This is a genomic window from Novosphingobium sp. fls2-241-R2A-195 (assembly GCF_030209485.1).
Classification (GTDB): Bacteria; Pseudomonadota; Alphaproteobacteria; order Sphingomonadales; family Sphingomonadaceae; genus Novosphingobium; species Novosphingobium resinovorum.
In genome coordinates this window covers 1-110,842 of the sequence record NZ_JARVRY010000005.1, presented here as the reverse complement: position 1 = coordinate 110,842, position 110,842 = coordinate 1, and the positions used below count along the sequence as shown (strand labels likewise).

Here is a 110,842-nt window from a genome sequence, read left to right as displayed (position 1 = left end):
TCGGACGCAATCTACCCGTCGCCGAAACGAACATCGCATTGTTCACGGCCGACTATCAGGGCTGGCGGGAAGATGATCTCGCTCGCGAGGTTGGCGGCTATTGCGCCGAAAATCTAGGGCGCGCCAAATGCTGGCACGCAGGTGGGAGCGATCCCGGCGAAGCTGTTGTTCAGCGCTGGCGACAGTGATGGCGAAATTCGTAAAGCTGGTGGAAGATGTGAACTAGTAGGCAGCGATGCAGCGCACGCTCGTTCTACCCCGAGTTGCGGCTGAGGATCATCGCCATGTCCAGCCAATTCGAGCCCCAATCAACCCCGGTTTGCCTCCCGCCCAGCGTGGCTCTCCTACCTTGATTTTGAGCTAGGACCTGTGCCGGAGCAACTCATAAGGCGGCGTTATCGAACCATTCCGTACCCAATGCAGCCAAAAGCAAGGTGCTTTCTTGCGTCGCGTTGCAGTTAGAGTAACCTGAAATCGCCACAGCGCTTTGACTAATGATAAATTGTTCAGATAAAAGGACACTTAATGGATCGCACCTCGTCCGTGTGAGGAAGAACAAGCCGGTCCACGAGGAAAACGTGCCTCGCGATCAGTCGGGGGCGAACTATCATCGGTGAGCGTGGACAGCGTTTGCCCGGAGGGAGAGACAATGAAGAAGACCGCGCTGGTGCTCCTGGCATCCACCACGCTTGCGACGACCCCGCTACAGGCGGCTATCGCTCAGGATCAGGGCGGGGACGACAACACCGGGTCTCCTTCTGCGGGCGACATCATCGTCACCGCGCGCCGCGTTGAGGAACGCCTCCAAGACGTGCCCATCTCGATGACGGTGTTCAACCAGAAGGCGCTTGATCGCCAGAACGTGTTCTCCGCGAAGGATCTCGCGACCTACACGCCGTCGCTGACGGCAAACTCGCGGTACGGGGCCGACTTTGCCTCCTTTGCCATCCGCGGGTTCACCCAGGAGGCGCGCACCACGACCTCGGTTGGCGTCTATTTCGCGGATGCGGTCGTGCCGCGTTCCTCGCCTTTGAGCGCCTCGGGTGACGGTGCGGGCCCGGGCCATCTGTTCGACCTGCAAAGCGTCCAGGTTCTCAAGGGGCCGCAGGGGACCCTGTTCGGTCGCAATACGACCGGCGGCGCGGTTGTCCTCGTCCCCAATCGTCCGACCTACGACTTCGAGGGATATGTCGAGGCGTCCGCAGGCAACTACGATATGAAGCGCGTGCAGGCAGTGCTCAACCTGCCCGTGGGCGACAGCCTCCGACTGCGTTTCGGCGTCGATACGCAGGAGCGCGACGGCTATCTGCGCAACATCTCGGGTGTCGGTCCTCGCGATTTCGCGGACGTGGGCTATGTCGCCGCGCGGGTGAGCGCGGTCGCCGACCTCTCGGACAACGTGGAGAACTACACGGTCATCTCCTACACCCGCTCGAAGACCAACGGCGCGGCCTCGAGGACGACCGACTGTTATGCCAGCAGTGCCGCGGGCGTCGCCACCAACGGTCCCAACGGGTACAGCTGCCAGCAGATCCAGCGGGATCGCGATGCCGGCGACCTCACGGTAACGAACGCCCTGCCATGGGCGTACCAGAAGCTGGAGACCTGGCAGATCGTGAATTCGCTGAAGTGGCAGGTCAGCGACAATCTCACGATCAAGAACATCAACAGCTATGGGCAGATCATCCAGGACCAGGCGATCGACCTGTTCGGCGTATGGGTTCCGCTCGGCAACACGCTGCGCGTCCCTACTAGCACCGCGCCCTATTTCAGGACCGTCAACGTGCCCAGCCAGTATGTCGGGAAGGGCTGGGGCAGCGATACATCGATCAGCCCGCCGGGCCTTCACAGCGGACAGCAGGAGACGTTCACGCAGGAACTGCAGTTCCAGGGCACCAACTTCGGCAGCAACCTGACCTGGCAGGCCGGCCTCTACTATGAGCGTAGCCTGCCGCTCGGCTGGGCAGGCTCGCAGAGCATGAACGGGGTCTTGTGCGACAGTGAAGCGGAGTGGGCGGAATTTGCCTGCACCGATGCCTCGGCCGTCACCGGCGCGGCGACCGCCACGGGCAGCAGAAACTTCAATGTCGGCCGCGTGGCGTTCCGCAACATGGCCGCTTATGCGCAGGGCAGCTACAAGTTGACCTCGGCCCTGACTCTGGATGCGGGCATCCGCTATACCTGGGACAAGACGACGGGCAGTTCCACCAACATGGTGGCGTCCTATGCCGCAGCCACCGGCTGGAACACCCCGACGTTCACGTGCACCAATCCCGCCCTCACGTATGGCGGCTCACCCGCGACGTGCCTCGAGCGCTATAGCCAGAACTCGAAGGCGCCGACGTGGATGATCGGGCTGAACTACAAGATCATGCCGGACATCATGGTCTACGCGAAGTATGCAAGAGGCTACCGGCAGGGGTCGGTCAGCCCGCTGGCGGCAGTAGGTTTCAAGACTTACGAGCCCGAGCGCGTCGATGTCTATGAAGGCGGAATCAAGACGAGTTGGCACGGGGCGATGCCGGGCAGCTTCAATCTTTCGGGGTTCTATAACGACTTCCAGGACATGCAACTGCAGGTCTCGTTCGTCGATACCAACGGTATCGCGCCGAACCTGCCCTCTGGCCCGGCTGTGGTCAACGCCGGCAAGGCGCGGATCTGGGGCCTCGAAGCGGAAGCATCGATCTCTCCGTTCGAGGGCCTCACGCTTCAGGCCAGCTACGCCTATCTCAACACGAAGCTGCTCGAGTTCATTGCGCCGGATCTCTCGACGCAGCCGGTTGGCGGCTACAACCTCGTGGCAAGCACTCCGGTCGAGGGAAGCCGCCTGCAGTTCACGCCAAACCACAAGCTTTCGGTCACGGCCAATTACACGCTTCCGCTTCCCGACTCGGTTGGCCAGGTCAGCCTCGGTGCTACGTATGTCTACACTGGCTCGGTCTTCTACGGCGCCGATGCGTCCTTGCCGAACCGGGTCTACAGCGTATTCGCCCCCTCGGATCCCAATTACGACACGCAAGTCGCGCCAAGCTATGACCTCGTCAACTTCAACGTGAACTGGGAGAAGCCGTTCGACGCCCCCGTCGATCTCCAGGTCTTCGTGACGAACGCATTCGACAAGCGGTATTACGAGGCACGCAGCCTTTCCGGTTCGCGCGGCTTCACGTCGCGGTACTACGGTGATCCGCGCATGTATGGTGCGAGAGTGCGCTACACGTTCTGACCGGCAGACTGCACGGTGACGGGGCCGAAGCGGGCATTGCCGCTTTGGCCCTCAATTGAAGGCATGTGCTTTCGCCATGCCGGTGTTCCTTCCGGGATTACCGGGACGTGGGCATGCGCCCGAATCCCGCAGGCGGCAGCACGAATCTCGCGCGCAACTGCGATACGGATTCGCGAGCGCGTGCCACTTCGTCCTCGGCGTGGATGTCGAGGACCGCTGCAAGGACCCGGTCGTGCTCGGCCCTGAGTTCCCGGCCCGCCACATCGTGGTTGCCGGCCTGCAAGGCCGCCAGAAGCCGCCTAAGGGTTTCGTGGTCGGCAAGCGATCCCGCCAGCCACGCCCGCTGGACAAGACTGTGTGTTGTCGAGGTGCCGAGGCGGACCTGCCAAAGCTGCCCGATCATGAGGCTGAGGACTTCGTTTCCTCCCGCTTTCGCGAGGGTGACGTGGAATTCCGCCAGACCATGGTGCCAACTTTCGAAGTCGGCATCCGCGCGGATTGCCCCCTCCAGGCTTTCCGCAAGCGCGTCCAGCAGCGTTTTGTCGGTTAGGCCCGCAGCATGAATCAGGGCAGAGCATTCCAGAGTCGAGAGAGTGCCGAGAACTTCGAAGGCGGAAGCGTCCAGGACTTGGCTGCCGAGGGCGCGATGCGCGTTGACGACATATGTGCCCGATCCCACTCGCGTCTCGACCACGCCGAGCAGGTCGAGCGCGTGCAGAGCTTCGCGAATGATGGGGCGGCTGACACCCAGAGCCTGCGCGAGAACGCGTTCCGCCGGCAACCGTTCTCCGCGTTCGTACCGGCCATCGCGCAGATCCTGCATCAGACTGTGCAGCACCGATCGCGAGAGGCGCGCGGGTTCCTTGCCGCCGTGAGGCGGGAGGCCGCGTTGACGCACCATTGATCCTCACCCTGATTGACTAATTAAAGTACACTGTATGTCTATTTCGGGCTCTGAGCAAGGGTCTGCAATATGATTTCTCTTGGCTCACATGGAGTTGAAAGGCCGTGCCGATCGTTTGCGACGAAAGGCATGAGTGGACGAAGGCTGCCGCCGCTTGTCCGGGTTGATTCCTCAGGAAAGTAGATCGTCTCCGCGATCTTGCTGTGTCTCTCAGATCCGGCATGGAGCGGGTGGTGCATTTTTCCGCTCATTCCGAATGGTTGCTTGAATTTAGCGGCAAGGCCACGCCAGTTGATCGACTTGACATATATAAAGGATACTGTTTTTAATCCACGTGCCGAGACGGTCTTGTCGTTCGGCCGATGAAAAACAGATAGTGGAGTGGAGCGGCGATGGCTCGTCTACCGTGGGACTTGCAGGGGCGAGTCGTGGTTATTTCCGGTGGCAATGCCGGCATCGGCCTGGGTTTTGCCCGGGGCATTGCAAAGGCCGGCGGCGACCTTGTCATCTGGGGAAGGCGCCAGGACAAGAATGAAGTCGCGGCGGACGAGCTGCGCGGCCTGGGCGCCAAGGTGCTCACGCAGGAAGTCGATGTGTCCGACGAGAACCGGGTGATCGAGGCTTTCGCGCAGGCCGTATCGACGATGGGCCGCGTGGATGGCGCCATCGCCAATGCCGGCCTGATGATGAATCAGGGCTGCTTCACCAACATGACCGGCGAGGCGTGGCATTCGCTGCTGTCGGTCAACCAGCACGGCGCATTCTACCTCGCCCGTGAGGCCGCGCGCCATATGCGGGGACGTGCGGAGGCGGGCGACGCAGGCGGGTCGATCCTGTTCTGTGCGAGCCTGTCCGCCGTGACCGGCTCGATCGGCATGCAGCACTACAATGCCTCGAAGGGCGCGATGGCGTCGCTGGCCCGGGGAATCGCCGTCGATCTTGGCAAATATGGCATTCGCGCCAACACCGTCTGCCCTGGCTACACCGAGAGCGAGACGGTCAAGGATCAGGGCCCCGATTCCCCGCTCGGCTCGCAAGTGCGTGAGCGCTGCCCGATCCCGCGGTTCGGCACGCCCGAGGATTTCGAAGGGATAGGGGTCTACTTCATGAGCGATGCATCGCGTTACCACACCGGCGATCTGGTTAAGGTCGACGGCGGCTGGATGGCCAATGCCGGCAAGCTCAATACCTCGCTGGAGCGCCGCGCATGAGCACGTCCGATACCGTAACCGAGGTCAAGACCAAGGTTTTCCGCGTCGAGCAGTTCCGCGACCCGGTGCTTCCCGCCGAGCGGCGGGCCGAGTTGGAAGCCGCCGAGGCCGAGCCGCTGGACATGACCGTCGAAGCCGTCCTCGCAGACGCGCAGGCTCAGACGGGCTTGTCCGACTTCGGGGCGGGCGATTTCACCGAACGGCTGGGCCTGTTGCTGGAGGAGGTCGGGGGCAATCCCAACCTGTGGCGCTTCGCCAAGGCGAACTTCCGCGCCGCCTGCGTCAAGCAGGTCGCGAACCGCCTGAAGAACAAGGCCTACCTCGATGCGCATCCCGAGGTCGATCGCGAGGTCATCGACCGCCCGATCATCATCGTCGGCCTGCCGCGCTCGGGCACCACGCATCTCGAGAACCTGATCGCCGCCGATCGCCGGCTGCGCCACCTGCCGGTCTACCTCGGCTCCGAGGCAGTGCTCGCGCCCGGCGAAGCGCCGGGGCCGGACGGGGTCGATCCGCGCTGGCTGCGTTCCAGCGCGCACTGGGACCGGATGAAGCAGAACGCCATCATGGCCGCGATGCACGAGCATTCGCCGGACCACGCCTGCGGCGAGAACGAACTGCAGATGCCCGATTTCACCACCTATCAGTGGGAATGGATGGCAGAGGTGCCGCGCTGGCGCGATCATCTGCTCGGCCACGACCAGACGCCGCATTACGCCTATGGCAAGCGGATGCTCAAGGCCATCGCTCACCAGTTCCCGTCGGATCGGCGCTGGATCCTCAAGGGCAACCAGCATTCCGAGCAGATACCCGCGCTCGTCGCCAACTATCCGGACGCCTATGTCGTCCAGATCCACCGCGACCCGCTGGCATTGCTGCAGTCGGTGCTGACCATGCGGGGCCTTTCCGTCCTCGCGCACCAGAAGCAGCCGGACATCCAGGAGCATGTCGCCTACTGGGTCGATCGCATCGAGCGCATGCTGCGCGCGTATTTGCGCGACATGGACACGGTGCCTCAGGGCCAGCGGCTCGACATCCTGTTCGGAGACGTCATCGCCGACGATGTCGGGACCGCGCAGAAGGTGCTGGAGTTCGCCGGGCTCCCCTCGAGCGAGGACAGCATCGCCGACATGCGCGAATACATGGACAGCCATCCGCGCGGCAAGGACGGGCGGGTGGTCTACGACCTCGCCGGTGACTTCAACCTCGACATCCCGGCGCTTCGGGAGCGCTTCGCGTTCTACCTCGACCGCTTTCCGGTTCGGGTGGAAGTGAAGGTCTGAGCAGCCGATTTCGCTGCCGCAAAGAAAACAAGACTTCGGGAGAATGGACATGACCCAGACGACTCGGGACGCCAATGAACCCCTCAATGCCCAGATCATCAACGACGGCGCCGGGCGGCAGGATGCGGTCGATCTTGGCCATGGCATCTTCATGTCCAGGGACGTGTCCAATCTCTATCTGGTGACGACTGCGGACGGCAACGTCCTCGTCAACACGGGCATCATCTATAGCGCGGCGGAGAACAAGCGCCGCTTCGATGCCGTCTCCGACCAGCCGATCCGCAGGATCGTCCTGACCCAGAGCCACGAGGATCACATCGGCGGCTGGCCGACCTTCAGCGGCCCGGACGTGGAGACCATCGGCCAGGCGAACCTGCCGTTCGTGCGCAAGCAGTACCGCGATCTCGGCCCCGCCATGGGCGCGCGCTCTCGCCGGTTGTGGAGCCGCGACCAGAAGCGCGAGCTGACCGAGCGGCCCGAGCCGGTGCTGACCACCACGTTCCACGACAGCCACCGCTTCGAACAGGGCGGCCGCGCATTCGAGCTGCTGTCGGTGAAGGGCGGGGAAACGGTCGACTCGCTTGCCGTCTGGCTGCCGCAGGAGCGTATCGTCTTCACCGGCAACATGACCGGGCCGATCTTCGGCCACGTGCCCAATCTCTACACCGTGCGGGGCGAGCGCTATCGCTATGTGCAGTGGTACATCGACAGCGTGCAGCGCGTCATCGATCTCGAACCCGAAGTGCTCATCACGGGCCACGGGGAGCCGGTGCGCGGCGCGGCCGAGATCCGCTCCCGCCTGACCCGCATGCGCGATGCGGCGCAGTACCTGCGCGACCGGACCTTCGAGGGTATGAACGCCGGCAAGGGCCTGTGGGAACTGATGGATACCATTCGCCTGCCCGACGAACTCGCCATCCCGCAAGGGCACGGCAAAGTGCCCTGGATCGTACGTTCCATCTGGGAGGAGCATCTGGGCTGGTTCCGCTACGAATCCTCCACCGAACTCTATGCGGTTCCGCCCCAGGCCGTGTTTCCCGAACTCGTCGCGCTCGCGGGAGGCCATGCGCCGATCCTCGTGCGGGCTAGGGCGCTGCTGGAGGAAGGCAAGCCGCTCCACGCGCTCCATCTGGCCGAGGCCATTCCCGCCGGGGTGCCCGGGCATCGTGACGCGCTCGGCGTCCAGCTTGCGGCCCAGCGGGCGGTGCTCGAAGGCGCGGGGCGGGAGAACTTCAGCGAAGTGCGCTGGCTCGAAAGCGAAATTCTCCGGCTGGAGACTGCGCTGGGTGAAGCGCAGTGACCCATCCGCGTCTGTCTCTGGATGCCATGTGCACGTTCCGGTGGCCGTTCGAGCGCGAACTAGCACTGTGGAAGGACGTGGGCGTCAGGCACGCGGGCCTGCTGATGAACAAGATCGCTGACGATCCGGAGCGCCACCTTGGTGCGCTCGACGATGCCGGTATCCGCATCAGCACGCTCATCACCGCAGGTTTCCAGCTCGCCGCGCCCGAGACGTGGGATGCGACGCGCGAAACGCACAAGGCGATGATCGACCTGGTCGCGGCGCATGGCGGCCATTCGATCTATTTCACCAGCGGTCGGACGGTGCGCTGCGACTGGGACGAGGATGTGGCGCTGTTCGCGCAGGCCGTCGCGCCGACCGTCGAGCATGCCCGCGCAAACGGCGTGATCGCTGCCTTCGAACCCAGCTTGCGCACCAGTGTTTCGTTCTGCACGCGCCTTGCCGACGCGGTGGACATCGCCGAGCGAACCGGGCTCGGGATCGTTTCCGACTTCAGCAACAACTGGATGGAGCGGGGCCTTGCCCAGACCCTGAAGCGCGCCATGCCGCACATCGCGCTTGTCCAGATCGGCGACATCGCCATCTCCGGACCGGGCGGGCGCTTGCATGTCGGGCAGGGCGACCTGCCGCTCGGCCGCATGATGAACGACGTCCTGGAAGCCGGTTACGAGGGCGTGTTCGACCTTGAGGTCGTGCCTGCGGACTACACCGCAGATACCGCAGAGGCCGAGTTCCGGGCGGGTATCAATGCGGCTTCGGACCTGCTTTACGCGGCCGGGATCTGAGCGCCGGCCGCGAACAATAACGGGAGAGGAACGGGAAGATGTCTACATTCGAAGGCAAGACGGCGCTGATCATCGGCGCCGGGCAGAACATCGGTCGCCAGATCGCCCTCGAATGGGCCCGCCGCGGCGCCCGCGTCGCGGTTGCCGACATATCGAGGGACGGGGCCGAAGAGACCGCCGAACTCGTGCGCGCACTGGGCGCGGAGAGCACCGGGCTGCATTGCAACGTGCTCGACGAGGCGTCGGTGCTGGAAGCCATCGATGCCGCCGAAGCCGCGCTCGGCCCCCTCGACATCCACATGAACAATGCAGGGATACTCTCGGGCGGCAATCCCGAGGACATCCCGCTCGCCGAATGGCAGCGCATGTTCGACGTCAATCTCTTCGGCATGGTGCGCGCCAACGCCATTGTGGTTCCGCGCATGATGGGACGCGGCGAGGGGCACATCGTCAATACGGCCAGCTTCGCCGGCCTCTATCCGTTCGCCGCGAGCCGCATTCACTATGCGGCGTCCAAGGCGGCGGTGCTGTCCATGTCGCAGAACCTCGCGCTCTATCTCATGCAGTTCGGGATTCGCGTGAGCTGCCTGTGTCCCGGCCCGGTCATGACGACCTCGCCCGATGCGATGAAGCATTTCAGCGAAGGCTACACGATGCGCGCGCCCGGAAGCCATCTGTTCGTCAAGTCGCAGCCCGAGACGGCACGGATCCTGTCCGATGCGATGGAGGGCGGGGAGATCGTCGTGCCCACCCACGAGGAGGTCTGGACGACGCTGGCCGAGGTCGCCGCGAACCCCGATGCCTTCATCGAGAAGAAACATGCCGAATTCATGGCGGGCGACCCCGGCAAGCCGGGCATCACCCAGGCCGTCATCGATTCGATCCGGGGCTGAAGGGACGAGAATGACCTTGCTCGATCCCCACGAACGTTCGGCGCGCGGTGCGCAGGTCGCGCTGCGCGCCACCGCGCGCGAGCACGAGGTTCCGGCCACGCCGACCGAGGCGAGCTGGCGCGATTTCATCTTCGCGGAAATCTGGGCGCGGCCGGGCCTCGAGATGCGCGCCCGCTACCTGATCTCGATCGCCAGCGCGGCCAGCAGCAACGGTCCGGCCGATCTTGTCGAGGATTACATTCGCGGCGCTCTGGTTACCCGTGAACTGACTCAGCCGGAGCTGCGAGAGGCGGCGTTGCACCTCGCCGTCTATGCCGGGTGGTCGCGCGGCGTGGAACTGGATCGGGCGATCACCCGCGTGACGAGGGCGCTGGGGGACCAGGTCAGCGAATACGACGCGATCAGGGCCGAGCCCTGGGATCCGGATTTCCGCGTGCGGGACGGCATCGACGAATTCAACACGGTCATGGGCTTTCCGGGACCGCCGCCGATGACCCCGTATTTCGAGGCGGGCATCGACAATTTCGTGTTCGGGGAAATGTGGAAGCGCGGCGCACTTGACCAACGCTCGCGGCGATGGATCACGCTGGTCGGCGTGTCCGAAAGCTGCGCGGCGACGCCGATCAAGACGCACTTCTACGCGGCGCTTTCGAGCGGCAACTGCACCGCGGAGGAATTGCAGGAGTTCGTCCTGCAGTACGCCGTCCATGCAGGGTGGCCGAAGGCTTCCGTGATCCAGGGCGCGGTGCTGGCGATGATCAGGAACCACCGGGAAGGTCTGCCGTGGGACGCATGATGAACACGCAGCCCATCCGGACCGCCTTCGTCGGCCTGGGCAGCCAGGGCGCGCCCATGGCCGAGCGTATGCTCGCCGCAGGCTTCTCGCTGACGGTCTGGGCGCGGCGGCCGGAGGCGCTCGCCCCGTTCGTGGCGCAAGGCGCCCTGGCGGCGGCATCTTTGCCGGAACTTGCCGCCTGGGCCGATCACGTGGGTATCTGTGTGGTCGACGATGCCGGCGTTGCCGCTATTTGCGAGCAATTGCTGCCCGCGATGCGACCGGGCAGCCTGCTGGCGATCCACTCCACGATTCTGCCCGAAAGCTGCGAGCGCCTGGCGCGCCGCTGCGAAGCGGCCGGGATCGCATTTGTCGATGCCCCTGTCAGCGGCGGCGGCGGGGCGGCAGCGGCAGGCTCCCTGACGGTGATGTGCGGCGGCGCGGAGGAAGCCTTCGCAAAGGCGAAGCCGGTTTTCGAGGCATTCGCCGGGCTGCTGGTGCACCTCGGGGCTGCCGGAGCCGGGCAACGCGCGAAGATCGTGAACAATTCGCTGATGGCGGCCAACATGGGACTGGCTCATGCCGCCCTCGCGGCAGCCGAGGCGCTCGGCATAGACCGCAAGGCGGCGGCAGAGCTGATCAAGGGCAGCAGCGGCCGCAGCTTCGGCTTCGAGGTCTATGCGCGACTTTCGCGTCCCGAGGACTTCGAGCACGGCGCGGCGCTCCTGCGCAAGGATGTCGCCCTCCTGAGGGCAAGCCTTGGCGTGAATGGACCGGGTCTCGTCCTGGACGAGGCCGCCGCCGACTTTCTCGATGCGGCCGTGCATCGCGCATAAAGCGGCTATCCCTGCGGATATCCGAGCGCGGCGGAAAGCCCGCCGTCCACGAGCAGATCGGTCCCGCTGATGAACGATGCGCGATCGGAAGCCAGGAATTCGACAGCGTCGGCGATTTCCGACATGGCGCCTTCGCGCGACAACGGGGTTTGTGCGAACATTGCCCGCTTGCCCGCGCTCTTCTCATAGGCAAGCGCGCCCATGGGCGTCGCGATGAGGCCGGGCGACAGCGACACGATACGCGCGCCGACCCGGCCCCAGTCCGCCGCCTCGCGCCGCGCCATCTGGAGAAGGCCGACTTTCGAGAGCGCGTAGGCGGCCGCAGGCGTGGCATTTTCGGCGCCCAGTACCCCGGCGACGCGGTCGGCGAGGTCCGGTGCGGCGGGCATTGCGAGGACCTCGATCAAGGCTGGTGACGGGCGGGCGCTGTGAGCGGCCAGCGACGCGATGAGGATGGCGCTTGCACCCGGCCGGGCGAGCGGCCGCAACGCTGTAGCAACCAGCGCTGGTCCACGCAGGTTCACCGCCAGTATTCTCGCAAAATCGTCGGCCGCAATCGACAGGCCCGCAACGTGCACCAGACAGCGAAATCCGCCCAAACCTTCCGCCATGCGGGAGAGCGCCGCGACTGCGCCGGTGTCGGTGACATCGCATGCGAGCGGATGGACATCCGCGCCGTCACGGGCGAGTGAATCGGCCTGTGCACGGGCTGCCTCACCATCGATGTCGGCCAGCAGCACGCGGTGGGTCTGCGCCATGCGCCTTGCTACGGCCAAGCCCATCCCACCGGCGCCGATGACGACCGCCAGCGGAAGGTCGGGCCTCTGGATCCGGCCGGGAACACCGCTCATGCGGGGGCGCTTTCGTCATTGCCGGGCAGGGCAGGTGTCCAGTCCGGATAGGCGCCAAGGCTGAACACGATCAGGCCACTGACGATCGAAATGCTGACACCGGCGAGGAGAAGGGGGGAGTAACTGCCGAAGGCGTCGTGCGCCATGCCGGCGGAAAGCGGGCCGATGGCCGAGGCCAGCGCGATCATGCTCGTCATCACGCCGAAGATCGCGCCGTAATGCCGAAGGCCCGCGTAGCGCGCGGTCAGGTAGCTGCACAGCTGCATCTTCGTGCCGGCCGCATAGCCGCTGATCATCATGCCCACGACGACCAGTGACGGCGTGGCGACCCCGTCCATGAGCAGGGGCCAGGCGATAGCGGTCGATGCCAGCGTCAGGCCGCCGATCCAGCGGGCATGAAAGCGATCGACCAGGGTTCCGGTGATGAGTTTGCCCGCAACGCCGGCGATCCCGGATAAGCTCACGAGCCAGGCGGCACTTTCGCGCGAGACCCCGGCCTCGACCAGAATGGGGAACTGATGCACCACGACGGCGATGGTCGCGGTCAGGATAAGGAAGGTCGCGATGGCGACCTTCCAGAGCGCGACACTGCGCCACGCCTGCGCGATCGTCAGGCCGGGCACGTCCGAGGCCGGTGCCGGTTTCCGGGCTCGCCGGTCACCGGGCGTGGCGGCTGCGCTTTTCCCGCTGAGGAACAGCACGGACAGGACGAAGGCAACGCCGCCCCAGCCGAGGCCCAGAATTACGAATGCTTCCCGCCAGCCGAAATGCGTGATCAGCCAGTTGCTGAGGGGCGGCGCGATGACCTGCGCCAGCGCGGTGCCCGACATGGTTATGCCAAGGGCGAGCCCGCGGCCCTTGGTGAAAGTGGCCGCCACGGCAGTGGACCAGAGCGTCGACTGGACGAACAGGACGAACACCCCCCACACCAGCCACAAGACGATCCACTGCACGAACGAGCCCGACGCGAGCGCGAAGGCGCAGATGGACGCGGTCGTGAGCACCAAGCCCGGCAAGGCGATGCGGCGCACTCCGCTGCGGTCGATCAATGCCCCGATGAACGGCGAGAGCACGATGGAAATCAGGGCAGCTGCGGCGAGGCCGCTCGAAAGCTGCGTGCGGTCCCATCCGAAGTCGCGCGCCAGCGGGTCCATGAACACCCCGGCGGCGGGGGTCATGAACGACATGAACGAGAAGCCGATCGAAGAGGCGAGCACGACCGGCCAGTAGCGACGCCACTCGGCCGATGCGGAAACGAGCTCTCCAGTCATATGCAACCTCTCCCTTGTGCCCAGGCTTGTCGCGGTGCGCGATTCTTCTTTGGGAGATCAGTATGGGGCGAGGACAGAGGTCGTCCACTAAAAGTATCCTCTTTTAGCGGGTCAGTACAACGCTCAAGCGATATGCGCGGCTGGGCGGCGAGATTTCATCCACCATTCGCCGCTACACCCATTGGATGCATCATCGATCGGCTGCGGAATAAAGGGTTCTTAATTTGCATCCCGCCACCGCACGTTATCCGCGTTGCCCGGTAGACGCTGACGTATCAGCGGCTAGCGCGACGAAGCGGCGCTTCAGGCGCGAATGCCAGATCTTGCGGCTCAGCTGCGCGCCGAGCACCGCAAGTTCGCCGTCACCGAGGCCAATCGCGGTAAGTTCGAGCAGTTTCGCGTTCCGCCACTCGCGCACGAACACGCGATGCTCGGCGCTGTCGTTGTCCTCGATCGGCTCTGCGAACCGCCGGCGGGAGAAGGCGGAATTGATATCGAAGATGAGCTTGATGTATTCGCTCTGCGCCAGCGCGAAGATCGCATCCTGCGTCTCGCGTTCGAGCACCCTGACCGCATCGAAGGTGGCCTCATCCTTGAGCGCCGCGATCTTTTCCTTCAGGCGGCTGCATGTCGGCTCGATCACCTGAGGATCGCGGCTTGCGGCCTTGCGTACCGCTTCCACCCACAGCGCCGAGGCAAGCACGGTCACGTCGCTGGGTTCCATGTCGAGCGTCTCGAGATACGCGCTGACAGTGGCTTCGATCGTGTCGGCGTCCGGGCGTGCGCTGAAGTACCCGCCGTTCATGCCGCGCCGCACGCGCAGCAGGCCTTCACGTTCCAGCAGGCGGGCGACCTGACGCACCGTGGCGCGCGCACAACCCAGCTGGACGATGAGCGCCTCTTCGCTCCCGAGAAGCGTGCCCTCCGGACTGGCGAGCGAAATTTCGCGAAGGCGTTCCGCGGCGACTTCCAGGGGGGTACGGGTTTTGGCGGCGATGCTCATGGATGCATCTCAAGCACAGAACGCGCGCGGCGGTCCAGTGCGCGTGTTTCAGAACAGGGCACGGACCTGCCGCATCGCCCGTCCGGCGTAGTCTTCAAGGCTGGCGATATCCGGTGCCTCGATCCGGTTTGGCGCTTCGAGACAGACCGGGACATGCGGGGGAAGGGCAGCCGCGAGGGCCTTCAGGGGGAGTTGCCCTTCGCCGGGAAGGGATCGCTCGAAGCACGCCTCTTCCATGTACGGCTTGCCGGGGCCTACCATTGCCGCATCGGACATCTGCACGCGTCCCAGAAGCTGGGGATCAAGCTGCGCGACCTGTTCCGCGCTGTTGCCGCAGCGAAACAGGTGCATGGCGTCGATGATCAGCTTGGCGTGCGGCGATCCCAGCGCGTCCAGTGCGCCCAAAGCGTGCTGAAGGCCGGGAAAGGCGTGAGGAGGGGCAAATTCGAGATAGAGGCCGAGACCGCGATCATGGGTCATCGACGCCAGTATCGCCAATTCGTCCATGGCGCGCGCCGGGTCCGTTTCGATGGCCACCGTGCCGACTGCGACCACACCCATTTCACCCATGAAGTCGAGATCCTTGTCGAGCGCGGCAACAGAGGAGCCCGGGCGGATCGCAAACCCCTCGCCGAGCGACAGGCATATCCCTTTGTCATCGGCCCGCTGCACCACTTCGAGCCGCGCGGATCGTGCATCGCGCAGCGACCATGGTGCGAATTGCGGGAGGCGCCACGGGACCGGGGCAAGGCCAATGGAGATGTGCCCGCAGCCAAGTCGCGCCGCCAGATCGATGTGATCCCCGGGAGGCATTCCGAAAACCGTTTGTGAATCGATTCCAAGCCGGTTCATGCCCTTAATTCCTCGTTGCCTCGCCGATGGATTTGGGCTCATCGCATTGCAAAGGCCACAATACAGGATACTTTTCGGGAGTGTGGCTAGACGATATCGCCACGATGATGCGAACATTTCTTCTAAAGTATGCTCAATGGTCGCATGCTCCCGGGAATGCCGGTGCTATGGGCACCCATACCAGGAAGACGGTGAGAGATGCGGGCTGAGGATATCGTCGCGGCAGCGGGTAAGCTGACCGGGTTGAACGAGTTTGGAGATCCTGCGATTCTGGATGGCCTGACGGTGCTCCTGAACGCCTATGAGCAGGAAGCCAGGTTCACCGAAACGGGCATGAAGCGGTCCGTGGACGCGCTGGTGTCGGCCATGGCCAACAGGATGCGGGTCGAGGACTGGCTGGCTAGTCACCCCGAACTTCTGGATCGTCCGGTCGAAAAGCCTCTCTTCGTATTCGGGCTGCCGCGAACCGGTACGACTCTGGCGATCAACCTTCTCGAAGCGGATCCCGCCCGTCGGTCGTTCCTGCGGTGGGAGGCATTCGACTCGGTGCCTCCGCCGCGCCCCGACGAACTGCACGCCGGACCCCGTTTCGATGCCTGTCACGTGAAAACCCAGCAGGGCCTTCAATTCGCCCCGCAGATCGCCGCGATCCACTACGAGGATGCCGATAGTCCGACCGAATGCCAGTTCGCGATGGCCGCCTCGTTCTGCGCCCAGATATTCGATTCCCAGGCCGACATCCCCAGCTATCATCGCTGGTTCCTCCACCAGGCCGACTACGGCCCCGCGTTCCGCTACGAGAAGCGCCTGTTGCAGCTTCTTCAGGCGGAATCTCCGGGGCGCTGGACGCTCAAGAACCCGTGGCATCCCCTGTTCCTCGATGCGCTCACGGTGGAATTTCCTGACGCGCAGCTCGTCATGACCCATCGCGATCCTGTGGAGGTCGTTGGCTCGGCATGCAGCCTGCTCAAGGAAGTGCGGCGCATGTACAGCGACCAGGTCGACCTCAGGGCCATCGGCGAGAACCTGATGGACACATTCGACCTCATGATCGCACGGGTGAACGACTACCGAGAGCGGCACGGCGCTGACGCGGTCTTCGATGTGCAGTACCGCGAGCTTGTGCGCGATCCCCTCGCGTCGATCGAGTCCATCTACCGCCGCTTCGACGAGCCCCTGACACCGGCCGCGCGCACGGCCATGGAGGCCTACCTCGCCCGTAACCCCAAGGGCAAGCACGGTTCTCACAAGTATGATCTGGCCGAGTACGGCCTGAGCCAGGAAGGCGTTCGCCGCCATTTCCGGGATTACATCGAGCAGTATCAGATCGCCGTCCGCGCCTGAACGCCCCCCAAATAGAAATGCGAGGGCGGGGCCCCCGCTTATTCGCGTGGACGATGCAGTTCAGTTTTGCGCCCCGCCTTGGCGCCTACACTATCCGAGGATCGAAACAAAAACACGGCAGGGGAGAGAAAATGGGACGTTCAGCCAGAGTTCGTTCGCGATGCGGTCTGGGTACGGCGATGTGCATCGTCACCGGACTGCTTTTGACTGCCGGTGCCATTCCGGGCGAAGCTGCATCTCCGGCGCCAGAGGCGATTGCCTGGCCTGAAGCCGTTCCGCCGGGAGCGGCCGCCGATCCCCTTTTCACGAAACCCTATATCGACATCGACGAATGGCGCGATTCACCGGTGCGGCACCGTTACGTGCACGGCGGCTTTACCGGCACCGACATGCGCTTTTCCTTCTACTTCCCGCCCAAGGAAAAGTACGAAGGACGCTTCTTCGAATACGTCACTCCGGTGCCGGACAGCGAGAACCTCGCGCAGAAGGACACGCGCGATGGCGGAGGCAACATCGGTTTCGCGGTGAACCACGGAGGCTATTACATCGAGACCAACGGCGGCGGGGCCAGCGCCAACTCGGGGCCCGCTTATGCGACCGACCCGACCATCGGGGCCTACCGGGCCAATGCGGCTGCAGCCCAATTCTCCCGCGTCGTCGCCGCCAGGATGTACGGGGGCAAGCGCCCCTTCGGCTATATCTGGGGCGGCAGCGGCGGCGCCTATCGAACCGTAGGCAGCATCGAGAACACGGCCGGCATCTGGGACGGGGCGGTTCCCTTCGTCATGGGTTCGACGATGGCGACGCCGTACAATTTCACCGCGCCGCTCTACGCCTATCGGGTCCTGGGAGACAAACTGCCCGGCATCATCGACGCCTTCGACGTCGGTGGAACGGGGGACCCGTACAAGGGGCTGGACGCCGAGCAGCGTTCGGCGCTTCGGGAGATCCTGGACTTCGGTTATCCCTTGCCCGAGCTGCGTGCTCTCGCCCGCGGCTATGTCGGCGCTTTTCCGGTGCTTTATCCGGGCATGCTCGCGGCCGACCCGACCTACTTCACCGACTTCTGGACCAAGCCCGGCTATGAAGGGTTCGATCCGCCCAAGTCCTTGCGCGACGCCCGTATCCAGCAAAAGGCGAAAGTCGTGCGGCTCATCATGGCGGCCGATGCGAACCGGCTCGGGATCACGCTCAAGCCGCAGATGGGCCAAGCGCAGGGCACGGCGGAGCTTGCCTGGCAGGCGCTCCTTGGTCCGGGAGGCAGCGAACTGCCGGTCGCCATCGAACTTGACGCCGTTCCGCAACGTGACTTCGGCAGCGCGGCCGACCTGAAGGTCAACAGCGGCGCAGCGGCGGGAGCGCTGCTTCGGCTGCAGCGCGTCGATGGGAAGATCGTCGTCCTGCAGAGCAACGATCCGACTGTTCTTGCCAAGCTTGCCACCGGGGACGAAGTGCAGATCGACAACTCGAACTGGCTGGCCGCGCAGACTTATCACCGGCATCAGGTCCCGACCCCGGACTTCTACACCTGGATCCAGTATCGCGGCCCGGACGGCAAACCGTTAGGGCCTCAGCGGCCCAAGCTGCTCGGTCCCCAGTTCGCCATGGGGGCGGCAGGCTCCGTGCCCACCGGCAGGATCGGCGCGAAGGTCATTCTCGTCGAAAATCTCTCGGACACTGCGGCATGGCCGTGGGGTGCGGACTGGTATCGTACCAAGGTAGGCGAGCACCTCGGCGCGAAGGCCGGCGACGCCTTCCGGGTCTGGTTCACCGAGCATGCCGAACATGGCGGTCAGGGCAGCGCCGAGCTGGTAACTTTCACCGGCGTGCTGCAGCAGGCGCTGCTCGACGTTAGCGCGTGGGTGGAAAAGGGCATCGCACCGGCGTCGAGCACTGCCTATTCTATCAAGGACGGACAGGTCATCGTGCCGCCGACGGCGGCGGCGCGGCTGGGCATTCAGCCCGTGGTCGCGCTGCGGGCCAATGGCGGCCTGCGCGCCGAGGTCGCCGCCGGAAAGCCGGTCACCCTGACCGCCGATGCCCGCCTTCCAAAAGGTACTGGCCGCATCGTCGGCGGGGAGTGGGATTTCGAGGGGAAGGGCAGTTTCAGCGATCCAGCGGTTCTCGAGCTTCGCAAAGACGGGAGCGCCGCGGTGAGTGTCACTCACGCTTTCGTGGTGCCGGGGACCTATTTCGTGGGACTGCACGTGACGGCCCAGCGGGAAGTGGAAGCCGGAAGCCCGTATGGGCGGATCATGAACCTCGGCCGGGTTCGTGTCGTGGTGAAGTAGCCTCGACGCGCCACCTTTTCCGACCAAACAAGAACGGCTCCGGGGAAGACCCCGGAGCCGCATTTTTTCGTCCTGCCCGGTCGGGGCCGGACCAGTGGCCCGGCCTCGCCGCGCACGGTCAGAAGTTCTTGCGCACGCCGAACTGCACGATGCGGCCGATGGAGAAGGCGGAACCCTGGGTCGCGTCGTAACCCAGCCCCGTCGCGCTGCGGAACTCGGGGGGGGCGACGTCGAACAGGTTCTGGACGTTCAGCGTGAACGACAGGTTGCTCGTCAGGACCGAGTCGGACTTCACGTCGTACTTGAAGAACAGGTTGATGGCGTCGAACGCGGATATCTTGGTCTGGCCGAACTCGACCGTGCCGCGCTTGTAGCCGGAGGTGTGGTTCCAGGTGACCTGTGCGCGAAGGCCACCAATCGTCGTTCCCAGAGTGCCCTGCATACGGAACACGGGCGTATTGAACGCCAGGTCGTCCGCGATCGGGAGCGATGGCAGCGCACGGGACTTCTGCGACAGGCGATAGTTGCCCGATGCGCTCGCATCGAACGAGGCGAAGCTGGTGTCGAGCACGTAGTTGGCGCTGAAGTCGATGCCATCGAGCTTCGCGGTCCCGAGGTTACGCGACCGGGTATCGAGCGAAACCAGGACGGGCGTGGTGACCCCGCCCGCGGTGATCAGCGCCTGAGAGGTCGAGGTGGGGTTGGCGACCGTGAAGTTGAAGTTGGCCGGATTGAACTGCGTCAGATAGGCGGCCAGTTCCTGACCGGTGGGCCGCACCGAATAGAGCTGCGGGAAGTTGGCATAGTAGTCGGTGAGGTCGGCGCTGGTCACCGGCCGGCCGATCGTGCCGGACAGGTCGATGTTGTAGTAGCTGGCGTTGAGGGTGAGCCCCGGCACGAACGGCGGCTCGATTTCCAGTCCGGCGGACCAGTTGGTCGCCTTCTGGGGCTGCAGGCCGGGGGCCGTGCCGGACACGAAGAGACCGACCTCGCCGGGCGCTGCGGTCACGCCGGGCGGCGTGCGCAGGAACGCAGCAGGCACCGTCGCGACCGCCGATGCCAGAACGCCAAGCTGGTCGACAGGTGATGGTGCGGTGAAGGACTTGCCCCAGTTGCCGCGGATCGCGATCCATTCGACGGGGCGCAGCGTGGCGGCGAACTTGGGATTGAAGGTGTCGCCGAAGTCGCTGTACTTGTCGTAGCGGGCCGACGCGGATAGCGACAGCTCGTTGAGGAACGACATTTCGTTACTGCTGCCGACGATCGGCACTTGCAGTTCGCCGAAGACGGAATCGACCTTCTGCGTGTAGCTGGTGGGGTCCTGGAAGGCGTAAGTGGTGGCGTTGGTCGTGCGCCGCTGGAAATTGTCCTGCATGTGTTCGTAGCCCACGGCAGCCTTGACCGAGCCGCCCGGGAGGGCGAACAGCGGGCCGTTGGCGATCGCGCGATAATCGAACAATTCGTTGCGTCCCACGCCCTCGGCGTAACGCAGCAGGCTGGCGGCCGTGGCCGGGCTGGCGGCGCCCACGTCATAGGGGTTCAATGCCCCGGACGCGAGTGCGCTGGCCTGCGCGGTCGTGCTGATCTGCGCGTTGCGGAACGAGGTGGTGGCGATCCCGTAGCTGAACAGGCCGCTCAGTTCCCAGTCGGAGCCGAGTTCGATCGAGATCGACGGCGCGACGCGCCATGTTTCCAGATTGGTTTCCTGCGTGGCGGAGCGAGCGCCGAACAGGGGGCTATAGTCGTACCGAACGACTTGCGGCAGGCCGGTGTTGGCATCGCCGGTGGGGCGGTAATACGGCGATGCGGCGGTCAGCGTCGCTTGCCCTGTGGCTCCGGTGCTCAGAGCGCCGGTCCCCAGCGTGCCGCCTACGGCCTCGATGGCGCGGTTCGCATAGAGCGCGGTCACGTCGAAACGAACCGAGTCCGACAGACGCTGGTTCAAACGGGCGAAGACCGTGTGCAGCGTCGCGGTGGGATAGATGGCAACCGTGTCCGAGAAGTCGCAGACATTGGGGCCACCGGCCGCCAGTCCGGCGCCCGACGGCACGTAGGTTGCCGTGCCGACGCTGACGTTCGGAGCGGCGCAGTTGCGCCCGGTCGGCACCTTGGTGTCCCAGTTGATCTGCTTAACCCAGTCCCGGTCCGAACCATAGACGCTGTCATGGTGCGAATAGCCGTAGGCGACGTAGAAACCGCCCGAGCCCCAATCCTTGCCTGCCATCGCACTGGCATCGACCGACTTGTAATTTTCGCCCAGGCCGTAGCGGGCGTCGACCTGAAGGCCGTTGAAGCGGTCGCGGGTGACGAAGTTCAGCACGCCGCCGAGAGCGTCCGAGCCGTAGACGGCCGAGCCGCCATCGGTCATGGCCTCGACGCGCGCGATGACGCCGGGCGCGATGATGTCGGGATCGACCGCAACCTGCTGGATGCCTGCACCGACCACACGCTGGCCGTCGAACAGCACGAGCGTCTGGGCGCCGCCGCTGGTGTTGGCGCCGGGCAGGTTGCGCAGGTTCGGACGGTTGATCGGATTGGAGGCGTTCGCTCCGGCCTGGGGCGACACACCGGCGGGCAGGGCGTTGAAGAAGTTACCCACTTGCGGAACGCTGGCGAGAACCTGGCTCGTCGATGCGGCGCCGGTCGCGGTGACCTGTTCGCTGGTGACGCCGATGACGTTGTTGCCCGCCGGTGCGATGCCGCGGATGAGAGTTCCGGTCACCACGATCGGCTCCGACGTGATCTGGTCGGCCGAGGTGTCCTCGGCGGGCGGCGCTTTCTCCTGCGCCGCCGCCATGCCCGGAATCAGGGCGATCCCTGCCACGCCGATCGCAAAACGCCACGCGGCGCGCTTCTTATCGAATTTCATCATATTATCCTCCCCTTCTTGGTTGAAAACCATCGCCCGCCGGCTCTTTCCGACCGATCGGGCGCAACACGAATTGTCAGGTCTGCATGGCAAGCCTTTCTGCCGCGACCCGGCGCAGCTCGCTTGTCTTGATCTTGTTGCTGCCGGTGACGGCCAGATCCTCGGGCGCGAAAAACAGTACCCGGCGTGGAACCTTGTAGCTGGCCAGCCGGGTTCGGGCGTGGGACCGCAGGTCTTCCTCGCTGACCTGCGCGCGCTCGTGAAGGGCGACGCAGGACACCACGATCTCACCCAGCGTATCGTGCGGTACGCCGACCGTCTGGGCGGCCTTGACGCCTGCGCATTCGCGGATGACCTCGTCGATCTCCAGCGGGGAGACGTTGGCCCCCCCGGTCTTGATGATGTCGTTCAGCCGGCCTTCCCAGTGCAGCCGTCCGGCATCGTCGAGCCACCCGCCGTCTCCGGTGCGCAGGAAGCCGTCCGCGTCGAGCGTGTCGGCAAGGGGCACGCCGAGGTAGCCAAGCATGAGCGTCGGCCCCTTGACCGCCAGTTCTCCGCGTTCGCCCAGCGGCATGGTCCGGCCGTTCAGAGGATCGACGATCTTGAGGATATTGCCCGGCAAGGGCAGCCCATGGCTTTCCGCCGCTTCTTCCCGCGACGTCTGGGCAGGGTAGGCGGCGCTGAGCGTGAAGGTCTCGGTGTTGCCATAGCAATGCCGTGGCTCGATCCAGTCGACCTCGACCGTCGGATGCCGGGCGATCGGCGAGGTCTCGTCGACATAGACCAGCGAGGACAGATCGACTTCGGCCCAGTTCGGTGCGGCGATCAGTTGCTCCCACTGATGCGGCCAGGCGAAGAGGAACTGAACTTTGTGGGCCTCCATCAGCGCCAGCGCCTCGGCAGGCTGGAACGTGGACTGCAGAACGATGGTGCCGCCTTTCGCGAGCGTGCCGCCCACGATCATCGCGAAGTTGCCGGACCAGAAGAAGCCATTCGCGGTCCAGCTGCGGACGCCATCGCTCAGTCCTTGCTGCGGCCCCATGCGCCACATCTGCAAGGTCACCCCGCGATGCGAGGATACGATGCCCTTGGGAAGCGCGGTGGACCCTGAGGAAAAGAACAGCACGCCGGCATCGGCCGGAGAGACCGCAGCGGCACGCGCGGCAATACTCGCCTCCGCGATCGCGTTGCCCGCCGCGAGGAAAGCGGACCAGTCCTGCACCGCTCCGCAGGCTCCGTCGCCGACCATGACCAGCGTCTTGAGAAAGGGAAAGCGCAGCGAGGCGAAGCTATGCGGCGTGGCCTCGGTAACCCGGGTATCGAGTTCGGCCAGTGCCGCCAGGAAGTCCTTCTTGAGCACGGTGCGCTCGAACAGCAGTGTAGAGATCGCCGATTTCTCGATGAGGTAACCAAGCTCGGCGGCCGTCGAGAAAGTTCCGATCGGCGCGGCGACACCTCCGGCGAGCGCGATGCCGAAAGTGGCGGACAGGAATTCCGGCCGGTTCGTCATCAGAACGCCGACCCGCTCGCCGTGCGCAAGCCCACAGGCGACGAGCGCTTTGGCCACCGCATTGGCTTCCCGCCAGAGGTCCGCATAGGACCAGCGCTCGGTCGTGCCATCCGGCCGGGAATGGATCAGGGCCTCGCGGCTGCAATATTGCGCTGTAACTTCGCGCAGGAAGCCCCCGAGCGTCAGTGCGCCCAGACCGGTCTCGTCGCCGAGCGGCAGACCGCAGGAGACGGACAGGGCCTGATCGGCTATGAAGCGATGCTGAGTCACGGCGTCGATCCGGTCAGTAGGGAAGCTGGATTTCGTTGACCGAAGTGACGACCGTCTTGCCGTCCTGGTTGGTCATCCGCACCTCGATCCGCACTACCGGAAAGCCCCATTCCGAATCCGCGATCTTCTCGACCACTTCACCCTCGATCCAGGTGACGTCGCCTTCGAACGCAGGACCGCGGAACTCGGACTTGGCGTGGCGGACCATGCCATCGTGACCGGCCCAGAACGCCAGGTAGTCGGTGTTCCACGCGGCCATCGTAGCGCCGTAGCCGTAAGCACGGTGCATCCCGATCTCGCTCGCCCGGCTGTCGTCGATGTGGCCGCGCGATGGACCGAGGTAGAGCCCGTCACGCAGGCGCGGATCAATCATCGCGCCTTCCTCGTCGAAGCTGAACCCGTCGATCCAGCCCATGTCCTGATTGACCCAGCAGTCGGGCACGCCATCCACGCCCTGCCAGTAGAAGCTGCCCCAGATGTTGAATACGAAAGCGCGGTATTCGGTGGTGAAGCTCGCGATCGAGTGCGGGCCGATCACCCGGCGCGGCAGCTTGTCGCCTACCGCGACGTCCTCGAAATGCGGTGACTTGCCGTCGCGATTGGAAAGGAACCAGTCGCGCCGCACCTGGTCGATTTCCGCCAGTTCCGCCTGCGTCCATTTGTGCGGTGTGCCTGCGGTGGAGGCATACATGCCCCGCTTTTCGGCCTCCTTGGCGAGATAGCGGATCACGGTAGGGCAGGATTTGGCGATGAGGTCGCCGCGCTGGTTGCGATGGATCGTGTCGCCGCGCTGGAACAGGGTCGGACCGGCGAACTTGGTGTCGGTCAGCTTGTAGCCGGTGAAGATCCGCTCATGGCTGATCTGGTCGCCGGGCCGGACGTTCACGCCGTACCACCACCATTCCTCGCCGCCGAAGATCATGTGCTGGCCATCGATCCGGCCCACGCAGGCCTGATTGTTGCCGTGCCCGTAATCGAGTGCGACCAGCATGGATTGCGGTGCGATTATGTCCCCGAATTTGGACGCCGCCGCAAATCGCTGGTCCCAGTGGATCGGGTTGACGTAGTCCATCGCCATGACCCAGCGGCGGATGTCCGTCTTGTTGCATGGCTCCCACAGCTCGCCGCCGCCGACCTGGTGACCAAGTCGCCACTCGACGTCGCTGATATCCATTTCGATCCTGGGATCCGCTTCGGCCATGTCCCGCTCCTCCTCGCGAAACCATGCACGGCAGGGCAGGCCTGCAACGTCGCTGGTTCGTCGTTGACGGGCATAGTCGCGCAATCAGACGCGTATGGCTTGACCTATCAGGACAAAGTTCCCCTTGCCGTTGCAGACTTAGGCGCCGCGCGCAGTTGTGAAGGCTATTGCCCGGACCAGCGACGGCAGCTTCGCGAGAAGACGGCCTTTTCCGCGAAGGCCAGCTTTTCAGATATGCCCCTGAAATCCAGCCGGGTTTTCCGCAGATAATAAAGAGACAGATCGCGGTGCAGGTCGTCCTTCACGTCCTGAAACGTTGTCCCTTCATCCTTGAGGCGGCGGCGCAACGTACGATGATGAATATTGAGGGCATGCGCCCCATCGCCGCTTGCGCAGTCGCGGTGGGTGAGCCGGCAGATAGTTAAAGATACTGTCGCACTTGCTCTGGTATGCGCGAGTGGAGGAGGTTAATTAATTTCGATATGACAAAATGTGGGAAAGTATTGTGAGAACCATTAGCCATAATACTGTTGATTATTGACCAATTCGAGCGGATCGGGAAAGCAAGGAAACAGTATTTCGATATGAAGATGCCGTATGATCCTTGATAATCGAACGAAGATAAGATCGGCGATCCATGCTTGCTACCTTACTCACCTGGCGCACAGTTGACAGCTTTCACCTGCTCACAGAAAGATTTCCGCTTACAAGGTATCAACTCGGCGCCTCTCGGCAGCGAGGTCCCGCCTGTCGAGCGGCACATAGCCATCATCTTCTGACATATGGTGTGCGATGATAGCCTGCCCTTCCACAGAGAGCATGAACCGCAACAGGCCTTTGATTTCCGGATTGATCGACTTGCCCGGCGCCTTGTCGATGTAGATGTTGAGGAAATAGGATATCGGCCAGGCGCCCCGGTCCGCGCCCTCTTGAGGCAGGACGTAAGGGCCGCCGTCGCGTGCGGACAGCGGCAGGACTCGCACGCCTTCCGGTGCCTCGCCCGCGTCGATCCATGTCGCATAGCCGATGCCGTGAGGGTCTGCCGCGACGGCGGCGAGGATCGCCTTTCCGCTCGGCATCGCCTGGTAGCGGGCGCTGAACGGCAGCCCGTCGAGCTTCGAGGCGCGCATGGCCGAGCCGAACCCGCCATCGTCGCGCGCAGCGTAGACGTGGATCGCACCAGCCGCGGCGCCCAGATTCGACCAGTCGGCAATGTCGCCGCCCGGTGCTCCGGCCGCGAAGACGCGCTTCACTTGCGCCATCGATAGTCCGGCAAGCGGGTTGCTCGCGTTGACGTAGATCGCGGGCGGCGTCTTGCCGTTCGCGCGGGGACCGTGGCTGGCATAGGCGATGCGGATGCGCACCGGATCGTAGCCCTTCATCTGCCGGAAGCCGTCGAGGTCGTTCTCCCACAGCTCACGGCCCATCGGCGCGAAGATCGTGGTTCCGGCCGTCAGCGCAGGCATCGCGGTGGAGGAGCCGCGCAAGTCGGCGGTGAACCGCACCTTGGGCGCGTGGCGCGCGTAAGCGGCGAGGATGTCGGGCATGATCGTCGTCAGCGTATCGCTGCCGATGATCGACAGGCTGCCGTCCGGGGCGACGTAGCCCGCCGCGCGCCGCGGGATCGTGATCCCGTGCAGCCTTGCGATCCGTTCCCGGGCATCGGTCAGTGCGTCGTCGTCGAGGGGCTTGTACATCGCCAGCGCCGCCTTCAGCCGCGCCTGCCCATCGTCCGAGAACAGCCCCTGCAGCGCCGGCTTCACCCGCTCATCGACGGCGCCGTCCCTGTCGCAGCGGGCGTAGAGGTAGAGTCCCTGCATCACCGGCACCGCCAGCGGCAGGCCGCCGGAAAAGCGGCGCACGGCGGCACGCTCGATCACGGTCATCTCGCGCGGGATCACGGCGAGCGCGATGGTCCCTTGCGTCAGCAGCGGCATCGCTCCGGAAGGTCCGACGATGCGGGGGGACAGGCCGCTGGCTGCCGCTGCGATGGCACCGGCTTCCGGGCCGCCGCCGACAGCGAGGGCGCCGTCCGCCAATACGTAGCGCGCCAGCAGCGGCTGTGCCTCGGGAATGGGGCCGCTGTCCTGCGCCGATGCGGAGCCCGTGAGCAGGGCGGCTGCCAGCGCGAGGCCGAGCGCGCGCCTCACTTCTTCACCTTGCACACTTTCGCGCCCGCGCGCGCCCACCTGATCGCGGCGTCGAACAGCTTGCGACCGGTATCGGTCATGCGGGTGAAGCTGTTGTTCTCCATGCCGATGAACACGCGGCGCGCCGGGGCAAGGTGGTCGTGGTCCATCGTCGCGCCCGCCTCGTAGCCGAACAGGGTCGCCTTGTCCGGCTCTCCGGGCCAGGTCATGATGACGTCGGCGCCGAGCCCGGGCTTGCCCCAGCCTGCGGGCGTGCGCGCCTCGGTCCAGGTGCCAAGGCCCGCCGGAATGCCCGCCGCCATCGGATGCGGCGCGCGCACCAGCCAGAAGTAGTGGCCGGTCTCCAGTTCGCCGAAGTCGGTGTCGCGGCGCAGCCCGGTCATCCACAAGTCGTCGAGAAGGTCGTTCTCCCAGGTCACCAGCGGCACGCCCATGTCGCGCCATCGCGCGATCATGGGGCGGTTGGCGGTGAACTGGTTGGAGCGCACCGTCGAGGACATGACGACAAGGTCGAACCCGCAAGGGTCCGGCGCGCCGTCCAGCCCCTCGCTGGTGGTGACGGCATAGCCCATCGCCTCCAGTCGCGCCTTGACCGCCGGGTCGGCCGAACCGCCGGGGGGATCGGCGCGCATCAGGAACAGCACCTTGCCGGCATCCGCCGCCAAGGCCGGGGCGGGAGCCGTGCCAATGGCCAGCGCCAGCAGCGCGGCGGCGAATGCCTTGGTCATCCTCAGAACCCTCCGCTCAGGCCGACGAGGAAGCTGCGGCCCTCGCCCGGCGTGATCTGCGCGCGGGAGACGGTGCTGGCGATGTAGTACTCGTTGGTGATGTTCTTGACGTTCACCGTCAGGCGCACCTTGTCGGCCAGCTTGTACCACAGGCTGCTGTCGAAGCGGGTGTAGCCGCCAACCGAGAAGGTGTTCTCCAGATTGCCCATGCGGTTGCTCGCCGCAACCACGCCGCCGCCGAGGCCGAAGCGGCTCAGCGGGCCGTCCACCGGCTCCAGCGTCACCCACAGGCTGCCGCTCCACTTGGGCACGCCGATCAGCTTGTTGCCCTTTGCGTAGTCGGTGGAGGAGCGCACGGTGGCGTCGGTATAGGCGCCGTTGGCGATGACCTTGACGCTCGGCGTGATCGCGCCGGACATGTCGAACTCGACACCCTGCGAGCGCTGGACGCCCGCGTTGATGTTGTAGCCGACGTTGTTGGGGTCCTGCTGCGTCACGTTCTCACGCTTCAGCTGGTAGACCGACAGCGTGGAGGCAAGGCGGCCGCCGAACAGTTCAGCCTTGATGCCGGCCTCGTACTGCTTGCCCTTTTCCGGATCGATCGGCTTGCCGTCGATGGTCGGTTCGGGCTTGGACTGGAACGAGCGGGTGAAGTCGGCGAACAGCGAGACGTTCGGCACCGGCTTGAACACCACGCCCACGCGCGGCGACCATGCCTTGTCGTCCGAGGCGTACTGGGTGGTGCCATGGTCCGACTGCTGGGCGTGGTCGTAGCGCACGCCGGCCAGCAGGTTGACATGCTCGCCGATGTCGATTTGGTCCTGCAGGTAGCCCGACAGCGACTTCGATTTCACCTCGCGGTCGGCGGCGGATACCCACGTACCCGGCTGCGCCCCGTAGACCGGATCGTCGATGTCGATCGCGGCCAGCGTGGCGCGTTCGAATGTGCGGAAGCGGTAGGACTTCACGTATTCGCCGCCGAACACCACGGTGTGCTTGATGCCGCCGGTCGCGAAGCGCGCGACCATGTCGGCCTGTGCATCGTAGTTGTGGTTCTGCTCGTGCTGCTGGACGGCGGTGCGGGTGATGGTGCGCGCGCCGGTGGTGGCATTGACCGCGACGGTGTTGCCGTAGTTGATGCCGAACAGGTCGAGCTTGCCCTCGTCGTAATGGCCGATCTGGCGGACGGTCAGCCAGTCCGCCAGTTCATGCTCGATGCGGTAGTTGAACTCGTAGCGGCTGGATTCGGTGGTCGCCCACTCTTCGCCCAGGAACCGGTCGCGCGGGAGGTTGACGACGAGATCGCCGTCGGCGTCGGCAGTGGCGACGATGCCGCGATCGGTCTGGTTCTTCTGGTGTGCATACGTCAGGCTGGCGATGACGCGGGTGCGGTCGGTCGGCTGCCACAGCACCGAGCCGGACAGGAACTGGCGGCGGTAGGGCTGGAACACGTCGCGGAAGGTGTCGCCGGTCTGCGCGGCGGCGATGAAGCGCACGGCCAGCGTCCTGGCGGCATCGACCGGACCGGTCACGTCCACCTGCCCGCGCATGAAGTCGTTGCTGCCGCCCTGCACGGAGAAGTTCATCCCCCGCTCGAAGCGCGGCTGCTTGGTGACGATGTTGATCAGGCCGCCCGGATCGCCGCGGCCGTAGAGCACAGAGGCCGGACCCTTGAGCACTTCGATGCGCTCCACGTTGGCAAGGTCGCGGTAGCTGTCGTTGGTCTCGATCGCCGGGCTGAGCATGATCGAATCGATGGCGTAGTAGGAAGAGCGGAAACCGCGGATGGTGAAGCTCTCCGACCGATTACCCGCGTCGGTGCCAGCCTGAATGCCGCTGACGTTGCGCAGCGCGCTGGTGAGATCGAGGATCTGCTGATCGTCGATGACGTCGCGCGGCACGAACTGGATCGACTGCGGCACGTCCATGATGCTGGTGCCGGTGCGCGTGGCGGTGGTCAACTGGTCGACCTTGTAATCCTTGCTGCGCGCGCCGAGTACGGTGATTTCCGAGGAGCTGACGTCCTGCGGCGCGCCGTCGGCGGCGGCTTCTTCGGCGCATACGGGCGCGGCGTTAGCGATAGCCAGAACAAGCGCAAGTCCGCTCGCCCCGGCGCTAAGGCGGGAATGGGTATGATACATTATGTGGTGCTCCCCGAGGGTGATCTCGATTGTGCGGCGCACATATTGCTACTGCGAATTGATTGCAAGGTTTTAGAGGTGCCGTCGGGAGGCTGGGAGGCACGGCTGTGGAACCTGATTGACAGACTCGTCGATCTGTTCAAGCACCACCGAGTACGCCAACTACTTCAGCTCTAGCGGATATGCCCGGAATGAGTGGGGACCGCTCCAGTGGCTCGTACACCGAACTTCCCTCATAACAGTGGATATAAGCTGAGATTTTTATATCATTTTAGAACTAGCGACGGTCATCAATTGACGTTGAGTATATTTGCTTCCGCTTGCTGCTGTTATTCAAGCTGTAAGAATTTATCTTCGAAGGAGTTGGCGTCTATCGCCGAACACGAAGGAGGTTGCGCTATGGATGCAGGTGCGCAGACCGTTTGCTCAGGCTTCCCCCTGTTCTCGAGCGTATGGGAATGTCTCGTAGCACGCTCTACACAAAAATGGAGGCGACCACATTTCCCGCAGCGCTATCGGATATCGGCGCGCTGCAGTGCGTGGGGAGAAAGTGACGACGAAATTGGCAGCACTCACTGTTTCCTGCCCAGCGGCCATGGTTGGCCTTGCAAGCCACCGGAAGTTTAGGACAATTTGGAGCGGTATGAGCTGCGCTGAGACGTTATGAGTTGGTCGGGGAGACAGGATTCGAACCTGCGACATCTTGCTCCCAAAGCAAGCGCGCTACCGGACTGCGCCACTCCCCGACCTGGGGTTGTCGATGCTGCTGCCGGAAAGGCAGCAACCGGCGAATGGTGGGCCCGGCAGGATTCGAACCCGCGACCTAGCCGTTATGAGCGGCCAGCTCTAACCGCTGAGCTACAGGCCCCCGTGCCGGACCCGACCCCATCGACGATGGCCGGGTGCCAAGCCCGTTAGCTTGGCAATGCGTATGACGCAAGCGCGGTTCTATCCGCGTTGCACGCTGTTCATGATTTCATGCACACTTGTCGGCTTCACACCTCGTCGCGCGAGGTGCGTGAACAGTGTGCGCCACCAGTCGTAGAGCGCGTCGAGATCTGCTTCGCTTCGCACATAGGGCGTGTGGCCAGTAGCCAGCGACGGGCTGTGGAACGAGAACACAAGTACCGGTAGGCCCTCATCGATGGCGATATCGACGCCGCGCAGTGCTTCCTCCGCGGTGATGCCCTCAGGCGTTAGGGGGATGCGTTCCAGCAGGCCTGCGCGCGCGAGGACACCGCGCATTGTCGGGGCGCGCCACAAGTGCGGGTAGATGACATTGCCGACCTGCCGCAACGGCCCCCAATATACGGTGGTGAGCGGCAATTCGAGAAGTTCGCGCTCCTTGCCGACCCAGTAGGGGTGGAGCGGATGCTCGCGATAATTGGGGCCGCCGGTACCGCTATAGTCGAAGCGCGCCCGTACCGAGGTATCGATGGCTATGCCGCATTCGAGAAGGATTTCTGCCGTGCGCGTGCCGAGGCCGTAGCGGCCGGCGCGGTAGATGCGCGGGGGCGTGCCGAAGGCGCTTTCGATCCGGTCACGCAGGGTGTGCAGCTTTTCGCGTTCCAGTTCGAAGGGCAGATTACCCGCGTAGCTGTTGAGTTCGTTGACATCCTCGACGAACGGCGGGTTTACCCAAGGGTGAAGCTGGACGCCGACTTCGGCACGCCCAGATAAAACCGCATCGCCGATCGCTTCGGGGGCGCAGGCGGAATCCGCGACCGGCCAGTCGATGAGGTAGGACGGGACAACACCGAACCCTTCGCAGAATTGCTGGAATTTGCGCAGGGCGGGTACGGCGACGACGCTGTGCGCCTTGCGGTCGAGCGGAGCCGACCAGTCGAATTCCTCTTCGGTATCGACGGTGACGATGAAGCGCTGGCCAAAGTCGTGGCAGAATGCGGCGAAGGCCTGCCTGCCGGGCGGCTGCAGAAGGTTCGGAACTGGCAAAAAGTCTTTCCCTCTGCGTCGCATCACCAAGGGATTACTGCGAAAAAGTTGCCGAAGTGCTATTGTGTGTGGCCCGCTCGGTCAAGGTAGGCAGCGACAGGTGAAGGTTGTTTGTTACACGTTGCAGCGAGCCGCCGGCCGCCGCGGCTTCTGCTGCGGCAAGGCGCAGAGTGAAGCCAATACCGAACATGCCTGCAGCAAGCGATTGGCCGCGTTCGCCGGCGACAGGATCAAAAAGCGCTTCCGGCGCGCGCTCGGCCAGAACCGCGGGCAGCGCAACTGAAAGCTCGATCATCGCAGATTTTGGATCGGTACGTTGATTCCAGCGCAAGTCGAGCGTTTCACCCGGTAGAGTCGATCCGGCGAGGGCGGCGAACAGCCGCCAAACCAGTCGTTCCACTTCGGGCCGGGCTATGCGCACCGGCAATGTCGTTGCCGAGGGATCGGCGAGCATCGAAAACCCACTGCCGCGCGGCTCGGTCCAGGCACGCAGGCGCACGATGGTCTGGGCAAGTACCCGAGCAAGATCGCACTCGCCGTCCTCGAGCCGCATCGCACCCGATTCGAGCTTCACCAGCCGGTCGAGTTCCTCGAAGCCAGCCAGAATATGCGCGCAGTCGCCGGCGATGGCGGCCGCCAGCGCGCGGTACTCGTGCGGGGCCGGGCCGTAGAGTTGCTGCTGAATGATCTCGGCCGCTACCTGGATTGCATTGGCGGGCGTGCGTAACTCGTGAAGAACTTCGCGCATGCGATCGGCCTCTGCATGAGCGGCGACCGGCGCTGCGAGAGCTTCCGCAGGGGCAGCAAGGCGACGAAGGCGGCCGCAGTATCCGGCGAAGCGGCCATGTTCGAAGCGGGCGATGGCATCGATTTGCCAAGGGCCGCTAACTGCAGGCGCACCGGTGATGATGATTCGGGTCTCGCGCAGAGGCAGGCAGTGCTCCATGGCATGAGATATCTGCGCGGCTTGCGGATCATGCGTGCCGAGCGAAAGTCCGACCACGGACGGCGCATGTGGGCCATCCGCCCAGTCGATGCGTCCTTCAAGCCCGGTGGTGAAGTCGATGGCGGTAGCAAGTCGCTGGGTTGCGAGGATGGTCGTGTCGCCCAGCGGCAGGCGTGGCGAATCTGCATGGATTTCGGGCGGCCCCTTGGCCTCGCGAGCCTTTCGAAATTCCTCGATGCGCCGGACGATCGCCCCGATTCCAGCTTCGCGAGGGCTGGACGCGGGGGCGGTGGCGACCTTGTGCTGCAGGTCCTTGTGCTGCTGAGCTGCTCGCGCGCGGGCCCATTCGCTCAAGGAAGTCGGCGGTGGCGGCGCATCCGCCATATCGAGTAGTTCAAGTACATCATCCGACATGTCCTGATCGACGGCGATGTTGCCCGTGGGTCGCTGGAGGCGCGATTGGGGCTCTGGCAGAGAATCCTCCGGATGTGGGTCGGCCGGGCCCGCAGGCAGCCCGCGATCGTACACGCCGAGTTGTTCCAGCAGAGCATTGACCCGTGGCGACAAGTCGCGGCGGTGGCGCAGGATGCCGCGAGCGCGGACCGGAAGGCGCGGGATGAGTCCGAGCCACGCCGCATCATCGAGGTCCGCAGAGGCAATCCCGGCGCAGGCGACGTCGGGTTCGGCGTCGGCCAACCATTTCAGCAGCCGCGGGTTCGTCATCGGCTGCAACGGCCCACGAAGCAGTCTTACGCGCTCGGCCGCGGGAAGTTCTCTGCCGAGTTGATCGAGCCGAGCGTAGGCGGCTTCGACCGTCTCGCCCGTCTCCTGCGAATCGGTCGCACGTCCGAGAATGTCGATGAGCTGCCTGAACTGGATCCGCGCGAGACTGTCCCCCGAGGACGGGAGGCGCAGGACCGTGGCAAGGCGATCGTCGAAATGCATTCCATCTCCAGACGCGAAAGGCGCGCCTCGGGTTACGTGGCAGATTCGGTCCTATGCCCGCGTGATGTTTACCATAAGGAAAACACCGGGTCGCTTTTTCGTAGCAAAGTGCGTCGGGATCGAAAGAGCCGAGTTTCGGCCGTTGCAAAGCGGGACGATTACGCTATGGGCTAATAATATTACGGCGCGCTCGCATTTTCGATGTAGATGTTGCAACAAGGCGAAGCGAGAGGCGTGTGCCTGGGGAATTTGAATGATCAATCTCGATGAAATCGACCGTCGCCTGCTGGCGGAATTGCAGGCGGAAGGTCGCATCACCAATGTTGAACTCGCCCAGCGCGTGGGTCTGACCGCGCCGCCGTGCCTGCGCCGCGTGCGCAGCCTCGAGGAAGCGGGCGTGATCCAGGGCTATCACGCCGATCTCGACGCGTCGAAGCTGGGCTTCACGATCACCGTCTTCGCGCTGGTCAGCCTCAAGAGCCAGGCCGAGGAATCGCTGCGCGCCTTCGAGGACCACATGAAGGGCCTGCCCGAAGTGCGTGAGTGCCACATGCTCAACGGCGAAATCGACTTCATCCTGAAGATCGTCAGCCGCGATCTGCAGAGCTTCCAGGAATTCCTCACCAGCAAGCTGACGCCCGCGCCCAACGTGGACAGCGTCAAGACCTCGCTGACGATCCGCACCGCCAAGAGCATCCCGGGCGTTCCGCTGGGCTGAGGTTGGAGCGATGCGCGTGACGGGACGGTCGAAGCGTACGCCGCTGCTGGTAGCGGCGGTGGCGTTGCTGGTGGCGGCGAACGCCTGGTGGTTCTGGCCGCGCGGCGATGCGCAGAATACAGCGGCTTTCCAACTCGCCGACAGCAGCGACTACGGGCGAGGTTCAGTGGCGGCAGGCATTACGCGTGCGGACATTGACGCCGCGCCGTTCTATGACGCCGCTGCCGACCGCTGGTTGGTGCAGGGCAAGCCGATTGCCGATCTTCACGGGCATATGTTGCCAGCAGAACCGCGCGGCAAGCGTCCGGGTTTCGTCATCGCGGGATTGGCGCAGCAGGCGACCACCGAGGATGTGCGCAAGGCGCTCCTCAATCTTACCGGGCAGGGTATCTGCCTTGTTGCGCTGCCCGATGCGGTCGATCCGCTGGGCGTGTCGGTGCACCGGATTGTTGCGGTTCGCGATGGCCGGGGGGAATTGCGTCACTGCAAGGGGTGACGTACCGAAGTCGCCTTCATAGCGCCCGTCATCCCAGCGAAGGCTGGGACCGCTCTCGTCAGAGCTGCGCTATCTGCAAGACCCCCGCAAAATCCGCGCTGACCTGCCGATAGGGCGTAACATGGTCATAGCGGCCCCAGCCTTCGCTGGGATGACGATCGTGCTGCCGCTCAAAGCCCCGCAGCAGCCTCCAGCGCCAGCATGTAGCTTTGCGCGCCGAACCCGGCGATCGTGCCCTTGGCCGCCATGCCGACCCATGACGTGTGCCGGAAGTCCTCGCGCGTGTGCGGGTTGGACAGGTGGACCTCGATCACCGGCGCGGTGATAGAACGGATCGCGTCGAGCAGCGCCACCGATGTATGCGTATAGGCCCCGGCGTTCAGCAGCACCGCGTGGGCGCCCGCGTCCTCGGCCTCGTGCAGCCAGTCGACGAGGTCGCCTTCGTGGTTGGACTGGAAGAGCAGGACACTGATGCCCAGCGTCTTGCCGCGTTCTTCCAGCATCGCGCCGATGTCGTCGAGGGTCTGCGATCCGTAGATCGCCGGTTCGCGCTTGCCCAGCCGGTTGAGGTTGGGGCCGTTGAGCACGTAGACCAGCTTTTCCGTCATGGACTTGAATACCTTCCGCCAAAGCAGCGCGAGTTGTGGGACGCGAGGTTTAGCGGGCCGGGCGCAGGGTGCAAGCTGGACGGCGGCGCAGTGTCATTCGACCTTGGCGTGTCATTCAACTTTGCCGATGCCGGGATCGGGCGCAGCCGGCACGCTGCCGATGCTGGGCGCCGAGGGTGGCGGCGCTGCGGGGGGCGGCGGGGAATTGCCCGGTCCGTCGTCCTTTTTCGGGGCCTGTTCGCTTGCGGGGGCATCGCCGCCGTAGAACGCTGCGAGCTTCGCTTCGCGCTCGGCCTTGGCGCGGGCCTTGGCTTCTGCGCCCGCGTCCTCGGCGGTGCTCTCGGTCGGGGCAGGTGCGGGAGGCTGGCTGCAGCCCGCCAGCGAAAAAAGCCCGGCAAGGCCAATCAAGGCTTTGCCGAGTGGACGGTGAAGGATGGAGCGCACGATCATGCGCGCAGGATAGCGCGAAAGCGTTAGCGTTTCGCTTACCGGTCGGAGCCCTTGGTCTTGCCCCACTGGCGCATCGCCGAATAGCCGAGGTAGCCGGTGCCGAAGAGTGCGTAGAGCGGTTCCGGAATCCCCGCGAGATAGCCGTTCATCCCCGCGCCGATGGCCTTGGCGAGCCCCGGATTGAACGCCGCGACCACGCCCATCGGCAAGGCCCATAGGATCACGAGGTACATCACGTAGAGAAAGCTCGGCCGCGCGCGGCTGGTCCAGGGGTCGGCGCTGTTCGCCTCGGCGACGATGGCTGAAAGGCTGGCCTGCAGCATTTCGAGTTCCTGTGTGTTCTCGAGCTTCAGCAGTTCCAGCTTGGCCCGGTCGCGCGCCTCGGGGTCGGGGACGACCTTGTCGATGATGCGGGTAACGGGGCCGAGCAGCGAATCGAGGAGGGCCATGGCAGGATCCTTTGCGAAGTGACCCGCTTTCAAATGACCATATCGGTTCGTGTAGGAAAATGAATTCTCGCGCGCGGCCGCTGGGTTAGCGCCGCTGCGCAGGCTGGCACATCGAACCGGCTTGTTTCGCCAGCGCGAAATCTCCGGCCCTCAGCGCCGCCTTGCGCGCATCCGCGCACTTGCCGTCAGCGATCAGCGCGCCGACTTCTTCGCGAAGACCCTGCTCCTGACGGACCGCCTCCCGTTCCTCGTTCTTGTCGCGCAGGCGCTCGACTTCCTGAAAGCCCGAGTATCGCTGCTGGGCCGGATTGTCGCCCATGGTCCGGGTGGTCGTGCACGATGCGACATTGCCGAGGCGATAGCACGACGCGGTCTGCGCCATCGCAGGATAGGTCGCGAAGGTGCCCAGCCCGAAGGCAGCGACTGCAAGTGAGAGCTTCATGTTCACCCCGACATGTCAGACCATGGAAGGTGTCCGGGATGGCTGCGCAAGGCTATCTGGTCAAGTACGGGGAGCCGATGACGGCCAATGTCATGGCCCGATCATCGTCGCCGGAACGAAAAACGCCGTCTCCCGCATGAAGCAGGAGACGGCGTTTTTGATTGGTCGGGACGAGAGGATTCGAACCTCCGACCCCCACACCCCCAGTGTGATGCGCTACCAGGCTGCGCTACGTCCCGACCGGAGCGCGGCCTATAGGCAGGTCTTTCGGGATGCGCAAGCGCCTCCGGCATAGTTTTTCATCGCGTTGTCCACTCGCTTGAACGAAGGCGTGCGCGCCCTATCTGGCCCAGACACAGTGGGGGAGGCGCGGGAAGCCCGCGTTGCCAGCGCTTCGCTTTATTGCTAACCGCCCGCATCCGCCTGCGCGCAGGCTGCGGATCATACCGTCATGCGCGTCAGGCCCGGTCGGCACACGATTCGCCGTCCGACACGCGACACGAGAAGGCCCATCATTTCCATGCAGACCTCGATCCTCGCCCAGCTTGCCGCAGCCGCCCCCGCCGGTGCGCCGCCGGCCTGGATGACTTACCTGCCGTTCGTGGCGATGGCCGCGATCTTCTGGTTCCTCATCCTGCGCCCGCAGATGAAGCAGCAGAAGGAGCAGAAGAACAAGCTCGCGGCGCTCAAGAAGGGTGACGAGGTGCTGACCGGTGGCGGCCTGATCGGCAAGATCGTCAAGGTCGACGACAACTACGCCGAAATCGAACTGGCGCAGGGCGTGAAGGTCAAGGCGCTCAAGTCCACGATCGTCGATGTGATCCCACCCGCAGGCTCGAAGCCCGCGAACGACTGAACCGACCGGACGCTCCTTTGGGAAAGCGATTAGGCGATGCTTGAATTCTCGATCTTCAAGAAGGTCTGGTACTGGGGGATAGCGGCGGTGCTCTGCCTGCTGTCCGTACCCACGCTGCTGACCTTCACCAATATCCACCTGCCTGCGGGCGTGCCCGCGCCCAAGGTCAACCTCGGCCTCGATCTTGCGGGCGGCTCGCGCCTGCTGCTGGAAGCCGACCGCAACCAAGTCGTCCAGCAGCGCCTGCAGGGCATGGAGGAATCGGTCCGCACCAAGCTGGGCGCGGCCGAGCCCGCCATCGGCATCGGCGACGTATCGAGCCGGGGCGGCCGTCTGACCTTCACCGTACGCGACACGTCGCAGGTGGACGCCGCGCGCGAGGCGCTGCTGCCGCTGACCAATGGTGCGGGCCTGACCGGCCAGCGTGACTGGGACATCTCGGTCGTCAACGGCAACCAGTTCGTGCTGGCGCCGACTTCGGCGGGCATCGACCTCGAAGTCAGCAACGCGATGGAAACCGCCGTCGAGGTCGTCCGCAAGCGTATCGACGCGCTGGGCACCAAGGAGCCCGACATCCGCCGTCTCGGCGGCACCCGCATCGACGTGCAGGTGCCCGGTCTGCAGGATCCGGCGGCGCTCAAGGCGCTGCTCGGCCAGACCGCCAAGCTCGAATTCAAGATGGTGGACGAGACCGCATCGCCCGCCGATCTCGCACAGGGCATCGCGCCTCCGGGCGACGAGATCGCGCCTTATGCCGAGGGCATGGCTGAAGGGCCGAGCCCGGTCATCGCGGTCAAGCGCCTGGGCGGCATCACCGGCGACCAGCTGACGAACGCCAAGCAGGGCTTCGACCAGCAGAACAACCGCGCGGTGGTGAACATCACCTTCAACCAGCAAGGCGGCGAGAAGTTCGCGGCGCTGACCAGCGCCAACGTCGGCAAGCGCTTCGCCATCATTCTCGACGGCAAGGTGCTCTCGGCGCCTTCGATCAACGAGGCGATCCTGGGCGGCAGCGCGCAGATTTCGGGCAGCTTCACCACCAAGTCGGCCACCCAACTGGCGATCGCGCTGCGTTCGGGCGCGCTGCCTGTGGACCTCAAGGTCGTCGAGGAACGCACCGTCGGTCCCGACCTCGGCGCTGAGGCGATCCATAAGGGCGCCGTCGCGATGGGCGTCGGCACGCTGGCGCTCGTGCTCTTCATCATCCTGACTTACGGCCGCTTCGGCATCTATGCCTGCATCTGCGCCCTTGCGATCAACATCCTGATGATTCTGGGCGTGATGGCGGTGTTCGGCACCACGCTGACGCTGCCGGGCATCGCCGGCTTCGTGCTGACGCTGGGCGCGGCGGTGGACGCCAACGTGCTCATCAACGAACGCATCCGCGAGGAACGGTCCAAGGGCCGCCGCGTGGTGCAGTCGGTGGAACTGGGCTACAAGGAAGCGAGCCGCGCGATCTTCGACGCCAACATTACCAACTCGATCGCGGCGCTGCTGATGTTCGCGTTCGGTTCGGGTCCGGTGCGCGGCTTCGCGGTCGTGCTGATGATCGGTATCGTCACCTCGGTGTTCACCGCCGTGACCCTGACCCGCATGTGGGTTGCCGGATGGCTGCGCAAGGCGCGCCCTTCGGACCTCAACCTGTAAGCGCGGAGAGAGACAATGAAGCTCCTCAAGCTCATTCCCGACAACACCAACATCCACTTTCTCAAGTGGCAGTGGCCGTTCTTCATCAGCAACATCGTGCTGATGGTCGCCTCGGTGGTGCTGCTGTTCACCCACGGGTTGAACCTGGGCGTCGACTTCGTCGGCGGCCAGATGATCCGCGTGACCTTCGAGCGCAGCGCGGTCGCGCCGGTGGACGCGCTGACCAAGACCGTCGACAAGCTCGGCTACGGCGAGCCGGTCGTGCAGAACTTCGGCAAGCCCAACGAAGTCTCGCTGCGCATGCGCCTGCCCGAGGGCACCGAAGCGCAGCCGCAGCTGGCCGACGCGATGGCGCAGAAGATCACCACCACGGTCAAGCAGGCATTCCCGGATGCACGCATCGACGGCGTCGATTCGGTCTCGGGCAAGGTCTCGGGCGAACTGCTCAAGACCGGCGTGCTGGCGCTGAGCCTGGCGATGCTGTGCATCTCGATCTACATCTGGGTGCGCTTCGAGTGGCAGTTCGCCGCAGGGGCCCTGTTCGCGCTGATCCAAGACATTCTGCTGACCGTGGGCATGTTCTCGCTGACGCAGATGGAGTTCGACCTCAACATCGTCGCCGCCCTGCTGACGCTGCTGGGCTACTCGCTGAACGACAAGATCGTGGTCTACGACCGCATCCGCGAGAACCTCAAGAAGCACCGCCGCATGCCGATGGCCGAACTGCTCGACCTTTCGGTGAACGAGACGCTGTCGCGCACGGTCGTGACCTCGCTGTCGATCCTGATCATGCTGGTGGCGCTGCTGCTGCTGGGTCCGGACGTGATCTTCGGCTTCACCGCCGCGATCACGCTGGGCATCTTCATCGGTACGTACAGCTCGATCTTCATGTCCGCGCCGATCCTGATCTGGCTGGGCGTGAAGTCGGACAGCTTCGTGCAGACCGAATCGGCGATCGACCGTCAGGAGCGTCTGGCTCGCGAGCGTGGCCAGCCGCAGCCCTGATCTTCCTCGGCGGCTAGAGAAAAAGGCCCGTCCCGCGCGATGCGGGGCGGGCCTTTTCGTTGGCGCGCGCTATAGCGGCTCAGGTTTGGAGAATACGATGAGCAATCCGTCGAAGGCGTGGGACGCCCCGCAAGTGCGCAAATGGCTGGAGCGCCGTTTCGAAGCGGCGAAACTCGACCAGGCGGATGCCGACAGGCGCGGCTACGAGGCACAGGACGACTATGACAAGGCGGCGGCCGAGGAATGGGTCTGCCGGACGCTGAAGGCGGCGGACTGCGTTGACGACCAGACCGCCTTCGCCGCGCGGATCAAGGAACTGATCGCTGAGGACGAATACCGGGTGACGGGCATCTATGACGATGCGCGCTTCCAGCGGAACGTCCGCGGCCAGCTACGCAAGCTGGCCAAGATGACCAAGGCGAACGAAGGGTTCGAAAAGACGCTGCGATATCAGTGAGCGCGGCGCGGCGGGCGATCAGGCTTTCGTCAAAGCCTTGGCCACGCTCACGAACTCCGCGACCGACAGCGTTTCGGCCCGGCGCTGGGCGTCGATACCGAGGGCTTCCAGCGCATCCAGTGCGCCGGGCACGCCCTTGAGGCTCTGGCGCAGCATCTTGCGGCGCTGGCCGAAGGCGCCCTCGGTCACGCGCTCCAGCACGCGCATGGAAACGCCCTCGGGGGCTTCGCCGGGCACGACGTGGACGATCGCCGACATGACCTTGGGCGGCGGGGTGAAGGCGCTGCGATGCACCTTCATCGCCAGCTTCGCCTTCGAGCGCCACTGCGCCAGCACCGCAAGGCGGCCATAGGCGGAAGTATCCGGCTCGGCGACGATACGGCGGGCGACTTCCTCCTGGAACATCAGCGTCAGCGAGGCCCACTGCGGCGGCCATGCCTCTCCCGATAGCCAGCCGGTGAACAGCGCTGTGCCGACGTTGTAGGGCAGGTTGGAGAGGATGTGATACTCGCCCGCGAACAGCGTTTTCGGATCGATCTTGAGCGCATCGCCCTCGATCACCTTGAGCTTGCCGGGGAACGCTTCCGCCAGTTCGGCGAGGGCGGGGAGGCAGCGACGGTCCATCTCGATTGCGGTGACGTTGGCGCCTGCGCGCAGCAGCGCGCGGGTCAGTCCGCCGGGGCCGGGGCCGACTTCGAGCACGTCCTTGCCGTCGAGCGATCCGGGAATTGCAGCGATGCGGTCGAGCAGTTGCTCGTCGAACAGGAAGTTCTGGCCGAGCGCCTTGGAGGCCGAGAGGCCGTGGCGGGCGATAACTTCGCGTAGAGGGGGGAGGGTGGTCATTCGGAAACGCTTTTCCACCTCAAAACACCGCTCATGCTGAGCTTGTCGAAGCATGCAGTCGACGTAGCGCGCCGCTCGGGTGCTTCGACAAGCTCAGCATGAGCGGGGAGGCGAGGATGATGGAGGCTGATCATGCGGCCCTCCGCGCGGTGCATTCGCCCGCCATGCGGATCGCGGCGATCATCGCGCCGGCGCTCGCCATGCCCTTGCCGGCGATGGCGAAGGCGGTGCCGTGGTCGGGCGAGGTGCGCACGATCGGCAGGCCGAGCGTCACGTTCACGCCCTGATCGAAGTCGAGCGTCTTGATCGGGATCAGCGCCTGATCGTGGTACATGCATAGCGCCACGTCGTAGCCCTCGCGCGCGTGGGCGGCGAAGAGGGCGTCGGCGGGATGCGGGCCGGTGACGGCCAGCCCCTCGGCCTGCAGGGCGGCGATGGCGGGGATGATGACGTCGCGGTCCTCGGTGCCCATGCGGCCGTCTTCGCCCGCGTGGGGGTTGAGGCCGGTGATCGCGATGCGCGCCGACGGTAGGCCGAAATCGCGGGCGAGGGCGCGTGCGACGATGCGGGCCTTGCTCTCGATGAGGTCGCGGGTGACGAGGCCCGGCACTGCCGCCAGTGCTTCGTGGACGGTCAGCGGCACGGTGCGCAAGGACGGCCCGGCGAGCATCATAACGGCTGCCTCGTGGGGCAAGCCGCAGGCGTCGGCGAGGAATTCGGTTTGCCCGGGCTGGGTGAAGCCGACTGCGGCCAGTTTCGACTTGGCGATCGGGCCGGTGACCACGCCGCCCGCCTCGCCCGACAGCGCGAGCGCGGTGGCCTTGGTCAGCGAGTGCAGGGCGAGCGCCGCGCCTTCGATGGTCGGTTCGCCGAATGCCGGGGCACAGTCCTCGTCGCCCAGCACGGGCAGGGCCGAGCCGAATACGCTTGCCGCTTCACCAGGCGCCGAGATCGACGCGACAGGCAGGTCGATCCCGCGCGTCGCCGCTGCTGCACGTAGAACAGCCGCGCCGCCTACGACGAAGAACGGCGCGAGGGCCATTTCCCGGCGCCGCACCCAGCTTTCGGCAATCACTTCGGGGGCGATCCCGGCGGGATCGCCCAAAGACACGGCGAGTGGAGCCGTCATAGTCCGATCAGTTGTATTCGATGACGGCATCACGGCGCAGGTCGCGCAAGTAGGTCTGCGCGCGCTTGTTGACGCGGTCGTCCTCGAGCTGGGCCTGAAGCTGTTCGAAGCTCGGGCCGCTCTCGGTCTGCGGGTCGTCGCGGCCGCAGAGCATGAGGATACGCACGCCGTCTTCCAGCGAGCCGAACGGCGGCAGTGTTTCGCCGGGCGAAAGCTGCAGGATCGAGTTCTGGATCTGCGCCGGAAGGTCGCGCGCCTTGACCTGGTCGTTGGTGACGACCTGCGCGCCGAGACCCTTGGCCACGCCATCGACGTCGCCGCAGCCCTTGGCCGCCTTCATCGCGGTCTGGAACGCCTCGGCGCGCTTGCCGGCCTCGGCCTCGCTCACGCCCTTGGGGAACGGCAGCGAGATCTGCTTGAGCGCGAGAACCGCGTCGCGCGGATCGGCGGTGAGGACCTGGCGCTTGTCGATCAGGTAGAGGATGTCGAAGCCGCCGGGAACCTCGATCGGGCCGACCAGCTGGCCGGATTCCATGTCGCGGGCAACGGCCTGCAGTTCGGTGGGAAGCTGCGCAAGGCGCACCCAGCCGAGGTCGCCGCCCACCGAGGCGGTGCTCGCCTGCGAATACTGGCGGGCATAGGCGACGAAGCTGCCGCCGCCCTTGAGCTGCTGCACGATCTGCGTGGCGTTCTGGTAGACCTGATCGCGCGCCTCCGGCGAAGCGGCGAGGTAGATTTCACCGAGACGGTACTCGTCGGTGCCCTTGGCGGCCTTGAGGCGGGCCAGCACGTCGTTCACCTCGTCGTCGGAAACGTTGATGAAGGGCTGGACGTTGCGCTGGAGCAGGCGCTGCCACGAAAGCTCGCCGCGAATCTGGCGCTTGAGCGAGTCCGCCGAGGAACCGACGCGCTTGAGGTAGGCGTCCATGGCGGAGGTGTTCTGGCCGAAGTTCTGCTGCGCGACGCGGGCGTAGGACTGGTTGATCTCGGCATCGTCGACCGAGACGTCGGCGGCCTTGGCCTCCTGAATCTGCAGCGTCTCGTCGATGAGATTGCGCAGCACCTGCAGGCGCAGGCGCTTGAGTTCTTCCTCGTCGATCTTGCCCTGGTTGGCCGCGACGATGAGAGCGAGGCGCTGGTCGACGTCGGTGCCGGTGATGACATCGCCGTTCACGACCGCAGTGGCGCGGCGCATGTTCGGGTTGTCGTTGCCGAAAATCTTCACGTCGTCGGGGATCGAAATCTCGCCCTGCGGGGCGGATTGAGCCAAAGCCTGCTGAGAATACACGGTGAGCGCGGAAGACATCGCAGCGAGGCCGCCGACGCAGAGGAGGGCGCGCTTGAGGAACTTGCGGTTAACTGCTTGCACCGTTGTATCAATCCCGTTTTCGACCGACCCGTGGGGCCGGTGCATCAACGGCGGAAAGTCCCGAAGCCGGGAATTGCCGCCGCATTTATCCAAGTCACACCTGCCGGGAGGCGGCTTAACTGAAAATGAGCACACCCGATAGCGGCTTTGCCGGAATGTGCCAATCTTTGCTCGAATGCATCACGAGTTGCACCGGGGCACGAAAGTCTAGCCGCCCCCGCCGATGTTCTTCAGCGCGAAGCCCAACTGGAACGAGTCGCCGCGCTTCACGTCGCCGAGAGCCACGTAGTCGCGGCGCCAGGTCAGCGAAATCTGGACGCAGTCGTCTTCGTAAGCCGCGCCGAAGCGGGTCCGCAGCGGCTGGAAACCGTTGGACCCGTATTCCGGGTTGTCCTTGCGGCTGGTCATGTTGACGACGGCCGAGCCGAACATCGACCAGTACCGCGCGAAGGCGATGCGGCCTGCGGCGCGCAGTTCCTCGCGGTCCTGCAAGTCCTCGATATCGTTGACGATATTGCGGTTGAGGCGGGTGTAGCCCAGTTCCAGATAGCTCTGGGTGTTGCCGATCACCGCATCGAATTCATTCCGGCGAACGGCCATCGTGTCCTTGTCCACGCGGAAGCGGTGGATGAAGTTCAGGAAGTCCCGGTAGCGGATCTCGGTGCGGCCGACGATGTCGGAAGTCTTGTTGGAGAGGCCGGTGCCGTCGGGTAGCACGGTGTTCTGGTTGCTGAGGCGCACCGACTGGCCCACGGTGGTCTTGATCTTCCAGCGCGGCCGCTCGAACTGCCAGTCGAAGCCGTATGTGAAGCGCACCCCGTCCTCGACCCGGTCGTAGCCCGGGAAGCGGTTGAGGGCGAAGAGATTGCCGGTGTCGAGGTCGACCGCACGCGAATCCTCGTTGGGGATCGCCAGGTTCTTGACGTGCGGCGAAGCGACCAGCTGGACACGCGGGGTCAGCACCTGGGTGCCGCCGAAAGCCTGTCCCACCAGCGGCCACTTCACATCGACCGCAGCCGTGGCGATGCCGCGCTGCTGCCAGCCGGAAAGCCCGCGATAGAGGTCTTCGGTGGTCAGGGCATTATCGGACGAATGATAGACGTCGCCGCGTACGAGGCCGGTAAAGGTGATCTCCTGACCCATGTTCGTCAATTGGCGCAGCGACCACTGGGCGCTGGCGAAGGCGCGCTGGGTGTCCTGTCCATCGGTCCGGCTGATCGCCAGCGAGTTGGCCTGCAGCTCGAACTTGCCGCCAAGCAGGGGATCGTCGATGCGGCGGCGATAGTCGATCATCGGCAACGCCACGGGGATCAGGCCCTGAGTGCGGTTGGCCACCATCGTCTGCGTCGCATAGCCTGCGATCGTGAAGTAGCTGTCCTGGTCGATCCGCTCCACTTCGACCATCGAGCGCAGGCGGTCGTCGCGGTTGTTGTCGTAGCGGCGCAGGAACGTGCGGTCGGTCGCGCGCCGGATCGAGGCGGTTACGCTCCAGTTGTCGTCGAGCTGGAACTTGCCGTTGGCGAAGATGTAGCCGCGGAACGAACGTTCGCCGCTGGTGATTTCCTCGCCCGTGCCGCTGTAGATCGGGATCCTGCTGCTGGCGGTGGCCAGGCCGGTGATCTGGTAGGCGCCCTTGTCGGTCAGCGCGCGGTACTGCAGCGATGCCATCGGTGCGGCCTGGGTGAAGGCCGAGACCGTGCCGGTAAGGTCACGATTCTCTGCGAGCTTCCAGTAGTAGGACTGCGCGATTTCGATGCCGTTCGACGGGCTCGATTTGAGGTCGGGCATCAGGAAGCCGGAGACCGCGTGGCCGTCTGTACTGATGGTCAGGCCGAGCAGCGGCAACTGCACCACGCCGAACAACTCGATCCGCGCGTCCTTGAAGCGCACGCGCTTCTGCGTGTCGGAATAGATGACCTGCTTGGCGACGATGCGCCAGCTGGGCTTCTTGGGGCAACCGTCGTCGTCGGTGACGTCGCACCCGGTGTAGGCCGCCTTATTGAGGATGACGTCGCCGTTGGCGATTCGCTCGCCCTTGAGCGCTGCGAGGCGGCCACCTTCGCGCATGACGAGGAGCAGGTTCTCCATCATGCCGGTCTTGAGTTCGTCGGTCAGCTCGACTTGTTCGGTGTAGAGCTGGTTGCCGTCCTGGTCGACCATGCGGACATTGCCGTCGGCAAGGATCTTGCCGCTCTGGCGGTTCCAGGTGACCTTGTCGGCGCGGACGGACTGGACCTGGCCCTTGTCGTCGCGGCGGCGCAGGACAACGTTGCCGGTCGCGGTGACGACTTCGCTGTTCTGCTCGTACTGGACGTCGTCGGCCTCGAAGGCGACGGGCTCGGTCTCGCCGGTGGAGACGGGCGGAGCGGCGGGCGCCCCGGCGATCGGGCCGGTATCAACGGGGCGGGCCACGTCTTGCGCAAAAGCGGCGTGGGGCGCGCAAAGCGTCGCGATTCCGAGGGCGAGCGCGTGCAGCGAAAGCGGACGCAAGCGGCGGAACGGGGCTTGCAGCGAAGTCTGCACGGCTGGGAGCATGGGTTGCCTATCGCATCGCCTGTGCCTAACTGCAATCCAGTCATGCGGTGAAGCGCACAAGATCGGCGTTTCACCGGGGAAATCCAGGAGAATCCATGAAGATCCAGTTCCTTGGGGCGGCAGATGAGTCGAACTCCGGCGTCATCGCGCGTCTCGTCAATCAGGACGCGGTGCCTGCAGACCTCGAAGCGGTGCTGGCGGAAGGCGCGAAGCGCGCGCGTTTCACGGGCAAGGCGGGCCAGGTCTTCGAAGGTTTCGTCGAGCGCAGCGGTAAAGCCGTGCGCGTGGCGCTGGCCGGGATCGGCGAGGCTTCGGCAAAGGACCGCAAGGCTGCGGTGGAAAAGGCCGGCGCGGCGGTCGTCGCCAAATACCTCACCAGCGGCGAAACGGCGCTGACGCTCGACGTCACCGGCGCGGGCCTCTCGGCCGAGGAAGCGGCGGGGGCACTGCTCGGCGCGCAGCTGCGTTCGTGGCGCCATGACGTCTATCGCACCAAGCTGGCCGCCGATGCGAAGCCGAGCCTCGCCGCAGTTTCGCTCGTCGGCGCGCCCGAAGGCACCGAGGCGGTTTGGGAGATCGAGCAGGCGATCGCGCAAGGCGTTTCCTTCACCCGCGAACTCGTCACCGAACCCGCGAACATCATCTACCCCGAGAGTTTCGTGGAACGCTGCAAAGCGCGCATGGAGGGCTCGGGCCTGACCATCCGCGTGCTCGACGACAAGGAGATGGCGGCGCTCGGCATGGGCTCGCTGCTCGGCGTTGCGCAAGGTTCGGTTCGCCCCGCGCGCCTGCTCGTCATGGAGTGGCTGGGCGGCGAAGAGGGCGCAAAGCCCGTGGCCTTCGTCGGCAAGGGCGTGACGTTCGATACCGGCGGCATCTCGATCAAGCCGGCAGGCGGCATGGAAGACATGAAGTGGGACATGGGCGGCGCCGGTGCGGTTGCGGGTACCATGCTCGCCCTCGCTCTGCGCAACGCCAAGGCCAACGTCATCGGCGTGTGCGGCCTCGTCGAGAACATGCCTGACGGGAATGCCCAGCGTCCGGGCGACGTGGTGACTTCCATGTCGGGCCAGACCATCGAGGTCATCAACACCGACGCCGAAGGCCGCCTCGTCCTGTGCGACGCGCTGACCTGGGTGCAGCGCGAATATGCGCCTGCCAAGGTGATCGACCTCGCGACCCTGACCGGCGCGATCATCCTCAGCCTCTCGCACGAATATGCGGGCCTGTTCTCGAACAACGACGGTCTTGCGGCCGAGTTGAACGCGGCGGGTGATGCCTCGGGCGATCGCCTGTGGCGCATGCCGATGGGGCCGACCTACGACAAGATGATCGACAGCCCGATCGCCGACATGAAGAACGTCGGCCCGCGCTTCGGCGGCTCGATCACGGCGGCGCAGTTCCTGCTGCGCTTCATCGAGAACGATACGCCCTGGGCGCACCTCGACATCGCGGGCACCGTGTGGACCGACAAGCCCGGCGCTACCTGGGACAAGGGCGCGACCGGCTTCGGCGTGCGCCTGCTCGATCGCTTCGTGCGCGACACGATCGAAGCCTGAGCCAGAAAAGGACGCGGCCAGGTGCAGGTCATGTTCTATGAACTCAGCCGCGACCCGGCCCATGCGGTCGTACCGCTGCTGGCCCGGCGCATCGTCGAGGGCGGGGGGCGCGTGCTCGTGGTCTCCGCCGACGAGCAGCAGCGCGGCCGGATTTCGGCGGCGCTGTGGTCGCACCGGCCCGACGGCTTCCTCGCCAACGGCCAGATGGGCGAGGGGCACGAGGATCGCCAGCCGGTCCTCCTGTCCGACATTCCCGACCCGGCGAACGGCGCCCGGTTCCTCATCATCGCCGACGGCGTATGGTGCGAGGGCGAAGAGCCGTTCGAGCGCACCTTCTACCTCTTCGACGACGAGACCAAGCCGCAGGCGCGCGAGGTCTGGCGCGACTTGCGCGGCCGCGAAGGGGTTAAGAAGGAATACTGGGCGCAGGAAGACGGCCGCTGGGCCAAGAAAGCCGAAGAATAAGGCGGAAAGTCGTCTTCACGGACATGTTCGGAAAATCGACAATGGGCTTGCTGAAGAATGCGGTGATGGGCACAGGCACGCTCCCCCCGAAAAGTTGTTTACGGAGTGAGAATGCAGAAAGTCCTGCGGGTCGTGATCGTGGTCGTCGTCGCTGCGTTGGTGATGTTCGGCGGTCGCTGGTACATGTATGTGGCGCAGGGCAGCAGCCCTTATGACGAAGTGGGCATCGCGTTGAATGGCTATGCCCCGGGGCCGCTGCGGAGTTGGGGGTGTCACAAGATGCAGACCCGTTTTCCTGGCCAACTGCCTCCTTACGGTTGCGGTTCCGCCGATGGGCGCGACTGGATCTGAAGTCCGCGCCTGCCGGTCCTGCAAAGGTGTCAGATGCTCATCGCTTCCATGTGCTGAAGGCGCCGGCTCTTCGTTTGAACGCGGACAGTTCAGTGTTCTGTATTTCCAGTTTGGTGCCCACCTTGCGGACGACCCCATTCCCGGCTAGGGGCGCGCCCAACAATAACGCCCTTGTCCAAGGAATAGTCCCATGGCGGTTACCCGCACCTTTTCGATCATCAAGCCCGACGCCACCCGCCGCAACCTGACCGGCGCCGTCACCAAGATGCTCGAGGAAGCCGGCCTGCGTGTCGTCGCCTCCAAGCGCATCCAGATGTCGAAGGAACAGGCGGAGGGCTTCTACGCCGTCCACGCCGAGCGTCCGTTCTTCAACGACCTGGTTTCGTTCATGATTTCCGGCCCCGTCGTCGTCCAAGTGCTCGAAGGCGAAGACGCCGTGAAGCGCAACCGCGACATCATGGGCGCCACCAACCCTGAGAACGCCGACGCCGGCACCATCCGCAAGGAGCTGGCCGAATCGATCGAAGCCAACTCGGTCCACGGTTCGGATTCGGAAGAGAACGCGGCGATCGAGATCGCCTACTTCTTCAAGCCGGAAGAGATCGTCGGCTGAAGCTGACGGTTAAATCTTCGTAATTCGGGACAAGGTCGCCGGTTTCGGCGGCCTTTTTCTTTTGGTGCTTGTGTGTCGGGTGCTTATTCTATGGGTAATTCGTTACAGCGGAAATCCTGATGGCCAAGACGATCCTGATTGCGGCATCCCTCTCGTTCTGCGCAGCGGTGTTGATGTCTCATGTAGCCAGTACCGATCCGGTAAGGCCGGGCGCGGGCATGCAAGCGCGGGCGGCGACGCAGTACCGTTGATCCCACGAACTGAGTCACACGATCGATTTATCGGCGCGGCGCTGTTCACGCACCGAGTTTCGATTTGATCCATCGCGGCTCACTGCTGTACGCTTGCGGCTGAGGAGAACTATGATGCAGGGAATGGGCGAAGCCGGCGAAAGCTGTCCCTTCGAATTCAACTTCGACGAAAAAACCTTCAAGGTCGGCGACACCGTCAGCTTCCGCGTCAACGGCAGCCTCGAAGGGTTCCCCTTCGCGGGCACGCTGACGGAAGTGCACGAGGATTACGTCCTCATCGCCGGAGACCCGCAGGACCCCGACAAGCGCTATCGCGGCACGCGCGAGAGCAGGCCGCAAGTCGACTACACAGAAATTTGACGCCGCCGCGTAGGTTTACGGAGGGCGGGAGCAAGCCTCGGTTTACCATCGGCGGCGAGGATCAGTCATGCGGGGCGGGCTGAGGAGACCGCATGACTTTGAAGCATATCGCAGGCGCAACCGGTCTGATCATGGCATCGTGGCTGCCGTCGGTCTGTCATGCGCAGGATAAGCCCACTGGCGTGACTGTCGCCGCGACCGGTGGTTCGCTGGGCATCGGGCCGGAAGTGGGCTTTCGACCTTCGCCGATCATCGGCGTTCGGGTGTCCGCGACTTTTCTTGGGCTTGGTCACAATGTCGATGTCGACGACATCAACTACCATGGCGACCTCAAGCTTCGATCATGGGGCGCTAACGCGGATATCTATCCCTTCCGCAACGGCTTCCGGCTTTCCGCGGGGTTTCGTGTCAGCAGCAATCGAATCGACCTTGTCGCGACGCCGACCGAGGCGGTGACGGTCGGCCAGCGAGTTTACACGCCCGAGGAAATCGGCACTATCGAGGGCACGGTCCGAGCCCGCCGGTTCGCGCCGACGTTCACCGTGGGGTTCGCGAAAAACCGGGAGAAGGGCTTTGCGTGGAGCCTCGATGCAGGGGTGATGCTCCACGGAACGCCCCGGACCGAAGACGTCGTCGCTACGGGTGAGCTGGCAAGCAACCCGCTGTTCCAGGAAGATCTCGCCCGCGAACGCGCCGAAATCGAAGGCGAGGTGGACAACTACAAGGTCTACCCGATCGTCCAGCTTTCGGTGGGCTATACCTTTTAGAACTGGCCCTTCTAGAACTGTCCGGCCGCATCCATCAGCGCGGTGAGGCGCTTGGGTGCCACCGCTCGCCACGACAGCCAGAGCCAGTCGGCGATCGCCTCCCAGTCGGTATCGCCGCGATCGAGGCGAATGCCGAGCCAGCCGTCGCCGAAGTAGGCGGGGCGGAAGTATAGGTCGTCGTCCTGCTCGATCAGCATCGCCTGTTCGTCGGCGCCGCTGATCTTGATCAACAGCGCGACGCGGCCGTCCCCGTGATGGTCGGCGCTGAAGTAGGCGAACTTCTTGCCCTTTATCACGCCGAAGCAGGCCATGCCGTGGCTGACCGTCTCGTCGCTCTCGGGCAAGGCGAGGGCGCGTTCGCGCACTTGCTCAAGCAGCCATTCGGGCCGCGTCTCTCGCGTGACGAGGTCGGCGAGGCAGCGCGAGTAGAGCTGGTGCTCGGCGATCAGCACACGGCCCGCGAGCGTGTCGGCGGTGTCGCCTGGCAGGATCGCCACCGGCGTCTGGCCGAGGATCGGGCCATCGTCGAGTTCGGCGGTGACGAGGTGAACGGTGACGCCGCCATGACTGTCGCCCGCCTCGATCGCGCGGTCATGCGTGTGCAGGCCGGTGTACTTGGGCAGCAGCGAGGGGTGGATGTTGACCATCCGGCCTTCCCAGCTGCCCACGAATTCCGGCGTCAGGATGCGCATGTAGCCCGCCAGCGCGACCCACTGCGCGCCGCTGGCGCGAATCGCCGCGTCCATCGCCGCGTCGTGCTCGGGCCGCTTCATGCCCTTGTGACTGAGCGCGAAGGTCTTAACGCCTTCCGCTTCGGCGAGCCGCAGTCCCTTGGCCTCGGGATCGTTGGCAGCGACCAGCACGATCTCGTAAGGGCAGTCGGCCGCGCGGCTCGCATAGAGCAGGGCGGCCATGTTGGTGCCGCTTCCGGAAATCAGTACGGCGACTTTCTGGCGGGTCATTGCGTAATCCCGAACCGTCATCCTGAACTCGATTCAGGATCCATTGCGCCTTCCGGCATGACCGGGGTGTGGCGCACCATGGACCCTGAAACAAGTTCAGGGTGACGCAGCGTGTGAGGAGGCGTGGCCTCGATCAACCGATGTGAACGGCTTCCCACGGCTCGCGTGCGGACCACGCCTCGGCCGATCCTGCCACGGTGCAGCCCTTTTCGCCCGGCTCGATCGTGCCGATGGTGAAGACGGTCTCGCCCACGGCTTCCAGTTCCGCCTTGAGCGCCTCGGCTTCGTCCGCCGCGACCGCCAGCACCATGCCGACGCCGCAGTTGAAGGTGCGCGCCATCTCGCCCGGCTCGATGTTGCCCTGCGCCTGCAGGAACGCCATCAGGCGCGGCTGCGGCCAGGCATCGGCATCGATGCGGGCATGCAGGCCCTTGGGCAGCACGCGCGGGATGTTCTCCAGCAGGCCGCCGCCGGTGATGTGGGCGAGGGCGTGGATACGGCCCGCGCGAATGAACGGCAGCAGGCTCTTCACGTAGATGCGGGTCGGCGCGATCAGCGCGTCGATCAGCAGCGTGTCCGAATCGAACAGGGCGGGGCGGTTCAGCTTCCAGCCCTTGTCCTCGGCCAGACGGCGCACCAGCGAATACCCGTTGGAATGGACGCCCGAGGACGCGAGGCCCAGCAGCACGTCGCCGGCCGCGACCTTGTCCCCGGTCAGCTGCTCGCCGCGCTCCACCGCGCCGACGCAGAAGCCCGCGAGGTCGTAGTCGCCCGCCGCGTACATGCCCGGCATTTCCGCGGTTTCACCGCCGATGAGCGCGCAGCCCGAAATCTTGCAGCCCTCGGCAATGCCCGCCACGACGCGCTCGGCGACGCCATTCTCCAGCTTGCCGGTGGCGAAATAGTCGAGGAAGAACAGCGGCTCGGCGCCCTGCACGATAAGGTCGTTGACGCACATGGCGACGAGGTCGATGCCGATGTGGTCGTGGCGGTCGTGGTCGATCGCCAGCTTGACCTTGGTGCCGACGCCGTCGTTGGCGGCGACCAGCAGCGGGTCCTTGTAGCCCGCCGCGCGCGGATCGAAGAAGCCGCCGAAGCCTCCCAGTTCCGCGTCGGCGCCGGGGCGCGCGGTGGATTTCGCGAGCGGGGCGATGGCCTTGACCAGCGCGTTACCGGCCGCGATCGAGACGCCGGCCTGCTCGTAGCTATAGCTCTTCTGGGAGTTATCGTCGGACATGTGGGCGCGCCTAGCGCTTTGTGACTTGGATTTCCATCTTCGATTGGGCACAAGGCCCCCGGTTTCGACATGGCAATCACGATTTCCCCCAAAAGCCTGCGGTTCAGCCGCAAGGGTGCCGCCTCCAGGGCCATGTTGTGGTGGGGCGGCGCGGCCGTTCTCGCAGTGGCGACGATCACCGGCGTCCAGCTTCTGGCGCAGATCGAGGGCGATCGCGGTATAGCTCCGCTCGCCAATTCGCAGGACATCCAGGTCAACGGCATCAGCGTCGACGTGACCGCCAAGACCGGCGCGCAGGCCCGGATCGACGGCTGGAAACTGGCGGAAAAGGAAGCCTGGAAGAAGCTGGGCGGCCCCGACATGCCGACAGAATCAATCGACGCCATGGTGACCTCGGTGGTCATCGGGCAGGAGCAGGTCGGCCCCAAGCGCTATATCGCGACGCTCGGCGTCATTTTCGACAAGGCCAAGGCTGGGCAATATGTCGGCGCGGGGGCGGGCTCCGGTCCGCGTTCGGCGCCGCTGCTGCTGATCCCGGTGCTCGATTCGGGCGGTGTCAGGCAGGTCTTCGAGGTGCGCGGGCCGTGGCAGCGCGCCTGGGCCGAGTTCCAGGCTGCCGCCAGCCCCGTCGATTACGTGCGCCCGACCGGCTCGGGCGGCGAATCGCTGATTCTCACCGCCGGACAGACCTCGCGCCGCAGCCGCCTGTGGTGGCGCACGGTGCTTGGCCAGTTCGACGCCTCCGACGTGGTGATGCCCGTCGCGCGGCTGGAGCGGCAATGGCCCGGCGGCCCGATCAAGGGCACCTTCACGGCGCGCTATGGCCCGGACAACAAGTTCCTCGGCGGCTTCACCATGGATGCCGCCAGCGAGCAGGACCTGCCGCGCATGCTGGAGCAGGCCGTCACCCGCGTCGACGGCCTCTACCGCGACGCGCTGGCGACCGGCGAACTGCGCCCTGACCCCTCTATCAACGCAGGCGGAGAAGCGCTGGACCGCGCCTTTGCCGAACTGCGCGAAAAGCTGATGCCCAAGGGCGAGGCACCCGTGGTGGTGCCGACGCCGATCCCGGTGATTCGCACCGAAGACGTGTCGGGCGCTCCGGTCGAGACCGTAACGGTCCAGTTCGCTACGCCCGATGCCGCTGCGGTAGACGCCGCGCTCGCCGCCGTTCGCGGTGTGCCGGGTGTGCAGGGCGCTGCGACCGTAAGCCTCGCGATCGGCGGCACCTCGGTCATGCGGGTCACCGTATCCGGCGGTGGCGAGCGGCTTGCCGGTGCCTTGCGCGGGCAGGGTTGGAAGGTTTCCGGCGGGGGCACCTCGCTTAGGATCAGCCGCTAGGATCCTCGCCATGCGACAGATCGCCCTTCCGCTGTCCGCCGCGAGCGACAGTCCGCCGCGCATTGTCGTGGGTGAGGCCAACGCGCCTGCGATCGATGCGCTGATAGAGCCGGGCCAGTGGCCTTTCCGCACCGCGATCCTCTCTGGCCCGCCCCGCTCGGGCAAGTCGCTGCTGGCGCGCTGGTTCGTCGAATCGGGCGCGGGCGATGCTGTCGATGATGCGCAAGGCATGCCCGAGGACGCACTGTTCCACCGCTGGAACCGGGCGCAGGAACTGGGCCGTCCTCTGCTGATCGTCGCAGACAAGCCTTTCGCACCGGGCGTAGGCGACAGTGATGGCGAACGCTGGCGGGTACGCCTGCCGGACTTGTCCTCGCGGCTTGGTGCCGCGCTGAACCTTGCGATCGGCGAGCCGGACGATGCGATGCTCATCGCGCTGATGGAAGTTCATGCCGAGATGCGCGGGCTGGTTCTCGATCATTCGGCAACGCAATATCTTGTAGGACGTTGTACCCGTAGCCATGTGGGCGTCGAACGTCTGGTCGCCGCCATCGACCGGCTCAGTCTCGAGCGCAAGACGGCCCCCACAATGGCCATCTGGCGCGACGCGCTGGAAGAGACTAAAGGCGGCGCCCAGACTTAGGGTTTGTCTGGAAAATGCGCTGCATTTTCCGGGCGGCACCAGCCCTCTCCCCCACCCGACCACCCATAGGGTACTGTCGTTGGGTGGTCGGGTGGGGGAGAGGGCTGGTGCCGCGAAATGCGCATATCGCGCATTTCCAGACGGTAACGTGAGGGCGGCTTTGCAACAAAAGTTGCAAAGTGGAACGATTGATGGGAATTTCCGGCGATGCTGGGTAATATCATCCGCTATCTGGACTCGGTTGTCGCACGCGATCCTGCGCCGCGTTCGCGCTGGGAAGTGCTGCTTTATCCGGGCGTATGGGCTCTGTTCTGGCACCGCATCGCGCATGCCCTGTTCCAGGCGGACCTGTTCTTCCTCGCCCGCGTGGTGAACCACCTTGCGCGCTTCCTGACCGCGATCGACATCCATCCCGGCGCGCAGATCGGCCGCAATTTCTTCATCGACCACGGCTTCACCGTGATCGGCGAGACCGCGGTGATCGGCGATAACGTGACGATCTACCAGTGCGTGACGCTGGGCGGTTCCAACCCCACCAACGGCGTCGGCGGCAAACGCCACCCGACCCTGCTCGACAACGTGATCGTCGGTTCGGGCGCGCAGATCATCGGCCCCGTCACCATCGGCCGCCGTGCCCGCATCGGCGCCAGCGCGGTCGTGACCGAAGACGTGCCCGAGGGTGCGACGATGATCGGCCTCAAGGCCCGCTCCACGCTGGTCAAGGCGGAGACCTGGGCCAAGGAATTCATGCCCTACGGCACGCCTTGCAAGGAACCCTGCGAGCCCACAGGCGGCGCCCAGCGCGTCGAGGATCTGGAGCAACAGGTGGCCTTGCTGCGCGCTCAGGTGGAGGAACTTATCTCCGAGCGTCAGCACGCCGCGCGCGAAAACGAGCGCTGGTGAGCCGCTGAATGGTGGCAGGCGGCCCCGTTTCCGGCAGCATTATTGCCTTTCCCGGCGCCCATAACGGTCAGGCGTCTTCGCAGGTCGGGTTCGACCGGCTGGAACTCCAGCGCATTCTCGATCTTTACGGCCGCATGGTTGCAGCTGGACTCTGGCGCGACTACGCGATGGATTTCGCGCGCGAGGCCGCCAGTTTCAGCGCTTTTCGCCGCGCCGCCGAACGCCCGCAGGCGCGGATCGAAAAGCGCCCCTCGCTGCGCGGCAAGCAGGGCATGTGGACACTGTTCGGCGAAGCGGGGCAAGTGCTCAAGCGCGGGCACGAACTCTCGAATGTGCTGAGTTCGCTGGAACGCAAATTGCTCAAGGTGGTCGAGGACTGAGCGTTCTCGGCTGAAAGCCCGTCATCCCAGCGCAGGCTGGGACCGCTTTCGTCATATCGCGAGGTCTCGGCAAGGCTGCGGCGAAGCTCAACGCCCCGTCGATAGGCCGCTTCATGGCCATAGCGGTCTCAGCCTTCGCTGGGATGACGGCAAATGTATCCTCCTCGTTGCGAAGCAATGGGGAGGGGGACCGCCGACGCAGTCGGTGGTGGAGGGGAAAAGCCCCCTCCGTCAGTCGCTCCACGACTGCCACCTCCCCATTGCTTTGCGACAGGGAGGATGCTTAAGTCGAAGCGGGTAGCCGTTCGCGCCAGCTTTCCGGCGCCAGCGTCAGCAGGGCGCGGCGCAGCGGGGTCCAGAACACCGACAACGCGAGCAGCGCCGCACCGACGAACAGCGTGGAGATCGCCAGGTTCATCTCGATCGTACCGGCATTGCGCAGCAGGCCGTTCAATGCCGCCAGCACGTAGATCAGCGCCGACACCAGCAGAGCCCGCCGGTCCACCAGCAGGGCGACGAGCGCAAATGCCACATAGGTGACGAGCACCCCTGCGGCATGGCCCGGAGTCACGTCGTCGCCGTTCAGCACGCCCAGCCAGTAGAACAGCGAATGCGCGATCAGCGGCGCGGCGAGCAGGTGGAGCCAGAACGCGATGTCAGCGCGCTGGGTCCGCCGAGCCCGGTCGGACAAGTCCCAGCGCATGGCGAAGGCGAAGACCGCCAGCCCGCACAGGAAGGCGGCGGGCGCGAGGACCGGGTTGGCCGCCAATGCCTGCCCGGTGGCCCAGGCGATCGCCGAAAGCAGGAGCAGCACGACGGCGCCGGTTCCGGCCGCAATCGTGATCGCCACGTGGAAACGCAGCCAGTGGAGCAGCGCCCCGACCCCGGCCGCTATGGCGGCGCTCAGCATGATGGCTGCGTCCTGCCAGGGATAGCGCTCCATCCGGTGCCAGACGTGCCGCTCGCCATTGAACTCATAATAGACCGGCACCCGATGCTCGGGCAGGGCCTCCGCGACGAGCGCTCCGGCAAAAAGCCCGAGGCCGACGACGAACGAGGCGAGCACGATGATCGAGGGAAGGGCCATGCGGCGCTTGCGCGTGAAGATCTCGGCCATCAGCCAACTGGCGATGGCGACGAGCAGGCCGGCCATCCACCACCGCTGGTCATTGGCGCCCGCCGCGTAAACGCCGGAGAAGATCACCAGCAGGCAGGCGATTCCCACGAAGATGTCGTTGAAACTGGTGACGAGGCGAATGTTCTCCTCGTCCGCCATCGGCACCACGCGTGTCGTAGCCACATGGGCGCGCAGGGCGTCCGCCGCCTCGGCGCTGATGGCTCCGGCACTGACGGCGGATTGCAGATCGTCTTCGGAATACAAGGCGTTCCCCTTAAGCGGCTGCGAAGCTGCCCGCGTGGGCAGGCACCGTCAATCGCAATTGCCTCCGCTTGTTAAGGCGCCCGCATCAGCAGCATCGACAACGCATGATGTGCCTGGTCCATGCCGGTCTCGAACGGGTGGTCGCCTGACCGGTCGGTGATGCGGGGCCATGCGGCGGCGACGTCCTCGGCGCTGCGGGCGGCTTCGGGGAGCAGGACGCCCTCGTTCATGGTGATCCATGTGCCCTGAAACACGCCGCCACCCGCCGCGAGGATGGCGTCGGTCGGCGCCTCGGGAGAGACAAGGAACACGGCGGCGGGCACGACATTGCCGGGCTCGAACGCCTTGTAGGCTTCCTCGGGGAAAATGTCGGCGGTCATGCGGGTGCCGGCGGTGGGCACGATGGTATTGACGCGGATGCCGTACTTCGCGCCTTCCAGCCGCAGTGTCCGGGCGAGGCCGAGCACGCCCGCCTTGGCCGCGCCGTAATTCGCCTGCCCGAAATTGCCGCCAAGCCCGGTAGAGGAGGTCGTCATCAGCACGCGGCCGTAGTTCTGCTCGCGCATCGTCTCCCATACAGCCTTCGTCGCGAAAGCGCTGCCGAGGAGGTGGACACGCACGACCAACTCGAAATCGGCGGGGTCCATCTTGGCGAACGTGCGGTCGCGCAGGATGCCGGCATTGTTGATGAGGACATGGATGCCGCCCCAGGCTTCCCTCGCGCGGGCGGCCATCGCTTCCATCTGCGTGTAGTCGGAGACGTCGCCGCCATCAGCCATGGCCTCGCCGCCGATCTCGCGGATTTCCTCGACGACCTGCAGCGCCGCGTCGGACTGGCCCGATCCGTCCCGCGCCGCTCCGAGATCGTTGACCATGACTTTGGCCCCGCGCCGTGCCAGTTCGAGCGCATAGGCGCGGCCGAGCCCGGTGCCTGCTCCGGTAACTATGGCGACCTGATCGGTGAAGGAAATGGATGCTGCGCTGCTCATCGCCGAGTGATGGCAGGTCGTAGCGGCCCATTCAACGGCGCGTTCAACCTTGCCCCGGCGGCTGCGAAGGGTCATAGGCGCATCCAACGAATCTGCCCGCTATCCTGCGAAAGGCCCGCCAGATGAAAGTCCGCGTCCACGTCAGCCTCAAGCCCGGTGTCCTCGATCCTCAGGGTCGCGCGATCCACCACTCGCTGGAGGGCCTCGGCTTTTCCGGCGTCAACGACGTGCGCGCCGGCCGCCTGTTCGAGCTGGACGTTGCCGAGAGCGTCACCGACGAGGCGATCGACGACATGTGCCGCAAGCTCCTCGCCAACATGGTGATCGAGAACTACCGCATCGAGAAGGTGGCCGCCTGATGGCCTTCACCTCCGCCGTCATCACCTTCCCGGGCTCGAACTGCGACCGCGACATGGCGACGGCGCTGGAGAAGGTATCGGGCACGGCGCCCCACCGCGTCTGGCACGGCGACAGCGAACTGCCCGAGGGTCTGGACTTCATCGCCGTTCCGGGCGGCTTCTCCTACGGCGACTATCTGCGCTGCGGCGCGATCGCCTCGCGTTCGCCGATCATGCAGGCGGTGATCGCGGCGGCGGACAAGGGCGTGCCGGTGCTCGGTGTGTGCAACGGCTTCCAGGTCCTGACCGAAAGCGGGCTGCTGCCGGGCGCGCTGCTGCGCAATGCCGGGCTGAACTTCGTGTGCCGTGAAGTCGGGCTCGAGGTCGTGAACGCGCAGTCGCTGTTCACCAATGCCTACGAAGCGGGGCAGGTCGTGCGCATCCCGGTGGCGCACCACGATGGCAACTACTTCGCCGACGAAGAGACCTTGAACCGCCTCGAAGGCGAAGGCCGCGTCGCCTTCCGCTATGCCGAGGAGGTTAACGGTTCGGCGCGGTCTATCGCGGGCGTGCTCAATGATGCGGGCAATGTGCTGGGCATGATGCCGCACCCCGAGCGCGCGATCGAGACCACGCATGGCGGTACGGACGGGCGCGGCCTGTTCGAAAGCGCGATTCGCGGGCTGGTTGGCGCCTGAACTCCCGAACATAAGCTTCAGCCGCGCGTTCCCCTGCGGAACAGCGGCTGGAGACATTCGGCATAGCTTGGATCGCGTTCTGCGAGCCCGAGCAGGCCGCCGCCGTCGAATGGACGGCGCAGTTTGAAATCATACGTCACGACCCGCCTGGAGAAGCGCCATCGCCCGTCGGCACAGCGCCGGTAGTTGTCGATGTAGCGCACAGCCATGAAGTCCTCCTCGCGCCCGCCTTCGCGGGTTGGGATGAGGTGCCAGGCCAGGCCGTAGACCTCGCCGCTGCCCACGTCTCCATCGACCGCGATCAGGTGGTTGCACACGTGATGCCCGGAGTAGGGCATGTGCGGAAAGGCACGGGCGATGAAGTCGCAGTAGTCCCCCGCCGGACCGTCGAAGCTGTCGCCATGGGTGTCGGTGGCATCATCGGTATAGAGGTCGCGCAGCAGGGCGATGTCCTGCCGGTCGATCGCACGCGAGTAGAGCAGCACCAGTTCGCGAATCGCTTCCTTGTCGATGAGTGCCTGCACGGCAGTTTGGTCGATCATCGTTTATCTCCCGTCAGAGCAGGGCGCCGCCGTCCACGGGGTAGACCTGCCCGGTGATGAAGCTGGCCCGCGCCGAGGCCAGAAAAGTCACCATCGCCGCCATTTCCTCAGGCGTAGCAAAGGGACGGCCGACGAACGTGCGGCGTTGGCGCAGCGCGCGGTCCTCTTCGCTGACGCTGGCGGCGCCTTTCGAGAACAGGCCGGTTTCGGGGTTGAAGCGGCTGCCGCTGCTGAGGCTGGCCGGGTCGGTCGGGATCGTGGCGTAAGGCGCGACGGCATTGACGCGAATCCCGTGAGCGCCGACTTCCTTGGCGAGCACCACGGTGAAGCTGTGCACCGCCCCCTTGGCGGCCGAATAGACCGGCAGCATGTAGTCGCCCACCAGTGCGGCGGTTGAACCGACGTTGACGATCGCCCCGGCCTTGCGGGCGATCATGCCGGGCAGCACGGCATGGGTCATGCGCAGCACGGTGCCGAAGTTGAGGTCGATGTCCGCCATCCATTTCGCCGGATCGGAATCGACGAAGAGGCCCTGGTCGACGTTGCCGCCGACGTTGTTCACCAGCACCGCTACGGGGCCGAGCGCTTCGGCGGCCTTCAGCACTATCGCGGGAGAGACAGGGTCCAGCATGTCGGCGGCGACGAACACCGCCTCGGGTGCGCCGCGCGCCTTGCAGTCGGCGACCAGCCTTGCGCCTGCCTCGTGGTCTCTGCCGACGAGGACGGGCAGGGCGCCCTCGGCTGCGAGGTCCAGCGCAACGGCGCGGCCGATGTTCGCGGTCGCGCCGGTGACGATCGCGACCTTGCCCTGCAGTTGAAGTTCCATTGCCCGCTCCCGGAGTTTTCCGAGAGCTAGGGCCGCCCTACCTCAAGGGCAAACCGCGCCGGCGATGATGATCCGCGATCAGCGACGCGAACTGCGAACGCAGCGCATTTCGCCGTCGCTGCCGTTGTCCTCGACCTTGCGCAAGTACGTGTCCTTGAGCCGGTGCAGCTTGAGGCCCTTGAGCTTGCCGCCGGTCATCGTCACGTAATCGCCGGTCAGCAGGTAGCTGCCGCGAATGCCGCCCGCCTTGTAAGCCGAGGCATTGACCACGCGGAACTCGTAGTCCGGCAAAGGCTTGCCGACGAGGCCGCCCGCGTCGCCCGCCATCTCGCAGCTGTAAGTGCCGATGGGTAGGGTGGAGATCAGCCCGCCGCTCACCGGAGGCGGGGCAGGCTCTGCGGAGGCGCAGCCGGCGACGAGGGCCAACAGCACAACGGGAAGGGAGGCACGCTTCATGGCATTCAGCTAGCATCGGCGCGAAGCAATTGCCATGCCTCGCGACCTCGTCTAAGGGCGCATCCTTTCGAGGGTCGCGCCTGCTGTGGCCCCGCGATTCAGCTCTTTCCCATCCTGAAGGCCAGAACCATGAAGATCAGTGGCGTCGATATCCGTCCCGGTAACATCCTTGAATACGAAAAGGGCATCTGGAAGGTCGCGAAGACGCAGCACACGCAGCCCGGCAAGGGCGGCGCCTTCATGCAGGTCGAGATGAAGAACCTGATCGACGGCCGCAAGACCAACGTGCGCTTCCGCAGTGCCGACACCGTCGAGCGCGTCCGCCTCGACACCAAGGACTTCCAGTTCCTCTACGCCGAGGGCGACGAGCTGGTGTTCATGGATACCGAGAACTACGACCAGATCTCGCTTCCCGCCGATCTGCTGGGCGATGCTGCCGCGTTCCTTCAGGACGGTATGCAGGTGAGCCTGGAAATGTGGGAAGAGCGCCCGATTTCGGTCCAGCTCCCCGAGCAGGTCGAAGCCACCATCGTCGAAGCCGACGCCGTGGTGAAGGGCCAGACCGCCTCGTCCAGCTACAAGCCCGCCGTTCTCGACAACGGCGTGCGCGTGATGGTGCCGCCGCACATCGAAAGCGGTACGCGCATCATCGTGGACGTCTATGAAAAGACTTACGTGAAGAAGGCAGACTGAATGAACAAGCTCGTCCTGACCGTCGCGACCGCCGCCCTGGCGATCGCGGGAACTTCCTCCGTTGCCTGCGCCGCTGCCCCCAAGGCTGCTGCAAAGAGCGCCGCCAAGCCTGCCGCTGCGGCACCCGCAGGCGGCGACTCGCAGGCACAGCATGCGATGCTCTACCTCAAGGTGCTCATCAGCGGATTGCAGTCGGACAAGATCGAGGAACCGGTCAAGGGCGCGCTCGTCGGCTGCATCTACGACAATTCGCTCGGCAAGATCACCGAATCGATGGACAAGGTGATCGCCGAGAATTCGGGCAAGATCAGCCGTGACAATCCCAGCGAACTGCTGAGCGTCATGGCCCAGATCTGCGGCTACAAGCCGACTGCGCCTGCCGCCGGCACGGCCCCCGCCAAACCCGCGCCGCAAGGCCGCTGACAATCGGGGCCGAACTCGGCCCACAGGAGTGAAGTACAGTCATGGCCGCCATTTCCGGTCTCATCCGCGTCATCGAGAAGGCCGCCCGCAAGGCCGGCAACCGCCTGCGTCGCGACTTCGGCGAAATCGAGCACCTGCAGGTCAGCCGCAAGGGCCCTGCGGACTTCGTGTCGAAGGCCGACCAGGCTTCCGAGCGCACCATCTGGGACGAACTGCGCGCCGCGCGGCCGGACTGGGGCTATCTGTTCGAGGAAGCCGGCGAGATCGAGGGCGACCCGACCAAGCCGCGCTTCATCGTCGATCCGCTCGACGGCACGACCAACTTCCTTCACGGCATCCCGCACTTCGCGATCTCGATCGCGGTGCAGGAGCCGCGTCTGGACGGGAAGGGCTGGGGTGAGGTCACCGCCGGCCTGATCTACAACCCGGTCACCGACGAAAGCTACTGGGCCGAGAAGGCACGCGGTGCGTGGCTGCACGACCGCCGCCTGCGCGTCTCCTCGCGCCGTCATCTCGACGAGAGCCTGATCGCAACCGGCATTCCGTTCGCGGGGCACGGCGATCACGGCGTCTGGACCAAGATCTATCACGGCCTCGCGCCGCAGGTGGCGGGCATTCGCCGCTTCGGATCGGCCGCGCTCGATCTCGCCTGGGTCGCCTCTGGCCGCTACGAGGGATTCTGGGAATCGGACCTCAAGCCGTGGGATACCGCAGCGGGTTGCCTGCTCGTGCGTGAGGCCGGTGGTTTCGTGTCGGACTGGAAGGGTCGTTCGAACCCGATCTGCGACACCGAGATCCTCGCGGGCAACGACGTGCTGCATTCGCGCCTGCACAAGATCGTCGCGACCGCCCTCAAAGCATGATTTCATCCCCCTCTGAGGCACGTTTCGGCGTGTCTCGGAGGGTGATTCTCTGAACTGAAACGAAACCGTCGCGGAATTTTCCGCAAACGGGTGTAAAACGCTGAGACATGGAACGCCATGTCCCTCGCCGTTGCGCCCTTGCGCTGCTTTTTGCGGCGGCGCCTTCGCCTGCATTCGCCGAGCAGCCGGTGCCTCTGGCGAAGCAGCGGCAATTCGACCTGACCGCCGTGCCGACGATAAACGCGCGCACGTCGCTGCGGTCGCAGGCGGTGGGCGAGATCGAGCTGCTCAAGCCCGAGAAGACGCGGCTGAAGCTGACATATCAGACCGACGATGATGGTCCGCGCTTCGAGATCGGGACGCTCGGATCGCGCAAGGGGGCGATGAAATCGCGTCTTCTCCACGTCGCGATGGACTGGATCTTCTGAACGGGCTTGAACCCTGACGAAGTGCCGTCTAAGCGTCGCGCCTCGTTTCCGTGCCCCTGTGGCGGAATGGTAGACGCGAACGACTCAAAATCGTTTGTCGAAAGGCGTGCCCGTTCGAGTCGGGCCAGGGGCACCACTTCCTTCGATCGTCCTCAGCACAATGAGGCGATGACGAGGACCAGCAACAGCGCGACGACGATTGCCGCTACCCACTGTACCAGCGGGTAGGCCGCGATCAGCCGCGTCAGCGCCCAGGCGGCCACGGCGCCGAGCACGGTTCCTGCGATCATGCCGCCAAGGACGCCCCACTCGCCCATCATCCACAGCAGGACTAGCGCGAAGACGCTGACCGGGAAGAATCCCGCCAGCGCGCGGGCGAGTGTGGGGGGCAAGGTGCGCCAGTTCATCGAGCGCCGCGTGGGAATGCCGTCAGCCATGGCCGCAGAGTAATCCTGCTACGCCCCCGCCGCCAGCCGGAGCGTCGCGCGAATCGGGCGGTACGGCTAGTTCAGGCCCTGCAGCCAGTCGGCGATCATCGCGCGCCCCGCCGCAACCGCGCCGGGGCCGAGTTCGTCGTGGCGCTGGCGGAGTGCCTGAGGGCAGCCTCCCGCCTCGACGACGGCTTCGGGCCACTGGTCGATCCAGGCGTCGAAGCGCGGGTCCTCGCCCATTTCGGCATGGAACTGCAACGCCAGCTGATTGCGGCCCCGGCGGAACGCCTGATGCTCGTAAAGCGAGGTCGAGGCCAGGAATTCCGCGCCCTCCGGCTTGGTGAACGTGTCGCCGTGCCAGTGCAGCACCGGCACTTCGCGCACATGGCGCAGCGGGCTGTCGGCGGCGTGCTCGTGAACCTGAACGGGGTGGAAGCCGACTTCCTTCGCCGGGCCGGGAAACACCCTGGCGCCGAGCGCGCTGGCCATCATCTGCGCGCCGAAGCACACGCCCAGCGTCGGACGGTCCGCCTCCAGTCGCATAGCAAGGCGGCGTAGCTGGCAGCCGATCCAGGGATGACGGTCCTGCTCGTAGACGCCCATCGGCCCGCCCATCATGATGAGCAGGTCCGGCTCGCGCAGATCGAGGGTTGAGAATTCCGGGTCGGTGACGTCGATCCGGCTGACTTCGTAGCCGGCGTCCTCGATGGGCTTGCGATAGCCTGCGACCCCTTCGTGGGGAACGTGGCGGATGATGAGCGCGGTCTTCACGGGCCTACTGTGTCACAAGTGATGTTAACGGGCGACATCGAACTCCGGCTGGAGAGATGCGGATTTCGATGCCGCCCGATGGGGTCATTGCAGAAGCCTCACAGGCCGAGGCGGGACCAGAAGTCGCCCGCGCTGCGGATCGTGGCCGCGCCGCCTCTCGGCGGCGAATCGGTGGCGCCGCGCCACGAGGGATGTGGCAGGCGCACGTCGGTACCGGGCCGGGCACGCAGGACTTGCGAGGTGATGCGGGGGATCGAGTTGAACATTTCGTATCTCCATCGGGAGGCACGAAGCCCGGCGTTGTCGCCTTGCGGTTTCGTGCGCTTTAGCGGTTGGTGACGCGGAGCAAGCTGACAGCCATCAAATGCCGCGGAAGAACAGGCGAGCCCTGCGCTTCGAGGGTCAATCTATTCATTTGGTAGAGAATGTCGATACGGAGTTTCTATCGGGCCTATGAGAAAAACTTCACGCCGATTGCGGAGCTGGCGGGGCTGACGTAGCTTTCGCTCATGCGCGCCGTTCTCCTTGCATCCGCCTGCGTTCTTGCGAGCGTTTCCCTGCCTGCAATGGCAGAGCCCGTTGCCGATACAGTGGCGCGTGACCTGCCGGGGCTGATGGAGACTTATCGCGATCTACACGCCAATCCCGAACTCAGCTTTCAGGAAGTGCGCAGTGCCAAGATCATGGCCGATGCCGCGCGCAAGGCGGGTTTCACGGTCACCGAGAAGGTCGGACGCACCGGCATAGTCGCGGTCCTGAAGAACGGGCCGGGGCCGACCATCCTCATCCGCGCGGACATGGACGGGCTGCCGGTTATCGAGCAGACCGGGCTGCCCTTCGCGTCAAACAGGCGCGGCACGTCCACGGCGGGCGTGGAAAGCGGCATCATGCATGCCTGCGGTCACGACACGCACATGACCGCCTGGATCGAAACGGCGCGTCTCATGGCCGCGCGCAAGGCGGAGTGGTCGGGCACGCTGGTCATGATCGGCCAGCCGGCCGAGGAGATGGGGCTGGGCGCGCTGGAGATGCTCAAGGACGGGCTCTACACGCGCTTTCCCAAGCCTGATTACACGCTGGCGTTCCATGACACGCCCGAGCTTGCCGCCGGTGTCGTCGGCGCGGCGAAAGGCTGGGCGCTCGCCAATGTGGACAGCGTGGACATGCTCGTGCGCGGGGTCGGCGGGCACGGCGCCTATCCGCAGACCACGCGCGACCCGATCGTGCTCGCCAGCGCGATCGTGATGAAGCTGCAGACGCTGGTGAGCCGCGAGACCAATCCGCTCGATCCCGTAGTGGTGACGGTCGGGTCGTTCCACGCCGGGACCAAGCACAACATCATTTCCGATCAGGCGAAGCTGGAACTGACGGTGCGCAGCTATTCCGACGAGACGCGCCAGCGGCTGCTCGACGGCATCGCCCGCGTCGCGCGTGGGGAGGCGATCGCATCGGGCCTGCCGGACGACCTGATGCCGCAGATCCAGGTCAAGGAGCCGCACACCCGCGCGACCTGGAACACGCCCGAGTTCGCCGAGGAGGCCGTCGCCGACCTCAAGGGGAAAATGGGTGCGGACAACGTGGTGATCACCCCTTCGGCGATGGGCGGCGAGGATTTCGGCGAGTTCCGCCGCGCCGATGAGGCGCACATCAAGTCGGTGATCTTCTGGGTCGGCGGTGCCGATCCGGCGAAGCTGGCGGCGGCGAAGGCCGGAGGTCCGCCGATGCCTTCGCTGCACAGCCCGTTCTGGGCACCGCAGGCCGACAAGGTGATCGCCTCGGGCGCACAGGCCCTCACGCTGACGGCGCTGCGCCTTATGGCGAAGCAGGGGATGTAAGGTGCTCCGACAGCGCAGTGTTCCAGGTTTTCGGTAAAAATACTGATTTTATTGGCACACCTGTCAAGGTAACCGACATTTTACGCCTTTAGCTTAGGCCATCGTTCGAGTGCCGGAATTCGGCCACGAGGGATGGCGCAAGCGACGATGATTCGTCTGTTCAAACACTATATTCCGCATGCCGTGGTGCTGCTCTGGCTGGTCGACGTGCTGTTGCTGGCGGCGGCCAACGAGACATCATGGCGGCTGCGCGCCCAGCAGATCGGCATCGACCCGGCGCCGCTGGCCGACCGGCTTATCGCGCATGGCGCCTTTGCCGCGGTGATCTCGCTGTCGATGGTGGCGGTAGGCGTCTATGGAGCCGACGCGCTGCGATCAATGCGGTTCGCCGCGGCGCGGTTGCTGGTGGCGATTTCGCTCGGCGTCATTGCGCTGTCCTTCGTGGACTTTCTTGTCGGCGGGCAGAATTTCTGGCGCTCGACGCTGGCCTATTCGATGGCCTTCGCGATCGTGCTGATGATCTTCAACCGGCTGCTGCTGGGCGGTTTCCTCGGCACCAGCGCGTTTCGCCGCCGGGTGCTCGTGCTCGGTGCGGGCGAGCGCGCGCAGCGCCTGCGGGTGCTGGGAGAGCGTCCCGAGAGCGGCTTCGTCATCGTCGGCTATGTCGCAATGAGTGAAAGCGTGCCGGTGGTCGAGGAGGCCATCTCCCGCTCGGCCATCAACAACCTGACCCGCTACGTCGAGAACCTCGGAGTCAGCGAAGTGGTGCTGGCGCTGGAGGAACGGCGCAACGCGCTGCCATTGAAGGACCTGCTGCGCATCAAGACGGCGGGCGTCCACGTCAACGAGTTCTCCAGCTTCCTGGAGCGCGAGACCGGCCGCGTCGATCTCGACACCGTCAACCCGAGCTGGCTGATCTTCTCCGACGGTTTCTCGTCCGGCCGGGCGATCTCCAGCGCGGCCAAGCGCGTGTTCGACATCGCCGTCAGCCTGCTGTTGCTGGCGGTTACCGCGCCGGTCATCCTGATCTTCGCGCTCCTGGTGAAAGTCGATAGCCGGGGACCGGCCTTCTATCGCCAGCCGCGCGTCGGCCTGTTCGGCCAGCATTTCGACGTCATTAAGCTACGTTCCATGCGCACCGACGCCGAGGCTGCGGGCGCGCAGTGGGCGTCGAAGGACGACCCGCGCGTGACCCGCATCGGCAAGTTCATCCGCAAGGTCCGCATCGACGAACTGCCGCAGGCCTGGACCGTCCTGAAGGGCGAGATGAGCTTCGTCGGCCCGCGTCCCGAACGCCCCGAATTCGTCGCGGACCTCGAGGATCAACTGCGCTACTATGCCGAGCGACACATGGTGAAACCGGGCATCACCGGCTGGGCGCAGATCAACTACCCTTATGGCGCCTCGATCGAGGATTCGCGCAACAAGCTCGAATACGACCTCTATTATGCCAAGAACTATACGCCTTTCCTCGACTTCCTGATCATCCTCCAGACCTTGCGCGTGGTGCTCTGGAGCGAGGGCGCGCGATGATGAAGGCCTCCGCCGTCTGGGCGACGATGGGCGTCGGGCTCGACCTGACGGGGGCCATCGCGTTGGCGAGCATCGCAATCTGGCTGTTCTCCCGCCGCGACCGGTTCGGGGCTGCGGGCACGGCCATGGTCGTCGCGCTGCTTTTTACCGGCTTGTGGAGCCTGGCGTGCGCTTTCGGCATCGGTACGCCGGAAGTGACGTTCCTGCCTGCGCTTTCGGAAAGCGCCCGCAACCTCGCCTGGCTGGTGGTGGTCTATCGCCTGTTCGCGAGCGACGGGCGCGATGCCAGCGTGGCGCCGATCCGGCCGGTGATCTTCGCGCTCGGCGCGGTCGAGATCATTCATCTCGTCGTCAATTCGAGCCTCTCGCGGCTGGAAATCGACAGCGACGTTCTCAGCTTCGCGTTCCAGTTCAACGTGATGTTCCGGCTGCTGGTGACCGTTGGCGGTCTCGTTCTCGCGCACAATCTCTATGCGGGGGCGCCGCGCGAATCGCGGGGGGCCTTGCGTTGGCCCGCGATGGGGCTGGCGGTGCTCTGGGCCTTCGACCTCAACCTTTACACCATCGCCTATCTCGCGGGTAACTGGCCTTACGAGATCGCCGCGATTCGAGGCCTCGCCGCGATCGCCGTCGCCGTCTGCATCGCAATCGGCGGGGCGAAGAACCGTGACGACCTGCGCCTGCGCCCGTCGCGCGCGGTGACGTTCCAGACCTTCTCGCTGATGGTCATCGGCGTCTATCTCGTGGCCATGGTGGCGGTTGCGCAGTGGCTGTCCTACGCGGGCGGCAACTTCGCGCGGCTGGTCGAACTGGCTTTCCTGACACTCGGCAGCGCCTTCGCGCTTGTCGTGCTGCCTTCGCGGCGGGTGCGGTTGTGGTTCAAGGTCATGCTGGCCAAGCACTTCTTCCAGCACCGCTACGACTATCGCGAGGAATGGCTGCGCTTCACCCGTACCATCGGCTCCGACCAGAGCGCGGCCCTCGGCGAGCGCGTCGTCCAGTCGATGGCCGATGTCTTCGAGAGCCCGGCGGGCCTGCTCCTTACCCCCGGCGAGCACGGCGAACTGACCCTTGCCGCCCGTTGGAACTGGCGCGAGATCGAGGTGCCCGCAGTCGCGATCCCGGTGCAGGACATCGCCCATTTCGAGCGGACCGGCTATATCGCCGATCTCGACGATGTGCGCGCGGGTCGTGAGAGCGGAACCACGATCCCGAACTGGCTGATCGACCACCCGCGCGCCTGGGCGCTGATCCCGCTTGTTCACTACGACCGCCTCGTCGGCATGGTGGTGCTGGCCCGGCCGCAACTGGCGCGCAAGTTCGACTGGGAGGACTTCGACCTCCTGCGCGTCATCGGCCAGCAGGTAGCAAGCTATCTCTCGGAGAATGCCAGCCAGCTCGCGCTCGCCGAATCCGCGCGGTTCGAGGACTTCAACCGTCGCATCGCCTTCGTGATGCACGACATCAAGAACCTCGCCAGCCAGTTCAGCCTGCTGGCGCGCAATGCCGAACTTCACGCGGAAAAACCCGCCTTCCGCGCCGACATGCTGGTGACGCTGCGCAATTCCTCGGACAAGCTCAATGCCCTGCTGGCGCGCCTCTCGCGCTACGGTTCAGGCGGCGTGGACCGGGTCGAGCAGGTGGCCGCGACCGAGGTGCTCGGGCTGGTCATGGAACGCTTCAAGGACAGCTCGCAGGTCGTCCTCGCCGAATCGCGCGACATCATGGTCACCGCCAGTCGGCATTCGCTGGAGCAGGTGCTCGTCCACCTCGTCCAGAATGCCGTCGATGCCAGCGAGCCGGAGAGTCCGGTGTTCCTGTCGCTCGTGGTCGAAGGGATCAACGCCCGCTTCGAGGTGCTCGACAGCGGCACCGGCATGAGCGCCGACTTCGTGCGCAACCGCCTGTTCAAGCCTTTCGTCTCGACCAAGTCGGGCGGCTTCGGCATCGGCGCCTTCGAGGCGCGCGAGCTGGTGCGCGCGATGCGCGGCCGTCTCGACGTCGAATCGCGCGAGGGGCTGGGCTCTCGCTTCACGGTGCGCCTGCCGCTGGCGGCGGCGACCGACATCTATCCGAACTACGCCGAGAAGGTGGCCTGATGACTGAATCTCTGCCCAAGCTGCTCATCGTCGAGGACGACGCCGGGCTTCAGGCACAGCTCAAGTGGGCCTACGAGGATTTCGAGGTCTTCGTCGCCGGGGACCGCGCCAGCGCCATCGCGCTGTTGCGCTCGGAGATGCCGGACGTGGTGACGCTCGACCTCGGCCTGCCGCCGGACCCGGACGGCACCACCGAGGGTTTTGCGATCCTCGACGAGATCATGGCGCTCAAGCCCGACACCAAGGTCGTCGTCGCATCGGGCCACGGGGCGCGGGAAAGCGCGTTGCAGGCGATCGCGCGCGGGGCCTACGACTTCTACCAGAAGCCGGTCGACATCGATGCGCTCGGTCACATCGTGCGCCGCGCGCTTCACCTGCACCGGCTCGAGGAAGAGAACCGCCGCCTCGCCGGCAAGGTGGAGAAGGACGAGAAAGTCCTCGGCCGGATGATCACCGCCGCGCCGGAAATGGTTAAAGTGGCGCGCACCATAGAGCGCGTGGCGAACACCAGCGTCTCGGTGATGCTGCTGGGGGCGAGCGGCACTGGCAAGGAACTGCTGGCGCGCGGGCTCCACGAGGCCAGCGGCCGCGCCAAGCGCGAGTTCGTGGCGATCAACTGCGCGGCGATCCCGGACAACCTGCTCGAAAGCGAGCTGTTCGGGCACGAGAAGGGCGCCTTCACCGGCGCCGTGAAGACCACGCCGGGCAAGATCGAGCAGGCGGCGGGCGGCACCCTGTTCCTCGACGAAGTGGGCGACATTCCGCTGCAGCTGCAGGTCAAGCTGCTGCGCTTCCTGCAGGAGCGCGTGATCGAGCGCGTCGGCAGCCGCCAGTCGATCCCGGTCGATACCCGCGTCGTCTGTGCCACGCACCAGAACCTCGAGGGGATGATCGCCGAAGGGCGGTTCCGCGAAGACCTGTTCTATCGCCTCGCCGAGATCGTCGTGCGCATCCCGGGCCTCGCCGAGCGGCCGGGCGATCCGACGCTGCTGGCGAAGGCGTTCCTGACCCGCTACGCCAAGGAGATGAACCCTCGCGTGCGGGGCTTTTCCGCCGATGCGCTGGCGGCGATCGATGCCTGGGGCTGGCCCGGCAACGTGCGCGAGCTGGAGAACCGGGTGAAGCGCGCGGTGATCATGGCGGATGAGAAACTGGTCTGTGCCAGCGACCTCGACTTGGCCGGTCCCGACGAGCAGGTGGCGACGGCTCTGAACCTCAAGACCGCGCGCGAGGCGGCGGATCGCAAGGTCATCCGCCATGCGCTGGCCCGCAGCGAGGGCAACATTTCCAGCACTGCCAAGATGCTCGGGATCAGCCGGCCGACGCTGTACGACCTGCTCAAGCAGTACGACTTGCAGCCGTCCTGATCTTCGATGCGCGGGGGGCGTTTCTGGAGATTTGTCAGGTGGGGCGCGGCGGTGGTACCGCCGCTGCTGGTGCTGGCCTTGTGCTTCTCGCTGGTTCTGACGACCGCGACGCCGGTTGCCGTCGGCGAGATTTCCCGCGCCGACAAGCTGATCGGGCAAGGCCGCAAGGCCATCGCCCGGGGTGACGGCATCGACGCGGAAATGAAGCTGCGCGCGGCGCTCGAACAGGGAGCCGCACCGCCGGAGGTCAACGCCTACATGGGTGAGGCATTGCTCGCGCAAAGCCGCCGCGACCGCGCGCGGCCCTATCTTGCCCGCGGCGAGTTCACCGAGGCCAGCGCCGCCGAGGGCTGGCGCGCACTGGGGCTGCTGGAGCGGCTCGACGGCAACCTTCCGGCTTCCGGACGTGCCTACGACCGGGCACTGGCGATCACGCCGAACGATGCCGGGCTCTGGGTCGAGGTCGGGCGCCTGCGCTATGCGGGCGGCGAGCACCTGCTGGCGATCGAGGCGGCCGACCGCGCGCTTGAGCTTGATGGCAATAACGTGCGCGCGCTGGAATTCCGGGGTCAGCTTGTGCGCGATCGTTATGGCTTGCTGGCCGCGATCCCGTGGTTCGAGCGCGCGATCACGCGCGACCCCAAGGACGTCTCGGTCCTGCTTGAATATGCCGCGACGCTGGGCGAACTGGGCCACGCGAGCGAGTGCCTGACGATCACCCGGCGCGTACTCGAACTCAGTCCGAAGAACCCGCGCGCCTTCTACCTGCAGGCGGTGCTGGCGGCGAGGGCGGGCAACTACGGCCTCGCGCGCGGGCTGCTGGCGCGGACAAAGGGCAAGCTTGACGACCAGCCCGCCGTGCTCATCCTGCGCGGCATCACCGAGATCGCTGCCGACAACCCGGAAGCGGCGGCCGAGGCGCTCGAAGCGGCGCTGCGGCTGCGCCCGGACAATATGCACGCCCGCGAACTGCTGCTGCGTGCGATCGTCATGGCGGGGCAGTACCGCTATGCCATCCTGCGCTTCGCCGACGACATCGCCGACGGCGACGCATCACCCTACATGCTCACCACCGTGGCGCGGGCGTGGGAAGTTCTCGGCGATCGTCAGCATGCAGGGGAGTTGCTTGATCGGGCGGCGAGGGGGCAGGGCGCTCAGCTTCGGGTACTGGGCGAGAGCGGCCGCATCGGCCAGATGCTGCATCTCGGCCAGACCGGCGAGGCGCAAGTCGCAGCGGAGGCGATGCTCCGGTCCGACCCCGGATTCTACGATGCGCAGGCCCTCGCAGGCGACGTGCAACTGGCGATGGGTCACGCCGCCGAGGCGCAGGAGCGCTACGCGCTGGCCTCGCAGATCCGGCTGCCGGAAAGCCTCTTCGAGCGCCGATTCGCGGCCTATGCGATGGCGCACGACCTGAAGGGCGCGCGCGAACTGGTCGCCGCCTACCTCGGCCAGAACCCCACCAGCCGCCCGGCCTTGCACGCGGCGGCGGAACTGGCGGTCGGTGCGGGCGATCTCGGGCGCGCCCGGACGATCCTGGCGTGGCTGCGCAACAATGGCGGCGAGGGCGACGTGGATCTGCGCGCAGACCTTGCCATGGCGGAGGCCGGCACCGGTGACCTTGCCGCTGCGCGGGAGAATGCGCTCGCGGCCTATCGCCTCCAGCGATCGAATCCGCTTGCGGCGCAGGCCCTGGGATACAGCTATGCGGCAAGCGGGGACTATGCCCCACAAGCGCGGGCGCTGCTTGACAAGGCGCAGGCGCTGCTTGGCAATACCGCGCCCGTCGCCGAGGCCCGTCGCCGGTTGCAGGGCAGGGCGGCACGCTAGGCGCCGGGTATGCTTCCGCGCCGTATTTTCGACGGCGACTACAGCTGAGTGGGTGGGAAATGGACGTTGCCCCACCCACTCCGCTCATGCTGAGCTTGTCGAAGCATAGGGAACCTTACGCCCTGCCTCGGGGCCTTCGACAGGCTCAGGCTGAGCGGGGTGGGTGGTCTGATTGGGGGAGGTCTGATTGGGGTGGTGAGCGGTAGTTCATCCTCCCTGTTGCGAAGCAATGGGGAGGTGGCAGCCTGCAGGGCTGACGGAGGGGGTTCTACCCCTCCACCACCCGCTGCGCGGGCGGTCCCCCTCCCCATCGCTGCGCGACAGGGAGGATAAATCACCGCAACGGGCGAAACCGGAAAAGCTGGTTTCGCGTGGGTCACCTGACCCGGTCACTTCGGCTGGTAGGTCTGCTCGATGCCGGGGAAGCTGCGATCGCGCACTTCTGCGGCGTACTGCGCGGCTGCTTCCGAAACCACCGAGCCCATGTCGGCATACTTCTTCACGAAGCGCGGCACCCGCTCGAACATGCCGAGCATGTCTTCGGTAACCAGCACCTGCCCGTCGCACTGTGCCGAGCCGCCGATGCCGATGCTGGGACAGGCGATGGCGCGGGTGGCCTCGATGGCGATCGTCTCGACGACGCCCTCGATCACGATCGAGAACGCCCCGGCTTCGTCGAGCGCCTTGGCATCGGCGACGATCTTGGCCGCCTCGGCCTCGCTGCGGCCGCGCGCATTGTAGCCGCCGAGCACGTTCACCGCCTGCGGGGTCAGGCCGATGTGACCCTGTACGGGGATGCCGCGCTCGTTCAGGAAGCGCACCGTTTCCGCCATCGCCGCTCCGCCTTCGAGCTTCACGCCCGCGCAGCCGGTTTCCTTGAGCAGCCTAGAGGCATTGGCGAAGGCCTGCTGGGGCGACTGCTCGTAAGTGCCGAAGGGCATGTCGACGATGACGGCGGCATGGTAGCTGCCACGTACGACGGCGGCGCCGTGGGCGATCATCATCTCCAATGTCACCGGCACGCTGGAGGGCAATCCGTAGATCACCTGACCGAGGCTGTCGCCGACGAGCAGGAGGTCGCAATGGGCGTCGAGCAACTGCGCCTGCCGTGCCGTGTAGGCCGTCAGCATGACGATCGGTTCTTCGGTTACGCCGTCCTTCTTGCGCCGGCGAATCGCCGGGATCGTCAGGCGCTTCATCGGTGCCGGAGTGGGGTTTGCGCGGCTGGTCGCGGTGTCGATCTGGAATGTCGTGGACATGGTGGGGCTTCTAGCGCCCGATCTGGTCCCCGGCAAATCTTCAGAATGGCCCGTGCGATCGCGGGTCGCTCCGGATATACCGGATTGTTGTAAGAATATTACAATGCTGGGGAATTTAGCGGAGGGGGCTCTTGCCAAGCGGCTCCTTGTCGTTAGCCTCCCGTCATTCGCAATTCGGGGGTCCAAATGTTCGGACGCGTAAAGCCGCTCGACGCCATTCTGGCGACGGCGGAAAAGAAATCTCTTCACCGATCACTGGGTCCTGTCCAACTGACGCTTCTGGGCGTCGGCGCCATCATCGGCACCGGTATCTTCGTGCTCACTGCCGCAGCTGCGCAGAAGGCCGGTCCCGGCATGATGTGGAGCTTCATCATCGCCGGCGCGGTCTGCGCCGTCGCGGCGCTTTGCTATTCGGAACTGGCCTCGATGGTGCCGGTTTCGGGCTCGGCCTACACGTACTCCTATGCCGTCGTCGGCGAAGTGCTGGCCTGGATGGTCGGTTGGGCGCTGATCCTTGAATATGCTGTCGCGGCTTCGGCGGTCTCCGTCGGTTGGTCCGGCTACTTCATGGGCCTGCTCAAAAGTCTGACGGGGTTCGAGCTACCGGCGATGCTGGCGGCCGGGCCGACGTGGTCGCTCACCGGCGTCGACTTCTCCAGCGGCATCATCAATGTGCCCGCCGTGGTCGTGGCACTCGCGGTGACTTTCCTGCTGATGCTGGGCACCAAGGAAAGCGCGACTTTCAACGCGGTTCTGGTCGCGATCAAGGTGGCGGCGCTGACGATGTTCGTCATCCTTGCGCTGCCGGTGCTCAATACCGAGCATTTCGCACCCTTCGCACCCAATGGCTGGTTCGGACCGGCCGGCACCAGCGGTCTCGGCATAGTCGGGGCCGCTTCTTCCATCTTCTTCGCCTATGTCGGCTTCGACGCGGTTTCGACCGCTGCGGAAGAGACGAAGAACCCGCAGCGCAACGTGCCGATCGGCCTGATCGGAAGCCTCGCGCTGTGCACCGTGTTCTACCTGCTCGTCGCAGCCGGCGCGATCGGTGCCATCGGCGCCCAGCCGACCGCGCTGGGCACGCAGCCCGGCTCGGCAGAGTTCACCGCGCAGTGCGCGGCGCTCGCCGCCAAGGGCAGCCAGCCGCTGGTCTGCTCGCAGGAGGCGCTGGCGCACGTCCTGCGCTCGATCAACTACACCCGCGCGGGGGACCTCATCGGCCTCGCAGCGAACCTGGCGCTGCCTTCGGTCATCCTGATGATGCTCTACGGTCAGACCCGCATCTTCTTCGTGATGGCGCGCGACGGTCTGTTGCCGGAGAAGCTGGCGACCATCCACCCCAAGTGGAAGACGCCGCACATCGTCACCCTGATCACCGGCATCTTCGTGGCGATCGCCGCGGCGCTGCTGCCGGTCGGCCAGCTGGCGGACATCTCCAACTCGGGCACGCTCTTCGCGTTCCTGATGGTGTCGGTCGCGGTGCTGATCCTGCGCGTGCGTGATCCGCATCGCCATCGTCCGTTCCGCACGCCGCTGGTGTGGGTGGTGGCTCCAATCGCGATCATCGGCTGCGTGACGCTGTTCTTCAACCTGCCAACGGAAGCGATGCTGGTGCTGCCGATCTGGGGCGCGATCGGCCTCGTGTTCTACTTCGCCTATGGCTACCGCAAGAGCCACGTCGGGCGCGGGCTGGTCGAAGTCCATGAGGAAGACGCGGACGCGCCTTCGCAGCCGGTGCCGCCGATCTCCTGAGGTCGGCTGCTTCGCTGGATCGAAAAGGGGAGTGCGATGCGCTCCCCTTTTTTGCGCGTTCTATCCACGCGTTTTCCACAGGCTTGCGAACAGCCTCCGCGGACTTGCCCATGGGAGGCAACGATAGACCGGCGCGAGACTTATCCAGGGGTATGACGCTGGCTCTGCTCGACCGCATCGCCCTGACACTCCTGCTGCTGGGCGGTGTCCTGCTGGCGGGACGGGCATGGCTTCACGACCATCCGCAGCATGATCCGTGGGCGCCTCTTTCGCTCGACGATGCCGATGGCTGGGCGACGGGGCGCAAACTCGCTGCCTTGCGCGCGGACAGGCAGCTTTGCCGCACGTTTCTGGAGCGTTCGGGCATCGATGGTACGGCTCTGGCACCGTTGAGTGCCGCTGAGTGCCGCCGTGACGACCGCAAACGGCTTTCCGCGCCGGAGGCACTGGGCGTAGAGCTGCGCCCGGCCGGAGCGCAGGCGACCTGCGCCGTCGATGCCGGTCTGGCATGGTGGCTGCGCCATGGAGTGCAGCCCGCTGCTCAATCCGCATTGGGTACGAAGGTGGCGCGCATCGAGCATCTCGGCACCGCAAACTGCCGCAGGATCGGCGGCGGCAAGGAAGGTCGCTGGAGCGAACATGCGACCGGCAACGCAATCGATGTCGCCGCCTTCGTGCTGGAAAATGGGCGTCGAATCAGCGTTTTACGTGATTGGGCAGGAAGAGATTCCGCAGCATCGCGCTTTCTGCACGAAGTCCGCGACAATGCCTGCGGCCCCTTCTCCACGGTGCTGTCACCCGACTACAATGCCGCGCATGCCGATCACCTGCACCTCGATCAGGCGCAGCGAACAGGAGGTTGGGGAGCTTGCCGGTGATGGGCGAGGCGCTTGATACACCGTGATAAATGGTGACCCCTACGGGAATCGAACCCGTGTTTCAGCCGTGAAAGGGCCGCGTCCTAGACCGCTAGACGAAGGGGCCATCTGGCCATTTCAAACGACTTTTCCGGAAAATTCCGGATGGTGACCCCTACGAGAATCGAACTCGTGTTTCAGCCGTGAGAGGGCCGCGTCCTAACCGCTAGACGAAGGGGCCATAAAGCCGTTTTGTTACCTCCCACCGTGACCGATGGTGACCCCTACGGGAATCGAACCCGTGTTTCAGCCGTGAAAGGGCCGCGTCCTAGACCGCTAGACGAAGGGGCCAAACCGGGTTGCGCCGGAGGCAGGACCGGCCCTCTAAACGCGGGCCCAAGGGTGGTCAACCCTTATCTGGAAACTTTTTTGAACCTTTCGTTTCAATCGCAGAATGCTGCGTCGTCGAGGTGCAATTCCGCCGCCGGACGGCTGCCCCAGTCGTCGATTTTCGCCCGGCCCGCGAGCCAGAGCTTGCGGCCGTGGGTGGCGTGGAGAAGGGCCTGGCCCATGTCGGTTTCGGCACCGCGGAAGGCCATCGCCTTGAACCGGCCGCCGTCGGGACCGGAGACGATCAGCCGCAGGTGGTCGGCGCCCACGACGTCCGCCTTGACGATGCGCACCGGGCCGACCGCTACGCGTGGGCCCGGCCAGCCCATGCCGTAAGGACCGGCGCTTTCGAGTGTCTCTATAAGCGAGGGAACGAGACCGCCCGGTGCCAGCGCCAGATCGAGCAGCATGTGGCGGTTGGCGCTGGCCAGGGATACGTCGGCGGCGAGACGGTCATCCAGCCAGTCCGACAGCGCATCCAGCTTGTCGGGCGCGATGGTGAGACCGCAGGCCATGGCATGTCCACCACCGGCCTGCAGCAGCCCTGCCTCGCGCGCGGCGATGATTGCAGCGCCAAGGTCCACGCCGGGGATCGAGCGGCCCGATCCCTTGCCGTTGCCCGCATCGTCCGCGCCGAGCGCGATGACGAGGGCAGGCTTGCCGGTCTTTTCCTTGATGCGACCGGCGACGATGCCGATCACGCCGGGGTGCCAGCCTTCGCCCGCGCAGATGATGACGGCACGGTTATGCTGCCGTTCGATCTGGGCTTCGGCCATTTCCTGGACTGCCTGCTCGATGGAGCGGCGCTCGTCGTTGAGGCGGGAGAGTTGTGCGGCGATGTCGCGTGCTTCGTCGGCATCGGTGCTGGTGAGCAGGCGTACCCCGAGGGTTGATTCGCCAACGCGCCCTCCGGCGTTGATGCGTGGGCCCAGTGCGAAACCAAGGTCGCTGCAGGTGGGTGCCCGGCCGAGACGGCTGGCATCTATCAGCGCCGACATCCCGATGTTGTCGCGCTTGGCCATGACCTTCAGGCCCTGCGCTACGAGGGCGCGATTGAGGCCATGCAGTGCGGCGACGTCGGCAACGGTGCCAAGCGCGACGAGGTCCAGCAGGGCGAACAGGTCGGGCTCGCGGCGGCTTTCGAAGTAGCCGCGCTTGCGCAGCGTACGGACCGTCGCGACGGCCAGCAGGAAGGCGACGCCAACGGCGGCGAGATGGCCGTGGGATGCCGCCAGGTCGTCTTCGTCGAGCCGGTTGGGGTTCACCAGCGCGGTGGCGCGGGGCAGCACCGGCGAGCACTTGTGATGATCGACGACTATCACGTCGACCCCTGCCTCGTGGGCCATGTCGAGCGCTTCGTGCGCCATCGCCCCGCAATCAACGGTGACGATCAGGCTGGAGCCTTCGCCGGCGATCTTCACCAGCGCCTCACCCGAGGGGCCATAGCCTTCGAGCAGCCGGTCAGGGATGTAATAGCGGGCTTGGTGGCCAAGCGCGCGCAGCAGCAGGATCAGCAGCGCCGCGCTGGTCGCTCCATCGACGTCATAGTCGCCGTAGACGGTTGTGGTCTCGTTCGTCATGACCGCCTGCGCCAGCCGCTCCGCCGCGGCGTCCATGTCGCGGAAAGCCGAAGGGTCGGGCAGGAACGCGCGCAGGCTGGGATTGCGATGGCGCTCGAGATCCTCGCGGGCGACGCCGCGCGAGAGCAGGAGCTGGGTGACGATATCGTCTTCGAGACCGGCCGGACCTCTGCCGAAGCTGTCGGAGAGGTCCATGTTACCGCCGCGCCAACGCCAGGCTTTGCCGGTCAGCGAGCGGTCGATCCCGAAGACACAGGCGGATCGTGATTCCATGAGGCTGGCGTTACCCCAGCCGTCCTTCGACGGGAAGTGGAAGGGTTTCGTCGATCCCCGCATTTCGTGACGGCATTTGTCGTTAGTCCGCCGTTCCTCTCCCAAGTAAAACGTAACCAACGGGTAGGAGAGCGGATGATGCCGTGGAGTAACGGCTTCAGGTTTTCTTTGATTTCATTGCCTTTGGCGGCAGTCCCGGTTGTCGTGGTGGCGGCAAGCGATCCCGCGCCAATTGCGCGCTACGACATGCGGGCCGGGACGGTATCCGGATTCGGCGGCATGGGACGTGGCTCCGGAGGCGGTATGGGGGCTGCGATGAGCATGATGATGGGAGGTGCCGGCGGGAGCGTGCAGCATGAACTCTACCTGCGTCTGGGCTCACAGCAGGCGCCGGTCGGCGGGAAGGCCAAGGCCGACCATTTCGTGCCGCCGGCGGCCAGGCTGGGCAAGTCGGTGGCGCTGGTCGCTCCGCCGCGTGAGCAGGCAGCGCCGGACCTCCTGCCCGAGAAGCCCAAGGGGCGCCTGCTGATCTTCTGAGGCTGCGGCGAACATGCGCCCAAGGGGCAGCCGGTCGTGCTGGACTTCGAAGATCGCGGCCGGACAGATGCCTCCCGGCATGCCCGGTTCGGCAGTGGTGCGTGACTGGGGCCCCACCCAGGACAATTCGCGCAGCTTCGCCCGCTGGCCGGCGGACGATCACAAGTTCGTCAAGGCGGACAGTTCGCTGATCGGTGCGCACAAGGTGGTGAGCACTTATGCGCCTGAGATCAGCTTCACGCTTGCGAAGGATTTCATGGCGCCGATCACGTCGCGCACGGCGACGCTGCCGAGCGGGGCTTCGCGCCTGAGCTGGACGGGTATCCCCGGTGCGACGGCCTGGCTGGCCTTCCTGACCGGTGGCAAGCAGGGACCGAACGGGGACGCCAGCGGCGACGTGGTGATGTGGACAAGCAGTGCCGACAAGCAGTTCGGTGGGGGCCTGATGGATTGGATCACGCCCGAACAGGCAGCATCGCTGGTGAAGAGCGGAACGTTGATGGCTCCCACGAGCACGAGCTGCGTCATCCCGGCCGAGGTCGTCGCGGCATTCCCGGACTTCCGCTTGGGCACGCTGACGGCGTTCGGTCCGCAGGAGAGCTTCGCCTACCCACCGCGCCCGGCGGATACGAAGGTCGTGTGGAAGCCGGAATGGACCGCCCGAATTCGTCACCGATCGACGACGAACTGGATGCAGGCCCAAGGCATGGAAATGGGGGGCGTGGGCGCGAGCGCTCGGGAAGAAGGTCAGGACGGCGTACAGCAGCCTGAATGCAAGCCGAAAAAGAAGGGGTTGGGTGGCATGCTCGGTGGGCTTGGAGGTATGATGGGCGCAGGCAACAAGGGGTGTTGATTCTCTGCTCGCGATTATCTGGCACAGTCGTACCGGCGCAGCGCGCGCCATAGCCGAGGCGCTGCATGAAGGCGCGGGCGCAGATGCGTGCTTGATCGCTGCTTCGGATGTATCTCCCGAAGACCTGCTGGCCGCTTCGGGCTACGTTTTCGTCTGCCCGGAGAACCTGGGTGCGATGACGGGCATGATGAAGGAGATGTTCGACCGTTGCTACTATCCGCTGCTGGGGCGCGTGGAAGGCAGGGCCTATGCGACCGCGATCGCGGCCGGTTCCGACGGGCGCGGTGCGCAGGCGCAGATCGATCGCATCGTCACAGGATGGCGTCTCAGGCGCGTGGCGGACCCGATGATAGTCAACCTCGGCGCCCAGACGCCCGAGGCGATACTTGCCGAGAAGCATGTGCCGCAGGACCGGCTGGATGCCTGCAGCGATCTCGGCGCCGCGATGGCCGAAGGGCTGCATCTGGGGATTTTCTGAGGAGGGCTTTCACAGTGCCGAATGGACTCGACGCTACGCTGGAAATGATGCCTATTTGTCCGATGCCGCAGGGAGCCGACAGGACCACAGGGCTGTGCCTGTTTTTCGATCACGGCACGCGGCCGGATGCCGATACTGTGGCACGACTTGTCGCGGCTTCGGCGGATGCGGGATTGCCAGCCAGCGTCAGCCATCGTCCTGCTCCGGAGGCCGGATGGCTTGAGTTGCTGGCGAGCGGACTGACGTTCGATCTGATCGGGCTCGACCCAGGAGCTCCGGGCCGGATGACGCAGGTACAGCAGCATTTCGGCTTCGGCGAGGACGATGTTCCGGGGGAAGGCGAAGCGGTCGAGCTTGTGCCTTCAGGACACATCGTTTCCGGGGCTGGATTGCAGCCGGTCCTGCGCACGATGATGGGCCTGGCGGCAAACCTAGCGCTCGAACTGCCGGTGCGTGCGGTCGGCTGGGCGCCTGCGCAGACCTGGATGGAGCCGCGCTACTTTTGCCGCAGCGTGCTCAACTGGCTGGGCGGCGGTGCTTTCCCGGCGCTTGGCCTGACGGCGCTGCTGCAGGCGGAAGACGGCAGCCTTGCCAGTCGGGGGCTCGCCCATTTCACGGGGCAGGAAGTGCAACTCGAAGGGCGACGGGGTGAGGCCGCGGCAGATACCGTGAAGCTCGCGGTTCGGGTGATCGACCAACTCGTGCGCCGGGGGCGCATCGTGGAACCCCTGCGGATCGACGCCGGTGGGCAGGCGCTGCTGCTGGAGCCGTCGCAGGTGGGCAAGCTCCTGCTGGTGTGGCGTGAGGACGAGGGCTGAGCGCACTCAGGGGATACCTCTCCTTCCGCGCCGTCAATCGCAGCGACGCGCCCGGCTACGATCCCGGCCTGCAACGCCATCATCTGCTGCCGCGCCAGTTGCTTGGGCAGTCGGCCTTCATGCGGATGCTGGAGAGTATCGGTGGTCATCGGCACCGCTTCGAAGATTTTCGCGAGAACGGCCTGCTCCTACCCTGTGATGAGCCGGCGGCGCTGCGCATGGGGTTGCCGCTACATCGCGGGCCGCATCGGCTCTACAGCCAGCTTGTCGTCGAGCGGGTGGGGCAGATCGAGAGCGGCTGGGCGGCAATGCGCGACAAGGATCCACAAGGCGCCGCCATACAGGCGCATATGCGGCTTGACCTGCTGCAGCGCGCCTTGCGACGCTATCTGCTAGATGGGCAGCGGCGGCGGTTGAAATTGAACCGCCGCGATCCGCTGGGTGTGGGTGTGGATTTCACCGAACTCGACGCCATGGTCGATGCGCTGTGGGGCTCCACGCGCGTCGTCACGGCGCCGCTGGTTCAGGCAATGCCGGCGCGAATCCGCAACTCGTCCTTCGCAGACTGATACTGGGCCGCGAAGCGCTCCACCCGCTCGGCCACGGTTTCGACGGCGCGAATGGCTCCGATGCCTTGTCCGGAACCCCAGATGTCCTTCCAGGCTTTCGCCGCAGTATTGCCGCCGGAACCGAAGTCCATCTGGCTCTTGTCGCCATGCGGAAGATTGTCCGGGTCCATGCCCGCCGCGACGATCGAGGGGCGCAGGTAATTGCCGTGAACCCCGGTGAAGAGACTGGAATTCACGATGTCAGCGGCATGGCCGTCGACGATCGCCTGCTTGTAGGCCTGATCCGCGTTGGCTTCGGTCGTGGCGATCCACGGTGTGCCGATATAGGCGAAGTCCGCGCCCATAGCCTGCGCGGCAAGGATCGATCGTCCGTTCGCGATCGCCCCTGAAAGCGCCACCGGACCCTCGAACCAGCTACGTATCTCCTGCATAAGCGCGAAGGGGGACTGCGGCCCGGCATGGCCGCCCGCTCCGGCCGCGACCGCGATCAGGCCGTCCGCGCCCTTTTCCACGGCCTTGCGGGCGAACATGTCGTCGATCACGTCATGCAGGACCATGCCGCCCCAGCCATGCACCGCTGCGTTGACTTCCACGTTTGCGCCAAGCGAGGTGATGACGAGAGGGACCTTCCACTTCTCCAGCACCGCAAGGTCTTCCTCCAGTCGCGTATTGGTGCGGTGGACGATGAGGTTGACCGCGAAGGGCGCAGCGCAGTCCCGGGTTTCCTCGGTGATCCGGTGGAGCCATTCGTCGAGCTGGCTTGCGGGCCGGGCATTGAGCGCCGGAAAGCTGCCGACGATCCCGCTGCGCACTTGTGCGATGACCAGGTCCGGATTGGAGACGATGAACATCGGCGCCGCGATCACGGGCAGGCGCAGAGATTTGGACAGCGCGGAAAGGGGCATCTCGTCTCCGTTTAATCGTTCGATTAAATCATCGCATAATCCGGTCCATCCATGGTGTCGAGTGCAGACCGCCGTACCGCCCCCGCGTTTCTGGCGGGCGCAGGCGTGACGTTCGTTGATGACTGAAATAGACACCACTGTCGATTAACAGGCAGAAGCGGAAAAGGAGCACACCATGTCGGATATCGGGGAAGCCACGTTCGATTGTTCGGACATCGACCAGTATCTCGGCACCGTCATCGACAGTTCGCCGATCCGCGAGCCGCTGGGGAACAACGACATTCGGCGCTGGGTGCAGGCCATGCACTATCCGAACCTCGCCCATTACGACCCGGCCTTCGCGGCCGCGAGCCGCTGGGGCAAGCTGGTGGCGCCGCAGAGTTTTCCGATCGTGATGGACGACAGCCACGGCACGTCGTCCTCCTGCATGGGCGGCATCGCCGAATCGCACCTGCTGTTCGGTGGCGATGAGTTCTGGCACTATGGCCCGCGCGTGTTCGGCGGCGATACCATCACCAACGAGCGCATTCCCTACGACTACAGCGTCAAGGACACCGGGTTCGGCCCGACCTGCTTCCAGCGCGGTGACAACTATTACCGCAACCAGCACGGCGAACTGATCGCCAAGCAGCGTTCGACTGCCATCCGCTACCGCGCGGCGGCCGGCGGTGCGCGCGTCGATACCGCCGAGTTCGAGGAACCGGAATGGACGGACGCCGAGATCGAGAAGCTCGAGGAGCGCAAGTTCGGCTGGATCAAGATGCTGCACGATCTGGGCCACGGCGAACGCTGGTGGGATGACGTGAACATCGGCGACCAGCTTCCCGAGCGCGTGTTCGGACCCCACACCGTGGCCAGCTTCACGACGGAATGGCGCTCGTACCTGTTCACGGTATGGGGCACCCTAGATCGCCGCACGATCGACCTGGAGGCTCTTGGCTTCACCAAGGAAATGGCGGGTCACGAGAACGATCCGGTGATGGAGCGGATCAATCCGGAACTCACTGACGGCGCGTACTACGGCCCGTCACGCGGGCACCTGTTCCCCAGGTATGCGCGCAAGATCGGCATGCCACGCGCCTATGGCTACGGCGCCTCGATGGGGGCGTGGGTGACCGACTATCTCGCCGGCTGGGCAGGCGAATGGGGCATGGTGGTGCACTCGACCGCCAATTATCGCGGTCCTGCCCTTAGCGGCGACGTCACCATCCAGACCGCCGAAGTGGTCGACAAGATGGTCGATGAGGACGGGCGCCATCTGGTTCAGGTCAAACACCTCATGCAGAACCAGAAGGGCGTCAAGATGTGCATGGGCGTGGCCGAGATCGAACTGCCCAAGAAGAAGTGACGCGAAAGGAGGCGGCCCCGGCATGGGCCGCCTCCTCCCCCCGTCGCGTCACCGCAGCAGGGTCGCAGCGTGTCCTCCCTGGGGGAGGGCAACAGAGCGGAAGGACACGCGGACCTTCATCTCAATTGCCCGTGCTTCCTCCCAGTAATCCGCCAAGCAGTCCGGTGACGGGGGCCAGTGCGCCGCCACCCGAACCTGTCGTTCCGCCCAACAATCCTCCGCTGACGGTTCCGGTCAGGGTGCCGCTCAAGCTGACGTTGAGCGTGCCGACGACACCGTTCACAAGCCCCGTAACGGGCGCCAGGACATCGCCCGATCCGGCCCCGCCGGTAACTCCGCCGAGCAGTCCATTGACGAGCCCGGTGACTGGCGCGAGGGCTGAACCTGCGCCGCCGCTGCCGACGCCGCCCCCGATACTCCCCACCACGGGGCCGACAGCTCCGTTCAGGGCATCGAGCACTGGCGAGGCGACGGAGTTCACCACGCCCGTCACAGGGGCCACGACCGGTGAAAGTCCGTTGGTCAGTTGCGTGACCCCGCTGCCGACCTGCTCGCCCAGCAGCGCACCGGCGAGGTTGCCCACCGGCGCAAGCCCCTGCGCCACGCCGTCGGCCGTGGTCGGCAAAGTCACATCGACAACCTTGTCGGCCGACAGCACATCGGCCGTGAGCAGGGTTCCGGAGACGAGTCCGGGATCTTCGGACAGTACGTTAGCACCGATGAGCGTGCCGCTCGTGCTCGGACCGGTCAGCGCATTGTTGCCCAGATCCAGACCGACGAGCGGCCCGGTGTACGTCGGCGCCGGGCCGGAGCCGCCGCCTGGCAACGCGCCGGTCAGGCCATCGACAAGACCGCCGAGCTGTCCGGAAACCGGGGCGAGCAGTCCCCCTTGGCCCAATACCGGCGCCAGCACTCCATCGACCGTGCCCAGCAATGGATTGGTCACCTGGCTGACCGTTGAGGTGACCACAGCCACGGTCGGCGACAGTCCATCCGTGACGCTGTTGACGGTGGAGCCGACCTGAGGCCCCAGCAGCGCCCCGGCAATGGCGCCCACCGGAGCCAGCGCTTCCTGGGTGGCCTGCGGTGTGGTGGGCAGCGTAACTGCTATGGCCTTGCCGTCGCCGCTGAGAACATCGACGGCGAGGCCGCTGGTGGACTGCCCTGCGGTGGGCGGCGCCACGTTGACGTCGACCAGTGTGCCCGAGCCGCTCGGCCCGAGGATCGAAGTGCCGCCAATGGCTACTCCGACGGCCGAACCGGTGTAGCTGGTGGTCGTGGGGGTCGGCGTCGGGGAAGGCGTCGGGGTTGGTCCCGGGGTGGGGGTCGGTGTGGGGCTCGGTGTGGGCGTTGGTCCCGGTGTAGGTGTGGGGCTAGGGCTGGGGGTGGGCGTCACACCGGAGCCGGGATTGAAGCCGTTTCCATCGGCACAGGCGCCCAGCAGAAGAAGGGGGATCGCTGCCGCACCCATGAGGGTTTGCCGGAAGGATCGCGGTGAATTGATCGACATGGTGTTGCCTCCGTAAAATACTCCGTAGGCAAGGCGTTAAGCCTATTGGGCGCGGAGGCCGCGGATAGACGGAGCCGTGTCGATCGTTTGTGCCGATGCTCATGGAACTGGTTAGATGCCGCCGTTATGAAATCCGGGCTACAGCTTCGGAAATCCGGAATGCGGACCGCGTATCCCTACGCAACGCTGGTTTCCTGCGATTTTGCGATCACGCAATGCTGCACACAGGACACGCAAAAGGGGGCAAAGCGATTTGCCGCCATACCGGCTGCAACTTCCCTCCCTGTCGCTAGAGATGCTTTTTCCGGATTCATGAAAAAGCCCGACCGTTGCCGGCCGGGCCTTTCCTGAAAGCGGTGCCGAAAAGGGATCAGGCCGCGTTGGCGGCGCTCAGAACGGCGCGCACGCTGGCGGTGGCGACGTCCTCGTCGATGCCTACGCCCCATACGGTGCGACCGTCGGGCAGGGCGCATTCGACGTAGGCCGCGGCGCGGGCGTCGGTGCTCTTGCCCATCGAGTGCTCAGCATAGTCCTTGACGTCCAGCTGCACGCCGAAGCTCTCGGCCAGCGTCGCGGTGACGGACGAGATCAGGCCGTTGCCCTTGCCGGACACTGACTGCTCCTTGCCCTCGACGCCGATCTTGCCGGCGAAGACGCGGGTGTTGTCCGGCCCCTTGGCCTCATCCCAGTCGATCAGTTGGAAGCGCTGCTCGCCGCTCAGGCGGTAGGCCTTCTGGAACACGTCCCAGATGTCGCCCGCCTGCAGTTCGCGGCCGAGTTCGTCGGCCAGTTCCTGCACGTGCTTGGAGAAGTGCGCCTGCATCCGCTTGGGCAGCTTGAGGCCCTGGTCCTGCTCGATCACCCAGGCGAAGCCGCCCTTGCCGGACTGCGAGTTGACGCGGATCACTGCCTCGTAGCTGCGGCCCAGATCGGCCGGGTCGATCGGCAGGTAGGGCACCGACCAGATCTGGTCGTTACGCTTCTCCTGCGCGGCGAAACCCTTCTTGATCGCGTCCTGGTGCGAGCCCGAGAACGCGGTGAAGACCAGTTCGCCGCCGTAAGGATGACGCTCGGCCACCTTGAGCTGGTTGCAGTATTCTACCGTCTGGATGACGTCGTCGATGTCCGAGAAGTCCAGCTCGGGGTTCACCCCTTGCGTGTACATGTTCATCGCCACCGTCACGAGGCAGCAGTTGCCGGTGCGCTCGCCATTGCCGAACAGGCAGCCCTCGACGCGGTCGGCGCCCGCCATCAGGCCCAGTTCCGCCGCCGCGACGCCGGTGCCGCGATCGTTGTGGGTGTGCAGCGAGATCACCGCCGCATCGCGATTGGGCAGGTTGCGGCAGAAGTACTCGATCTGGTCCGCGTAGATGTTCGGTGTCGCCGCCTCGACCGTCGCAGGCAGGTTGAGGATGATGGGGTTCTCGGGCGTGGGCTTCAGGATTTCCATCACCGCTTCGCAGCACTCGATCGAGAAATCGAGTTCGGCGGTCGAGAACGTCTCCGGCGAGTATTCGAAATGCCACTTGGTCTGCGGGTACTTCGCCGCCTGATCGCGCATGATCTTCGCGCCGGTTTCCGCAATGCCGCGGATTTCATGCCGTTCCATGCCGAACACGACATTGCGCCACAGCGGCGAGACGGCGTTGTAGAGGTGGACGATGCCCGCGTGCACGCCAGCCAGGCTCTCGAACGTACGCTCGATCAGGTCTTGGCGAGACTGGGTCAGCACTTGCACCAGCACGTCCTCGGGGATGCGATCCTGATCGACGAGGCCGCGGATGAAGTCGAACTCGGTCGCGCCCGCGCTCGGGAAGCCGACCTCGATTTCCTTGAGGCCGACCTTCACCAGCAGGTCGAAGAAGCGGTTCTTCTTCTCCGCGCCCATTGGGTCGATCAGCGCCTGGTTGCCGTCACGCAGGTCGGTGGAGAGCCAGCGGGGCGCCTTGGTGATGACCTGCGAGGGCCACTGGCGGTTCGGCAGGTCGATCTGCGGGAAGGGGCGATACTTGACCGAAGGGTCTTTCAGCATGGTCATGGGGTATTCTCGCTCGGTAATTCGTCTGCAGGCAATGTCGGTTCAGGTCCCCTTGAGCGCCGAGCGCGCCGCAGGCCGACGCACTACTTCACGCCCAAGGGCGGATAAGTCGCAGGGTAAGGCCGAGCAAAAGGGTCATGCCCTCGCCTATGGGCACGCGCGCGCGCCGTGTAAAGAGGCAATGCGGCGACGGCGGCGCAATTTCGCTTTCCGTCGCCGAGGTGGGCTTGCCGAATGTTGCGCCGGGATCAGGAGCAGTAGAAGCGTTTGATGGCGCCGCTCTCGTCGACATCGACGTTGAGGCGTTCGGCGCGGTAATCCATCGTCACCGCCATGCCGGGCTTGATCACGCGGATCGGCTTGTCGCCGCGCTTCGACTGGATGGCGGCGATCGTGGCGTCCGTGGCCTGCTGGCCGACATAGCTGGCAAACTGGTCGGCACCGCAAGTCGGCTCGGCTTCCGCAGCGGGGGGCGGGGCGGATTCGGGCGGGGTCTGCGCGGCGCAGGCCGCCAGCGTCATGGCCATGGCTACAGGGGCGATGAAGGCTTTGGGGGACATGGGTGCTCTCCTTTCCCGGCGCGCTAGCCTAGCGAAGCTGAACGAGGACGCAACGCGCTATCCGGCGCAGGCGGAGAACACCGTATGCACCTGTTCGCCGTTATGATCGTAGATCGTGAAACGGCGCTGCTTGCGGCAGGTGCGGGTATAGGCATCGACCATCGATACCGTTGCTTCGTTGAGCGGCGAGGAGGGCAGCGGTGTCTGCGCCACGACCGTCTCAGGCCGGGCGGCAAGGATGCGGCGGACTTCGCGCCGTTCGTCCAGCCCGGTCCATTCACGGCCCTCGTAGAGATGCGGCGAAAAGGCGAGCGGGCTGACCGGATCGGCGCCGATCTTAGCATAGAGATAGTTCGGGGCGCCCCATACGAGGAGGCGCTTGTGCGGCGTCACGGCATCGATGTAGCCGACCATGGCGGCGGCGGCGGGCCGGGCGCGCCAGCGGTCGTGCAGGTGGAACGTGCCGGACAGGGCAAGGCTCAGCCCGATCACCGCGACAAGGCCCGGCCAGACCGGGCGGCGATGCGCGAAGTACCCGGCGCACAGGATCGCCAGCGGGGCCAGCGCCGACTGTGCGTAATGCACGTAGATGTTGGGGAACGAGAATATCAGCGCCAGCGCGACGAATGCCCAGAGTGCGATCAGCCGCGCTACGGGGCGGTGCTCCGGCTGCCGGTGCAGCGCGTGGAGCCCGATCGCGGCGAAGACCATCGGGATGCCCAGCATCCCCGCCATCGTGAAGATCCGCTGCACCCGGATGGCCGGGTCGGCATAGCCGCGCGCGAAGTTCGAGGTGGCCATAGCGTTCCACAAGTCGGCGAAGTGCCCGTCCGTCCAGTAGAACAGCCCGGTCACCAGCATCGGCAGGCCACCTGCGAGCGCCAGTATCCCGGCCCTCCAGGCGATGCCGATGACGGATCGGCCGCTCCGGGCGAGCAACAGGATCGCCGTCAGTCCGAACAGCGCGCCTTCCAGCGCCACCGTCTGCTTGATCGCGATTCCCATCCCGGCGCAGAAGAATCCTGTTAGCAACCCTGCGTCGATGCGCCCTTCGTGCAAGCGATCGAAGCGCGAGAGGAGCAGCCATGCTGCCGCGATGATCAGCGTGTTGAAGAAGACTCCCGCTTCCAGATTGTCGCCCTCGAAGCGGCTGAGCAGCGCGAGATAGGAGAGGGCCGCGAGCATCGCGCTGCCCGGCGTTGCGATCATCCGGGCGATGCGGTTGACGCCGTAGGCCCCCAGCGCCGCCGAGAGCGTGGCCGCCAGTTGGTAGGCCAGCATCGTCGGCGAGCCGAGAGCGATCGCCGTGAAGATCAGGTAGAGCAGCGGCCCCTTGCGATCCCAGATATCTACGTAAAGCAAGTCGCCCTTGGCCAGCCGTTCCCCGACGAGGGCGTAGAACTGGTCGTCGATGCCGAAATTCCACTCGCCCCATGCCGGGCAGCGGATGAGGGCGGCAAAAGCTAGCAGGCAGGCGAACTGGGCAAGGCGACTGTCGGCGACGATGCGCGCAAGGCGTCCCGCGCGTCCGGCATCCGGTGCCTCCATCATCATGCCCGCCATCGAAATCCCCGCAAATTCACGGGGCTTCATAGTCAAGAAAGTCTTACCATTTGGCGAATGCTGGCAGCGAGCCGGTGCAGTGGACGTTTCGCAAGGTGGGGCTATAAAACCCAGCTTCCAACCCCGCTCAGGCTGAGCTTGTCGAAGCCTCCTGAGGCGTGGCGCTGTGCCTCCCATCCTTCGACAAGCTTAGGATGAGCGGGGTGCGTGGAGCAAAAGCAAAGGGCGCCGCCGGTTTCCCGGCGACGCCCTTTCGATAAGCCTGTCCGCGAGGATCAGCCTTCGACGTGCTCGGCCAGCACGGTAAGCCCTGCGTCACCCACTTCGGCGAAGCCGCCGGTGATGCGGATTTCCTCGGGCGCACCGTTCTCGGTCTTGTAGACCTTCAGCGCGCCGTCGGCGATCGTCGACATGAAGGGCGCGTGGCCCGCCAGCACGCCGAACTCGCCTTCGGTGCCGGGGACGACCACCATGTGGACGTCCTCGGAACGGACCAGCTTCGCAGGCGTGACGAGTTCGAAGTGCAGGGGCATATCAGGCGTCCGCCGCCAGCTTCTTGGCCTTCTCGACCGCTTCGTCGATGCCGCCGACCATGTAGAACGCGGCTTCCGGCAGGTGGTCGTACTCACCGTCGACGACGGCCTTGAACGACTTCACGGTGTCTTCCAGCTGGACGAACTTGCCCGAGATGCCGGTGAAGACTTCTGCCACGTGGAACGGCTGCGAGAGGAACTTCTGGATCTTGCGGGCGCGGGCGACCGTGATCTTGTCCTCTTCCGACAGCTCGTCCATGCCGAGAATGGCGATGATGTCCTGCAGCGACTTGTACTTCTGCAGGGTTTCCTGAACGCGGCGGGCGGTCTGGTAATGCTCGGCACCGACGATGCGCGGCTCGAGAACGCGCGAGGTCGAGTCGAGCGGGTCGACTGCCGGGTAGATGCCCAGCTCCGAGATGGCGCGGTTCAGCGTGGTCGTTGCGTCGAGGTGCGCGAACGAGGCGGCCGGTGCCGGGTCGGTAAGGTCATCCGCGGGAACGTAGATCGCCTGGACCGAGGTGATCGAACCCTTGGTGGTCGAGGTGATGCGCTCCTGCAGCGCGCCCATGTCGGTGGACAGGGTCGGCTGGTAGCCCACGGCCGAAGGAATACGGCCAAGGAGAGCCGACACTTCTGCACCCGCCTGCGTGAAGCGGAAGATGTTGTCGACGAAGAACAGGACGTCCTGGCCTTCCTGGTCGCGGAAGTATTCGGCCATGGTCAGGCCCGACAGGGCGACGCGGGCGCGGGCGCCCGGGGGCTCGTTCATCTGGCCGAAAACGAGGGCGACCTTGGAACCGTCCGAGGTGGCGTTGCCTTCGGCGTCCTTGGCGATGACGCCGGCGTCGAGGAACTCGTGGTAAAGGTCGTTGCCTTCACGGGTGCGTTCACCGACGCCCGCGAAGACCGAGACGCCGCCGTGGCCCTTGGCGATGTTGTTGATCAGTTCCTGGATGAGAACCGTCTTGCCCACGCCCGCGCCGCCGAACAGGCCGATCTTGCCGCCCTTTGCGTAAGGGGCGAGAAGGTCGATGACCTTGATGCCGGTGACCAGGATCGAGGCTTCGGTCGACTGGTCGATGAAGGCGGGAGCCTCGGCGTGGATCGGCGAGAACATGTCCGAGCCGATCGGGCCGCGCTCGTCGATCGGGTCGCCGACGACGTTCATGATGCGGCCGAGGGTCTTGGGGCCGACCGGCACCGAGATCTGCTTGCCGGTGTTGGCGACTGCCTGACCGCGGGTCAGGCCGTCGGTGCCGTCCATCGCGATGGTGCGCACGGTGTTCTCGCCGAGGTGCTGGGCGACTTCGAGAACCAGCTTCTGGCCGTTGTTCTCGGTCTCCAGCGCGGAGAGGATGGCGGGCAGCTCGCCTTCGAAGGTCACGTCGACGACAGCGCCGATGACCTGGCTGATCTTGCCGGTAGTGGTGAGGTTGAGCACGGGTGCAGTGGCCATTTCGGTTTCCTTAGCCTGCGGTTCTTAGAGCGCTTCCGCGCCCGCGATGATTTCGACGAGTTCGGTGGTGATCGCAGCCTGGCGGGTGCGGTTGTAGACGATCGTCAGCTTCTTGATGAGGTCGCCGGCATTGCGCGTGGCGTTGTCCATCGCCGTCATCGACGCACCCTGTTCGGACGCGGCGTTCTCCAGCAGCGCGCCGAAGAGCTGGGTCTTCAGGTAGCGCGGGAGCAGGGCGGCGAGGATTTCCTCCTCATCGGGCTCGTATTCGGTGACGGCGTCGGCAGTCTGGGCAACGGCCTTGGGGGCCGGGGCCGGGACCGGGATGATCTGCTGGTCGGTCGGTTCCTGCAGCAGCGCCGAACGGAACTTCGAGTAGAACAGGTGCGCTACGTCGAACTTGCCCGCCTCGTACATCGCGACGAGTTCGTCGGCGACGCGCTCGGCTTCGTCGTAACCGGGGTTACGCACGTCCGAGGTGTCGAACATATGGGCGATCTGGCTGGGGTGCTCGCGGCGGATCACCGCGCGGCCCTTGCGGCCCACGAGGTAGAACAGCACGGTCTTGCCCTGCGCCTGCAGATCACGCGCCTTGGCGAGGGCCGCCTTGACGATATTCGAGTTGAACGCGCCGCACAGGCCCTTGTCCGAGTTCGCGACGACGAGCAGGTGCACCTTGTCGCTGCCGGTTCCGGCGAGCAGCTTGGGGCTGTTGTCGGAGACGGTGATCTTCGACGCCAGCGATCCCATCACTTCGGCGAGACGCGCCGCGTAAGGGCGAGCGTCTTCGGCGGCGGCCTGCGCCTTGCGCAGCTTGGCCGCGGCGACCATCTGCTTGGCCTTGGTGATCTTCTGGGTCGACTTGACCGAGTTGATGCGGCCTTTGAGTTCCTTGAGCGAAGCCACTCGTTGTTCCTCGTTGCGTCGTCCCGGACTTGATCCGGGACCGGTGGCGGTCTTTAGGCGGGACCTTTCAGGAAGGCTGCTTCAAGACCGCCTGCGATCCCGGCTTTCGCCGGGATGACGGTTTAACTTAAGCGAACTGCTTGGCGAAGGCGTCGAGCGCGGCCTTGGTCTTGCTCTTGGCTTCGTCGCCGAAGTCCTTGGTCGAGCGGATCAGCGCCAGCACGTCGGCATGTTCCGAGTGCATGTAGCTGAGCATCTCGGCCTCGTACTCGGTGACCTTCGACACCGGCAGGGCGTCGAGGTAGCCGTTGGTGCCGGCGAAGATCGACACGGTCTGCTCTTCGAAGGCGAGCGGCGAGAACTGCTTCTGCTTGAGCAGTTCGGTCAGGCGCGCACCGCGGTTGAGCAGCTTCTGGGTCGAGGCGTCGAGGTCCGAACCGAACTGGGCGAATGCCGCCATTTCGCGGTACTGCGCCAGCTCCAGCTTGATCGAACCGGCGACCTTCTTCATCGCCTTGGTCTGGGCTGCACCACCGACGCGCGACACCGACAGACCCACGTTGATGGCCGGACGGATGCCCTGGTAGAACAGGCCGGTTTCAAGGAAGATCTGGCCGTCGGTGATCGAGATCACGTTGGTCGGGATGTAGGCCGAAACGTCGCCGGCCTGCGTCTCGATGACCGGCAGGGCGGTCAGCGAGCCGGCGCCGTTCTCGTCGTTCAGTTTGGCTGCGCGCTCCAGCAGGCGGCTGTGGAGGTAGAACACGTCGCCGGGGTAGGCTTCGCGGCCCGGCGGGCGACGCAGAAGGAGCGACATCTGGCGGTAGGCGACGGCCTGCTTGGAAAGGTCGTCGTACACGATGACGGCGTGCATGCCGTTGTCGCGGAAGAATTCGCCCATCGCGGCGCCGGTGTAGGGCGCGAGGTACTGCAGCGGAGCCGGCTCCGAAGCGGTCGCGGCGACGACGATGGAGTATTCCATCGCGCCGTTCTCTTCGAGCTGACGCACGATCTGCGCGACGGTCGAGCGCTTCTGGCCGACGGCGACGTAGATGCAGTAGAGCTTCTTGCCCTCGTCGTCGCCCTGGTTCGCTTCCTTCTGGTTGATGAAGGTGTCGATCGCAACGGCGGTCTTGCCGGTCTGGCGGTCACCGATGATCAGCTCGCGCTGGCCACGGCCGACGGGAACGAGAGCGTCGATCGCCTTCAGGCCGGTCTGCACGGGCTCGTGCACCGACTTGCGCGGGATGATGCCCGGAGCCTTCGATTCGACGCGGGCGCGCTTGTCGGCAACGATCGGGCCCTTGCCGTCGATCGGGTTGCCGAGCGCATCGACCACGCGGCCGAGCAGGCCCTTGCCGACGGGAACGTCGACGATGGTGCCGGTGCGCTTGACGCTGTCGCCTTCCTTGATCTCGGCGTCCGAGCCGAAGATCACGACGCCGACGTTGTCGGCTTCGAGGTTGAGGGCCATGCCCTGCACGCCGTTCGAGAATTCGACCATCTCGCCGGCCTGGCAGTTGTCGAGGCCGTGGATGCGGGCGATGCCGTCACCGACCGACAGAACCGAACCGACTTCCGAAACCTGGGCTTCGGTGCCGAAGCTGGCGATCTGGTCCTTGATGACCTTCGAGATTTCTGCTGCGCGGATATCCATTGTTCTGCCTTTCTTAGCCCTTCATGGCCTGGGCGAGCGAATTGAGACGGGTGCGGATCGAGCTGTCGATGCGCTTGGAACCGATGGTGACGACGAGGCCGCCAAGCAGTTCCGGATCGACGCTGGTCTTGATCTTGACCTTGCGACCCTCACGCACTTCCAGCTTCTGGCGAAGCTGTTCGACCTGTTCGTCGGAAAGCGCGTGGGCGGATGCGACTTCGGCCGTCGCTTCGCCGCGCTGGGCGGCGGCGATGCTGGCGAAGGCGCGGATGATCTCGGGCAGGGCCGACAGGCGGCGATTGCCTGCCAGAACGCCGAGGAAGTTCTTGGTGAGCGGCGAGGTGCCGAGCACGCCCGCGACCGCTTCGATCGCCTTGGCGGCGGCATCGCGGCTGATTTGCGGATTGCGAATCAGCGCGGCAAGCTCGTCGCTCTCGCGCAGGGCCTGGCCGAGGTTGTCGAGGTCGTTCTCAACGGCCGAAACCGAGCCGTTCTCGCTCGCGAGATCGAACAACGCCGAAGCGTAGCGTCCCTGCAAGCTGGCCTTGATGCCTCCGGAATTCTCCACGCCTGTCCTATCCTTACATCGCAGGTGGGTTCGGGTCGGGGACGCAACAACAGCGCGTGCTCCCCCAGCCCGCTGACGGGGCGCGCATAGCGACGATACCGTTACAACGCAAGGTGCCCCTTTGGCCCTGGGGACAAAGGACAGGTAAACAGTTTAAAAGCAAGCGGCAGGAAGCCTGCCGGCGAAGCGGCGTGCAATGTCGGGCACGAATTCGCTGCGGAGTATTCCGACAACCCATCGAATCGAGGGTCTGGCCCGCGCCGTGCCGCCAGTTGTATTACGGCTGACGGCCAGAGAACTTGGGTGAACGGACGCCTCGGTGCATGGCCGTCGATGCGGATCGGTGCTTCTTTGCAGCGTTACTCTGGACGATGCCGACGGAGCAGCGATGCCGACCATTATGCGATGGCTCGAACTGAGATGCGGCCCTTTCGCGGCGAACCGCCTATGCGATATGTCGTCTTGGACGGCATTGGGGAATGCGGACCCGTTTGGCGGAATGTCGCTCGTCGTCGCAGGGAGGACATTTTTCATGCTATCCGGTTCACGGGCGGCGCGGATGAAATGGGAGGCCCCGATTGCTGGCGAGCAAAAGGGCACCGACTTCCGGCTTCCGCTCGACAGTCATCGAAACTTCCGCTTCAAGCCCCGGGGCAGGAGCGGGGGGGCGGTATGACAAACGCTATCGATGAAGCAGGGCAGGAACGTGGCAAATGGGAGCCGTTTCGCCGCTTTCTTGCGCATCCACTGGTGCTTCTGCCGATCGGCGTGGTTCTGGTGGCTCTTGGCGCGATCCTGCCGGGCTTCGTCATCAACGCGCTTCATATCGATCGTTCCTCGCCGCTGCGGGCGCTCTCGGGCTTGCTGGTCGGGATTTGCGGACTGCTGGCTTATCATGCCTTCCTGCGCTGGATCGTGCGGGAGCCGCGCAATGGCGTCCGGCCCGGGCGCGCCGGAGGAGAACTGACAGCGGGTGTGCTGGGCGGCGTGATCCTGTTCAGCCTTGTCGTCGGAGCGGTCGCACTGCTTGGAGGGCTTTCGATCGTCGGGCTGCGAGGCACGGGCGACTTGTGGGTCTGGTTCGGGATCGCATTCTATAGCGGTATGGTGGAGGAGGCCGTGTTCCGCGGCGTCATCCAGCGCCAGCTCGAGGCAGTTTTCGGAACATGGGCGGCGCTGGCGCTGACGTCCGCATTCTTCGGATTCGCCCATCTCATGAATCCCGGTGCCAGCTTGTTTGCCGCCTTCGCCATCGCTTGCGAGGCGGGGATCCTGCTGGGTGCGGCCTATCTTGTAACGCGGCGACTATGGGCGCCGATCGGGCTGCACATGGGCTGGAACTTCACGCAGGGGTGGATCTGGTCGATCCCCGTTTCCGGGGGAGGGACGCCGCGCGGGCTGGTGGAGACGCGCCTCAGCGGGCCTGAACTCCTGACCGGCGGGGCGTTCGGGCTCGAAGCCTCGGGCGTGGCGCTGGTGGTGGCGACGATCGCGGGCGTCGCCCTGCTGCGATACGCCTACCGCAAGGGGGAGTTCATGCCGCCGCGCTGGAAGCGGTGTCACACGAACGAGTAGGGGTCGATGTCGATGTTCACGCGCACCCCGCGTGGAAACTCGAGCGGATCGAGCCATTCGCGCAATGTTTTCTGCAGTTCCGCCGAGCGGCGCGCGTTGATCAGCAGCCGGAAGCGATGGCGGCCACGCAGCAGGGAGAGCGGAGCGGGGGCAGGGCCGAGCACCAGCATGTCGGGGAGGTTCGGCGCTGTCCCGCCGATCGCGCGGGCGGCGGATAGTGCCTCGGCCTGGTCCTCCGAACTGACGATGATCGCAGCCCAACGCCCGAAGGGCGGCGCCCCAGCGTCGCGGCGGGCTTCGGTCTCGGCGGCATAGAAGGCGTCGCGGTCGCCGTTGGCCAGGGCGGCTATCACGGCGGCTTCGGGATGGCGGGTCTGGATGAGGACTTCGCCGGGCTTCTCGCCGCGTCCGGCACGACCCGCGACCTGGGCGATCTGCTGGTAAGTCCTTTCACCGGCTCGCAAATCTCCGCCTTCAAGGCCGAGGTCGGCGTCGACTACGCCCACCAGCGTCAGGTCGGGGAAGTGGTAGCCCTTGGTCACCAGCTGGGTGCCGATGATGACGTCGATCGCCTTGTTTTCCGCCATCGCGACGAATTCGCCGATCGCGGCGGGGGTTTTCATGGTGTCCGAGGTGACGAGGGCGGTGCGCGCTTCGGGCAGGATTTCCGCCACCTCGTCGGCGATGCGCTCCACCCCCGGGCCGCAGGCGACGAGGCAGTCGCCGGTGCCGCAGTCGGGGCAGGCTTCCGGCACGGGTGTCTCGTGGCCGCAATGGTGGCAGGCTAACCTCTTGGAAAACCTGTGTTCTACCAGCCATGCTGTGCAGTTGGGGCACTGGAAGCGGTAGCCGCAGTTGCGGCACAAGGTCAGCGGCGCATAGCCCCGGCGGTTGAGGAACAGCAGAGACTGCTCGCCCTTGGCCAGCCGGTCCTTCATCGCCTCCACCAGCCTGGGTGCGATCCAGCGGCCGCGTTCGGGGGCCTCTTCGCGCAGGTCCAGGATGTTGATCGCGGGCAATGTCGCGCCGCCGAAGCGCGAGGGCAGGTCGATCTTGCGGTAGACCCCGGCTTCGGCCAGCTGCATCGATTCCAGCGCCGGGGTGGCGCTGGCCAGAACTATAGGAATTCCTTCGAATTTCGCGCGCATCACGGCCACGTCGCGGGCGTTGTAGCGCACCCCGTCGTCCTGCTTGAACGAGATTTCGTGCGCCTCGTCGACCACGATCAGGCCCAGATTCGCGTAAGGCAGGAACAGCGCAGAGCGGGCACCCACGATGACCTTAGCGGCACCTAACGATACCGCACGCCACGCCCGGCGCCTTTCGCTGGACTTCAAGGAGGAATGCCACAGCACCGGCGGCACCCCGAAGCGATGCTCGAAGCGGCGCAGGAAATTTTCGGTCAGCGCGATCTCGGGGAGCAGCACCAGCACTTGCCGCTCCATGCGTATCGCTTCGGCGACAGCCTCGAAGTAGCACTCGGTCTTGCCCGAGCCGGTGACGCCGTCGAGCAGGAAGGGGGCGAACTTCTTTGCCTTCACCGCCTCGACGAAAATGTCGGCGGCGTCCTGCTGGATGTCGTTGAGCTTCGGCTCGGCGAATTCCGGGCGGGCAGGGGGATAGGGCCGGTCGAGATCGACCGTCACCGCCTCCAGCAGTCCCGCGCCGACCATGCCGCGCAGCACGCCTTCCGATACGCTGGCGAGTTCTGCCAGTTCTCGGATCGCGCCCTGCTCCCCCTGCAGCGCATCGAGCGCTGCGGCGCGCTGGGGCGTAAGGCGGGCGGGCTCCTCGCCGGTCAGGCGGTATTCGGTGGTCGTGCCGCCGCCGCGCAGCGCCGACATGCTGCCCAGCGCCATGCGCGCAACCGACGACAGCGGGGCGCAGTAGTAATCGGCGGTCCATTCGATCAGCCGCCGCAACCGCTCCGACAGCGGCGGCGCGGGCATCACGCCGAGCAAAGGTCTCAGTTTGCTTTCAGGCACTTCCTGCGCATTTAGGCGTTCTGGCTCCCAGACGATGCCCAACACCTGTCGCGGACCGAGGGGGGCGATGACGATCGATCCGAATTCGATCGTCATTCCCTCCGGCACGCGATAGTCGAGGACGCCCAGCGCGGCGTTGAAGACGAGGAGTCGGACACGTTGCATCTGCGTTCATATAGGCGCGGGCAAACGGGGTCGTGAAGGAGTACGCGCAGATGAATGGGGGATCGAGCATGCAGGCAGTGGGACGACGGGCAGTTTTGGCCGGATTTCTGGCTACGGGCGTCATGGCACTACCGGGCTGCACCACGATCGGGCGGCCCAGCTATACCGATATCATCGAGAACCTGCTGATGCTTTCCAGCCAGCGCGCCTTCGCGCGGCTGACGCAGCCCGACGGTTTCTGGGACAGCCAGGTCGCCCGCATCAACATGCCGGTGCTGTTCGGCCGTCCGGGGTCGGTGGCGCAGAAGGTGTTCCGCTCGCCGCTGTTCAAGGAAAAGCTCCAGCGCGAACTGAACCGCATCGCCGAGGACGGCGCGCGCGTCGCGGCACCGATCGTCTACGACGCGGTCCGCTCGCTGACGGTGACCGACGCGCTGGCTCTGCTGCGGGGCGGGGATACTTCGGCGACGACGTTCCTGCGCCAGTCGATGGGCTCCGGCCTCGTCAATGCGATGATCCCGGAACTCGACCGGGTGATGCGCATGGCCGAGGACCCGATCCTCAATACCGCCGTCAATGCGCTGACCGGCGTGAACATGGCGGACGCGGCGCATGCCCTGGCGCTCGAGGCGGACAATGCGATCTGGTACGAGATCGGCGCGCAGGAAGCGGATATCCGCGCGCATCCCGAAAGCACCAATGACGGCGCGCTGATCGCGGCGTTGAAGCTGGCTAAGGGCATTTAATCGATAAACCCCCGTCATCCCAGCGAAAGCTGGGACCGCTGGCCGAGCCAAGCCCAACCCTCGGCGGGGCTGAGTTCGAACGCGCGTTGGCCGTAACAGGCCAGCGGTCCCAGCTTTCGCTGGGATGACGGGGTTGTGCGCGCATGCCAACACGGGTGGCACCCCGGCGCGGCATTGCCTATAGGGGCGCCCAGAATCGCCGCCCACTCGCGGCGCCGCAGGGATACGCACGCCATGAAGTTCTTCGCCGACACCGCCGAAATCGCCGACATCAAGGAACTGGCCGACACCGGCCTGCTCGACGGCGTCACCACCAACCCGTCGCTGATCGCCAAGTCGGGCCGTGACTTCATGGAAGTTACTCGTGAGATCTGCGGCCTGACCACCGGCCCCGTCAGCGCCGAAGTCGTCGCGCTTGACCACGCGGGCATGATGCGCGAGGCCGAAATCCTGCGCAAGATCGCCGACAACGTCTGCATCAAGGTGCCGCTTACCATCGACGGCCTCAAGACCTGCAAGGCGCTGACCGGCGAAGGCACCATGGTCAACGTGACGCTGTGCTTCTCGGCCAACCAGGCGCTGCTCGCCGCCAAGGCCGGCGCGACCTTCGTGTCGCCCTTCGTCGGCCGTCACGACGACAACGGCTTCGACGGCATGGCGCTCATCAGCGACATCCGCCTGATCTACGACAACTACAACTTCGCGACCGAGATTCTGGTCGCCTCAGTGCGCCACGGCATCCATGTCCTCGAAGCGGCCCGCATCGGCGCCGACGTGATGACCGCGCCGCCGTCGGTCATCAAGGGCCTGTTCAAGCACGTCCTGACCGAAAAGGGCATCGAAGGCTTCATGGCCGACTGGGCCAAGACCGGCCAGTCGATCTGATCCGGACCCTTCGACAAGCTCAGGGTGAGCGGGATTGGTGAAGTAACTTCTCACTCCGCTCAGGCTGAGCTTGTCGAAGCCCGGGCAGCAAACACATTCCTCGTCATTGCGAGCGTAGCGAAGCAATCCAGGGCGGCGCTGAACGGCCCTGGATTGCTTCGCTACGCTCGCAATGACGAAATGCGCAGGCCCCTCTCACATCGCCCATTTGAGCCCGCCGCGCCAATGCGCTAGGCACCTCGGGCAATGTCCGACGAATCCCCAACCGATCGCTTCAAGTCCGTCCTCACCGGAGCCTCGCGCGCCATCGCGCAGGAGGCGGAGGTCGAAGTGAACTGGACCGCCGATGCGCCCAGTTCCACCGGCAACACCTTCCGCGTGCCGATGCCCGGCCGCAGCCTGCCGCGCGCCGCCGCGATGCAGGCGCGCGGCTTCGCCGACAGCTTCGCGCTCAAGCTGCGGCATCACGACGACAGGCTGCACATGCGCAATGCCCCCGCCGAGCCGACCGCGCGCGCCGCGTTCGATGCGGTGGAGACGGTGCGCTACGAGGCGCTGGGCGCCAATGCCTACGACGGCATGCGCGACAATCTGGACGCCGCGCTGCTGACGCGCATCATCTCCGACCCGATCAGCCGCGCTGACACGCCCGACGCCGTGCCGGTCCCCGCCGCGTTGGCCTTGCTGCTGCGCGAGCGCCTGACCGGTCAGGAAATCCCTGAGATCGCCCGCCCCGGCGTCGAAATGGTCCGCAAGTGGATCGAGCGCAAGGCCGGCACCGACTTCGACGCGCTGGCGAATTCGCTGCACGACCAGAAGGCGTTCCAGAGCCTGTCGCTCGACATGCTGCAGCATCTCGAACTCACCCGCGCGGAGGAAGTGCCGCAGGAACCTACCGACATGGAGGACATGGACGGCGAGGAAGAGACCGAGGAGCAGGAGGAAGGCGGCGAAGAGGGCCAGGACCAGAATCCCGCCGAAATGGCCGCCGAACCCTCGCAGGGCGACGACGAGGGCGAGAGCGAGGCCGAAGGCGAAACCTCCGACGACATGGAGGAGGGCGAAGACGGCCAGGAAGGCGAGGAGGGCATGCTCCCCGTCCGCCCGAACCGCCCGTGGACGGACATCCCGGACAGCTTCGACTACAAGGTCTTCACCGAAGCCTTCGACGAAGTGGTCGGCGCCTCGGACCTCTGCGACGAGGAGGAACTGACCCGCCTGCGCGCTTATCTGGATGCGCAACTCAAGGGTCTGCAGGGCGTTGTCACGCGGCTTGCCAACCGCCTCCAGCGCCGCCTGATGGCGCAGCAGAACCGCTCGTGGGACTTCGACCAGGAAGAGGGCCTGCTCGACGCCGCGCGTCTGGCGCGCGTGGTCGTCTCGCCGGGGCAGTCGCTGTCCTACAAGATCGAGCGCGACGTGGAGTTCAAGGACACCGTCGTCACCCTGCTGCTCGACAATTCCGGCTCGATGCGCGGCCGCCCGATCTCGATCGCGGCGATCAGCGCGGATGTGCTGGCGCGCACGCTGGAGCGCTGCGGCGTGAAGGTCGAAATCCTCGGCTTCACCACCCGCGCGTGGAAGGGCGGCCAGAGCCGCGAAAGCTGGCTGGCGAACGGCAAGCCCGCGCACCCCGGCCGCCTCAACGACTTGCGCCACATCGTCTACAAGAAGGCCGACGAGCCCTGGCGCCGCGCCAAGAAGAACCTCGGCCTGATGATGCGCGAGGGGCTTCTCAAGGAGAACATCGACGGCGAGGCGCTGCTCTGGGCGCACAACCGCATGCTGGCGCGTCAGGAGGACCGCCGCATCCTGATGGTCATCTCCGACGGCGCGCCGGTGGACGATTCGACCCTCTCGGTGAACTCGGCGGGCTATCTGGAGGCGCACCTGCGCCGCGTGATCGAATGGATCGAGAGTAAGTTCCCGGTCCAGCTGGTGGCGATCGGCATCGGCCACGACGTGACCCGCTACTACCGCCGCGCCGTGACGATCATGGACGCCGAGCAACTCGGCGGCACGATGATCGAGCAACTCGCGGGGCTGTTCGAGGAGGAGTGAACAATTTTTAATCGCCAGATTGCGATTGCCGGGAAGTTTAACTTGAACTAATTCTCGATCCTCTTCCCGGGCAGGAAGAAACGGGGGTTAAATGAACAAGTTTTGGACGGCCGGCCTTGGGCTGGTCTTTGCCGTCGGCTTTATGCCGGCGGCGTTTGCGCAAGTGGGCGGACAATCCGGCAATACCCTGACACAGGGTATGGTGCAGATGACGCTGGAAGTCGGGAAGACCTCGCAGGGCGAGGTGCTCGAGACGTTCGGTGCGCCCAACATCACGACTGTCGACGGGCAGGGCAACGAGATGTGGGTCTATGACCGGCATGCCACCGTGACGAGCAACAAGTCCGGCGGCTTTTCGATCGGCCTGGGTCTTGGTGCCGGCGGTGACGGCGTTGCTGGTCTCGGCGGTCTCGGCTTCGGCAAGAAGAAGTCGTCCTCAGAAACGTCGCAACGCACCATGACGCTCATCATCAAATTCGACCGGGCGAAGATCGTTTCCGATTTCCGCAGCCGTTCCAGCTCTTTCTGAGGCTTCACATCATGAATATCACGAAGTCTGTCACAGCGCTCGTCGCTGCAACCGCGATTGCTTGCGCCGTTCCCGCCATCGCAAAAGACAAGGCTCCCGAACTGTCGGGACTGGAGCTGCAGCAGATCCAGAGCCACGATGTCGAGGCCGACAAGTCGATTGTATTCAGCTCGGTGATGAGCGTGCTGCAGGATGCCGGTTATCGTATTCAGGCGGCTGATCTGGATACAGGTCTTATCACCGGTCTTGGGTCGTCGAAGGGCAAGCTGACCTACAATCTCCTGACCGGGTTCGGAAAGTCGAAGAAAACGCCTTTCGTCAGTGCCTATATCGAGAAGATTGGCCCCGCTATCACGCGCATTCGCTTGAATTTCGTCATGGCCAAGATGAAATCGACGATTTATTCCTCGCAGCCGCAGGACGAAGAACCGATCCTTGATGTGGCAGTCTACAAAGACGCCTTCGAAAAGCTCGACCAGGCGGTGTTTCTACGCCAGTCGATGAACGCGGCCCCTGCGGCACCGGCCTCCGTACCTGTCGCGGCGACGACTGTTCAGGCCACTGTCAAGTAATCTGTCAAGCGGGAGGCGTCCTGCGCCTCCCGCTTGACTGCCGCGCGCCTCCGCCTATTCGGCAAGGCATGACTGACGTATCCCAGCTGACGCTGTTCAACAGCCTGACCCGCAAGCTCGAAATGTTCGAGCCCGTCCACCCGGGCGAGGCGCGCGTCTATACCTGCGGGCCGACGGTCTACAACTACCCACACATCGGCAACATGCGCGCCTATGTCTTCGCGGACATTCTGGGTCGGACGTTGAGCCACAAGGGTTACAAGCTCACCCACGTCATCAACATCACCGACGTCGGCCATCTCACCGACGATGCCGATGCGGGCGAGGACAAGATGGAGAAGATGGCGCGCACGCAGTCCCAGTCCATCTGGGACATCGCGGAGCATTACACGCAGGCCTATTGGGCCGACATCAAGGCGCTGGGCATCCGCCAGCCGGCGAAGTGGTCGATCGCCACCGACTACGTTCCGCAGATGATCGAATTCGCCGAGAAGATCGCGCCAATCCATTGTTATGAATTGGAAAGCGGTCTCTACTTCGACGTCTCCACCGTCGCCGATTACGGCCGCCTCGCGCGCGCCGTCACCGAGGAGGGCGAGGGGCGCATCGAGGCCGTGGACGGCAAGCGCAACGCCGCCGACTTCGCGATCTGGCGCAAGACGCCCGAGGGCGAGAAGCGGCAGATGGAGTGGGATTCGCCCTGGGGCAAAGGCGCGCCGGGCTGGCATCTCGAATGCTCGGTGATGAGCGGCGATCTGCTCGGCTTTCCGTTCGACATCCACACCGGCGGCATCGACCACCGCGAGATCCATCACCCCAACGAGATCGCCCAGAACCAGGCGTTTTGCTGCAACCCCGGAGACTCCTGCGGCCTCGACGTGCCCGCAAATTCGGGCGCCAAGGTGTGGATGCACAACAATTTTCTTGTCGAGCGCTCAGGCAAGATGAGCAAGTCCTCGGGCGAATTCCTGCGGCTGCAATTGCTGATCGACAAGGGCTACCACCCACTCGGCTACCGCATGATGTGCCTGCAGGCGCATTACCGCAGCGAACTGGAATTCAGCTGGGAAGGTCTCGCGGCCGCACTGGTGCGTCTCAAGCGCATGATCATCGTCGCCGAGCGTCTTGCCGACGTGGAAGCCGGTGAACCCTCGCATCCCAAGCTCGCGCCGATGCTCGAAACGTTCGAGAAGGCGATCGGCGAAGACCTCAACACCGCGATCGCGCTGACCGCGCTGGAAGAGGTGTTGGCCGCGAAGAAGGTCGATCCCGCCGCCAAGCGCGCCGTGGTCGAGGCAATGGACGCGGTGCTCGGGCTCGACCTGTTCGGCACCGCGCGCGCCGATCTGCGCCTGCGTCCCAAGACGGCGGCAATTACCGAGGCGGAGATCGAGGACGTGCTCGCCGCCCGCAAGCAGGCGCGTGCCGACAAGGACTTCGCGACGTCCGACGCCCTGCGTGACGAACTTGCCGCCGAGGGTGTCGAGGCGATGGACGGCGATCCGCTCGGCTGGGAATGGAAGCTGGCCTGATTGTTGTTGGCATTGTTGCCATGAACGCAAGGGCGGATGCCGAACCCGCCCTTGTCTTCCCGCGCGGATGCTCCGAGGCTGGCAAGCTATTGTGGTTGCCCGGATTAGGAGTGCCCCATGACCGCCGCGCTGATCAATGCCAACTCGCGCCCATGGCTGGAGGGCAAGCTGCCCGAGGGCGTCGAGCCGCTGTGGTTCGAGGATGCCGACCAGCTCATGGCGCTGGCACCTCGCGCCGAAGTGGCATGGCTGGACATGATCGCGCCGCCCAAGGCCCGCGAGGCATTGCCCCTGATGACCGGGCTCAAGTGGTATTGCGCTATGTCCTCGGGCGTGGACTGGCTGCCGCTCGACCTTTTCCGGGAGCGCGGCGTCGCGCTGACCAACGGCGCGGGAATCCATGCGCAGAGCGTATCCGAATATGCGCTCATGGGCATGCTGACGATAGCCAAGGGCTGGCGCGAGGTCGTGCGGGCGCAGGACCGCCACGAATGGCTGCCCGATTCGCCGGGCAAGCGTGAACTGCTGGACAGCGAAGTGCTGGTGATCGGCGCGGGCGAGATCGGTGCGAAGATCGCCGGGATGCTGCGTGTATTCGGCGCCAAAGTCACCGCCGCGCGCCGCACGCCGGGTGAAAGCGAACTCGGGCAGGACGAATGGCAGGGCGCGCTCGGGCGGTTCGACTGGGTGATCCTGATCGTCCCCTCGACGCCGCAGACGACCGGCATGTTCGGCGCGGAGCAGTTCGCGGCGATGAAGCCGGGCGCGGTCCTGCTCAATTTCGCGCGCGGTACGGTGATTGACCAGGGCGCGCTGCTCGCCGCGATCGATTCGGGGCATCTGGGTGGGGCGTTCCTCGACGTGACTACGCCCGAGCCGCTGCCCTCGGACCATCCGCTGTGGTCGCGCGAGAACGTGCATATCTCCATGCACTTGTCCGGCCGCGCGCAGGATGCATTGTTCGCGCGCGGCTCGGCGCGGTTTCTCGGTAACCTCGGGCGCTATTTACGCGGAGAGCCGCTGGCGCATCAGGTCGATCTCGCGCAGGGTTACTAGCTCTGCTTGCCCCCGCCTGATATTTTCTACGGCGAGGCTGATTAATTCATCAGGGACGGTCCTGAACAGAATCGCGTATCAGCCTCGATCAAGACGGCCGGGCATCAGGGACCGGCGGCAGGAAGAGGGAAAGCTGGATCATGGCCGAGAGCGACAAGCGCAAGGCGTCGGACCTGTTCATCGAATGTCTCGAGCAGGAAGGTGTCGAGTATATCTTCGGCGTGCCGGGCGAGGAAAACCTCGATTTTCTGGATTCGCTGTCGCGTTCGAAGCAGATCAAGCTGATCCTGACGCGGCATGAGCAGGGTGCGGGCTTCATGGCGGCCACTTATGGACGTCATACCGGCAAGGCGGGCGTGTGCCTTTCTACGCTGGGGCCGGGCGCGACGAACTTCGTCACCGCCGCCGCTTATGCGACGCTCGGCGGCATGCCGATGCTGATGATCACCGGCCAGAAGCCGATCAAGAAGTCGAAGCAGGGGCGATTCCAGATCCTCGATGTCGTCTCGATGATGCAGCCGATCACCAAGTATGCGCACCAGATGGCATCCTCGGACAACATTCCGAGCCGCGTGCGCGAGGCGTTCCGCATCGCCGAGGAAGAGAAGCCGGGTGCGACGCATATCGAGCTTCCCGAGGATATTGCCGACGAGCACACCGATTCGCGCCCCGTTCCGCGCTCGATCGTGCGGCGCCCGACGGCGGACGTGAAATCGATCGTCCAGGCCGTCGATGCCCTGCAGACGGCGAAGCGTCCCGTTCTCGTGATCGGCGCAGGCGCGAACCGCAAGATGACCAGCAAGATGTTGAGCGAGTTCGTCGAGAAGACCGGCATTCCGTTCCTCACCACCCAGCTCGGCAAGGGCGTGATCGACGAGCGCCATCCCAAGTTCCTGGGCTGCGCTGCGCTGTCTTCGGGCGATTTCGTGCACCGTGCGATCGAGGACGCCGACTGCATCGTCAACATTGGCCACGACGTGATCGAGAAGCCGCCGTTCTTCATGCACAACGACGGCACCCGCGATGACCGCACGGTGATCCACATCTCCACCAAGACGGCCGAGGTGGATCCGGTCTACTTCCCGCACATCGAGGTGATCGGCGACATCGCCAACGCCATGTGGCAGATCAAGGAGGCGATCACGCCTTCGCCCAAGTGGAACTTCGATTCGATGCTGCGCTTCCGCGCCGCCGAGGTCGAGCACACCGCGAAGCTGGCGGCGGACGAGCGCTTCCCGATCTTCCCGCCCCATGCCGTGCAGCAGGTGCGCGACGCGCTGCCCGACGATGCGATCGTCTGCCTCGACAATGGCGTCTACAAGCTGTGGTTCGCACGCGGCTATTGCGCGATGAAGCCGAACACGGTGCTGCTCGACAACGCGCTGGCGACGATGGGGGCAGGGCTGCCCTCGGCGATGGCGAGCGCGATGGTCTATCCCGAGCGCAAGGTCTTCGCGGTTTGCGGTGACGGCGGGTTCATGATGAACAGCCAGGAGATGGAGACGGCGGTGCGCCTCGGTCTCAACCTGACGGTGCTGATCCTGAACGACAATGCCTATGGCATGATCCGCTGGAAGCAGGCCAACATGGGCTTCGCGGACTTCGGGCTGAACTATGGCAACCCGGACTTCGTGCAGTATGCGCAGAGCTACGGCGCCAACGGCTACCGGGTTGAGAGCGCCGCGCACCTCAAGGAACTGCTTGCGCACTGCCGCGATACGCCCGGCGTGCACCTGATCGACTGCCCGGTCGATTATTCCGAGAACGACCGCATTCTCAATACCGAGATCAAGGAACTCTCGCGGGCTCTGTAAGGCCTTTCGCCATCGCGAATGAAACGACGCCCCAGGGTATCATCAGGCTGTCCTGGGGTCTTCGTTTTCGGGTATTCGTGCAAGTACCTTCAATCATATCGCTGTCATTCCCGCGAAGGCGGGAACCCAACTGATGATCTTTCAACAGGCAATGTCAGGAGATGGATTCCCGCCTTCGCGGGGATGACGAGGAAGGTTTAAACAGCGCTCTGGCGGCGATGCCTCAGTAATCCACCAGCACCAGTACTTCGATGTGCACGGTCATGCGCGGCAGGTCCTGTCGGTGCTCGACCGACGTTAACGCCGCGTCGGCCACCAGATGGCGCGGGATGGTGAATTCGTGGTCGGGCAGGGCAGCGATGAATGCCTCTCCCTCGGTCACCGCTTCCGCGCCTTCGAAGGCCAGCACGATCGTATGGCGGGCGCCGGAGAACGTGGCGCTGGCCCAGTCGCGCTCGGCATGGCTCAGCAAGTCGGCATCGGGACCGGCGAGGCCCAGCACTTCGGACAGCAGCCGCAGCCATGGGCCGCGTGTCGGGGCCTTGGCGGGCACGAAAGCACGGCGCATTTCCCGCGTGAGTTCAGACTGCATGGCGGTTCTCCCCGGCGCCGGTAAGGTAGGTCTGCATGAATCGCTCGACTCGCGCGGCGGTGTCACCGCGCGGCACCCGGCCGTTGCGCAGATCCGCCACGAAGCGCGGGTCCTGCGCGGCGAGGCGGCCGAATTTGGTCCACGGCATGTCGGTCTGGCGTAGGAAGCGCTCGATCTCGCGCAGGAGCATCCGGTCTGGTCCTTTCATGTAGGAATTCGCTTGATGTTTCCATTTTGTTCCGTTCTAAATCCTACATGTCTAGGAAATTTCCTACGGATACGGATTACAAAATGGTAAGCGACCCGACCCGTCTGCGCCTGCTGGAACTGGCCGAGAAGCGGCGCGTGAGCTTGTCCCGGCTCTCGGCCATGCTGGGCAAAAACCCCGCCTATCTTCAGCAATTCATCCGCAAGGGTAGTCCGCGCAAGCTGGAGGAGCACGATCGCGGGATGCTCGCGCGGTTCTTCGGTGTGGATGAGGCGGAACTGGGCCAATCGAAGGAAATTTCCTATGCCGTTCCGGAGCAATCACGCAGACGCAGCTGGATCGATGTTCCGCGCCTGGCGGTGGGTGCTTCGGCGGGGCCGGGGGCGACGGCCGAAGGAGAGCAGGTGGTGGACACCATCCGCTTCTCCGGGCGCTGGCTACGGTCGATGGGGCTACAGCCGGAAAATCTCTCCACCATCGTGGTGAGCGGCGATTCGATGGAGCCGACGCTGCGTGACGGCGATGAAATCCTCGTCGACCGGACCTTGCGTGCCTTGCGCGACGGTATTCATGTCGTTCGGCTGGGGGACAGCCTGCTGGTGAAGCGCATCGACGTCTCGCGGCCGGGGCTGGTCGTACTGATCAGCGACAACCCTGCCTATCCTCCGGTCGAATGCGGCGCCCGCGACGTCGAGGTGATCGGCAGGGTGGTCTGGAAGGGTGGGCGCATCTAGAGTTTGTTCTGTTGAAGCGGCACCGGCCCACGCCCCCACCCGACCTCCCACTCTTATGTTCGTTTTCAAGAGCCTTCGGCATGATGATGTCCTTTCCG

At 65.2% G+C, this 110,842-nt stretch carries 104 protein-coding genes and 7 tRNA genes; 59 read left to right on the top strand and 52 right to left on the bottom strand.

Annotated elements, in window-relative coordinates; genetic code table 11:
- A partial coding sequence (locus QRN25_RS05310) for a hypothetical protein (RefSeq protein WP_285017826.1) occupies positions 1–188 on the top strand: 188 nt, incomplete at its 5' end.
- Positions 189–649: 461 nt separating this feature from the next.
- Complete coding sequence (locus tag QRN25_RS05305) at positions 650–3,223, top strand: TonB-dependent receptor (protein WP_285017825.1); 2,574 nt, start codon at positions 650–652, stop codon at positions 3,221–3,223.
- A gap of 97 nt (positions 3,224–3,320) precedes the next feature.
- Here the strand turns inward: QRN25_RS05305 and QRN25_RS05300 are convergent, their stop codons facing one another.
- Positions 3,321–4,124: a FadR/GntR family transcriptional regulator gene (locus QRN25_RS05300; RefSeq protein ID WP_285017824.1), complete on the bottom strand. Its 804-nt coding sequence runs from the start codon at positions 4,122–4,124 to the stop codon at positions 3,321–3,323.
- Positions 4,125–4,555: 431 nt separating this feature from the next.
- Here QRN25_RS05300 and QRN25_RS05295 point away from each other — a divergent pair, with 431 nt between their 5' ends.
- From QRN25_RS05295 to QRN25_RS05265, 7 genes are read left to right on the top strand one after another with little or no spacing between them, the layout of a single operon-like run.
- Positions 4,556–5,338: an SDR family NAD(P)-dependent oxidoreductase gene (locus tag QRN25_RS05295; RefSeq protein ID WP_285017823.1), complete on the top strand. Its 783-nt coding sequence runs from the start codon at positions 4,556–4,558 to the stop codon at positions 5,336–5,338.
- Positions 5,335–6,621, top strand: coding sequence for a sulfotransferase family protein (locus QRN25_RS05290; protein WP_285017822.1), 1,287 nt, complete (start codon positions 5,335–5,337; stop codon positions 6,619–6,621). Before QRN25_RS05295 ends, QRN25_RS05290 begins: the two co-directional genes overlap by 4 nt.
- 49 nt (positions 6,622–6,670) lie before the next feature.
- Positions 6,671–7,921: an alkyl sulfatase dimerization domain-containing protein gene (locus QRN25_RS05285; RefSeq protein ID WP_285017821.1), complete on the top strand. Its 1,251-nt coding sequence runs from the start codon at positions 6,671–6,673 to the stop codon at positions 7,919–7,921.
- Positions 7,918–8,709, top strand: a complete 792-nt coding sequence (locus tag QRN25_RS05280) for a sugar phosphate isomerase/epimerase family protein (protein ID WP_285017820.1) — start codon at positions 7,918–7,920, stop codon at positions 8,707–8,709. The genes QRN25_RS05285 and QRN25_RS05280 overlap by 4 nt, the downstream gene beginning before the upstream one ends.
- Before the next feature lie 38 nt (positions 8,710–8,747).
- Positions 8,748–9,602, top strand: coding sequence for an SDR family NAD(P)-dependent oxidoreductase (locus QRN25_RS05275; protein WP_285017819.1), 855 nt, complete (start codon positions 8,748–8,750; stop codon positions 9,600–9,602).
- 10 nt (positions 9,603–9,612) lie between these two features.
- Complete coding sequence (locus tag QRN25_RS05270; protein WP_285017818.1) at positions 9,613–10,398, top strand: carboxymuconolactone decarboxylase family protein; 786 nt, start codon at positions 9,613–9,615, stop codon at positions 10,396–10,398.
- Positions 10,398–11,213, top strand: coding sequence for an NAD(P)-dependent oxidoreductase (locus QRN25_RS05265; protein ID WP_285017817.1), 816 nt, complete (start codon positions 10,398–10,400; stop codon positions 11,211–11,213). The genes QRN25_RS05270 and QRN25_RS05265 overlap by 1 nt, the downstream gene beginning before the upstream one ends.
- Positions 11,214–11,218: 5 nt before the next feature.
- Here the strand turns inward: QRN25_RS05265 and QRN25_RS05260 are convergent, their stop codons facing one another.
- The 4 genes from QRN25_RS05260 to QRN25_RS05245 form a co-directional block, all read right to left on the bottom strand.
- A complete protein-coding gene (locus QRN25_RS05260) occupies positions 11,219–12,064 on the bottom strand; it encodes an SDR family oxidoreductase (protein WP_285017816.1) in 846 nt (281 codons plus the stop codon).
- Positions 12,061–13,335 carry an MFS transporter gene (locus tag QRN25_RS05255; protein ID WP_285017815.1) on the bottom strand — a complete coding sequence of 425 codons (1,275 nt, stop codon included), beginning with the start codon at positions 13,333–13,335 and terminating at the stop codon, positions 12,061–12,063. The genes QRN25_RS05260 and QRN25_RS05255 overlap by 4 nt, the downstream gene beginning before the upstream one ends.
- Positions 13,336–13,579: 244 nt before the next feature.
- Positions 13,580–14,338, bottom strand: a complete 759-nt coding sequence (locus tag QRN25_RS05250) for a GntR family transcriptional regulator (protein ID WP_285017814.1) — start codon at positions 14,336–14,338, stop codon at positions 13,580–13,582.
- Between the two features lie 48 nt (positions 14,339–14,386).
- Positions 14,387–15,190, bottom strand: coding sequence for a sugar phosphate isomerase/epimerase family protein (locus QRN25_RS05245; protein WP_285017813.1), 804 nt, complete (start codon positions 15,188–15,190; stop codon positions 14,387–14,389).
- Between the two features lie 198 nt (positions 15,191–15,388).
- Between QRN25_RS05245 and QRN25_RS05240 the strand changes: the two genes are divergently transcribed.
- Both QRN25_RS05240 and QRN25_RS05235 read left to right on the top strand, forming a co-directional pair.
- Positions 15,389–16,534: a sulfotransferase family protein gene (locus QRN25_RS05240; protein WP_285017812.1), complete on the top strand. Its 1,146-nt coding sequence runs from the start codon at positions 15,389–15,391 to the stop codon at positions 16,532–16,534.
- Between the two features lie 179 nt (positions 16,535–16,713).
- On the top strand, positions 16,714–18,825 hold the full coding sequence (locus tag QRN25_RS05235) for a hypothetical protein (protein WP_285017811.1): 2,112 nt from the start codon (positions 16,714–16,716) through the stop codon (positions 18,823–18,825).
- 118 nt (positions 18,826–18,943) lie between these two features.
- On the opposite strand, the gene QRN25_RS05230 is transcribed toward QRN25_RS05235, so the two are convergent.
- From QRN25_RS05230 to QRN25_RS05205, 6 genes are all read right to left on the bottom strand, one after another.
- Entirely contained in the window at positions 18,944–21,694 is a 2,751-nt protein-coding gene (locus QRN25_RS05230; protein WP_285017810.1) for a TonB-dependent receptor domain-containing protein, read from the bottom strand.
- A 76-nt stretch (positions 21,695–21,770) separates the two neighbouring features.
- Positions 21,771–23,474: a class I adenylate-forming enzyme family protein gene (locus QRN25_RS05225; protein ID WP_285017809.1), complete on the bottom strand. Its 1,704-nt coding sequence runs from the start codon at positions 23,472–23,474 to the stop codon at positions 21,771–21,773.
- A gap of 13 nt (positions 23,475–23,487) precedes the next feature.
- Entirely contained in the window at positions 23,488–24,675 is a 1,188-nt protein-coding gene (locus QRN25_RS05220; protein ID WP_285017808.1) for a MaoC family dehydratase, read from the bottom strand.
- 704 nt (positions 24,676–25,379) lie between these two features.
- Entirely contained in the window at positions 25,380–26,825 is a 1,446-nt protein-coding gene (locus QRN25_RS05215; RefSeq protein WP_285017807.1) for a PstS family phosphate ABC transporter substrate-binding protein, read from the bottom strand.
- Positions 26,822–27,553 carry a hypothetical protein gene (locus QRN25_RS05210; RefSeq protein WP_285017806.1) on the bottom strand — a complete coding sequence of 244 codons (732 nt, stop codon included), beginning with the start codon at positions 27,551–27,553 and terminating at the stop codon, positions 26,822–26,824. Before QRN25_RS05210 ends, QRN25_RS05215 begins: the two co-directional genes overlap by 4 nt.
- Before the next feature lie 2 nt (positions 27,554–27,555).
- On the bottom strand, positions 27,556–29,694 hold the full coding sequence (locus QRN25_RS05205; RefSeq protein WP_285017805.1) for a TonB-dependent siderophore receptor: 2,139 nt from the start codon (positions 29,692–29,694) through the stop codon (positions 27,556–27,558).
- A gap of 392 nt (positions 29,695–30,086) precedes the next feature.
- On the opposite strand from QRN25_RS05205, the gene QRN25_RS26440 reads away from it, so the two are divergent.
- Complete coding sequence (locus QRN25_RS26440) at positions 30,087–30,248, top strand: AlpA family phage regulatory protein (protein ID WP_502910418.1); 162 nt, start codon at positions 30,087–30,089, stop codon at positions 30,246–30,248.
- A 115-nt stretch (positions 30,249–30,363) separates the two neighbouring features.
- Here the strand turns inward: QRN25_RS26440 and QRN25_RS05200 are convergent.
- The 4 genes from QRN25_RS05200 to QRN25_RS05185 all read right to left on the bottom strand — a co-directional run bounded on the left by QRN25_RS05200 (position 30,364) and on the right by QRN25_RS05185 (position 33,538).
- Positions 30,364–30,440, bottom strand: a tRNA-Pro gene (locus tag QRN25_RS05200).
- 46 nt (positions 30,441–30,486) lie between these two features.
- A tRNA-Ile gene (locus QRN25_RS05195) sits at positions 30,487–30,562 on the bottom strand.
- 80 nt (positions 30,563–30,642) lie between these two features.
- Positions 30,643–31,647 carry a polysaccharide deacetylase family protein gene (locus QRN25_RS05190; RefSeq protein ID WP_285017803.1) on the bottom strand — a complete coding sequence of 335 codons (1,005 nt, stop codon included), beginning with the start codon at positions 31,645–31,647 and terminating at the stop codon, positions 30,643–30,645.
- A gap of 34 nt (positions 31,648–31,681) precedes the next feature.
- On the bottom strand, positions 31,682–33,538 hold the full coding sequence (locus tag QRN25_RS05185) for a sensor histidine kinase family protein (protein WP_271184264.1): 1,857 nt from the start codon (positions 33,536–33,538) through the stop codon (positions 31,682–31,684).
- A 253-nt stretch (positions 33,539–33,791) separates the two neighbouring features.
- Here QRN25_RS05185 and QRN25_RS05180 point away from each other — a divergent pair, with 253 nt between their 5' ends.
- Positions 33,792–34,256, top strand: a complete 465-nt coding sequence (locus tag QRN25_RS05180) for an Lrp/AsnC family transcriptional regulator (RefSeq protein ID WP_008828388.1) — start codon at positions 33,792–33,794, stop codon at positions 34,254–34,256.
- A gap of 10 nt (positions 34,257–34,266) precedes the next feature.
- Positions 34,267–34,752, top strand: coding sequence for a hypothetical protein (locus QRN25_RS05175; RefSeq protein WP_285017801.1), 486 nt, complete (start codon positions 34,267–34,269; stop codon positions 34,750–34,752).
- 170 nt (positions 34,753–34,922) lie between these two features.
- Here the strand turns inward: QRN25_RS05175 and aroQ are convergent, their stop codons facing one another.
- The 5 genes from aroQ to QRN25_RS05150 all read right to left on the bottom strand — a co-directional run bounded on the left by aroQ (position 34,923) and on the right by QRN25_RS05150 (position 36,940).
- Positions 34,923–35,360 carry a type II 3-dehydroquinate dehydratase gene (aroQ, locus tag QRN25_RS05170; RefSeq protein WP_211150077.1) on the bottom strand — a complete coding sequence of 146 codons (438 nt, stop codon included), beginning with the start codon at positions 35,358–35,360 and terminating at the stop codon, positions 34,923–34,925.
- A 111-nt stretch (positions 35,361–35,471) separates the two neighbouring features.
- Entirely contained in the window at positions 35,472–35,810 is a 339-nt protein-coding gene (locus QRN25_RS05165) for a hypothetical protein (RefSeq protein WP_285017800.1), read from the bottom strand.
- Positions 35,811–35,845: 35 nt separating this feature from the next.
- Positions 35,846–36,259 (bottom strand): holin family protein, encoded by a 414-nt coding sequence (locus QRN25_RS05160; protein ID WP_008828384.1) that lies wholly within the window; start codon positions 36,257–36,259, stop codon positions 35,846–35,848.
- Positions 36,260–36,344: 85 nt separating this feature from the next.
- Positions 36,345–36,701, bottom strand: coding sequence for a hypothetical protein (locus QRN25_RS05155; RefSeq protein WP_285017799.1), 357 nt, complete (start codon positions 36,699–36,701; stop codon positions 36,345–36,347).
- Between the two features lie 162 nt (positions 36,702–36,863).
- Positions 36,864–36,940, bottom strand: a tRNA-Pro gene (locus tag QRN25_RS05150).
- Positions 36,941–37,221: 281 nt separating this feature from the next.
- On the opposite strand from QRN25_RS05150, the gene yajC reads away from it, so the two are divergent.
- The 4 genes from yajC (at position 37,222) to QRN25_RS05130 (ending at position 40,666) form a co-directional block, all read left to right on the top strand.
- A complete protein-coding gene (gene yajC, locus QRN25_RS05145; protein ID WP_008828382.1) occupies positions 37,222–37,557 on the top strand; it encodes a preprotein translocase subunit YajC in 336 nt (111 codons plus the stop codon).
- A gap of 36 nt (positions 37,558–37,593) precedes the next feature.
- Positions 37,594–39,204, top strand: coding sequence for a protein translocase subunit SecD (secD, locus tag QRN25_RS05140; RefSeq protein WP_008828381.1), 1,611 nt, complete (start codon positions 37,594–37,596; stop codon positions 39,202–39,204).
- A gap of 15 nt (positions 39,205–39,219) precedes the next feature.
- A complete protein-coding gene (gene secF, locus QRN25_RS05135; RefSeq protein ID WP_211150073.1) occupies positions 39,220–40,209 on the top strand; it encodes a protein translocase subunit SecF in 990 nt (329 codons plus the stop codon).
- A gap of 97 nt (positions 40,210–40,306) precedes the next feature.
- Positions 40,307–40,666: a hypothetical protein gene (locus QRN25_RS05130; RefSeq protein ID WP_008828379.1), complete on the top strand. Its 360-nt coding sequence runs from the start codon at positions 40,307–40,309 to the stop codon at positions 40,664–40,666.
- Positions 40,667–40,684: 18 nt separating this feature from the next.
- Here QRN25_RS05130 and rsmA read toward each other — a convergent pair whose 3' ends face one another.
- The 4 genes from rsmA to QRN25_RS05110 form a co-directional block, all read right to left on the bottom strand.
- Positions 40,685–41,509, bottom strand: coding sequence for a 16S rRNA (adenine(1518)-N(6)/adenine(1519)-N(6))-dimethyltransferase RsmA (rsmA, locus tag QRN25_RS05125; RefSeq protein ID WP_271184258.1), 825 nt, complete (start codon positions 41,507–41,509; stop codon positions 40,685–40,687).
- 130 nt (positions 41,510–41,639) lie between these two features.
- Positions 41,640–42,638, bottom strand: coding sequence for a 4-hydroxythreonine-4-phosphate dehydrogenase PdxA (pdxA, locus tag QRN25_RS05120; protein WP_285017796.1), 999 nt, complete (start codon positions 42,636–42,638; stop codon positions 41,640–41,642).
- Between the two features lie 7 nt (positions 42,639–42,645).
- Complete coding sequence (locus tag QRN25_RS05115; protein WP_285017795.1) at positions 42,646–44,007, bottom strand: peptidylprolyl isomerase; 1,362 nt, start codon at positions 44,005–44,007, stop codon at positions 42,646–42,648.
- 207 nt (positions 44,008–44,214) lie between these two features.
- A complete protein-coding gene (locus QRN25_RS05110) occupies positions 44,215–46,542 on the bottom strand; it encodes an LPS-assembly protein LptD (protein ID WP_285017794.1) in 2,328 nt (775 codons plus the stop codon).
- A 95-nt stretch (positions 46,543–46,637) separates the two neighbouring features.
- On the opposite strand from QRN25_RS05110, the gene QRN25_RS05105 reads away from it, so the two are divergent.
- From QRN25_RS05105 to QRN25_RS05075, 7 genes are all read left to right on the top strand, one after another.
- Positions 46,638–48,101 carry a leucyl aminopeptidase gene (locus tag QRN25_RS05105; protein WP_285017793.1) on the top strand — a complete coding sequence of 488 codons (1,464 nt, stop codon included), beginning with the start codon at positions 46,638–46,640 and terminating at the stop codon, positions 48,099–48,101.
- Positions 48,102–48,122: 21 nt separating this feature from the next.
- Positions 48,123–48,566: a DNA polymerase III subunit chi gene (locus QRN25_RS05100; RefSeq protein WP_271184253.1), complete on the top strand. Its 444-nt coding sequence runs from the start codon at positions 48,123–48,125 to the stop codon at positions 48,564–48,566.
- A 111-nt stretch (positions 48,567–48,677) separates the two neighbouring features.
- The gene (locus QRN25_RS05095; protein ID WP_271184252.1) at positions 48,678–48,917 is read left to right on the top strand and encodes a hypothetical protein; all 240 of its coding nucleotides are present in this window, start codon (positions 48,678–48,680) and stop codon (positions 48,915–48,917) included.
- Between the two features lie 190 nt (positions 48,918–49,107).
- Positions 49,108–49,530 carry a nucleoside-diphosphate kinase gene (gene ndk / locus QRN25_RS05090; RefSeq protein WP_036524317.1) on the top strand — a complete coding sequence of 141 codons (423 nt, stop codon included), beginning with the start codon at positions 49,108–49,110 and terminating at the stop codon, positions 49,528–49,530.
- Positions 49,531–49,649: 119 nt separating this feature from the next.
- Positions 49,650–49,781, top strand: a complete 132-nt coding sequence (locus tag QRN25_RS05085) for a hypothetical protein (RefSeq protein WP_271184251.1) — start codon at positions 49,650–49,652, stop codon at positions 49,779–49,781.
- A 114-nt stretch (positions 49,782–49,895) separates the two neighbouring features.
- Entirely contained in the window at positions 49,896–50,141 is a 246-nt protein-coding gene (locus QRN25_RS05080; RefSeq protein ID WP_285017790.1) for a hypothetical protein, read from the top strand.
- Between the two features lie 92 nt (positions 50,142–50,233).
- On the top strand, positions 50,234–50,908 hold the full coding sequence (locus tag QRN25_RS05075; RefSeq protein WP_285017789.1) for a hypothetical protein: 675 nt from the start codon (positions 50,234–50,236) through the stop codon (positions 50,906–50,908).
- 11 nt (positions 50,909–50,919) lie between these two features.
- Here the strand turns inward: QRN25_RS05075 and purN are convergent, their stop codons facing one another.
- Together purN and purM are read right to left on the bottom strand one after the other, a co-directional pair.
- Entirely contained in the window at positions 50,920–51,870 is a 951-nt protein-coding gene (gene purN / locus QRN25_RS05070; RefSeq protein WP_271184248.1) for a phosphoribosylglycinamide formyltransferase, read from the bottom strand.
- A gap of 133 nt (positions 51,871–52,003) precedes the next feature.
- Positions 52,004–53,107 carry a phosphoribosylformylglycinamidine cyclo-ligase gene (gene purM, locus QRN25_RS05065; protein ID WP_285017788.1) on the bottom strand — a complete coding sequence of 368 codons (1,104 nt, stop codon included), beginning with the start codon at positions 53,105–53,107 and terminating at the stop codon, positions 52,004–52,006.
- Positions 53,108–53,176: 69 nt separating this feature from the next.
- On the opposite strand from purM, the gene QRN25_RS05060 reads away from it, so the two are divergent.
- From QRN25_RS05060 to QRN25_RS05045, 4 genes are all read left to right on the top strand, one after another.
- A complete protein-coding gene (locus QRN25_RS05060; RefSeq protein ID WP_285017784.1) occupies positions 53,177–54,448 on the top strand; it encodes a heavy-metal-associated domain-containing protein in 1,272 nt (423 codons plus the stop codon).
- 10 nt (positions 54,449–54,458) lie between these two features.
- On the top strand, positions 54,459–55,091 hold the full coding sequence (locus QRN25_RS05055; protein WP_271184245.1) for a P-loop NTPase family protein: 633 nt from the start codon (positions 54,459–54,461) through the stop codon (positions 55,089–55,091).
- A 207-nt stretch (positions 55,092–55,298) separates the two neighbouring features.
- Positions 55,299–55,994 carry a serine O-acetyltransferase EpsC gene (gene epsC, locus QRN25_RS05050; RefSeq protein ID WP_008828412.1) on the top strand — a complete coding sequence of 232 codons (696 nt, stop codon included), beginning with the start codon at positions 55,299–55,301 and terminating at the stop codon, positions 55,992–55,994.
- A gap of 8 nt (positions 55,995–56,002) precedes the next feature.
- The gene (locus tag QRN25_RS05045) at positions 56,003–56,374 is read left to right on the top strand and encodes a DUF2794 domain-containing protein (RefSeq protein ID WP_285017782.1); all 372 of its coding nucleotides are present in this window, start codon (positions 56,003–56,005) and stop codon (positions 56,372–56,374) included.
- Between the two features lie 283 nt (positions 56,375–56,657).
- Here the strand turns inward: QRN25_RS05045 and QRN25_RS05040 are convergent, their stop codons facing one another.
- The gene (locus QRN25_RS05040; protein WP_285017780.1) at positions 56,658–57,755 is read right to left on the bottom strand and encodes a hypothetical protein; all 1,098 of its coding nucleotides are present in this window, start codon (positions 57,753–57,755) and stop codon (positions 56,658–56,660) included.
- A 71-nt stretch (positions 57,756–57,826) separates the two neighbouring features.
- Positions 57,827–58,744 carry an SDR family NAD(P)-dependent oxidoreductase gene (locus tag QRN25_RS05035; RefSeq protein ID WP_285017828.1) on the bottom strand — a complete coding sequence of 306 codons (918 nt, stop codon included), beginning with the start codon at positions 58,742–58,744 and terminating at the stop codon, positions 57,827–57,829.
- Between the two features lie 122 nt (positions 58,745–58,866).
- Here QRN25_RS05035 and purS point away from each other — a divergent pair, with 122 nt between their 5' ends.
- Positions 58,867–59,103 carry a phosphoribosylformylglycinamidine synthase subunit PurS gene (gene purS, locus QRN25_RS05030; RefSeq protein ID WP_008828408.1) on the top strand — a complete coding sequence of 79 codons (237 nt, stop codon included), beginning with the start codon at positions 58,867–58,869 and terminating at the stop codon, positions 59,101–59,103.
- Positions 59,103–59,780, top strand: a complete 678-nt coding sequence (gene purQ / locus QRN25_RS05025) for a phosphoribosylformylglycinamidine synthase subunit PurQ (RefSeq protein WP_285017779.1) — start codon at positions 59,103–59,105, stop codon at positions 59,778–59,780. The genes purS and purQ overlap by 1 nt, the downstream gene beginning before the upstream one ends.
- A 17-nt stretch (positions 59,781–59,797) precedes the next feature.
- Here the strand turns inward: purQ and QRN25_RS05020 are convergent, their stop codons facing one another.
- The 3 genes from QRN25_RS05020 to QRN25_RS05010 form a co-directional block, all read right to left on the bottom strand.
- Positions 59,798–60,322, bottom strand: coding sequence for a nuclear transport factor 2 family protein (locus QRN25_RS05020; RefSeq protein WP_285017778.1), 525 nt, complete (start codon positions 60,320–60,322; stop codon positions 59,798–59,800).
- Positions 60,323–60,335: 13 nt separating this feature from the next.
- On the bottom strand, positions 60,336–61,148 hold the full coding sequence (locus tag QRN25_RS05015) for an SDR family NAD(P)-dependent oxidoreductase (protein WP_285017777.1): 813 nt from the start codon (positions 61,146–61,148) through the stop codon (positions 60,336–60,338).
- A 78-nt stretch (positions 61,149–61,226) separates the two neighbouring features.
- Positions 61,227–61,604: a hypothetical protein gene (locus tag QRN25_RS05010; protein ID WP_008828402.1), complete on the bottom strand. Its 378-nt coding sequence runs from the start codon at positions 61,602–61,604 to the stop codon at positions 61,227–61,229.
- Positions 61,605–61,733: 129 nt separating this feature from the next.
- Between QRN25_RS05010 and efp the strand changes: the two genes are divergently transcribed.
- From efp to QRN25_RS04985, 5 genes are all read left to right on the top strand, one after another.
- Positions 61,734–62,297 (top strand): elongation factor P, encoded by a 564-nt coding sequence (gene efp / locus QRN25_RS05005; protein ID WP_285017776.1) that lies wholly within the window; start codon positions 61,734–61,736, stop codon positions 62,295–62,297.
- Entirely contained in the window at positions 62,298–62,720 is a 423-nt protein-coding gene (locus tag QRN25_RS05000) for a hypothetical protein (protein WP_285017774.1), read from the top strand.
- A gap of 41 nt (positions 62,721–62,761) precedes the next feature.
- Positions 62,762–63,583, top strand: a complete 822-nt coding sequence (locus QRN25_RS04995; protein ID WP_008828399.1) for an inositol monophosphatase family protein — start codon at positions 62,762–62,764, stop codon at positions 63,581–63,583.
- Between the two features lie 107 nt (positions 63,584–63,690).
- On the top strand, positions 63,691–64,011 hold the full coding sequence (locus QRN25_RS04990; protein WP_008828398.1) for a hypothetical protein: 321 nt from the start codon (positions 63,691–63,693) through the stop codon (positions 64,009–64,011).
- A 52-nt stretch (positions 64,012–64,063) separates the two neighbouring features.
- Positions 64,064–64,147 (top strand) — tRNA-Leu (locus QRN25_RS04985).
- A 16-nt stretch (positions 64,148–64,163) separates the two neighbouring features.
- Here the strand turns inward: QRN25_RS04985 and QRN25_RS04980 are convergent.
- The 3 genes from QRN25_RS04980 to QRN25_RS04970 form a co-directional block, all read right to left on the bottom strand.
- On the bottom strand, positions 64,164–64,448 hold the full coding sequence (locus tag QRN25_RS04980) for a hypothetical protein (protein WP_285017773.1): 285 nt from the start codon (positions 64,446–64,448) through the stop codon (positions 64,164–64,166).
- A gap of 66 nt (positions 64,449–64,514) precedes the next feature.
- Complete coding sequence (locus QRN25_RS04975) at positions 64,515–65,213, bottom strand: glutamine amidotransferase (protein WP_008828396.1); 699 nt, start codon at positions 65,211–65,213, stop codon at positions 64,515–64,517.
- A 98-nt stretch (positions 65,214–65,311) separates the two neighbouring features.
- Positions 65,312–65,479 carry a hypothetical protein gene (locus QRN25_RS04970; protein WP_271184237.1) on the bottom strand — a complete coding sequence of 56 codons (168 nt, stop codon included), beginning with the start codon at positions 65,477–65,479 and terminating at the stop codon, positions 65,312–65,314.
- Positions 65,480–65,722: 243 nt separating this feature from the next.
- On the opposite strand from QRN25_RS04970, the gene QRN25_RS04965 reads away from it, so the two are divergent.
- The 5 genes from QRN25_RS04965 to QRN25_RS04945 all read left to right on the top strand — a co-directional run bounded on the left by QRN25_RS04965 (position 65,723) and on the right by QRN25_RS04945 (position 73,877).
- Positions 65,723–67,048, top strand: coding sequence for an amidohydrolase (locus QRN25_RS04965; protein WP_285017772.1), 1,326 nt, complete (start codon positions 65,723–65,725; stop codon positions 67,046–67,048).
- 147 nt (positions 67,049–67,195) lie between these two features.
- Positions 67,196–68,581: a TIGR03013 family XrtA/PEP-CTERM system glycosyltransferase gene (locus QRN25_RS04960; RefSeq protein ID WP_008828394.1), complete on the top strand. Its 1,386-nt coding sequence runs from the start codon at positions 67,196–67,198 to the stop codon at positions 68,579–68,581.
- On the top strand, positions 68,578–70,680 hold the full coding sequence (gene prsK / locus QRN25_RS04955; protein ID WP_285017771.1) for an XrtA/PEP-CTERM system histidine kinase PrsK: 2,103 nt from the start codon (positions 68,578–68,580) through the stop codon (positions 70,678–70,680). The genes QRN25_RS04960 and prsK overlap by 4 nt, the downstream gene beginning before the upstream one ends.
- Complete coding sequence (prsR, locus tag QRN25_RS04950) at positions 70,680–72,047, top strand: PEP-CTERM-box response regulator transcription factor (RefSeq protein ID WP_285017768.1); 1,368 nt, start codon at positions 70,680–70,682, stop codon at positions 72,045–72,047. Before prsK ends, prsR begins: the two co-directional genes overlap by 1 nt.
- A gap of 51 nt (positions 72,048–72,098) precedes the next feature.
- Positions 72,099–73,877 carry a tetratricopeptide repeat protein gene (locus QRN25_RS04945; protein ID WP_285017767.1) on the top strand — a complete coding sequence of 593 codons (1,779 nt, stop codon included), beginning with the start codon at positions 72,099–72,101 and terminating at the stop codon, positions 73,875–73,877.
- Positions 73,878–74,266: 389 nt separating this feature from the next.
- Here the strand turns inward: QRN25_RS04945 and panB are convergent, their stop codons facing one another.
- Positions 74,267–75,136, bottom strand: coding sequence for a 3-methyl-2-oxobutanoate hydroxymethyltransferase (gene panB, locus QRN25_RS04940; RefSeq protein ID WP_271184231.1), 870 nt, complete (start codon positions 75,134–75,136; stop codon positions 74,267–74,269).
- Between the two features lie 186 nt (positions 75,137–75,322).
- Here panB and QRN25_RS04935 point away from each other — a divergent pair, with 186 nt between their 5' ends.
- Positions 75,323–76,888, top strand: coding sequence for an amino acid permease (locus QRN25_RS04935; protein WP_285017766.1), 1,566 nt, complete (start codon positions 75,323–75,325; stop codon positions 76,886–76,888).
- A gap of 152 nt (positions 76,889–77,040) precedes the next feature.
- Positions 77,041–77,766, top strand: coding sequence for an extensin-like domain-containing protein (locus QRN25_RS04930; protein WP_285017765.1), 726 nt, complete (start codon positions 77,041–77,043; stop codon positions 77,764–77,766).
- A gap of 30 nt (positions 77,767–77,796) precedes the next feature.
- On the opposite strand, the gene QRN25_RS04925 is transcribed toward QRN25_RS04930, so the two are convergent.
- From QRN25_RS04925 to recJ, 4 genes are all read right to left on the bottom strand, one after another.
- Positions 77,797–77,872: transfer RNA gene (locus QRN25_RS04925), tRNA-Glu, on the bottom strand.
- 39 nt (positions 77,873–77,911) lie between these two features.
- Positions 77,912–77,986: transfer RNA gene (locus QRN25_RS04920), tRNA-Glu, on the bottom strand.
- 34 nt (positions 77,987–78,020) lie between these two features.
- A tRNA-Glu gene (locus tag QRN25_RS04915) sits at positions 78,021–78,096 on the bottom strand.
- 92 nt (positions 78,097–78,188) lie between these two features.
- Complete coding sequence (recJ, locus tag QRN25_RS04910) at positions 78,189–79,988, bottom strand: single-stranded-DNA-specific exonuclease RecJ (protein ID WP_285017764.1); 1,800 nt, start codon at positions 79,986–79,988, stop codon at positions 78,189–78,191.
- A 315-nt stretch (positions 79,989–80,303) separates the two neighbouring features.
- Between recJ and QRN25_RS04905 the strand changes: the two genes are divergently transcribed.
- The 5 genes from QRN25_RS04905 (at position 80,304) to QRN25_RS04885 (ending at position 83,243) form a co-directional block, all read left to right on the top strand.
- On the top strand, positions 80,304–80,525 hold the full coding sequence (locus tag QRN25_RS04905; protein WP_285017763.1) for a hypothetical protein: 222 nt from the start codon (positions 80,304–80,306) through the stop codon (positions 80,523–80,525).
- Between the two features lie 79 nt (positions 80,526–80,604).
- Complete coding sequence (locus QRN25_RS04900) at positions 80,605–81,378, top strand: hypothetical protein (RefSeq protein ID WP_285017761.1); 774 nt, start codon at positions 80,605–80,607, stop codon at positions 81,376–81,378.
- A 49-nt stretch (positions 81,379–81,427) separates the two neighbouring features.
- Complete coding sequence (locus QRN25_RS04895; protein ID WP_271184292.1) at positions 81,428–81,856, top strand: flavodoxin family protein; 429 nt, start codon at positions 81,428–81,430, stop codon at positions 81,854–81,856.
- A 137-nt stretch (positions 81,857–81,993) separates the two neighbouring features.
- Complete coding sequence (locus QRN25_RS04890) at positions 81,994–82,674, top strand: hypothetical protein (protein WP_285017760.1); 681 nt, start codon at positions 81,994–81,996, stop codon at positions 82,672–82,674.
- Positions 82,671–83,243, top strand: coding sequence for an AHH domain-containing protein (locus QRN25_RS04885; RefSeq protein ID WP_285017827.1), 573 nt, complete (start codon positions 82,671–82,673; stop codon positions 83,241–83,243). Before QRN25_RS04890 ends, QRN25_RS04885 begins: the two co-directional genes overlap by 4 nt.
- Here the strand turns inward: QRN25_RS04885 and QRN25_RS04880 are convergent.
- Positions 83,198–84,148: an NAD(P)H-dependent flavin oxidoreductase gene (locus QRN25_RS04880; protein WP_285017759.1), complete on the bottom strand. Its 951-nt coding sequence runs from the start codon at positions 84,146–84,148 to the stop codon at positions 83,198–83,200. The genes QRN25_RS04885 and QRN25_RS04880 overlap by 46 nt on opposite strands.
- Positions 84,149–84,323: 175 nt before the next feature.
- Here QRN25_RS04880 and QRN25_RS04875 point away from each other — a divergent pair, with 175 nt between their 5' ends.
- A complete protein-coding gene (locus QRN25_RS04875; protein ID WP_285017758.1) occupies positions 84,324–85,496 on the top strand; it encodes an FAS1-like dehydratase domain-containing protein in 1,173 nt (390 codons plus the stop codon).
- Positions 85,497–85,617: 121 nt separating this feature from the next.
- Here QRN25_RS04875 and QRN25_RS04870 read toward each other — a convergent pair whose 3' ends face one another.
- From QRN25_RS04870 to QRN25_RS04830, 9 genes are all read right to left on the bottom strand, one after another.
- Complete coding sequence (locus QRN25_RS04870; RefSeq protein WP_285017757.1) at positions 85,618–87,006, bottom strand: hypothetical protein; 1,389 nt, start codon at positions 87,004–87,006, stop codon at positions 85,618–85,620.
- Between the two features lie 370 nt (positions 87,007–87,376).
- Complete coding sequence (gene leuA, locus QRN25_RS04865) at positions 87,377–89,044, bottom strand: 2-isopropylmalate synthase (RefSeq protein ID WP_285017756.1); 1,668 nt, start codon at positions 89,042–89,044, stop codon at positions 87,377–87,379.
- A gap of 248 nt (positions 89,045–89,292) precedes the next feature.
- The gene (locus QRN25_RS04860) at positions 89,293–89,604 is read right to left on the bottom strand and encodes an I78 family peptidase inhibitor (RefSeq protein ID WP_285017755.1); all 312 of its coding nucleotides are present in this window, start codon (positions 89,602–89,604) and stop codon (positions 89,293–89,295) included.
- Between the two features lie 57 nt (positions 89,605–89,661).
- Positions 89,662–91,197 carry a glycosyltransferase family protein gene (locus tag QRN25_RS04855; protein WP_285017754.1) on the bottom strand — a complete coding sequence of 512 codons (1,536 nt, stop codon included), beginning with the start codon at positions 91,195–91,197 and terminating at the stop codon, positions 89,662–89,664.
- Between the two features lie 245 nt (positions 91,198–91,442).
- The gene (locus tag QRN25_RS04850) at positions 91,443–91,700 is read right to left on the bottom strand and encodes an ATP synthase F1 subunit epsilon (protein WP_007682679.1); all 258 of its coding nucleotides are present in this window, start codon (positions 91,698–91,700) and stop codon (positions 91,443–91,445) included.
- Position 91,701: 1 nt separating this feature from the next.
- Positions 91,702–93,159, bottom strand: a complete 1,458-nt coding sequence (atpD, locus tag QRN25_RS04845) for a F0F1 ATP synthase subunit beta (protein ID WP_285017752.1) — start codon at positions 93,157–93,159, stop codon at positions 91,702–91,704.
- A 24-nt stretch (positions 93,160–93,183) separates the two neighbouring features.
- Positions 93,184–94,065: a F0F1 ATP synthase subunit gamma gene (locus QRN25_RS04840; RefSeq protein ID WP_285017750.1), complete on the bottom strand. Its 882-nt coding sequence runs from the start codon at positions 94,063–94,065 to the stop codon at positions 93,184–93,186.
- Between the two features lie 127 nt (positions 94,066–94,192).
- On the bottom strand, positions 94,193–95,722 hold the full coding sequence (gene atpA, locus QRN25_RS04835) for a F0F1 ATP synthase subunit alpha (protein WP_285017749.1): 1,530 nt from the start codon (positions 95,720–95,722) through the stop codon (positions 94,193–94,195).
- Between the two features lie 13 nt (positions 95,723–95,735).
- On the bottom strand, positions 95,736–96,290 hold the full coding sequence (locus QRN25_RS04830) for a F0F1 ATP synthase subunit delta (RefSeq protein ID WP_008830032.1): 555 nt from the start codon (positions 96,288–96,290) through the stop codon (positions 95,736–95,738).
- A 672-nt stretch (positions 96,291–96,962) separates the two neighbouring features.
- Here QRN25_RS04830 and QRN25_RS04825 point away from each other — a divergent pair.
- Entirely contained in the window at positions 96,963–97,865 is a 903-nt protein-coding gene (locus QRN25_RS04825; protein ID WP_271184218.1) for a CPBP family intramembrane glutamic endopeptidase, read from the top strand.
- Here QRN25_RS04825 and QRN25_RS04820 read toward each other — a convergent pair.
- Positions 97,850–100,015, bottom strand: coding sequence for a primosomal protein N' (locus tag QRN25_RS04820; protein WP_285017748.1), 2,166 nt, complete (start codon positions 100,013–100,015; stop codon positions 97,850–97,852). The two genes, QRN25_RS04825 and QRN25_RS04820, sit on opposite strands and share 16 nt — an antisense overlap.
- A 122-nt stretch (positions 100,016–100,137) precedes the next feature.
- Here QRN25_RS04820 and QRN25_RS04815 point away from each other — a divergent pair, with 122 nt between their 5' ends.
- From QRN25_RS04815 to QRN25_RS04780, 8 genes are all read left to right on the top strand, one after another.
- The gene (locus QRN25_RS04815; RefSeq protein WP_008830035.1) at positions 100,138–100,761 is read left to right on the top strand and encodes a DUF4197 domain-containing protein; all 624 of its coding nucleotides are present in this window, start codon (positions 100,138–100,140) and stop codon (positions 100,759–100,761) included.
- Between the two features lie 234 nt (positions 100,762–100,995).
- Positions 100,996–101,646: a fructose-6-phosphate aldolase gene (gene fsa, locus QRN25_RS04810; RefSeq protein WP_285017747.1), complete on the top strand. Its 651-nt coding sequence runs from the start codon at positions 100,996–100,998 to the stop codon at positions 101,644–101,646.
- Between the two features lie 246 nt (positions 101,647–101,892).
- Entirely contained in the window at positions 101,893–103,707 is a 1,815-nt protein-coding gene (gene cobT / locus QRN25_RS04805; protein WP_285017745.1) for a cobaltochelatase subunit CobT, read from the top strand.
- A gap of 91 nt (positions 103,708–103,798) precedes the next feature.
- Entirely contained in the window at positions 103,799–104,236 is a 438-nt protein-coding gene (locus tag QRN25_RS04800; RefSeq protein ID WP_285017744.1) for a hypothetical protein, read from the top strand.
- Positions 104,237–104,247: 11 nt separating this feature from the next.
- Positions 104,248–104,808: a hypothetical protein gene (locus tag QRN25_RS04795; protein WP_285017743.1), complete on the top strand. Its 561-nt coding sequence runs from the start codon at positions 104,248–104,250 to the stop codon at positions 104,806–104,808.
- Between the two features lie 68 nt (positions 104,809–104,876).
- Positions 104,877–106,340, top strand: coding sequence for a cysteine--tRNA ligase (cysS, locus tag QRN25_RS04790; protein WP_285017741.1), 1,464 nt, complete (start codon positions 104,877–104,879; stop codon positions 106,338–106,340).
- 117 nt (positions 106,341–106,457) lie between these two features.
- On the top strand, positions 106,458–107,396 hold the full coding sequence (locus QRN25_RS04785; RefSeq protein ID WP_285017740.1) for a D-2-hydroxyacid dehydrogenase: 939 nt from the start codon (positions 106,458–106,460) through the stop codon (positions 107,394–107,396).
- Between the two features lie 140 nt (positions 107,397–107,536).
- A complete protein-coding gene (locus QRN25_RS04780; protein ID WP_285017738.1) occupies positions 107,537–109,210 on the top strand; it encodes an acetolactate synthase large subunit in 1,674 nt (557 codons plus the stop codon).
- Positions 109,211–109,433: 223 nt separating this feature from the next.
- On the opposite strand, the gene QRN25_RS04775 is transcribed toward QRN25_RS04780, so the two are convergent.
- Both QRN25_RS04775 and QRN25_RS04770 read right to left on the bottom strand, forming a co-directional pair.
- Entirely contained in the window at positions 109,434–109,802 is a 369-nt protein-coding gene (locus tag QRN25_RS04775; RefSeq protein WP_285017737.1) for a hypothetical protein, read from the bottom strand.
- Entirely contained in the window at positions 109,792–109,992 is a 201-nt protein-coding gene (locus QRN25_RS04770; RefSeq protein WP_271184290.1) for a hypothetical protein, read from the bottom strand. Before QRN25_RS04770 ends, QRN25_RS04775 begins: the two co-directional genes overlap by 11 nt.
- A gap of 101 nt (positions 109,993–110,093) precedes the next feature.
- Between QRN25_RS04770 and QRN25_RS04765 the strand changes: the two genes are divergently transcribed.
- On the top strand, positions 110,094–110,744 hold the full coding sequence (locus QRN25_RS04765) for a S24 family peptidase (RefSeq protein ID WP_285017735.1): 651 nt from the start codon (positions 110,094–110,096) through the stop codon (positions 110,742–110,744).
- The last annotated feature ends 98 nt before the right edge of the window (positions 110,745–110,842 follow it).

Coding starts and splice junctions, on each gene's coding strand:
- QRN25_RS04775 (WP_285017737.1), bottom strand. CDS start 109,802: ATGCAGTCTGAACTCACGCGGGAAATGCGCCGTGCTTTCGTGCCCGCC.
- QRN25_RS04990 (WP_008828398.1), top strand. CDS start 63,691: ATGGAACGCCATGTCCCTCGCCGTTGCGCCCTTGCGCTGCTTTTTGCG.
- QRN25_RS05235 (WP_285017811.1), top strand. CDS start 16,714: ATGTGCATCGTCACCGGACTGCTTTTGACTGCCGGTGCCATTCCGGGC.
- purM (WP_285017788.1), bottom strand. CDS start 53,107: ATGTCCGACGATAACTCCCAGAAGAGCTATAGCTACGAGCAGGCCGGC.
- QRN25_RS04765 (WP_285017735.1), top strand. CDS start 110,094: ATGGTAAGCGACCCGACCCGTCTGCGCCTGCTGGAACTGGCCGAGAAG.
- QRN25_RS05270 (WP_285017818.1), top strand. CDS start 9,613: ATGACCTTGCTCGATCCCCACGAACGTTCGGCGCGCGGTGCGCAGGTC.
- QRN25_RS04870 (WP_285017757.1), bottom strand. CDS start 87,006: ATGTCGATCAATTCACCGCGATCCTTCCGGCAAACCCTCATGGGTGCG.
- QRN25_RS05220 (WP_285017808.1), bottom strand. CDS start 24,675: ATGGCCGAAGCGGATCCCAGGATCGAAATGGATATCAGCGACGTCGAG.
- QRN25_RS05300 (WP_285017824.1), bottom strand. CDS start 4,124: ATGGTGCGTCAACGCGGCCTCCCGCCTCACGGCGGCAAGGAACCCGCG.
- QRN25_RS04770 (WP_271184290.1), bottom strand. CDS start 109,992: ATGCTCCTGCGCGAGATCGAGCGCTTCCTACGCCAGACCGACATGCCG.
- QRN25_RS05265 (WP_285017817.1), top strand. CDS start 10,398: ATGAACACGCAGCCCATCCGGACCGCCTTCGTCGGCCTGGGCAGCCAG.
- QRN25_RS04980 (WP_285017773.1), bottom strand. CDS start 64,448: ATGGCTGACGGCATTCCCACGCGGCGCTCGATGAACTGGCGCACCTTG.
- QRN25_RS05160 (WP_008828384.1), bottom strand. CDS start 36,259: ATGGCCCTCCTCGATTCGCTGCTCGGCCCCGTTACCCGCATCATCGAC.
- ndk (WP_036524317.1), top strand. CDS start 49,108: ATGGCGGTTACCCGCACCTTTTCGATCATCAAGCCCGACGCCACCCGC.
- QRN25_RS05060 (WP_285017784.1), top strand. CDS start 53,177: ATGGCAATCACGATTTCCCCCAAAAGCCTGCGGTTCAGCCGCAAGGGT.
- QRN25_RS04900 (WP_285017761.1), top strand. CDS start 80,605: ATGCCCGGTTCGGCAGTGGTGCGTGACTGGGGCCCCACCCAGGACAAT.
- QRN25_RS05285 (WP_285017821.1), top strand. CDS start 6,671: ATGACCCAGACGACTCGGGACGCCAATGAACCCCTCAATGCCCAGATC.
- QRN25_RS04780 (WP_285017738.1), top strand. CDS start 107,537: ATGGCCGAGAGCGACAAGCGCAAGGCGTCGGACCTGTTCATCGAATGT.
- QRN25_RS04880 (WP_285017759.1), bottom strand. CDS start 84,148: ATGCCCCTTTCCGCGCTGTCCAAATCTCTGCGCCTGCCCGTGATCGCG.
- fsa (WP_285017747.1), top strand. CDS start 100,996: ATGAAGTTCTTCGCCGACACCGCCGAAATCGCCGACATCAAGGAACTG.
- QRN25_RS04970 (WP_271184237.1), bottom strand. CDS start 65,479: ATGTTCAACTCGATCCCCCGCATCACCTCGCAAGTCCTGCGTGCCCGG.
- QRN25_RS05110 (WP_285017794.1), bottom strand. CDS start 46,542: ATGCTCCCAGCCGTGCAGACTTCGCTGCAAGCCCCGTTCCGCCGCTTG.
- QRN25_RS05210 (WP_285017806.1), bottom strand. CDS start 27,553: ATGACCAAGGCATTCGCCGCCGCGCTGCTGGCGCTGGCCATTGGCACG.
- purS (WP_008828408.1), top strand. CDS start 58,867: ATGAAAGTCCGCGTCCACGTCAGCCTCAAGCCCGGTGTCCTCGATCCT.
- QRN25_RS05055 (WP_271184245.1), top strand. CDS start 54,459: ATGCGACAGATCGCCCTTCCGCTGTCCGCCGCGAGCGACAGTCCGCCG.
- QRN25_RS04860 (WP_285017755.1), bottom strand. CDS start 89,604: ATGTCCCCCAAAGCCTTCATCGCCCCTGTAGCCATGGCCATGACGCTG.
- QRN25_RS05205 (WP_285017805.1), bottom strand. CDS start 29,694: ATGTATCATACCCATTCCCGCCTTAGCGCCGGGGCGAGCGGACTTGCG.
- QRN25_RS04795 (WP_285017743.1), top strand. CDS start 104,248: ATGAATATCACGAAGTCTGTCACAGCGCTCGTCGCTGCAACCGCGATT.
- QRN25_RS04800 (WP_285017744.1), top strand. CDS start 103,799: ATGAACAAGTTTTGGACGGCCGGCCTTGGGCTGGTCTTTGCCGTCGGC.
- aroQ (WP_211150077.1), bottom strand. CDS start 35,360: ATGACGGAAAAGCTGGTCTACGTGCTCAACGGCCCCAACCTCAACCGG.
- QRN25_RS04965 (WP_285017772.1), top strand. CDS start 65,723: ATGCGCGCCGTTCTCCTTGCATCCGCCTGCGTTCTTGCGAGCGTTTCC.
- QRN25_RS05095 (WP_271184252.1), top strand. CDS start 48,678: ATGCAGAAAGTCCTGCGGGTCGTGATCGTGGTCGTCGTCGCTGCGTTG.
- QRN25_RS04850 (WP_007682679.1), bottom strand. CDS start 91,700: ATGCCCCTGCACTTCGAACTCGTCACGCCTGCGAAGCTGGTCCGTTCC.
- panB (WP_271184231.1), bottom strand. CDS start 75,136: ATGTCCACGACATTCCAGATCGACACCGCGACCAGCCGCGCAAACCCC.
- recJ (WP_285017764.1), bottom strand. CDS start 79,988: ATGGAATCACGATCCGCCTGTGTCTTCGGGATCGACCGCTCGCTGACC.
- yajC (WP_008828382.1), top strand. CDS start 37,222: ATGCAGACCTCGATCCTCGCCCAGCTTGCCGCAGCCGCCCCCGCCGGT.
- QRN25_RS05010 (WP_008828402.1), bottom strand. CDS start 61,604: ATGAAGCGTGCCTCCCTTCCCGTTGTGCTGTTGGCCCTCGTCGCCGGC.
- QRN25_RS05290 (WP_285017822.1), top strand. CDS start 5,335: ATGAGCACGTCCGATACCGTAACCGAGGTCAAGACCAAGGTTTTCCGC.
- QRN25_RS04820 (WP_285017748.1), bottom strand. CDS start 100,015: ATGCAACGTGTCCGACTCCTCGTCTTCAACGCCGCGCTGGGCGTCCTC.
- QRN25_RS04875 (WP_285017758.1), top strand. CDS start 84,324: ATGTCGGATATCGGGGAAGCCACGTTCGATTGTTCGGACATCGACCAG.
- prsR (WP_285017768.1), top strand. CDS start 70,680: ATGACTGAATCTCTGCCCAAGCTGCTCATCGTCGAGGACGACGCCGGG.
- QRN25_RS05155 (WP_285017799.1), bottom strand. CDS start 36,701: ATGAAGCTCTCACTTGCAGTCGCTGCCTTCGGGCTGGGCACCTTCGCG.
- QRN25_RS05015 (WP_285017777.1), bottom strand. CDS start 61,148: ATGGAACTTCAACTGCAGGGCAAGGTCGCGATCGTCACCGGCGCGACC.
- atpA (WP_285017749.1), bottom strand. CDS start 95,722: ATGGATATCCGCGCAGCAGAAATCTCGAAGGTCATCAAGGACCAGATC.
- QRN25_RS05185 (WP_271184264.1), bottom strand. CDS start 33,538: ATGCATTTCGACGATCGCCTTGCCACGGTCCTGCGCCTCCCGTCCTCG.
- epsC (WP_008828412.1), top strand. CDS start 55,299: ATGCTGGGTAATATCATCCGCTATCTGGACTCGGTTGTCGCACGCGAT.
- QRN25_RS05105 (WP_285017793.1), top strand. CDS start 46,638: ATGAAGATCCAGTTCCTTGGGGCGGCAGATGAGTCGAACTCCGGCGTC.
- QRN25_RS05035 (WP_285017828.1), bottom strand. CDS start 58,744: ATGAGCAGCGCAGCATCCATTTCCTTCACCGATCAGGTCGCCATAGTT.
- QRN25_RS05180 (WP_008828388.1), top strand. CDS start 33,792: ATGATCAATCTCGATGAAATCGACCGTCGCCTGCTGGCGGAATTGCAG.
- QRN25_RS05085 (WP_271184251.1), top strand. CDS start 49,650: ATGGCCAAGACGATCCTGATTGCGGCATCCCTCTCGTTCTGCGCAGCG.
- QRN25_RS04855 (WP_285017754.1), bottom strand. CDS start 91,197: ATGAAGCCCCGTGAATTTGCGGGGATTTCGATGGCGGGCATGATGATG.
- QRN25_RS05175 (WP_285017801.1), top strand. CDS start 34,267: ATGCGCGTGACGGGACGGTCGAAGCGTACGCCGCTGCTGGTAGCGGCG.
- pdxA (WP_285017796.1), bottom strand. CDS start 42,638: ATGACGGCTCCACTCGCCGTGTCTTTGGGCGATCCCGCCGGGATCGCC.
- QRN25_RS05245 (WP_285017813.1), bottom strand. CDS start 15,190: ATGAACCGGCTTGGAATCGATTCACAAACGGTTTTCGGAATGCCTCCC.
- QRN25_RS05250 (WP_285017814.1), bottom strand. CDS start 14,338: ATGAGCATCGCCGCCAAAACCCGTACCCCCCTGGAAGTCGCCGCGGAA.
- QRN25_RS05020 (WP_285017778.1), bottom strand. CDS start 60,322: ATGATCGACCAAACTGCCGTGCAGGCACTCATCGACAAGGAAGCGATT.
- QRN25_RS05305 (WP_285017825.1), top strand. CDS start 650: ATGAAGAAGACCGCGCTGGTGCTCCTGGCATCCACCACGCTTGCGACG.
- atpD (WP_285017752.1), bottom strand. CDS start 93,159: ATGGCCACTGCACCCGTGCTCAACCTCACCACTACCGGCAAGATCAGC.
- QRN25_RS05240 (WP_285017812.1), top strand. CDS start 15,389: ATGCGGGCTGAGGATATCGTCGCGGCAGCGGGTAAGCTGACCGGGTTG.
- QRN25_RS04930 (WP_285017765.1), top strand. CDS start 77,041: ATGACGCTGGCTCTGCTCGACCGCATCGCCCTGACACTCCTGCTGCTG.
- QRN25_RS04905 (WP_285017763.1), top strand. CDS start 80,304: ATGAGCATGATGATGGGAGGTGCCGGCGGGAGCGTGCAGCATGAACTC.
- secD (WP_008828381.1), top strand. CDS start 37,594: ATGCTTGAATTCTCGATCTTCAAGAAGGTCTGGTACTGGGGGATAGCG.
- QRN25_RS05080 (WP_285017790.1), top strand. CDS start 49,896: ATGCAGGGAATGGGCGAAGCCGGCGAAAGCTGTCCCTTCGAATTCAAC.
- QRN25_RS05130 (WP_008828379.1), top strand. CDS start 40,307: ATGAGCAATCCGTCGAAGGCGTGGGACGCCCCGCAAGTGCGCAAATGG.
- QRN25_RS05045 (WP_285017782.1), top strand. CDS start 56,003: ATGGTGGCAGGCGGCCCCGTTTCCGGCAGCATTATTGCCTTTCCCGGC.
- QRN25_RS05275 (WP_285017819.1), top strand. CDS start 8,748: ATGTCTACATTCGAAGGCAAGACGGCGCTGATCATCGGCGCCGGGCAG.
- QRN25_RS05075 (WP_285017789.1), top strand. CDS start 50,234: ATGACTTTGAAGCATATCGCAGGCGCAACCGGTCTGATCATGGCATCG.
- QRN25_RS04785 (WP_285017740.1), top strand. CDS start 106,458: ATGACCGCCGCGCTGATCAATGCCAACTCGCGCCCATGGCTGGAGGGC.
- leuA (WP_285017756.1), bottom strand. CDS start 89,044: ATGACCATGCTGAAAGACCCTTCGGTCAAGTATCGCCCCTTCCCGCAG.
- QRN25_RS05000 (WP_285017774.1), top strand. CDS start 62,298: ATGAACAAGCTCGTCCTGACCGTCGCGACCGCCGCCCTGGCGATCGCG.
- QRN25_RS05260 (WP_285017816.1), bottom strand. CDS start 12,064: ATGAGCGGTGTTCCCGGCCGGATCCAGAGGCCCGACCTTCCGCTGGCG.
- QRN25_RS04825 (WP_271184218.1), top strand. CDS start 96,963: ATGACAAACGCTATCGATGAAGCAGGGCAGGAACGTGGCAAATGGGAG.
- cysS (WP_285017741.1), top strand. CDS start 104,877: ATGACTGACGTATCCCAGCTGACGCTGTTCAACAGCCTGACCCGCAAG.
- prsK (WP_285017771.1), top strand. CDS start 68,578: ATGATGAAGGCCTCCGCCGTCTGGGCGACGATGGGCGTCGGGCTCGAC.
- QRN25_RS04935 (WP_285017766.1), top strand. CDS start 75,323: ATGTTCGGACGCGTAAAGCCGCTCGACGCCATTCTGGCGACGGCGGAA.
- purQ (WP_285017779.1), top strand. CDS start 59,103: ATGGCCTTCACCTCCGCCGTCATCACCTTCCCGGGCTCGAACTGCGAC.
- QRN25_RS04995 (WP_008828399.1), top strand. CDS start 62,762: ATGGCCGCCATTTCCGGTCTCATCCGCGTCATCGAGAAGGCCGCCCGC.
- QRN25_RS05165 (WP_285017800.1), bottom strand. CDS start 35,810: ATGATCGTGCGCTCCATCCTTCACCGTCCACTCGGCAAAGCCTTGATT.
- QRN25_RS04815 (WP_008830035.1), top strand. CDS start 100,138: ATGGCACTACCGGGCTGCACCACGATCGGGCGGCCCAGCTATACCGAT.
- cobT (WP_285017745.1), top strand. CDS start 101,893: ATGTCCGACGAATCCCCAACCGATCGCTTCAAGTCCGTCCTCACCGGA.
- secF (WP_211150073.1), top strand. CDS start 39,220: ATGAAGCTCCTCAAGCTCATTCCCGACAACACCAACATCCACTTTCTC.
- efp (WP_285017776.1), top strand. CDS start 61,734: ATGAAGATCAGTGGCGTCGATATCCGTCCCGGTAACATCCTTGAATAC.
- QRN25_RS05255 (WP_285017815.1), bottom strand. CDS start 13,335: ATGACTGGAGAGCTCGTTTCCGCATCGGCCGAGTGGCGTCGCTACTGG.
- QRN25_RS04960 (WP_008828394.1), top strand. CDS start 67,196: ATGATTCGTCTGTTCAAACACTATATTCCGCATGCCGTGGTGCTGCTC.
- QRN25_RS05230 (WP_285017810.1), bottom strand. CDS start 21,694: ATGAAATTCGATAAGAAGCGCGCCGCGTGGCGTTTTGCGATCGGCGTG.
- rsmA (WP_271184258.1), bottom strand. CDS start 41,509: ATGACCACCCTCCCCCCTCTACGCGAAGTTATCGCCCGCCACGGCCTC.
- purN (WP_271184248.1), bottom strand. CDS start 51,870: ATGACCCGCCAGAAAGTCGCCGTACTGATTTCCGGAAGCGGCACCAAC.